82 protein-coding genes, 2 tRNA genes, 4 rRNA genes and 1 pseudogene (2 of these 89 only partly in view) are annotated in these 115,343 nt (G+C 61.4%); 46 read left to right on the top strand and 43 right to left on the bottom strand.

What is annotated here, in order from left to right; all coding sequences use genetic code 11:
* Nucleotides 1–97, bottom strand: partial view of a cytochrome c/FTR1 family iron permease gene (locus HU737_RS23625; protein ID WP_186555822.1) — the start only. It extends 1,802 nt beyond the left edge of the window; only the first 97 of its 1,899 coding nucleotides appear in the window; the start codon lies at nt 95–97; its stop codon lies beyond the left edge, outside the window.
* Between the two features lie 261 nt (nt 98–358).
* On the opposite strand from HU737_RS23625, the gene HU737_RS23620 reads away from it, so the two are divergent.
* The 4 genes from HU737_RS23620 to HU737_RS23605 are packed head-to-tail and all read left to right on the top strand — an operon-like array spanning nt 359 to nt 3,487.
* On the top strand, nt 359–1,750 hold the full coding sequence (locus HU737_RS23620; protein ID WP_186555821.1) for a COG3014 family protein: 1,392 nt from the start codon (nt 359–361) through the stop codon (nt 1,748–1,750).
* A 15-nt stretch (nt 1,751–1,765) separates the two neighbouring features.
* On the top strand, nt 1,766–2,131 hold the full coding sequence (locus tag HU737_RS23615) for a YcfL family putative periplasmic lipoprotein (RefSeq protein WP_186555820.1): 366 nt from the start codon (nt 1,766–1,768) through the stop codon (nt 2,129–2,131).
* Between the two features lie 21 nt (nt 2,132–2,152).
* Entirely contained in the window at nt 2,153–2,740 is a 588-nt protein-coding gene (lpoB, locus tag HU737_RS23610; RefSeq protein ID WP_186555819.1) for a penicillin-binding protein activator LpoB, read from the top strand.
* A gap of 3 nt (nt 2,741–2,743) precedes the next feature.
* On the top strand, nt 2,744–3,487 hold the full coding sequence (locus HU737_RS23605) for a penicillin-binding protein activator LpoB (RefSeq protein ID WP_186555818.1): 744 nt from the start codon (nt 2,744–2,746) through the stop codon (nt 3,485–3,487).
* Between the two features lie 122 nt (nt 3,488–3,609).
* On the opposite strand, the gene HU737_RS23600 is transcribed toward HU737_RS23605, so the two are convergent.
* The 6 genes from HU737_RS23600 to HU737_RS23575 form a co-directional block, all read right to left on the bottom strand.
* Nucleotides 3,610–5,031 carry an efflux transporter outer membrane subunit gene (locus tag HU737_RS23600; RefSeq protein WP_186555817.1) on the bottom strand — a complete coding sequence of 474 codons (1,422 nt, stop codon included), beginning with the start codon at nt 5,029–5,031 and terminating at the stop codon, nt 3,610–3,612.
* Nucleotides 5,028–5,903, bottom strand: coding sequence for an efflux RND transporter periplasmic adaptor subunit (locus tag HU737_RS23595; RefSeq protein ID WP_186555816.1), 876 nt, complete (start codon nt 5,901–5,903; stop codon nt 5,028–5,030). Before HU737_RS23595 ends, HU737_RS23600 begins: the two co-directional genes overlap by 4 nt.
* Nucleotides 5,900–6,112, bottom strand: coding sequence for a DUF1656 domain-containing protein (locus HU737_RS23590; RefSeq protein ID WP_054902446.1), 213 nt, complete (start codon nt 6,110–6,112; stop codon nt 5,900–5,902). The genes HU737_RS23595 and HU737_RS23590 overlap by 4 nt, the downstream gene beginning before the upstream one ends.
* Entirely contained in the window at nt 6,109–8,196 is a 2,088-nt protein-coding gene (locus HU737_RS23585; RefSeq protein ID WP_186555815.1) for an FUSC family protein, read from the bottom strand. The genes HU737_RS23590 and HU737_RS23585 overlap by 4 nt, the downstream gene beginning before the upstream one ends.
* The gene (locus HU737_RS23580; protein WP_186555814.1) at nt 8,193–8,645 is read right to left on the bottom strand and encodes a MarR family winged helix-turn-helix transcriptional regulator; all 453 of its coding nucleotides are present in this window, start codon (nt 8,643–8,645) and stop codon (nt 8,193–8,195) included. Before HU737_RS23580 ends, HU737_RS23585 begins: the two co-directional genes overlap by 4 nt.
* 125 nt (nt 8,646–8,770) lie before the next feature.
* Nucleotides 8,771–9,583: a tetratricopeptide repeat protein gene (locus HU737_RS23575; RefSeq protein WP_186555813.1), complete on the bottom strand. Its 813-nt coding sequence runs from the start codon at nt 9,581–9,583 to the stop codon at nt 8,771–8,773.
* Between the two features lie 206 nt (nt 9,584–9,789).
* On the opposite strand from HU737_RS23575, the gene HU737_RS23570 reads away from it, so the two are divergent.
* Nucleotides 9,790–10,347, top strand: coding sequence for a WCX domain-containing protein (locus HU737_RS23570; protein ID WP_186555812.1), 558 nt, complete (start codon nt 9,790–9,792; stop codon nt 10,345–10,347).
* 108 nt (nt 10,348–10,455) lie between these two features.
* Here the strand turns inward: HU737_RS23570 and HU737_RS23565 are convergent, their stop codons facing one another.
* The 4 genes from HU737_RS23565 to HU737_RS23550 are packed head-to-tail and all read right to left on the bottom strand — an operon-like array spanning nt 10,456 to nt 14,141.
* Nucleotides 10,456–11,319, bottom strand: coding sequence for an ABC transporter permease (locus HU737_RS23565; RefSeq protein WP_186555811.1), 864 nt, complete (start codon nt 11,317–11,319; stop codon nt 10,456–10,458).
* A gap of 14 nt (nt 11,320–11,333) precedes the next feature.
* Nucleotides 11,334–12,197, bottom strand: a complete 864-nt coding sequence (locus HU737_RS23560) for an ABC transporter ATP-binding protein (RefSeq protein WP_186555810.1) — start codon at nt 12,195–12,197, stop codon at nt 11,334–11,336.
* 6 nt (nt 12,198–12,203) lie between these two features.
* Nucleotides 12,204–13,223, bottom strand: coding sequence for an ABC transporter substrate-binding protein (locus tag HU737_RS23555; protein ID WP_186555809.1), 1,020 nt, complete (start codon nt 13,221–13,223; stop codon nt 12,204–12,206).
* Between the two features lie 18 nt (nt 13,224–13,241).
* Entirely contained in the window at nt 13,242–14,141 is a 900-nt protein-coding gene (locus HU737_RS23550; RefSeq protein ID WP_186555808.1) for a TauD/TfdA dioxygenase family protein, read from the bottom strand.
* A gap of 273 nt (nt 14,142–14,414) precedes the next feature.
* On the opposite strand from HU737_RS23550, the gene wecB reads away from it, so the two are divergent.
* The 11 genes and pseudogenes from wecB (at nt 14,415) to HU737_RS23495 (ending at nt 29,817) form a co-directional block, all read left to right on the top strand.
* Nucleotides 14,415–15,551: a non-hydrolyzing UDP-N-acetylglucosamine 2-epimerase gene (gene wecB / locus HU737_RS23545; protein WP_186555807.1), complete on the top strand. Its 1,137-nt coding sequence runs from the start codon at nt 14,415–14,417 to the stop codon at nt 15,549–15,551.
* A 308-nt stretch (nt 15,552–15,859) separates the two neighbouring features.
* Nucleotides 15,860–18,037, top strand: a complete 2,178-nt coding sequence (locus HU737_RS23540) for a hypothetical protein (protein ID WP_217838542.1) — start codon at nt 15,860–15,862, stop codon at nt 18,035–18,037.
* An 18-nt stretch (nt 18,038–18,055) separates the two neighbouring features.
* Nucleotides 18,056–19,702: pseudogene (locus tag HU737_RS23535) on the top strand (glycosyl transferase family protein); the annotation flags it as partial.
* Between the two features lie 74 nt (nt 19,703–19,776).
* Nucleotides 19,777–22,566: an NfrA family protein gene (locus HU737_RS23530; RefSeq protein WP_186555804.1), complete on the top strand. Its 2,790-nt coding sequence runs from the start codon at nt 19,777–19,779 to the stop codon at nt 22,564–22,566.
* Nucleotides 22,567–22,577: 11 nt separating this feature from the next.
* Nucleotides 22,578–23,573 carry an alginate O-acetyltransferase AlgX-related protein gene (locus HU737_RS23525; RefSeq protein WP_186555803.1) on the top strand — a complete coding sequence of 332 codons (996 nt, stop codon included), beginning with the start codon at nt 22,578–22,580 and terminating at the stop codon, nt 23,571–23,573.
* A 3-nt stretch (nt 23,574–23,576) separates the two neighbouring features.
* Nucleotides 23,577–24,704 (top strand): alginate O-acetyltransferase AlgX-related protein, encoded by a 1,128-nt coding sequence (locus HU737_RS23520; RefSeq protein ID WP_186555802.1) that lies wholly within the window; start codon nt 23,577–23,579, stop codon nt 24,702–24,704.
* Nucleotides 24,694–26,265: an MBOAT family O-acyltransferase gene (locus HU737_RS23515; RefSeq protein WP_186555801.1), complete on the top strand. Its 1,572-nt coding sequence runs from the start codon at nt 24,694–24,696 to the stop codon at nt 26,263–26,265. Before HU737_RS23520 ends, HU737_RS23515 begins: the two co-directional genes overlap by 11 nt.
* A gap of 19 nt (nt 26,266–26,284) precedes the next feature.
* Nucleotides 26,285–26,521, top strand: coding sequence for an acyl carrier protein (locus HU737_RS23510; protein WP_186555800.1), 237 nt, complete (start codon nt 26,285–26,287; stop codon nt 26,519–26,521).
* A gap of 33 nt (nt 26,522–26,554) precedes the next feature.
* Complete coding sequence (locus HU737_RS23505) at nt 26,555–28,024, top strand: AMP-binding protein (protein ID WP_186555799.1); 1,470 nt, start codon at nt 26,555–26,557, stop codon at nt 28,022–28,024.
* Nucleotides 28,021–28,683 carry an alginate O-acetyltransferase AlgF gene (locus HU737_RS23500; protein WP_186555798.1) on the top strand — a complete coding sequence of 221 codons (663 nt, stop codon included), beginning with the start codon at nt 28,021–28,023 and terminating at the stop codon, nt 28,681–28,683. Before HU737_RS23505 ends, HU737_RS23500 begins: the two co-directional genes overlap by 4 nt.
* Nucleotides 28,684–28,689: 6 nt before the next feature.
* Entirely contained in the window at nt 28,690–29,817 is a 1,128-nt protein-coding gene (locus tag HU737_RS23495) for an acyl-CoA dehydrogenase family protein (RefSeq protein ID WP_186555797.1), read from the top strand.
* A gap of 83 nt (nt 29,818–29,900) precedes the next feature.
* On the opposite strand, the gene HU737_RS23490 is transcribed toward HU737_RS23495, so the two are convergent.
* The 3 genes from HU737_RS23490 to HU737_RS23480 form a co-directional block, all read right to left on the bottom strand.
* Nucleotides 29,901–30,914, bottom strand: a complete 1,014-nt coding sequence (locus HU737_RS23490; protein ID WP_186555796.1) for a DUF4434 domain-containing protein — start codon at nt 30,912–30,914, stop codon at nt 29,901–29,903.
* A 72-nt stretch (nt 30,915–30,986) separates the two neighbouring features.
* Nucleotides 30,987–32,345, bottom strand: coding sequence for an HlyD family type I secretion periplasmic adaptor subunit (locus HU737_RS23485; protein ID WP_186555920.1), 1,359 nt, complete (start codon nt 32,343–32,345; stop codon nt 30,987–30,989).
* 7 nt (nt 32,346–32,352) lie between these two features.
* On the bottom strand, nt 32,353–34,509 hold the full coding sequence (locus HU737_RS23480; RefSeq protein ID WP_186555795.1) for a type I secretion system permease/ATPase: 2,157 nt from the start codon (nt 34,507–34,509) through the stop codon (nt 32,353–32,355).
* A 726-nt stretch (nt 34,510–35,235) separates the two neighbouring features.
* Between HU737_RS23480 and HU737_RS23475 the strand changes: the two genes are divergently transcribed.
* Nucleotides 35,236–53,040 (top strand): retention module-containing protein, encoded by a 17,805-nt coding sequence (locus HU737_RS23475; RefSeq protein ID WP_217838541.1) that lies wholly within the window; start codon nt 35,236–35,238, stop codon nt 53,038–53,040.
* An 84-nt stretch (nt 53,041–53,124) separates the two neighbouring features.
* Nucleotides 53,125–53,466 (top strand): tryptophan synthase subunit beta, encoded by a 342-nt coding sequence (locus HU737_RS23470; protein WP_186557767.1) that lies wholly within the window; start codon nt 53,125–53,127, stop codon nt 53,464–53,466.
* Between the two features lie 84 nt (nt 53,467–53,550).
* Here the strand turns inward: HU737_RS23470 and HU737_RS23465 are convergent, their stop codons facing one another.
* From HU737_RS23465 to lapG, 4 genes are all read right to left on the bottom strand, one after another.
* Nucleotides 53,551–54,366 carry an IS3 family transposase gene (locus tag HU737_RS23465; RefSeq protein WP_367616058.1) on the bottom strand — a complete coding sequence of 272 codons (816 nt, stop codon included), beginning with the start codon at nt 54,364–54,366 and terminating at the stop codon, nt 53,551–53,553.
* A 26-nt stretch (nt 54,367–54,392) separates the two neighbouring features.
* Nucleotides 54,393–54,752 carry a transposase gene (locus tag HU737_RS26300; RefSeq protein ID WP_225915574.1) on the bottom strand — a complete coding sequence of 120 codons (360 nt, stop codon included), beginning with the start codon at nt 54,750–54,752 and terminating at the stop codon, nt 54,393–54,395.
* A gap of 81 nt (nt 54,753–54,833) precedes the next feature.
* Nucleotides 54,834–56,780: a cyclic di-GMP receptor LapD gene (gene lapD, locus HU737_RS23460; RefSeq protein WP_186557760.1), complete on the bottom strand. Its 1,947-nt coding sequence runs from the start codon at nt 56,778–56,780 to the stop codon at nt 54,834–54,836.
* 10 nt (nt 56,781–56,790) lie between these two features.
* A complete protein-coding gene (gene lapG / locus HU737_RS23455) occupies nt 56,791–57,552 on the bottom strand; it encodes a cysteine protease LapG (protein ID WP_186557761.1) in 762 nt (253 codons plus the stop codon).
* Nucleotides 57,553–57,756: 204 nt separating this feature from the next.
* On the opposite strand from lapG, the gene HU737_RS23450 reads away from it, so the two are divergent.
* The 4 genes from HU737_RS23450 to HU737_RS23435 all read left to right on the top strand — a co-directional run bounded on the left by HU737_RS23450 (nt 57,757) and on the right by HU737_RS23435 (nt 62,604).
* Entirely contained in the window at nt 57,757–58,452 is a 696-nt protein-coding gene (locus tag HU737_RS23450) for a GntR family transcriptional regulator (RefSeq protein WP_186557762.1), read from the top strand.
* 87 nt (nt 58,453–58,539) lie between these two features.
* Entirely contained in the window at nt 58,540–59,043 is a 504-nt protein-coding gene (locus tag HU737_RS23445) for a sigma-70 family RNA polymerase sigma factor (RefSeq protein ID WP_186557763.1), read from the top strand.
* 4 nt (nt 59,044–59,047) lie between these two features.
* Complete coding sequence (locus HU737_RS23440) at nt 59,048–60,016, top strand: FecR domain-containing protein (RefSeq protein WP_186557764.1); 969 nt, start codon at nt 59,048–59,050, stop codon at nt 60,014–60,016.
* 170 nt (nt 60,017–60,186) lie between these two features.
* Nucleotides 60,187–62,604: a TonB-dependent siderophore receptor gene (locus HU737_RS23435; protein ID WP_275959808.1), complete on the top strand. Its 2,418-nt coding sequence runs from the start codon at nt 60,187–60,189 to the stop codon at nt 62,602–62,604.
* 188 nt (nt 62,605–62,792) lie between these two features.
* Here the strand turns inward: HU737_RS23435 and rrf (HU737_RS23430) are convergent.
* The 8 genes from rrf (HU737_RS23430) to HU737_RS23395 form a co-directional block, all read right to left on the bottom strand.
* Nucleotides 62,793–62,908 (bottom strand): 5S ribosomal RNA (rrf, locus tag HU737_RS23430).
* 107 nt (nt 62,909–63,015) lie between these two features.
* Nucleotides 63,016–63,131: ribosomal RNA gene (gene rrf / locus HU737_RS23425) — 5S ribosomal RNA — on the bottom strand.
* A gap of 129 nt (nt 63,132–63,260) precedes the next feature.
* A 23S ribosomal RNA gene (locus HU737_RS23420) occupies nt 63,261–66,148 on the bottom strand.
* A 238-nt stretch (nt 66,149–66,386) separates the two neighbouring features.
* Nucleotides 66,387–66,462 (bottom strand) — tRNA-Ala (locus tag HU737_RS23415).
* Nucleotides 66,463–66,488: 26 nt separating this feature from the next.
* Nucleotides 66,489–66,565 (bottom strand) — tRNA-Ile (locus HU737_RS23410).
* 87 nt (nt 66,566–66,652) lie between these two features.
* A 16S ribosomal RNA gene (locus HU737_RS23405) occupies nt 66,653–68,189 on the bottom strand.
* The 16S, 23S and 5S rRNA genes sit together here with 2 tRNA genes alongside, the layout of an rRNA operon.
* Before the next feature lie 653 nt (nt 68,190–68,842).
* On the bottom strand, nt 68,843–70,063 hold the full coding sequence (locus HU737_RS23400; RefSeq protein ID WP_186557715.1) for a CaiB/BaiF CoA transferase family protein: 1,221 nt from the start codon (nt 70,061–70,063) through the stop codon (nt 68,843–68,845).
* 15 nt (nt 70,064–70,078) lie between these two features.
* Nucleotides 70,079–71,260, bottom strand: a complete 1,182-nt coding sequence (locus tag HU737_RS23395) for an acyl-CoA dehydrogenase (RefSeq protein ID WP_186557714.1) — start codon at nt 71,258–71,260, stop codon at nt 70,079–70,081.
* 175 nt (nt 71,261–71,435) lie between these two features.
* Here HU737_RS23395 and HU737_RS23390 point away from each other — a divergent pair, with 175 nt between their 5' ends.
* From HU737_RS23390 to HU737_RS23345, 10 genes are all read left to right on the top strand, one after another.
* Complete coding sequence (locus HU737_RS23390) at nt 71,436–72,353, top strand: LysR family transcriptional regulator (RefSeq protein ID WP_186557713.1); 918 nt, start codon at nt 71,436–71,438, stop codon at nt 72,351–72,353.
* A 428-nt stretch (nt 72,354–72,781) separates the two neighbouring features.
* Nucleotides 72,782–73,903 carry a Re/Si-specific NAD(P)(+) transhydrogenase subunit alpha gene (locus tag HU737_RS23385; protein WP_186557712.1) on the top strand — a complete coding sequence of 374 codons (1,122 nt, stop codon included), beginning with the start codon at nt 72,782–72,784 and terminating at the stop codon, nt 73,901–73,903.
* An 11-nt stretch (nt 73,904–73,914) separates the two neighbouring features.
* Complete coding sequence (locus tag HU737_RS23380) at nt 73,915–74,229, top strand: NAD(P) transhydrogenase subunit alpha part 2 (RefSeq protein ID WP_008097413.1); 315 nt, start codon at nt 73,915–73,917, stop codon at nt 74,227–74,229.
* A gap of 2 nt (nt 74,230–74,231) precedes the next feature.
* Complete coding sequence (locus HU737_RS23375) at nt 74,232–75,668, top strand: NAD(P)(+) transhydrogenase (Re/Si-specific) subunit beta (protein ID WP_186557711.1); 1,437 nt, start codon at nt 74,232–74,234, stop codon at nt 75,666–75,668.
* Between the two features lie 180 nt (nt 75,669–75,848).
* On the top strand, nt 75,849–77,342 hold the full coding sequence (gene scpC, locus HU737_RS23370; protein WP_186557710.1) for a succinyl-CoA:acetate CoA-transferase ScpC: 1,494 nt from the start codon (nt 75,849–75,851) through the stop codon (nt 77,340–77,342).
* 321 nt (nt 77,343–77,663) lie between these two features.
* A complete protein-coding gene (locus HU737_RS23365) occupies nt 77,664–77,876 on the top strand; it encodes a DUF1127 domain-containing protein (RefSeq protein ID WP_186557709.1) in 213 nt (70 codons plus the stop codon).
* Nucleotides 77,877–78,171: 295 nt separating this feature from the next.
* On the top strand, nt 78,172–78,489 hold the full coding sequence (locus tag HU737_RS23360; protein WP_186557708.1) for a DUF2388 domain-containing protein: 318 nt from the start codon (nt 78,172–78,174) through the stop codon (nt 78,487–78,489).
* Nucleotides 78,490–78,577: 88 nt separating this feature from the next.
* Nucleotides 78,578–78,871, top strand: coding sequence for a DUF2388 domain-containing protein (locus HU737_RS23355; protein ID WP_186557707.1), 294 nt, complete (start codon nt 78,578–78,580; stop codon nt 78,869–78,871).
* Between the two features lie 37 nt (nt 78,872–78,908).
* Nucleotides 78,909–79,229 carry a DUF2388 domain-containing protein gene (locus tag HU737_RS23350; RefSeq protein ID WP_186557706.1) on the top strand — a complete coding sequence of 107 codons (321 nt, stop codon included), beginning with the start codon at nt 78,909–78,911 and terminating at the stop codon, nt 79,227–79,229.
* Nucleotides 79,226–81,184, top strand: coding sequence for a DUF7844 domain-containing protein (locus tag HU737_RS23345; protein ID WP_186557705.1), 1,959 nt, complete (start codon nt 79,226–79,228; stop codon nt 81,182–81,184). The genes HU737_RS23350 and HU737_RS23345 overlap by 4 nt, the downstream gene beginning before the upstream one ends.
* An 88-nt stretch (nt 81,185–81,272) precedes the next feature.
* On the opposite strand, the gene HU737_RS23340 is transcribed toward HU737_RS23345, so the two are convergent.
* Complete coding sequence (locus tag HU737_RS23340) at nt 81,273–81,674, bottom strand: GFA family protein (protein WP_186557704.1); 402 nt, start codon at nt 81,672–81,674, stop codon at nt 81,273–81,275.
* Nucleotides 81,675–81,941: 267 nt separating this feature from the next.
* On the opposite strand from HU737_RS23340, the gene HU737_RS23335 reads away from it, so the two are divergent.
* From HU737_RS23335 to HU737_RS23295, 9 genes are all read left to right on the top strand, one after another.
* Complete coding sequence (locus HU737_RS23335) at nt 81,942–83,249, top strand: CitMHS family transporter (RefSeq protein ID WP_186557703.1); 1,308 nt, start codon at nt 81,942–81,944, stop codon at nt 83,247–83,249.
* A 66-nt stretch (nt 83,250–83,315) separates the two neighbouring features.
* The gene (locus HU737_RS23330) at nt 83,316–84,086 is read left to right on the top strand and encodes a TerC family protein (RefSeq protein ID WP_186557702.1); all 771 of its coding nucleotides are present in this window, start codon (nt 83,316–83,318) and stop codon (nt 84,084–84,086) included.
* A 235-nt stretch (nt 84,087–84,321) separates the two neighbouring features.
* On the top strand, nt 84,322–85,980 hold the full coding sequence (locus tag HU737_RS23325; RefSeq protein ID WP_186557701.1) for a Na/Pi cotransporter family protein: 1,659 nt from the start codon (nt 84,322–84,324) through the stop codon (nt 85,978–85,980).
* 30 nt (nt 85,981–86,010) lie between these two features.
* Nucleotides 86,011–87,417, top strand: coding sequence for a M16 family metallopeptidase (locus HU737_RS23320; protein ID WP_186557700.1), 1,407 nt, complete (start codon nt 86,011–86,013; stop codon nt 87,415–87,417).
* A gap of 188 nt (nt 87,418–87,605) precedes the next feature.
* A complete protein-coding gene (locus HU737_RS23315) occupies nt 87,606–88,628 on the top strand; it encodes a DUF5924 family protein (RefSeq protein ID WP_186557699.1) in 1,023 nt (340 codons plus the stop codon).
* A gap of 134 nt (nt 88,629–88,762) precedes the next feature.
* Nucleotides 88,763–89,896, top strand: coding sequence for an ABC transporter permease (locus HU737_RS23310; RefSeq protein ID WP_186557698.1), 1,134 nt, complete (start codon nt 88,763–88,765; stop codon nt 89,894–89,896).
* A complete protein-coding gene (locus HU737_RS23305) occupies nt 89,893–90,687 on the top strand; it encodes an ABC transporter ATP-binding protein (RefSeq protein ID WP_186557697.1) in 795 nt (264 codons plus the stop codon). Before HU737_RS23310 ends, HU737_RS23305 begins: the two co-directional genes overlap by 4 nt.
* A gap of 3 nt (nt 90,688–90,690) precedes the next feature.
* Nucleotides 90,691–91,629, top strand: a complete 939-nt coding sequence (locus HU737_RS23300) for an MlaD family protein (RefSeq protein WP_186557696.1) — start codon at nt 90,691–90,693, stop codon at nt 91,627–91,629.
* Nucleotides 91,626–92,246, top strand: coding sequence for an ABC-type transport auxiliary lipoprotein family protein (locus HU737_RS23295; RefSeq protein WP_186557695.1), 621 nt, complete (start codon nt 91,626–91,628; stop codon nt 92,244–92,246). Before HU737_RS23300 ends, HU737_RS23295 begins: the two co-directional genes overlap by 4 nt.
* Here the strand turns inward: HU737_RS23295 and HU737_RS23290 are convergent.
* The 6 genes from HU737_RS23290 to HU737_RS23265 form a co-directional block, all read right to left on the bottom strand.
* On the bottom strand, nt 92,228–93,457 hold the full coding sequence (locus HU737_RS23290) for a nucleoside recognition domain-containing protein (RefSeq protein WP_186557694.1): 1,230 nt from the start codon (nt 93,455–93,457) through the stop codon (nt 92,228–92,230). The genes HU737_RS23295 and HU737_RS23290 overlap by 19 nt on opposite strands.
* A 421-nt stretch (nt 93,458–93,878) precedes the next feature.
* Entirely contained in the window at nt 93,879–95,216 is a 1,338-nt protein-coding gene (gene gltP / locus HU737_RS23285) for a glutamate/aspartate:proton symporter GltP (RefSeq protein ID WP_186553215.1), read from the bottom strand.
* A 902-nt stretch (nt 95,217–96,118) separates the two neighbouring features.
* On the bottom strand, nt 96,119–96,589 hold the full coding sequence (locus tag HU737_RS23280; RefSeq protein WP_186553214.1) for an inhibitor of vertebrate lysozyme family protein: 471 nt from the start codon (nt 96,587–96,589) through the stop codon (nt 96,119–96,121).
* Between the two features lie 3 nt (nt 96,590–96,592).
* Nucleotides 96,593–96,754: a DUF1328 domain-containing protein gene (locus tag HU737_RS23275; RefSeq protein WP_003252966.1), complete on the bottom strand. Its 162-nt coding sequence runs from the start codon at nt 96,752–96,754 to the stop codon at nt 96,593–96,595.
* Nucleotides 96,755–96,796: 42 nt separating this feature from the next.
* Nucleotides 96,797–97,084 (bottom strand): hypothetical protein, encoded by a 288-nt coding sequence (locus tag HU737_RS23270; protein ID WP_186553213.1) that lies wholly within the window; start codon nt 97,082–97,084, stop codon nt 96,797–96,799.
* A gap of 176 nt (nt 97,085–97,260) precedes the next feature.
* Nucleotides 97,261–98,082, bottom strand: coding sequence for a BON domain-containing protein (locus tag HU737_RS23265; RefSeq protein ID WP_186553212.1), 822 nt, complete (start codon nt 98,080–98,082; stop codon nt 97,261–97,263).
* A gap of 209 nt (nt 98,083–98,291) precedes the next feature.
* On the opposite strand from HU737_RS23265, the gene algB reads away from it, so the two are divergent.
* Nucleotides 98,292–99,638 carry a sigma-54-dependent response regulator transcription factor AlgB gene (gene algB / locus HU737_RS23260; RefSeq protein WP_186553211.1) on the top strand — a complete coding sequence of 449 codons (1,347 nt, stop codon included), beginning with the start codon at nt 98,292–98,294 and terminating at the stop codon, nt 99,636–99,638.
* On the top strand, nt 99,635–101,413 hold the full coding sequence (locus tag HU737_RS23255) for a KinB sensor domain-containing domain (RefSeq protein ID WP_186553210.1): 1,779 nt from the start codon (nt 99,635–99,637) through the stop codon (nt 101,411–101,413). The genes algB and HU737_RS23255 overlap by 4 nt, the downstream gene beginning before the upstream one ends.
* A gap of 141 nt (nt 101,414–101,554) precedes the next feature.
* Here the strand turns inward: HU737_RS23255 and HU737_RS23250 are convergent, their stop codons facing one another.
* The 8 genes from HU737_RS23250 to HU737_RS23215 form a co-directional block, all read right to left on the bottom strand.
* Entirely contained in the window at nt 101,555–103,174 is a 1,620-nt protein-coding gene (locus tag HU737_RS23250; protein ID WP_186553209.1) for an EAL domain-containing protein, read from the bottom strand.
* Nucleotides 103,175–103,249: 75 nt separating this feature from the next.
* On the bottom strand, nt 103,250–104,041 hold the full coding sequence (locus HU737_RS23245) for an N-acetylmuramoyl-L-alanine amidase (RefSeq protein ID WP_392467485.1): 792 nt from the start codon (nt 104,039–104,041) through the stop codon (nt 103,250–103,252).
* 67 nt (nt 104,042–104,108) lie between these two features.
* A complete protein-coding gene (locus HU737_RS23240) occupies nt 104,109–104,504 on the bottom strand; it encodes a hypothetical protein (RefSeq protein ID WP_186553207.1) in 396 nt (131 codons plus the stop codon).
* A 105-nt stretch (nt 104,505–104,609) separates the two neighbouring features.
* Nucleotides 104,610–106,643: a GGDEF domain-containing protein gene (locus tag HU737_RS23235; RefSeq protein ID WP_186553206.1), complete on the bottom strand. Its 2,034-nt coding sequence runs from the start codon at nt 106,641–106,643 to the stop codon at nt 104,610–104,612.
* A 28-nt stretch (nt 106,644–106,671) separates the two neighbouring features.
* Complete coding sequence (locus HU737_RS23230) at nt 106,672–107,526, bottom strand: endonuclease/exonuclease/phosphatase family protein (protein WP_186553205.1); 855 nt, start codon at nt 107,524–107,526, stop codon at nt 106,672–106,674.
* A gap of 11 nt (nt 107,527–107,537) precedes the next feature.
* On the bottom strand, nt 107,538–108,173 hold the full coding sequence (dsbA, locus tag HU737_RS23225; RefSeq protein ID WP_186553204.1) for a thiol:disulfide interchange protein DsbA: 636 nt from the start codon (nt 108,171–108,173) through the stop codon (nt 107,538–107,540).
* A 261-nt stretch (nt 108,174–108,434) separates the two neighbouring features.
* Nucleotides 108,435–109,052: a c-type cytochrome gene (locus tag HU737_RS23220; RefSeq protein ID WP_186553203.1), complete on the bottom strand. Its 618-nt coding sequence runs from the start codon at nt 109,050–109,052 to the stop codon at nt 108,435–108,437.
* 31 nt (nt 109,053–109,083) lie between these two features.
* Entirely contained in the window at nt 109,084–109,359 is a 276-nt protein-coding gene (locus HU737_RS23215; protein ID WP_225915747.1) for a c-type cytochrome, read from the bottom strand.
* Between the two features lie 211 nt (nt 109,360–109,570).
* Between HU737_RS23215 and yihA the strand changes: the two genes are divergently transcribed.
* Nucleotides 109,571–110,203 (top strand): ribosome biogenesis GTP-binding protein YihA/YsxC, encoded by a 633-nt coding sequence (gene yihA, locus HU737_RS23210; RefSeq protein ID WP_186553201.1) that lies wholly within the window; start codon nt 109,571–109,573, stop codon nt 110,201–110,203.
* A gap of 336 nt (nt 110,204–110,539) precedes the next feature.
* Here the strand turns inward: yihA and polA are convergent, their stop codons facing one another.
* Nucleotides 110,540–113,305 carry a DNA polymerase I gene (gene polA, locus HU737_RS23205; RefSeq protein ID WP_186553200.1) on the bottom strand — a complete coding sequence of 922 codons (2,766 nt, stop codon included), beginning with the start codon at nt 113,303–113,305 and terminating at the stop codon, nt 110,540–110,542.
* A gap of 75 nt (nt 113,306–113,380) precedes the next feature.
* Here polA and HU737_RS23200 point away from each other — a divergent pair, with 75 nt between their 5' ends.
* On the top strand, nt 113,381–113,668 hold the full coding sequence (locus HU737_RS23200) for a DUF2782 domain-containing protein (RefSeq protein WP_186553199.1): 288 nt from the start codon (nt 113,381–113,383) through the stop codon (nt 113,666–113,668).
* A 69-nt stretch (nt 113,669–113,737) separates the two neighbouring features.
* A complete protein-coding gene (locus HU737_RS23195; RefSeq protein WP_186553198.1) occupies nt 113,738–114,688 on the top strand; it encodes a homoserine kinase in 951 nt (316 codons plus the stop codon).
* Between the two features lie 76 nt (nt 114,689–114,764).
* On the opposite strand, the gene HU737_RS23190 is transcribed toward HU737_RS23195, so the two are convergent.
* Nucleotides 114,765–115,343, bottom strand: partial view of a zinc ABC transporter substrate-binding protein gene (locus tag HU737_RS23190; RefSeq protein WP_186553197.1) — the 3' portion only. The gene runs 387 nt beyond the window's last position; 579 of the gene's 966 nt are visible here — the last part of the coding sequence; the start codon falls outside the window, past its right edge; the stop codon is at nt 114,765–114,767.

Raw genomic sequence — 115,343 nt, 5'->3', positions numbered from 1 at the left:
TGGTTGCCTCGGCGGGCGATTCGGCCAGCGCCAGGGTGCTGCACAGTGCCAGCACCGGCCACAGCAGCCAGGCGAGCAAACGGGGGCGGGAAGTCATGACCAGTCTCGGGGAATACGAAAGAGAACATTGTTCACTTCCAATTGCCACTGCTCAAGGTTTGCTGGAGGATTTCATGAAAAATCTTGTAACAGTTGCGGCAACGTTCCGGCCTCGAAGACCTACAAAAAAATTGAGAATCATTTAGCCACTGTATCGCCACCCTGCACGTATAATGCCGCGCCTTCGCTAGTAGCCATTCACAATCATTCGGCCACTAGCGTCCGTCGCCGTCCATCTACTCAGGGAATCAGAACACCGATGGTCACCCGCGCCCTAACCGTTGTGGTAATTCTTGCCGCCTTGCAATTGACCGGCTGCGCCGTGTTCCGCAGCTACGACAGCGAGCTTCAGGAAACCAACCAGCAATTGACTGCTGGCAACGTCGACGCCGCCTTGAAGCTGCTGGAAAGCAACAACAAAGGCGAAAGCAAAGACCTGCTCTACTACTTCGAAAAAGGTGAGCTGCTGCGCTCCAAGGGCGACCTACAAGGTAGCCAACAAGCCTGGCGCGCCGCCGATGGCGTGGTGTTGGGCTGGGAGGAGTCGGTCAAACTCGACACCGAGAAGTACCTGAGCCAATTCGGCAGCTTCCTGGTCAACGACAAGGTTCGCCGCTACGAAGGCTATGACTACGAGAAGGTCATGCTGACCACGCAAATGGCCCTCAACCTGCTGGCCATGAACGATTTCGACGGTGCCCGCACCGAGATCAAGAAGACCCACGAACGCGAAGCGGTGATCGCCGAGCTACGTGACCGGCAATACCTCAAGCGCGAGGAGCAGGCAGAACAGCAAGGGGTGAAGACCGAGCTCAAGGACCTGCACGGCTACCCGGTGGCCAGCCTCGACGCGCCCGAAGTGGTCAGTCTGAAAAACAGCTATCAAAGCGCCTTCAGCCATTACTTGGCCGGCTTCGTCTACGAAGCCCTCGGCGAGAAAGGCCTGGCAGCACCGGGTTACCGCAAGGCCGCCGAGCTGCGGCCGAACACGCCGTTGCTGGAGCAAGCCCTGCTCGACCTGGACAAGAACGGCGCCAGCAGCGCTGAAAGCGATGTGCTGATCGTGGTGCAAAGCGGTCTGGCCCCAGCGCGTGGCTCGATCAACATCCCGCTGCCGCTGGTGATCAAGGACAACCTGGTGATCACTCCGCTGTCGTTCCCAGTGGTCAAGGAGGACACCTCCACCACCTACTTCAGCCAAATCACCCTCAACGACCAGGCCGTGCCACTGACCGCCCTCAACAGCACCAGCGCGATGTCGCGCCGGGCCTTGCGCGACGACATGCCGGGGATCATCCTGCGCACCAGCGTGCGCGCCGCCAGCCGGGTGGTCGCGCAAAAGGAATTGAACGAAACCAACCCCCTGGCCGGCCTGATCGTGGGCATCCTCTCGGCGGTGACCGAGAGCGCCGACACTCGCACCTGGCGCACCCTGCCCAATGAAACCCAAGTGGCGCGGGTTCGCCTGGCGCCGGGCGAGCATCGCTTGAACTTGCCAGCGGGCCTCGGCGCCAGCCAGGTCATGGTCAAGATCGACCGCCCCTACCAGGTGGTCAGCCTGCGCGTGCTTGGCCGCCAGGTGTTTGCCAGCGGCCCCGCCGCACACGTTGTCCCCCTGGCCCAGCCGCAGGCGCTCGCCAGCCTCAAGTAACCTCAAGGATCGAACATGCGCTTTACCTGTATCGCCCTGCTTGCCGCCGCGCTGCTCGCCGGCTGCACATCGACTCCCGACCCCGACAGCGCCGCCAGCAAGGTGGTGACCATGGGCCAGCTCGATGATTTCGACCTCGGCCCGATGCGCGTTGCCCGCGAAAACGGCTTCCTCACCGTCAAGGTCGGCGTCAACAACACCAGCCGCAGCAACCAGACCCTGTACTACCGCTTCGCCTGGTTGGGCGACGACGGCTTCCCGGTGGCCGACGCGGAAAGCTGGAAGACCCTCACCCTGTATGGCAAGCAGGCCAGCGTACTGCCAGCCATCGCCCCGCTTCCCCAGGCGACGGACTTTCGCCTCGAAGTCCACACCCGGTAATTTTTCTCAGGAGCAGTTTTGATGTTTGCACGTATTACCTTCGCCGCCCTCGCCATCGCCCTGGTCAGCGGCTGCAGCACCCCGTCGCCCGTCCTCGGTGGCAAGAACATCAGCTACGGCGACAGCAAGGCCGTGGAACTGATCACCAACGAATTCGGCTCCACCGACTTGCAGATGATCGCCGAGAGCATGACCCGTTCGCTGGCCCAGTCCGGCGTGCTGCATGGCCGCCCGGTGGTGCAGGTGTATGACGTGAAGAACAAGACCAGCGAGTACATCGATACCCGCGAGATCACCACCACGATCAAGACCCAGCTGCTGAAAACCGGCGTGGCGCGCTTCGCCAGCGACAACACCGACATGCAAAGCCAGGTCGATCAGCTCAAGCTGCAAAACCAGAGCGGCCTGTACAAGAAAAACACCGTGGCCAAGACCGGCAACATGATCGCCGCCAAGTACCGCCTGGAAGGCTCGATCAGCTCGATCGTCAAGCGCAGCAGCGACTACAAGGACGTGTTCTACAAGTTCAGCCTGCAACTGGTCGACGTCGAAAGCGGCCTGGCTGAATGGATGGACGAAAAAGAAATCCGCAAGACCACGGAGCGCTAAGCAATGCGTACATGGATGGCAGTCATCGGCCTGGCTTGCGCGGTTTGCGCGCAAGCGGCCCCCAAGGTCGCGGTCACCGACCTCGCCTACCAGGCGCAGGTGGAGGAGTACATCCACAGCGTCAACGCTCACAACAGCGGCCAGTCGAGCCCGTACAACGCTAGTCACTCGTCGAGCTACAGCGAGTACCAAAGCAACAAGAGCTACATCGAGCAGAGCGAGCTGCGTAGCTTTGGTGGCGACATCAAGGGCGAGATTCTCAAGGGCGGGATGCTCCAGCTGGTCCAGGGCAAGCCCTACACGGCCTCGTCCAGCGAAGACGTGTACGACGTGATCGAGCGCATCAAGAACGGCGCGTTCCCCGGCGCCGACTATGTGCTGTTCGGCACCTTGTCGGATATCGACTTCCAGCGTGACGTCAATGCGCTGGACCATACCGACAGCTACTCGGCGGTGCTTGGTTTGAGCGTGGTGGCTGATTTCAGCCTGATCAACACCAGCACCTATGAGATCACGTCGGCGTTCACCGCCATGGGTGAGGGGCAGGACACCAAGCTGGTGAAAAGCCAGGATGCGCGCGTGACCCTCAACCGCCCACGGGTGGTGCGTGAGGTGTCCAAGGCGCTGGGGATGGATGTGGCGCAACAGCTGGCTGAGCAGCTAGGGGGTGAAGTGCCTGGGCAGCCAGAGCGGCCGGTGGGTCAAAGCCATTTGCCGGCGGATGAGCCGGCGCGGATTTTGCGCTGACTTGAGCTTGCCGGGGCCGCTGTGCGGCCCTTCGCAGCGATTCGGCGTCCCGCCCCCCAGGTACCGCATGTCCCTGTAGGAGCGGGCTTGCCCGCGAAGGGCCGCAACGCGGCCCCAGTATCTCACTGTCTGGTCGCAGTATCCTTCCAACCACCACCCAAGGCCAGGAACACACCAATCTGCCCCATCGCCACCTGGCTATTGGCCGCCGCCAACTGCGCGCGCATGTCGGTATAGGTGCGGGTCGCCTGCAAGTCCGCCAGGAACGACTCTCGCCCTGCCTGGAAATACCGGTGGGTTTGGTCCGCAGCTTCTTTCGCCGAACGCTCAGCCTCTTGCAAGGCGTCGCGCCGATCGAGCAAAGCGCTGTACTGGGCCAGGCGAGTCTGGGTCTCGCGAATAGCATTGAGCACCACCCCATCGAAATGCGCCAAGGCCGCCTGGGTCGACGCCTCGGTCTCGCGGATCCGTGCCCGGGTGCCGTTGGTGGGAATGGTCCAGCTAACCAATGGGCCGAAGCCCCAGCGGTTGGTCGAAGGCTCGCCGAGGTTTTCCAGGATGCCGATGGTGCCCACCTGGGCACCAATGCTGATGTTCGGGTATAGCGCGCCAGTGGCCACGCCAATCGACGCAGTGGCGGCCGCCAGCTGACGCTCGGCCTGGCGCACATCCGGCCGACGCTTGAGCAGCGCGGCGCCATCGCCAACCGGAATCAGCTGCGCCAGGTGCGGCAGCTCGGCGCAATCGGCAGTGCCAGCAGGCAACTGCTCGACTGGCTTGGCGAGCAACGCCGCGAGCGTATACAGACCCGCCTCGCGCTCTGCCTTGAAGCGCGGCAGCTCAGCGCGCAGCGACTTGAATTGGGTCTGCGAACGAGTGACCTGGGTCTCATCGCCCCGCCCCGCATCACGCAAGCGCTGGTTGAGCTGTACGCTCTGCTCCTGCAAGTCCAGCGACTCGCGAGCAATGTGGTATTCCTCGTTGGCCGAGCACACCTGGGTATAGGCCTTGACTACATCGGCCACCAGGGTGATACGGGCGGTGTCGGCAGCAGCCTGTACGGCATCGGCGTTGGCCTGGGCCGCCTCGGTGCCGCGCTTGAAGGTGCCCCACAGGTCGAACTGATAGGAGGCGCTGAGGATCGCCTCGCCGATGTTGGCCACCGGCACTTTCTCCGGCAACAAGAACGCTTCACCCGACTCTTGCAGACGCTGGGCAGCCACCTTGGCGCCGCCACTGAAGCCGCCTTGCGCCTCGGCCACCTCGAGCTGGGCGCGGGCCTTGGCGATGTTGGCGGCCGCCACGCGCAGCTCGGTGTTGGCACCCAGGGCCTGGCGCACCAGTTGATTGAGGCGCTGATCCTGGTACAGCTGCCACCAGTCCTCAGGGACCGGCGCCGACACCACGCTATCGGCATCCTGACGCAGCGGGCCGTTCAGATCGCTGCGCTGCACGGCGGCGTCCTTGGGCACCTCGTAGTTCGGGCCGACCATCATGCAGGCACTGAGGGACAGGCTCAGGCCCGCCAGGATCAGCTGTTTCATGGCCGCTGGCCCTCGATGATCGATACCGTGGCGGTGCGCCCGGCGATCATGCGGAAGTCTTGCGGCACTTCGTCGAAGGCGATCCGCACCGGAATCCGCTGAGCCAGGCGCACCCAGCTGAACGCCGGGTTGACGTTGGGCAGCAGGTTGGCGCCGCTGCTGCGGTCGCGGTCTTCGATACCGGCAGCGAGGCTCTGCACGTGGCCGCGCAGGCGGGTGTCGTCGCCCATCACGCGGATGTCCACCGCATCGCCAATGTGAATGCCGCCCAGCTTGGTTTCCTCGAAATAGCCATCGACGTGGTACGAAGCGCTGTCGACCACCGACAGCACCGGCCGGCCGGCCGTGACGAACTCGTGCGCACGCGGCGCGCGGTCGTTGAGGTAGCCGTCGACCGGGCTGCGTACCACCGAGCGGTCGAGATTGAGCTGGGCGCTGTCGACTGCGACTTGGGCTTCGTTGACCGCCGAGCGGGCGCGGGCCTCGCGGGACTGGCTCTCTTCCAACTGCTCGGCAGCCACCAGGTTGCCCAGCTGCTTGTTACGCCTGGCCTCACGGGCGGCCTGGGCAAGGGTTTCCTGACGTTCGCTCAAGGTCGCCTGGGCGTGGCGCAGGGCCAGGGTGAAGCGGTCCTGGTCGATGGTGAACAGCACGTCGCCACGCTTGATCACCTGGTTGTCGCGCACCTCGACCTGCTGGATCAGCCCGGACACGTCCGGGGCGATCTGGATCACGTCGGCGCGGATATGGCCGTCGCGGGTCCAGGGGGCGAACATGTAGTACACGACCATCTGCCAGACCAGTACGGCCGCGAAGGTCACCACCAACAGGGTCAGGACCACACGGCCCAAGGTCAACAAAGGTTTTTTCATGGCAGCATCAGGCTTCGGCAAAAGTGATCCACCGCACCAAGCAGCACGGCATACAGGGCAACGTTGAACAACGCCCGGTGCCAGACCAGGCGGTAGAAATGCAGGCGCACCAGCACGGCGTGCACGCCCAGAAACAGCAGGTAGGTGCAGAACATCATCACCAGCAGCGTGGGCAGGAATACCCCGCTGATATCCAGTTCACCGATCACAGCGGGGCTCCGTCGATCCCTTGGGGCAGTTGCGGTTGTTCGCTCGGCTCGAGCATCACCTCGACCCCCGGCAGCAGCGCCAGGCGCAGGCCGCTCAAGGCGTGCAGCAAGTGCACGCGGGCGTCGCCACGGTCGTGCAGCTCGTCCAAGGCCAGGCTCTGGCGGGCCCGCTCCATGTTGCGCAGCAACGCAGCCGGGGCGTGCAGGCGCTCACCGGCGCGCAGGCATTGGCCGTAGTGGGCGCCCACTTCCTCGACCACCGTTTGCAGGCGCTCACGGGCTTGCTGGCCAACGCGCGGCATATAGGCGAGCAGGTCGAGCAGGTTCAGCCCCACGCGCAGATCGCGCAGGGCCACGCCGCTGTCCTGGCCGGTTTGGGACAGGCGTGGCAGGTGCTGCATCAGGCGGTCGAGCATCTGCACGCCGACCTGACGTTGCTCGGCCAAGGTCGCCGGCTGGGTCATTTCGACAATGTCGCGCCAGGCAAAGCGAGTCATGCGCTTGGCCGCCAGTTCCACGCCAAACGGGCGCAGCAGCAAGGTCCAGATGAAAGCGAACAACAGCCCCACCGGGCCTGCCAGGTTGGCGTTGAGGAAGGTGAAGAAGTCCGCGTCATAGGCACCCTGGATGCTGATGAACGTCGCGGTGTTGACGATGGTCAGCAAGGTGCCGAGGTAGAAGCGTGGCTGCACGGTGAGGGTGCCGACGCAAATGAACGGTATGGCGAACGCCAGCACCAGCATCGGGAAGTCGTGCAGATTGGGCAGGACCAGGAACAGATAGACGCTGGAGAAAATCACCGACATCAGCGTCCAGAAGAAGAACCGGTAGATCTGCGGCGCAGGGTCGTCCATTGCGGCGAAGAAGCTGCACGCCACGGCAGCGAGGATCACCGCACTGGCGCCGTCGTTCCAGCCCAGGCCGATCCACAGACCGCAGGCGACGATGATCGCGGTGACCGTGGAGAACACCGAGTAAAGCATCAGGCCACGGTCGAAGAACGGCGTCAGGCGCCCCAGGCGCCAATGCCGGTAGGCGGCGCGCCAAGGCGTGGCGTCGTCGTTGCGCAGGGCATGCTGCAGGGTGCAGCAGTCTTGCCAGAGGTCGACCCACTCGGTGAGGCGATACAAGGCGTTGGACAGCAGCAGTTCCGGGCGCTGATCGAGCGCGGCGGCGCTGGGCTGGAGGCGTTCGAGCTTGTCGCGCAGTGCGCTCCAGCGGCTGGCCGAGGCATCTTCGGCGCTGGCTTGCAGCCATTGGCGCGCCTCGGCCAGCAGCGGCTGGATCTGGGCGAACTGGGCGGGTGCGCGGCCTTCGAGCGCTACCAGGGCGTCGTCCAGGGCATCGATCACGGGTAGCAGGTGAATCATCCGTCCACGCAGTTCGCGGGCGTTCTTCAAGGTATGCGGCCCGGCGCCTTCGTGGCCGAGCTGGCCGATCATCAACTCCAGGCTGTTGAAGGTGGCGACCATCGAGGCGCGCATGCCGCCGATCTTGTCAGCAGCCACTTCGCGGGCGAGGTAGGTATCGCTGTAACGGATCGCTTCGTTGAACCAGCTGCCCATCGAGCCGACCACCACTGGCGCCAGCCGGCGCGGCCAGAAAATCGCCCCGACCACTGCTGCGCAGACGATCCCCAGACAGATCTCCTGGGCCCGCGACGATGCCACGTCGAACACCGCCAGCGGGTTATCCACCACCGCCAGGGCGATCATCGGCAGGGTGTAGCCGGCGAGCATCAGCACGTAGTTGTTGGCTGTGCGCAGGTTTAGCGAGAGGAACAGCAAGGTGCCGGTCCACAAGGCGATGGCGACCGACAGCAACAGCGGCGATTGCACCAGCGGCGGCACCAGCAAGATCGCACCACCGGCGCCGAGCAAGGTGCCCAGGGCACGGTACAGCGCCTTGGAACTGGTCGGGCCAACGAACGGGCTGGAGACGATGTACACCGTGGCCATCGCCCAGTACGGGCGCGGCAGCTGCATGAGCAGGGCGATGTACAGGGCGATCATCGAGGCGGCGAAGGTCCGCACGCCATAGAACCAGTCGCGCGCGGGGGGCATCGAGCTGAAGAAGCCGTTCATGCAAAGCCGCCCGGGGTGACCTGGCCGGCTGCTTCGAAGGCTTGGATAACGCGCAAGGTGGCTTCCAGATCGGCCTGGCTGATGCCGTGCAAGACCTCACGGCGCAGGCGCACCAGCTCGGCTTCGATGGATTCGGCAAGGATCCGCCCATCAGCGGTCAGGCTCAAGGCCTTGGCGCGGCGGTCGAGTGGGTCTTCACTGCGGCAGACCAGGCCAGCCTTGCACAGCTGGTCGAGCAGGCGTACCAGCGAAGGGCTCTCCAGGCCGGCAGCGTTGGCCACCGCTACCTGATGCACGCCATCACCCAGGCGCACGATCATCAACAGCGGCACCGCGCAGGCTTCGGAGATGCCGTAGCCAGTCAAGGCGGCATGGCAGATGCGCCGCCAATGGCGCGCAGCCACGACCATGCCGCTGCTGACTTTCAGGTGCAGTGCATCAAGCGTCATGTGAGGAACCGAGGATATTCATAGTTTGCTAACTATCAATATACGCCCTGCCCTCCCCCTGTCGTCAACCGCGGGCGATGAAGTGCCGGGATGAAATGTTGTTCATGTGAGCGGCCCCGACTCCCTCAAGGCTGAATCTGATCTTCCAGCTTCATGGTCAACGCCAAGTTACTGCCCATCAAGATCGCCTGATCCCGCCAGTCCAGATAACGCGCCGCATCCCGGCTGCTGTAATGCACCGCCAGCTCTTCGGCCGCCTGCATCACCCCGGCGGCAGCAGCCAACTCCAGCCAATACAGCCCCGCCTTGCTATCGCTCTGAACATACAGGCCATGTAAAAACCGATACCCCACTTCAAACCGACACCGCGCTTCACCGCGTTTCGCGCCCTTCATGAACCAGCGCAACGCCTCGACCAGGTCAACCTGCCAGTCCTGCTCGGCATCACAGATCTCTTCTTCGTACAGATCGCCCAAGGCCGCCGCCGCATGCAGCATCCCACGCTCGAAGGCCTGGCGATAACACTCGGCAGCCTGCTCGTAGGACACCTCGACACCCTTGCCGAAATAGTGCTGCTGACCCAGGTTGAACCACGCCGCAGCGCTCCCCTGCAACGCCGCCATGCGCAGCAAGTGCCCGGCCAACTGGGTATCGGCGATCCAGTACTTGCCATTGAGCCAGATCCAGCCCAGGTCATTGAGCGCCGCCACATTGCCCTCCAGGGCCAGGCGCCGCAGGTCGCTGTACACCGCTTGCAGGTCGACCGCTTCATCCAGGCGACTGACCAGGCCAAAGCGCTCGCCCAACGGCGCCCGCTGGCTGGGCATGCCCACCCCGGCGAACAGCCGTTGGCGCTGGCGCGGCCGGGCCGGCACAGGGGCGATCCGCGCCGGCAGAAGACGCGCGAGCAGCGAATGGATATTGCTGGCAGCAGACATGTTCATCCTCATTGAACGACACACAGCCCCGACCGCAGCCGTGTTGAGGCGTGATTCTGCGCGATGCCACGACGAAACCTGTCGCGAACGATCTGATGGAAGGCAACCAAATGCATCTTCCTTGATCTGAGCACGGTGTGGCGAATTGCCATACCCCGCTCGTGCCGCCATCCTATTGCGGCAAGCCTAGACAAGGACGTTACCTTTTGCCGTTCGCCACCACCCGCGCCACCCTCAGCCGTCAATGGGCGCTGCTGCGCCAATTGCCCAGCCGCTCCCCTGGCGTTACCAGTGCCGAACTGGTCTGGCGCCTGCGCGACGTTGGCTTTAGCGTCAGCAAGCGCACGGTCGAGCGTGACCTCAATGAGCTGTCGCTGATCTTTCCGCTTGAGCGCAACGACAAGAGCATTCCGTTTGGCTGGCACTGGTCGGCCACCGCCGTCGGCGAGCTGCGCGGCAACTTCGATTTGCAGGGATTCTTGCGTGATGATGCGCTGCAACCCGTGCAGGGCGCAGGGGTGCAGATCCAGGCGTGGGTCAGCGATGGGCTCGCGCGCCAGCTGCGCGAGGCGCCGTTGAGCGCGGATATGCAGCTAACGGCGCTCGAACAAGGGCACCGGATGCGCGCCACAGTCACCGATGGCTGGCCGCTGCGCTGGTGGCTGTTGAGCCAGGGCGATGGCTTGGTGGTGGAGCAGCCGCAGACGCTGCGTGAAGAGATCGGGCGGACCTTGAGCAGTGCAGCTGCCCAGTACCAGGCCTGAGAGCTGCATCGCTCATGCGCACCTCATCGCGGGGCAAGCCCGCTCCCACGCCCTCAAAGGCTCATCAAATCAGCGTGGGAGCGGGCTTGCCCCGCGATAAAGACCTGACTAACGCTGCATTCCCCAACGCCGTACCGTCACCCGCTCCAGGGTATTGAACACCAGCCCTTCCACCAACAGGCCGATCAAGATCACCACCGCCAAGCCGGCGAATACCTTGTCGGTGTACAGCTCATTACGGTTCTGGAAAATGTACCAGCCCAGCCCGCCCTTGCCGCTGCTGGCACCAAACACCAGTTCGGCAGCGATCAGCGTGCGCCAGGCAAACGCCCAGCCGATTTTCAAACCCGACAAGATCGACGGCAGCGCCGCCGGCACCAGGATGTGCAGCACCAGGCGCAAACCCTTCAGGCCATAGTTTCGCCCAGCCATGCGCAGCGTCTCGGACACGCCAAGAAAACCTGCATAGGTATTCAGCGCCAGCGCCCACAGCACCGAGTGCACCAGAACGAAGATCAGGCTGTTATCGCCCAGGCCAAACCAGAGCAGCGCCAGCGGCAGCAAGGCAATCGCCGGCAATGGGTTGAACATCGAGGTCAAGGTGCCGAGCAAGTCCCGGCCAAATTGGGTCGACACTGCCAGGCTAGTGAGGCCGAAGGCCAGCACGATGCCCAGCACGTAGCCCTTGAGCAGCACGATCAGCGAAACGCCGACCTTGGCCGGTAGCTCGCCGCTGAGCATGCCGTCCCACAGGGCAACAGCGGTTTGTAGAAAGCTCGGCAGCAGCAGGTCGTTATCGGTGTAGCGCGCTGCAATCTCCCACAGCAGCGCCAACACAATCAGGATCACCGTCTTGCGCAGCCAACCTTGCTGCCACAGGCGCTGGACCAGCGGCAGTTGGCGTTCCAGAGGCACACTGAGCAGCGGCTGCAGCTGCACTTCGTATTCCTGACGTGCAGGGGTAGTGGTCATGGCACGAGCTCCTGTCAGTAGGCGATGCGGATATCGTTGAAACCCAGGTCTGCGGTTTGTGCAGGCTCTTGGGCTTCATCGAACAGCAAACGGTGGATACGTCGAGCGCTGGCCTGGAAATCACTGGCGCCCAGGCTGCCCAGATCGTACTGGTGGCTATGCACCTCGGCGCGCACCCGCCCAGGGTGGGGCGAGAGCAGCAGGATGCGGTTGCCGACCACCAACGCCTCTTCGATGGAGTGAGTGACGAACAACAGGGTGAAACGCACCTCTTCCCACAACAGCAGCAGTTCTTCCTGCATCTTGCGCCGGGTCAGGGCATCGAGTGCGGCGAACGGCTCGTCCATCAACAGGATCTTCGGCTGGGTGGCCAGCGCCCGGGCAATCGCCACGCGCGCCTTCATGCCACCGGACAAGGTATGCGGATAGGCATCGGCAAACGCCGCCAGGCCCACTTTGTCCAGGTAATGCAAGGCGCGCTCCTCGGCTTCGGCGCGCTTGAGCTGGCCGGATACCAGCAGCGGAAACATGACGTTCTGCTTGACCGTCTTCCACGGCGGCAGCTGGTCGAACTCTTGGAACACCACGATACGGTCAGGGCCGGGGCCTTTGACCGGCTGGCCCTGCAGCAGGATCTGCCCTTCGGTTGGCTCGATAAAACCGGCCACGGCCTTGAGCAAGGTCGACTTGCCGCAACCGGACGGGCCAAGCAGGACGAAACGGTCAGCACGATCGATTTCGAAGCTGACCTGGTGAGTGGCGCGCACCACGCGTTGCGCGGTGCGGTATTCGAGGCTCAAGTTATCCACAGCGAGCAGCGCTGGCGTGGCGACACGGCTCAGGTTGCTGGCCGTGTGGCCTGGCAATGGGGCGGTCATTGGCAATCAGCTCCCCTGCAGTGGGCGTTGGTCCTGGAAGAAGTAGTCCTTCCACGATTCAGGCTTGTTCTTGATCGCGCCAACCCGGTAGAGGAATTCGGCCAGCGGGTAGGTGTTCTTCGGCGTGACGGTGAACTCGTACTGCGGGTTGTCGATCAGGCGGATCAGCGCGTCGCGGTCGATCTTGGCCTTGGTCACGCGGATGTAGGTGTCTGCCGCTGCAGCTTTGTCGTTCTGGGCGAACTCAGCCGCCTCGGCCAGGGCATCGACGAAGGCCTTGTAGGTCTTGGGGTTGTCCTTGCGGAATTTCTCGGTGGCGAACAGCAGGGTCGGCGAGTTGGGGCCGAGCAGGTCATAGCTGTTGAGCACCACGTGCACGTTCTTGTTGGCCAGCACCTGATCCTGGAACGGCGGATTGGAGAAGTGCCCGTTCAGCTCGGTACCGCCAGCCAGCAGTGCGGCGGTGGCATCCGGATGGGGGACGGCCAGGGTGTATTTGTCGAGGCGGTTGTATTCCTTGTCGCCCCACTGCTTGGCAGCGGCGTACTGGAGGAAGCGCGACTGCACCGACACGCCCACCGCCGGCACGGCGATGCGGTCTTTCTCGGACAGGTCGGCAATGGTCTTCACGTTAGGGTTGCTGCTGACCAGGTAGTACGGGAAGTTGCCCAGCGAAGCCACGGCCTTGACGTTCTGCCGGCCCTTGGTGCGATCCCAGACGGTGAGCAGTGGGCCGACACCAGCACCGGCGATATCCACCGAGCCCGACAGCAGTGCGTCGTTGATCGCCGCGCCACCGGACAACTGCGCCCAGTCGACTTCGATGTCGATGCCCTCGGCCTTGCCATGTTTCTCGATCAGGTTCTGATCGCGGACCACGTTGAGCAGCAGGTAGACGATGCCGAACTGCTCGGCAATGCGGATCTTGCCTTCGGCCTGGGCCGCAGTGGGTGCGGCCAAGGTACCGATGACCAGGCTGGCGCCCAGGCCGATGCTTGCCGCCAGGCGGCTGATGGATCTACGCATGATGAATTTCCTCAGTCGTCAGAACGGGGCATCGCCCTGGATAGTGGTACGGAACAACTTGCGCCGCAGGTGCGCGGGGCAGCCGGTGGCAAGGTGGATCAACGAGCGGTTATCCCAGAACACCAGGTCGTGCGGCTGCCACTGGTGGCGGTAGATGTTCTGCTCGAGCACGCTCAACGCGTACAACTGCTGCAGCACATCACGGCTCTCGTCTTGCGGCAGGCCGACGATGCGGGTGGTGAAGCCTTCGCTGACGAACAGTGCCTTGCGGCCGTTTTCCGGGTGGGTGCGCACCACGGGGTGAATCACTTCCTGGACCTGCGCGAGCTGTTCGGCGGTCAGGGTCGGGCGCCAGTTGCCCTCGAATTTGGTTTCTGAGTAGCGTGCGGTGTAGGAATGCGCGGCGCCGCGGCCTTCGACCACCTTGCGCAGGGCTTCGGGCACTGCGTCCCAGGCTTTGTGCATATCGGCGAACAGGGTGTCGCCGCCTTCGCTAGGCAGCTCCTGGGCATGCAGCATCGAGCCCAGGCTTGGCAGCTCTTTATAGGACAGGTCCGAATGCCAGAACTTGCCGGCATCGCCCAGGCCAACGTTGCGACCGTCTTCGATGATGTTGGAGACGATCAGAATCTCGGGATGGCCCTGCAGCAGGAACTGCTTGAGCACATGGATCTGCAGCTCGCCAAAGCGGCGGCTGAAGGCAATCTGCTGGTCGGGGGTGATGCGCTGGTCACGGAACACCAATACGTGGTGATCCAGGTGGGCGCGGTGAATACGGCTGAAGTCCTCGGCGTTGACCGGTTGGGCCAGGTCCAGGCCGATGATCTCGGCGCCGACGGCACCGGAGAACGGGCGAATTTCAAAGGATTGCGGCTGTGCGCTGTCGATGGCCGACAAGGCGTTAGAGGCGGCTGGCATTTCTCACTCCCACGTAGTGCGCGGCATTCAGGGCGCGCATCGATCAGAAACGCACGGGGGACTCCCGTGTGGGTTCAAGTCGTGCGGCGCGCCGATTGGTCGGCAGGTACGCAGTGGGAGTGACTATAAAGGCATAAGAAAAATAATTTAAATACCTTTAAGAAATATAGATATGACTGGCCCAGCGTGTGTACGTCCAGCGGAAATGTCAGAAAAATCGCCGCACATCTGATAGCGTGCTGGCCATTTGAAATCTCACGTGGAGCGCTCCAGATGAAGGTGTTGTCGCTGTTCGGAACCCGGCCAGAAGCCATTAAAATGGCGCCATTGGTACAAACGCTCGCGGCGACCGAAGGCGTGCAAAGCATCGTTTGCAGCACCGGCCAGCACCGGCAGATGCTGGATCAGGTGCTGCAACTGTTCGAAGTGCCCGTCGACCACGATCTGGATGTTATGGTGCCTGGGCAGACCCTCAATGGCCTGTTCGCCCGGCTGATGACGCGTATCGACAGTTTGCTCGACGACGTCCAGCCCGACTGCGTGCTGGTGCATGGCGATACCTCTACCGCTGCCGCTTGCTGCCTGGCGGCATTTCAGCGCGGCATCGCCATCGGCCACGTCGAAGCGGGCCTGCGCACCGGCAACATGAGCCAACCCTTCCCGGAAGAGATGAACCGCCGGGTGGTCGATGTGATGGGCCGCTGGCTGTTCGCGCCGACGGTCACCTCTCGCGATAACCTGCTCAAGGAAAACCTTCACGGCGAGATCTTCGTCACCGGCAACACGGTGATCGACGCGCTGGAGCTGACCGTGCAAAAGCTGGAACGCCAGCCGGCCATCGGCGAAGGCTTCGCCAGTCGCTATCCATGGCTGGATGCCAGCCGACGCCTGGTGCTGGTTACCGGCCATCGGCGAGAGAGTTTTGGCGAAGGCTTCCGCCAGATCTGCGCAGCCTTGGCCGAGCTTGCCGAGCGCGACGACATTCAGATCGTCTATCCGGTGCACCTCAACCCGCAGGTGCGCGGGGTAGTCATGCAGACCTTGGCCGACAAGCCCAACGTGCACCTGATCGAGCCGCTGGATTACCTCGAGTTCGTCTGGTTCATGCGCCGCGCGCACTTGATCCTGACCGACTCGGGGGGCGTTCAGGAAGAAGCACCGCACCTGGGTAAACCGGTACTGGTGATGCGTGACACCACTGAACGGCCGGAGGCGGTCGATGCCGGCACCGTGAGCCTGGTCGGCACCCGCAGCGAGCGCATCACCGCAGCGGTCAAGCGCTTCCTCGACGATGACCAGCTCTACCAGCAGGTAGCGCGCAGCGTGAACCCCTATGGTGATGGCCAAGCGAGCGGACGGATTGTCAATGCACTGACAGGTCGGCCATTTATGCCGTTCCTACCGCACTGATCGTCAGTAAGTGCGCCTCTATGCGTCATAAAAATGACATATATTGGCGCGACCTTGACCCATGTCGGAATTACCTTACAAAACGCAACAAAATATTGACATGGGCATATTGATATTAGAGAGTTGCGCCCCGCTGCATGAAGGCCCGCTGTCGATGTGAATCAGGGACCTGCAACACACTCCTGTCCTCCGATTGAATCTCTTCCTCCAGCACTGCCGGGCGGCTTGCCGCGCCGCGCGCGTACACCATCGCGTACACCCTTTGGCCGACGCCAGAGGTTCTTGTGGACTTTTGCAGAGATAGATCGTTGATTCACATTCCTCGCCGCATGAAAAACACCCTGTGGATTGCCGCACTGAGCTCGCCGCTGGTCGCCCAAGCGACACCGGTCAGCGATGCCCTGCAAACGATTGCCGGCCAGCACCTGGTCAGCCGCAGCGTTTCGCTGGCAGACCTGGGTATCACCAATCCAGTGGTGCTGGATCAGGCTGACAATCGCCAGGCGTTCTTCCTGCCGGTACCCAAGGGCGTGGCCATCAGCGATGCGCGGCTGGAAATCAAAGGCGAGTTCATTCGCGGCGAGCAGCAACCTGCCACCCTGCGCATGTCGGTAGACGGTCTGCCACAAGTCGCTGAGCGGGTCACCCTCGGCTCTGGCGAGATCAGCCGCAGCCTGCGCGTAGACAGCGGTCGTCACGCCAACGGTTTCGTTAATTTCAGCCTCGACTGGAGCTCGCCGGTATCGGTGGATTTCTGCGCCCCGCCGCGGCCAACCGCCAACATTCTTACCCTGTCGCCAGAGACGCGCCTGAACTACCGCTTCTCGATGGCCTCGCTGAACAGCCTGGCCGATGCCTGGAGCACCCTGCCCGCTGAGCCGGTGATCCTGGTCGCCAGTGGCGCCCTTGAGCGCAACAGCTTCGACAGCGCCTGGCGGATGGGCGTAGCCCTGGAGCGCAGTGCGCGCCGGGCCAAGGTACGCGCCCTGCCCCAGGTGGGTGAACACGTCAGCCTGGAAGGTGTGCAGATTCCGGCCGGCCTGGGCCAGGTCCCGGCGTTCGCCGCGCTGGCCGGCAAACCTCAGCACACGCTGGGCTCGCCAGCCGAGTTGGGCGCCCTGCTGATGCTCGATGGTCAGGCCACCCACGCCGACATCGCCATTGCCGACTCCGCGCTGGTCAATCAAATCAATGCCGCGCTCGATGCCTTGGCCGCACAGCTGCAAGGCGATAACGAGGCCCTGGCCGCCCTGCAGCAATGGCGTAAGCAACGCGCCAGCCTCGCGGCCGGTGCAGTGCCAAGCCAACAGCTGCAACTGGCAAGCCTTGGCCGCCAGGCGCTGGTTGCGGTAGCCGCCGATGCCGGCGCCAAGGCCGCTGGCGTGCTCGACGCGCACTGGCGCAACGTACTGGTTTCGCCCTCGGCACACATCACCCGGGTAGGCGAGCCTCTGCGCAATGACAGCGGCAAACTGCGCCTGAGCACCTTGGGCGGCAACTACAGCAACTTCGATGTGATCAGCCGTGGCGAATGGACGGCAACCTTCCCGCTCAGCGCAGTGTCGGTCGATGGCCGCATGCCTGGCGAGCTGACCTTCGACCTGGCCGCCGCACCGGGCGCCTCGCGCACCGCGCCAGTGGCCTCGGTGATCTGGAACAACGTTTTGCTCAACGCCATGCAGATGGATGCCGATGGCCAGCCCGAGCGCCTCACCGCGCGCGTTCCAGGCTATGCCTTGGGCGTGACCAACACCGTCCAAGTGCGCTTCCAGCGCCAACCGGTTTCGCCGGAGTGCGCCGAGATCCCGCAGGGCTATCCGGTCAACGTATTGCCGACCAGCTACCTGACCTCGGCCGCTGCCGAGCCCGATGGCACCTTCATCGGTTTGCTGCCATTGCTGGCTGGCAAGTCGCAGCTGATCACCGACAAGGCCGCCCTGCAAACGCCGGTAGCGAGCCTGGGCAAGCTGATCCGCCTGGCCAGCGCCGCTTCGCTGTCGGCGGTTCAGGCTGAACTGGTCCTGGCCGAAGGCGGCGCCGTAACGCCAGCCAAACCGTTCCTGGCGGTTGACGTCGAACTGCCTGGGGCCAAGCCGCTGCTGGGCGTCGAGGAGCTCAAGCGCCTGCAAGCCCAGGGCGCTGAGCAACCCGCACTGGACCTGCAAGGCCCGCAACCTCTGGGCACGCTGTCGGTGGTCGACTCCAAAGGCCAGCACGGCGTGTTGTGGAGCAGCCTGGGCGACCGTTCGATGGTGCCGCAGGTGCCGTTCCTGCTGACCCAAGGCAATGCCGTGGTGGTTGGCGAGCAAGGCCCGCTGACCTGGGTGGACACCACCGATCCTGAGCTCAACCTCAACGGCACGCCGTTCCATCAGTGGCGCAAGCAGCTGGTGTGGGCGCTGCCGACCCTGGCTGGGGTCCTGTTGGTGCTGTTGCTGCTCGGTGTACTGGCACGTCACTTGCGCCTGAAGAACAAAGGCAAGTAACGGTAGGCAGGCGCAGACATGTCCTCTCTCTACTGGCCCTACCTGCTGGCTGACTACTACCACGTGCTGGAAGTAGTCACTGCCGCAGTCGGGATCCTGATCCTGCTGTCCAGCCTCGATGACCTGTTCATCGACGCCTGGTACTGGGTGCGCCAGCTCTATCGCAAGCTGCTGATCCGGCGTAAACGCTATCAGCCGCTAACTGTCGAGCAACTGCGCGCCAAGCCCGAACAGCCTCTGGCGATCATGATCCCGGCGTGGCTGGAGTACGACGTGATCGCGCCGATGCTGGAGAACATGGTCGGCTCGCTCGACTACAAGAACTACTACATTTTCGTCGGCACCTACTGCAACGACCAGCGCACCATCGACGAAGTCGAGCGCATGCGCCGCCGCTATCGCCAGTTGGTGCGGGTAGAAGTGCCGCACGACGGCCCGACCTGCAAAGCCGACTGCCTGAACTGGATCATCCAGGCGATCTTCGCCCAGGATGCGCGCATGCCCGAGCCGTTTGCCGGGGTGATCCTGCATGACAGCGAAGACGTGCTGCACCGCCTGGAACTGCACTACTTCAACTACCTGTTGCCGCGCATCGACTTCATCCAGCTGCCGGTTACTTCGCTTGAGCGCGACTGGTACGAATTGGTCGCGGGCACCTACATGGATGAGTTCGCCGAGTGGCACACCAAGGACTTGGTGGTGCGCGAGAGCATGTCGCGGATGGTGCCGTCTGCTGGCGTCGGCACCTGTTTCTCGCGCAAGGCGCTGCTGGAGCTGTCGGCCGAGACCAACAACCAGCCGTTCAACACCGACACCCTGACCGAGGACTACGACATTGGCGCGCGCCTGGCGCGGCGTGGGATGAAGCAGATCTTCGGCAAGTTTCCGGTCGACTATGTGGCCAAGCGCACCACCTGGTTCGGCAACGGCAAGGACAAGATGGTGGCGATCCACATGCCACTGGGCGTGCGGGAGTACTTCCCTGACACCTTCCGCACCGCCTACCGGCAAAAGGCGCGCTGGACCCTGGGCATCGGCCTGCAGGGTTGGAGCCAGGTTGGCTGGGCCGGCTCGCTGGCCACCAAGTACCTGTTGTTCCGTGATCGCAAGGGTTTGATCACCTCGTTCATCGCCATCCTGGCCTACGTGCTGCTCGCCCAGCACTTGGTGTTCCTGGCGATCAGCGCCACCGGTCATTGGGACGTGTTCTTCCCCTCTGCCTTCTCGCCCAACAGCGGCCTGCTCGACCTGATGTGGGCCAACACCCTGGCGCTGAGCCTGCGCTTGCTACAGCGCGCCTACTTCGTCGGCCGCTTGTACGGCTGGGAACATGCGCTGCTGTCCGGGCCACGGATGATCATCGGCAACTTCATCAACGCCATGGCCGCAGCCCGGGCCTGGCGTCTGTACCTGGGGCATCTGTTCCTGGGCAAGGCGCTGGTCTGGGACAAGACCATGCACGACTTCCCCTCCTCCGACCAGCTGCAACAACAACGCCTGCGTCTGGGCGAGCTGTTGCTGTCGTGGCGCGCCATCGACGACACCATTCTGGCCAAGGCCCTGCAAGCCCAGGCCGATGAACACAAGCCGCTGGGGCAGATTCTGCTCGAACACGGCTATCTGGACGAAGACACCCTCAACGAGGCGATCCTGTTCCAGCGCGAGACCGGCGAGCCCGAACCCGTCAACGACTCACCGGCGCCGGCGCCAACTGCGAAGAAACAGGTCCTCGAACCGTCATGAATTCTGCTCGTCCTGCCTTCGCGCTGTTCAGCGCCCTGCTCTGCTGCGCCAGTATCTCGCCGGCTGCGGCCGCACCCGAGGTGCCGCTGCAAGGAGTGGCCTGGGAACAGGCCGACCAGGCCTATCGCAGCTATCAGGGCGGGCGCTATCGCGACGCCTTGCAACAGGTCGATGCAGCGCTGGCGCTGCGCCCAGACGTAGCCCGGCTGAACCTGCTCAAGGTCTATACCCTGCAGAAGCTAGGGCGGCGCAATGAAGCCCGACAGGCCGCGCAGCGCGCACTCAAGCGCGGCGTGCGCGACCCTGGCCTGCAAGCGGCGGTGGTCAATCTGCAAAGCAACCCCGGTGCCGGCAGCGGCCCAGCTACCTCAGCCGCTTACCAGAAGGGCTTCCCGCTCGCGACCAAGGCCTATGCAGCCTACAACGCAGGCGACATGCCTGCCGCCGAGCGCGATGCCGAACGGGCCTTTCGTACCGATCCAAGCCAAGGTCCCTGGGCGTTGCTCTGGCTGGACAGCCTGGAAGCCCAGCAGCGCTGGCCGCAAGCCGCCGAGGCGGCGGGCACCGCCATCGCCTTGGGCGCACCCAATACCAGCGACCTCGAAGCCCGCCGCCAGACCCTCAAGCGGCGGATGGCTGTGCGCCCGGCCGAGCAGGCCTACCAGGCCCTGATTGCCAACCGCCCAGGTGACGCTGTACCGCTGGCGCGTGAAGCCGTCAGCCTGGCACCGGACATCTCCAGCCACCGCCTGTTGCTGGTCACCGTGCTGCTGCTCGACAACCAGCCGGCCGCTGCCGAACAGGCAGCCAACGACGCCCTTGAAGTCGATGACGAAAGCACCGTGATGCTGGTCATGCGCGCTTACCTGCGTCAGTTCCAGGGCAAGGCGCAAGTGGCCAACGACGACTTCGACGCTGCCATGGCCCAGGACTGGCTCGACGAAGAGCAGCTGCGCAACGTGAGGCTGATCGCCATCGACGCGGCACTGGCCGCCGGTGACTCGGCCCGCGCCCAAGCCCTGCTGACGCCGCTGGATGCCAACGACGAAGCGGTGGCCCGACGCTTACAAACGTTGCACGACGACCGCCGCCCTAGCGCCGCATTGAACCTGAGCAACTACCCAGCGCCACGCCAGTCCTGCCAGGACACCCCTTACGGCACCCAGTGCGAGCTGCTCCCGGCCGATGCCGGCGGCGCCGCTGGGCCAGCCAGCGAAGCCTACGCGGCCTATGCGCGGCAGGATTACCAGGAGGCGATCCGCCAGGCACGCAAGGCCACTGAACAAGACCCGGACAACCTGGAATTTCAACGCCTGCTGACCACCGCCCTGGCAGCGGGCAACGACCAGCAAGCCGCGGAAGCTGAACAGCGTCTGAGCGATGCAATTGCGCGCACCCCAAGCGATGCCGAGCTACTGATGCAGCGTGGCTATTTGCGCATGCGCACCGCCCAGCCGGCCCGCGCCCGGGAAGACTTCCGCGCCGCGCGCGACACCGGCAAGGCACCTAAAACGGTCATCCTCGACGAGGCGTATGCGTTGTCGTCGATGGGCGACAAGCCCGCCGCCGTGCGCAAGCTCAAGCACGCCATCGACATGGATGACCACGGCACGCTCGATCTGAACGATGAGCAGCGCTACAACACCCGTAGCGCCATCACCGGTTTCGACCGCGAATGGGGCGCCACGGTGACCACCAGCTACCGTGGCGCGCGACCCAGCACCACCATTGCCAACGCCGGGCAGAGTTCGGCGGGTGATTCGGTCGTCAGCACTGCCGAGCTGTATTGGCGGCCTAGCCAGTTCAATGACCAGAACGGGGTTCTGGAAGTTTACGGGCGGCTGTCCAATACCCTGTGGGACGAAGGCGGCAAGTTCAAATCGCAAGGCGCGATCGACCCGTGCAGCAAGGCTTCGTTGCCCGATGGCGGCTCCAGTGACTCGAAATCGGTCAGTGGATTCCCCAGCACCATTGGCTCCCTGGGCGTTCGCTACCTGCTTTCCGATACTGGCTTTACCTTCGGCCTGGAGCGGCGTTTCCTGATTGGTTCTGCTACCCGTGAGGGTACAGCCAACCCGGCTAAAAACAGTGATCGCTGTGACGTGCAAAACTCGATTCAAAGTGCCAACGAAGACCGTGCCGAAAATTCCATCGCTCCAATCAACGGCGCCTTGCTGAACTACAAGCTCAAGGATGGCGCCGGTGGTTGGCTGGCCTATGCCACCTATGGGTTCTACCGTGGCACCGACCTGCGCATCAACGAGACCAGTTGGTGGACAGTGGACGCCTACTCACAGCTGGGCTACTCGCTGGAAGACAACTCCGCGAGCTACACCCTGTACGACGTCGACAACCAAGGCTCGAAGACCGACAAACTGGCCGAAGCCAACGGGCGCATGAAGCGTGAGCAGCTGTTCCTCAGCAATGAAATCCGTCTTGGCCGGAGTTTCCGCGTCGCCGGGCTCTCTCCACACTTTGTGGTGTTCCCACACATTGTCGGTGCCGCCGACGTGATCTGGCAAAAGGACCAGGCCACTGACCTGCATGGCGCCAGCGGTGAGCTGGCCTCTGTACTGGAAAACAAACGCTACTCCCTGACCCGCGACCAAGGCTCCTGGTCGATGGCCGCAGGCCCCGGCATCGGTCTGCGCTACTGGTTCCGCGAGGACCATTACCACACACCCCGCTCCTATCTCGATTGGACGGCCCAGTACCGCTTCGCCATCGGCGGCGGTGCCACCGAACGGGCTGAAGGCCTGTTCATGAACCTGACATTGTCATATTGAGGACCCCACACATGCTGTCGCTTCCTCTGTTCACTCTTTCATGCAAACGCCTGGCTAGCGCCTTGCTCGCCGTCAGCCTCGGCTGCGCCGCGATCAACGCCCAGGCCGATGACTCTTCCATCGTCATCCAAGGCAAGGATGGCTGGTTGTTCCCTGGCTGGGGCAGCCTTACCGAAGTCGACAGCCGTGGCATCGAAGCCTCCACCGCGTTGATCAAGGATGCCCAGCAGGCGCTGGCCGCGCGTGGCGTGCACTTGCAAGTGCTGGTACTGCCGGACAAGACCCGCTTCTATCAGGACAAGCTGCCCGCAGGCAAAACCCTCAGCGCGCAAGTCCAACAGCGGTATCAGAGCATTCTCGCCAGCCTGCACAAGGCCGGCATCAGTGCCCTGGACGACGCAGCGGTACTCGAGCAGGTGCGCCAGGGCGGCAAGGACGTGTTCTACCGCACCGACCAGCACTGGACCCAAGTTGCCGCCGACGCCACCGCCCAGGCCACCGCCGAGCAGATCAAGCGCGACGTGCCTGCGCTCAAGGGCAGCGCTGGCAGCGGCATGACCCTGGGTAGCGAGTTCAAGGAACGCCGTTTTGGTGACCTGGCCGAACGCTTCCTGACCCCCGAACAGCGCAAGCAAACTGGCCGGGAGACCTTCACCGTGCGCCGCCAAGCGGCGGCCACCGGCCTGCTCGACAGCGCCCCGGCGCCAGTGCATGTCACCGGCCACAGCATGGTCCAGCCGTACTTCGGTTTCCCGCAAAAGCTCTCCAACAGTGTCGATCGACCGGTTTCGGTGAACTGGAAGCCGGGCAACGTCGGCCAGTGGATCATGCTCCTGGAGTACCTGGAGTCGGCCGACTTCAAGAACAACCCGCCGCAAGTGCTGGTCTGGCAGATGTTCGAGCCGACCTACGCGCAAGGCCCGCAGGCCAGCGGCCTGTGGGACAACGCCTCGATCATGAGCGCCGACGCCTGGCGCCAGCGCCTGCGCAGCGCCCTCGGACGTTGATGCATGGCTGAGCGCGACCCGGCCGCTGCGCCCTCGCACCGCCGCTATGCCGCTGCGGTGATCGCCTTGCTGCTGCTCGCCCAGGCTTGCGGCTTATGGCTGCTGTACACCGGCAAGCTCGACCCTGCGCGGCTGAAACCCTCGGCATGGTTGGACGGTGACGCCGGCAAGGCGCTCGGCGAAGCGCTGCAACCGAAGTTGCAGGACAACGCCGATACCTTGAGCGCCGCCGTGCGCTATCGCCTGCTGGGCGATCTTGGCGCGCAGGTGGTACAGGGCTGCCCGGGCTGGCTGTTCTATCGCGACGGTCTGCGCGCGCAACCGGGTGTACGCGGGGCCTACGAGGCGCGCCTGCGCCTGATGCGTCATTGGAGCGGGCAGTTGCGTGAACAGGGCCTGCAGGTGCTGCTGGTGGCAGTGCCAGACAAGGCGCGGATCGAAACCCACGCCCTGTGTGGCCTGCAGCAGTCGGCACAGATGCAGGCGCGGCTGGGCCAATGGCAGGCTAGCCTGGCCGAAGCCGGTGTGGCCTATGTCGACCTCGCTACGGCACTGGCCGCAGGCGCCGAGCAGGCGCCGCGGTTCTTCCGCACCGACGTCCACCTCAATTCCGTCGGCGCCCAGGCCGCTGCCGATGCCGTAGCCGCCGCGGCCCTGCCGCTGCTTGGCGGCAAACGCGAGCAACAGTTCGACAGCAGCGGCGCCGGCCCAGCCCAACCACGCATGGGCGACCTGATCACCTTGGCCGGCCTGGAGCACGCCGCGGCGGCCTGGCGGCCAGCACTGGACCAGGAGCAGCCCGAGCAGATCGTGCCGCGCCGTGGCGGTGGCCTGCTTGACGACACGCCAGCGGTGCAAGTGCTCCTGGTCGGCAGCTCGAATGGCCGGCGCAGCGCCTTTGGCGAGCGGCTGGGCCGCAACCTCGGCCAACAGGTGTGGAACCAGAGCCTGGATGGCGGGCAGTTCTGCGGCGCCTTGCTGGCTGCACTGCACAAGCGTGAGCGTTGGCCGCGCACGCTCAAGCTGGTGATCTGGGAGTTTTCCGAAAGCGCCCTGTCGCTGCCGCTAACCGCCGATGAACGCGCCGTGCTGGCCACGCTACCGGCTTGCGAGGCTGAGCATGCTCTTTAACTCATACCTGTTCTTGCTGTTGTTCCTGCCGCTGACCCTGGCCGCGCACTACCTGATCGCCGCTCGCAGCCTGCGCGGCGCCGCGTTGTGGCTGTGCTTCACCTCGATCGTGTTCTATGGCTGGTGGAACCCGCAGTTCGTGTTGCTGTTGATCGGCTCGATCGCCTTCAACTACCTGGTCAGCCTGGCGATCCTCGGCGCAGCTGGGCGCACCCGCCTGCAACTGCTGATCACCACCCTAGGGGTCGGTGCGGACCTGGCCTTGCTGTTCCACTACAAGTACTTCGTCACCCTGGTCAACTTTGCCCAGGACTGGGGCTTGGCTGGCACGCGCCTGGACGACATCATCTTGCCGCTGGGGATTTCGTTCTTCACCTTCACCCAGATCGGCTACCTGCTCGACTGTCGTGCCGGCATCGTCAAGGAGCGCAGTCTGCTCAGCTACGTGCTGTTCGTGACCTTCTTCCCGCACCTGATCGCCGGGCCGATCCTCCATCACAAGGAGATGATGCCGCAGTTCGCCAAACCGGATAACTACCGCTTCCGCGCCGAAAACCTCAGCGTCGGCGGCATGCTGTTCATCATCGGCCTGGCCAAGAAAGTGCTGCTCGCCGACCCCATCGCGCCCTATGCCGATGCCGGTTTTGCCGAGCCTGGCACGCTGGGTTTGTGGGCCGCCTGGGGCACCGGGATCGCCTACGCGCTGCAGCTGTATTTCGATTTTTCCGGATACTCCGACATGGCCCTGGGCCTGGCCAAGATGTTCGGCATCCGCTTCCCGCTGAACTTCAATTCGCCGTACAAGGCCAGCAACATCATCGACTTCTGGTCGCGCTGGCACATGACCCTGACCCGCTACCTGACCGCCTACCTGTACTACCCGGTGGCCATGGCCGTGTCCGACTGGCGCAGCAAGCGGGGGCTGCCGGTCGGCACCCAGGGCGCGGCCACCGCAGGCGGCTTTGCCGCTGCCATCGTGCTGCCGACCGCCTTCACCATGGGCCTGGCTGGCATCTGGCACGGCGCCGGTTTGCAGTTCCTGATCTTTGGCCTGCTGCATGCCGCTTACCTGTCGATCAACCATGCCTGGCGGATTTTCGTGGTGGGCCGCAACAAGGCCAGCAAGAGCCGCTTGAAGACTGCGGGCTGCGTACTGCTGACCTTCGCCGCAGTCATCGTCGCCCAGGCTTTCTTCCGCGCCGAGTCGACTCACGACGCTGTGCTACTGGTCGAAGGCATGTTCGGCCTGCGTGGCCTGGGCAGCCTGCCAGAGGCCGTGTATCCGACTGCAATCGCCTGGGGCGATGCCTGGCGCATGCTGCTCGGCCGCCACCTGGAGGCGCTGCATATCCTCGCGGTGCTGGCAGTGGCGTGGTTCCTGCCCAACTCACAGCAGATCATGGGCGGCTTCTCGCCGTCGCTGGCCCGCGTACAACTGGATGGCCCCGCCGCATTGCGCTGGGCACCGAACCTCAAATGGCTGGTGATCATGGCGCTGCTGCTGGTGCTGTGCCTGATCAACCTGCACAAGGAAGCGCGCTTCCTGTACTTCCAATTCTGACTTTCCCGGAGTGATCGACATGAGCGACGAAACCCTCAAGCAGCAACTGGCACAGATCATTGAAAACGTCATCGGCACCGCCGTCGAGCACGACGACCTGCTGATCGAGTCGGGCCTGGTCGACTCGATGACCGCCGTCGATATCGTCATGGCGGTGAAGAACGAGTTCGGCTGCAAGGTGCCGCCGACCGAGATCGACGAGCACCTGGAGTCGATCGACGCGCTGGCCGCGTTCATCCAGGCCAGCCGCGGCTAAGCCCGATCAGCGTGTAGCCAGGAGCGCCGCCAGATGCATTTCGATTTCGACCGCTGTCAATTCGCCGACCTTGAACACAACGCCGACGCCCCGGCGCTGCGTGACGCCAGCCGGGTGTTGGACTGGGCCGGCTTGCAGCTGGCCGTCGAAGCCTGGCAGCTGCGCGCCAGCGCAGCGGGTATCATGGCGGGCACGGCGCTGGTGATCAGCGGCCACAAGCAGATCGAATTCGTCGTGGCCATGCTCGGTTGCCTGCGCCTGGGCGTCACCTACGTGCCGCTGGACAGCATCAACCCGCCACAGCGACTGCAACGGATCATCGAGCTGGTCGGCGCAGGACACTACTACGATGCAGCAACCGACCGCTTCGAGGCCGGTGTAGCCCAGGCGACACCGCTGGCCGAAGCAGACCTTGCCTACATCATGTTCACCTCCGGCAGCACCGGCGATCCGAAAGGGGTGCAGATCGGCCGCGACAGCGTGGCGCTGTTCGCTGGCTGGATCCGGGACTGCCTGGGGCTCGGCGCGCGGCCGACGTTCATGAACCAGATGCTGTTCAGCTTCGACTTTTCGCTGTTCGACCTGTGCGGCGCGCTGGCCTTAGGTGGCCAGTGCGTGCTGTGCCCGCGTGAGGTGATCGCAGCGCCCCTGGACTTCGTTGGCTACTTGGCCGACAGCCAGGTGCAGGTGTGGGCATCGACACCCTCGTTCGTCCGCCAGCAGTTGCTCAATGATGAATTCGACGCCGCCCACCTGCCGCACCTGCAAGTGTTCGTGTTTGGCGCCGAGTCGCTGACCCCAACCCTGGCCAACCAGCTCTGGGCGCGCTTCCCCAAGGCACGCATCATCAATTCCTACGGCCCAACCGAGGCGACCTGCTCGACCACCTGGATCGAGATTCTGCCGCCACTCGACGCGGGCACCCAGCCGCTATCGATCGGCCGCGCCAAGCCGTATGCCGAGCTGTTCCTGGTGGACGGTGAGCTGTGCATTGCCGGTGACCACGTCATGCGTGGCTACCTCAATCGTCCAGACCTGAGCGCTGCGGTGCTGTTCGAACACAACGGCAAACGCGCCTACCGCAGTGGCGATCTGGCCGAGATCGACGAGCACGGCCGGGTGTTCTTCCATGGCCGGCGCGACGACCAGATCAAGCTGCACGGCTACCGCATCGAGCTGGGCGAAGTGGATGCGGGCCTGGCCAGTCTGCCGGGCGTCAGCGCTGCGGCAACGGTGGCCCTGCGCCGCCCCGACGGCACCCTGGTGCGGATGATTGGTTTTGTCGAAACGCTCGAGCTGCCAGCTGCGACTCTCGGCCCACTGCCTACGGCGTTGGCCGACTGGAAGCAACACCTGGCCAGTCGCCTGCCTTCCTATATGATTCCCTCGGAACTGCTCGCCTGTGGCCGCTTCCCCGGTACGCTGTCGGACAAGGTCGACCGCAAGCGCCTCGCCGCGCTATACCAGGAAACCCGCCTGAAACGCCCCAAGGAGACCCAATGAAACTGTCCGCCCTGCTCGCCACTGCCCTGCTGCTCGGGAGTGGCCTGCCTACCCTGGTGCATGCCGAAGGCAAGCTGGCGCAGCTGTATGCACCGCGGCCACCGGCAGGCTCGGCCTTCGTTCGGGTATTGCAACCAACAGCGGATAGCGTCGAAGTGCAGCTGGGCCAGAACCCGCCGCAGCGCCTTGGCGACGAACGCCTGGCCAGCAGCTACAACGTGATCAAGGGCGGCGAACCCTTCGCGGTACGCATTGCCGGCAAGACCGTCGGCACCCTTACGGTCGCCGCCGACAGCTACCAGAGCCTGGTGCTGCACGACGGCAAGCTACTGGTACTGGACGACAGCGCTGCCAGCGACGATGCATTGAAGGCCGAGCTGCGCTTCTACAACCTGGCCAGTGACTGCCCAGCCGGCCAGTTGCAGGTCGACGGTGGCGGCCCAACGCTGTTCGCCGAGGTCAAGCCTAACGCCACCCAGGCCCGCGCGATCAATCCGGTAAGCGCCAGCCTGAGCGCCGGTTGCGGCGCGGTGCAGGCCAAGGCGCTGGCCTTGCCGCAGTTGCAGCCGGGTGATCACTACGCACTGTTTCTCACCGGCAGCGCCCAGCAGCCGGTGCTGCGCGGTGAACTCAGCAGCACTGCTGCGTTTGCCCGGTAAGTAGCCATGCGTAGCCTTTTTCGCGACGACCATGAGCTGTTCCGTGACCAGGTCCGACGCTTTATCGACGAGCGCATCCTGCCGCATTACGACAGCTGGGAACGTGCCGGGGTGACGCCCCCTGAGCTCTGGCGCGAAGCCGGTGCCCAAGGCTTGCTGTGCTCGGCCCTGCCCACGCCCTATGGTGCCGGTGGCGACTTTGGCCACGCCATGGTGGTGATCGAAGAATTGGCCCGCGCCAACTGCCTGGGCATCGGTTTTTCGATCCACTCCGACATGGTCGCGCCATACCTGCTCAGCCTCGGCAGCCAGGCGCAGAAAGACCGCTGGCTGCCAGCGATGGCCGCTGGTGAACTGATCGGCGCCATCGCCATGACCGAGCCGGGTGCTGGCAGCGACCTGAAAGCGATCCGTTGCCGCGCCGAGCGCGACGGCGAGCACTATGTGCTCAATGGCCAGAAAACGTTCATTACCAACGGCGTCAATGCGGGCCTGATCATTGTCGTCGCCAGCACCGAGCCAGACCTGGGTGCGCGCGGGCTGTCGCTGTTCTGTGTCGAGGCCGGTTTACCAGGGCTGAGCAAAGGCAACCACATGGCCAAGATTGGCCAGCATGCCCAGGACACCTGCGAGCTGTTCTTCGACGCGCTACGGGTACCGGCCGACTGCCTGCTGGGCGAGGAGAATGCTGGCTTCGAGTACCTGGGTCGGGAGCTGGCCCGCGAGCGCCTGGCGATTGCCCTGCGGGCTGCGGCGCATGTCGAGGGGATGCTGGAGCAGACCTTGGCTTATACCCGTGAGCGCAAAGTCTTTGGCAAGCGAGTCAGCGACCATCAGCACAACCGCTTTATCCTTGCCGATGCGCGAGCGCGATTGACCATGCTGCGGGTGTTCCTCGATGACTGTGCACGGCAATTAATCGACGGCAGCCTGGACCCGGTGGTCGCGGCCATGGCCAAGCTCAATGCGACAGAGCTGCAGGGGCAGATTCTTGATCAGCTGCTGCAGTTGCATGGTGGCTATGGCTATAGCAGCGAGTATGGCATCGGCCGCGCTTGGGCCGATGCGCGGGCGCTGAGGATCTTTGGCGGGACCAGTGAAGTGATGCGCGAGATCATTGGCCGTTCACTTTGACGACCTTGCCACCGTGGGAGCGGGCTTGCCCCGCGATAGCATTGTCTCAGACGGCAAATCGTTGACTGACGACCGTTAGCTGATCAGCCGTGCCCGCGCAACCAGTCCTGGTGCAGGCGCCGCGCTCGCGGATCATCACCCAGCGCCCAAGGATCCAGGGCAAACGCTACCACCTGCTCGGCACCGGTGGTCTTGGCCCACTCCAACTGGCGGCGCACGCGGGTGTAATCCGCCGAACGTGCCTTGAAGTCGCTGCCATCGTTTTTTTCTGAGGGCAGTTGCTCGAACAGCTCCACCACCACATCGAAGGGCACCTGGCGCCGACGCAGCTCCAGCAGCAATGGCTCGATCGCTTGCAGGTTGGCCCAGCCAGCCACGCCGACGCCATCCTGCACCACCGGGCGCAGCGCAGTGCTATCAAGCAGGGTGCGCCACAGCTGCAGCAATGAGCCATCGGTCTGCAGCACGCTGTAGTAGGTAGAAATCGACGGCACGCGGCCACTGCTGTGGCGAGCGTTGTCGGCCAGCGCGCCGAGCCATTGCGCCAGACGCTGCTGGCGTTCGGCGGTATCCCAGTGATACTGCTCAAGCTCATACGGGATGTACCAGCCGGCAAACGCCGGATGATTTGGCCACGGCGAGCTGCTCATATAGCGTCGAGCGTCTTCCAGGGATTTGGCAAAGAACGCCGCCTGCTCTTGTGGCTGCGCCCCCAGGGCTTGCCACCAAGCATTGTCGAACGGCAAACCGACCTGCACCTGCATGCCTTCTTCGCGGGCCAGGTCGAATACGGTTTGCAGCATCGGCTCAGGGATCATCCACGGCGACTCGCCGCCCACCAGGCCGACCCACTGCAGGGTGAGCGTACGGCAGCCCATGTCGGCCATCGCCGCCATGCGCCGTTGCCATTGCTTGCAGTCGAGCTCGGCGTGACTTTTCCACAGTTGCAGAAAGCTGCCCTGGACTCCAGTTGAGCGGCTGCAGCCCGACAGGCTGGTCAGGCCGAAGACCACCGGCGCGGCAGTCAGCAGGCACAGAACATGGCGACGGTTTAACGATGGCGTGGAAATGAGCAGATCCTTTCGATGGCATTGCACACGAATGGATCAAGGTTACCTCAAAGGCCTGATGCAGCCTATCGCCAGGCCCGCCGGCGCTAGGCTGCTCGATCACCTTTCGCGCAAGGCCTCGCTCTGTGCCTTGATGATCGGCTTGAGCAGATAGCTCATGATGGTCTTCTTGCCGGTCATGATGTCCACTGTCGCCACCATGCCAGGAATGATCAGCAACGGTTTTTCGTCAGTGCCCAGGTGACTACGGTCGGTGCGCAGGCGGATCAGGTAGTAGGTGGTCTTCTTGTCTTCATCGGTGATGGTGTCGGCGCCAATTTGTTCGAGCTTGGCCTTCAACCCGCCGTAAATGGTGTAGTCGTAGGCGGTGAACTTGACCGTGGCTTCCTGGCCGGGGTGCAGGAAGGCGATGTCCTTGGGCAGGATTTTCGCTTCGATGACCAGGCTGTCATTGAGCGGGACGATCTCGACGATGTCGTCACCCGGCTGGATCACCCCGCCGATGGTGTTGACCAGCAGCTGCTTGACCACGCCGCGCACCGGTGAGGTCACCAGGGTGCGGTTGACCCGATCATCCAGCGCTTTGCTGGTGGCGGTGGCTTTGCTCAGCTCGGTGCGCGCCTCGTTGAGCTGGGTCAGGGCGTCGCTGCGGAACTTGCCGCGGGTCTCTTCGATCTTGCTCTGGATCTCCTTGACCGCCGCCTCGGCACGCGGGATGGCCAGGGCGGTGGCATCCATCTGGCCACGGTTCTCCACCTCAGAACGGCGCAGCCGGAGGATCTCGACCTGGGAGATCGCGCCCTTGGCCACCAACGGCTCGGACATGGCGATCTCCTGGCGCAGCAGCTGCAAGCCGCTGGCGTACTGGGCGCGTTTGGAGTTGTACTCGCGCAGCTCCTGCTGGCGCTGGACCAACTGCTGCTCCAGGCCGCCGATCTCGTCATGCAATTGCTGGCGCCGGCTCTGGTACAGCGACTCCTCGCTGGCGGCTTGGTTAGGCGAGCTCTCGCGCAACTTATCGTCGATCTTCAATGGCACGTCTTCGACTTCTGCACTGAGACGCTCCACCCGCAGGGCCATGGCGACCCGATCGGCTTCAGTTTCGCCTTTGTTCGAGGCAAAGCGAGTTTCATCCAAGCGCAGCAGTGGCTGGCCAACTTCGACGACCTCCCCTTCCTTGGCGAAAATCTCGGCGACGATGCCGCCTTCGAGGTTCTGGATCTTCTGCACCTTGGACGACGGAATCGCCTTGCCTTCGCCACGGGTGACTTCATCGATCGGGGCGAAACAGGCCCAGACGATCAGGAACAGGAAGAACGCGATCACTCCCCAGATGGTCATGCGCACCACCCGCGGGGCATCTTCGATCAGTGCCTTGTTGACCTCGGGCAGGGGTTGCCCGCTGAGCGACTCCGACCCCTTGAAGTAGCGGCGCAGGTTGTCCTTGAGCTGGCCCATATCAAGCTTATGCAACACTGATCTGCCCCTTCTTCAGCGCTTCCATGACGGCCGCTTTCGGGCCGTCGGCGACCACTTGGCCGCGATCGATGACGATCAGCCGGTCTACCAGCGACAGCAGCGAGGCGCGGTGGGTCACCAGCAGCACGGTCTTGCCTTCGATTACGGCCTGCAGGCGCTGCTTGAGGCGCTCTTCGCCGGTGTTGTCCATGGCGCTGGTCGGCTCATCGAGCAGCAGGATCTGTGGGTTTAGCAGCAAGGCACGTCCGAGGGCGACGTTCTGCCGCTGGCCGCCGGAAAGGTTCTGTCCTCGCTCGCCGACCTGCAGCTCGTATCCGTCCGGGTGTAGCCGGGCGAATTCGTGCACGCCGGACAGCTCGGCGGCCTGCAGGATCATTTCGTCCTCGATGTAGCGGGCGCCACTGACCAGGTTGTCACGCAGGGTGCCTGCCAGCAGCTGGATATCCTGGGGGACGTAGCCGATATTGTGGCGCAGCTCGCTGACATCGATCTGGCGAATGTCCACGCCATCGACCAGCAACGAGCCATTGTCCGCTTCGTAGAGACCGACGATCAGCTTGGCCAGCGAGCTCTTGCCTGAGCCGCTGCGGCCAATGATGCCGACCTTCTCGCCCGGGCGGACACTCAAGTTGATACCTTTGAGCGCCTGGTTCTGCTGGTTCGGATAGGTAAAGTCGACGCCACGAAATTCGATGGCGCCCTGCAGGACCTGGCGGCTGAGCGGGCGCTCCTCGAAGTTGCGCTCTTGCGGCAGCTCCATCATCTGGTCGGTCGCGGCCATGGTCACCTTGGCCTGTTGATACCGGGCCAACAGCCCGTTGAGCTGGCCGAGCGGGCCGAGCGCGCGGCCGCTAAGCATGTAACAGGCAACCAGGCCGCCCATGCTCAGGTGGCCATCGATGATCAGGTAGACCCCCACACATATCATCGCCACGCCCGCCAGTTGCTGGATCAGCAGGGTGATGTTCATCGCCAGCCCCGAGAGCACCTTGACCCGCAGCTCGAGTCGACTGAGGGTGCCGAGGGTCTGCTCCCACATGTACTGGCGTTCGCTCTCGGCATTGTTGACCTTCACCGCGTCGAGCCCGGCCAGGGTTTCGATCAGGCTGGACTGGCGCTCGGAGGCCAGGGCCATGGTCCGCTCCATGGTCGACATCAACGGCTTCTGCAAGGCGTAGCCGATGCCCAGCGCCAGCGGGAAGGCGATCACCGGAATCCACACCAGGTGGCCACCGATAATGGCGATGACGATCAGGATCAGGAGGGTAAAGGGCAGGTCGATCAGGCTGGTCAGGGTCAGTGAGGCGAGGAAGTCGCGCAACCCTTGGAACTCGTGGATGTTCTGCGCGTAGCTACCGACCCGTGCCGGGCGGTACTTCATGGCCATGCCGACGATGCGTTCGAACAACGTGGCCGAGATGATCAGGTCGGTTTTCTTTCCGGCAAGGTCCAGACACAGGCTGCGAAGACCCTTGAGGATCAGATCGAAAATGTAGGCCCCGGTGATGCCCACAGCCAGCACCCAGAGAGTCGAGGTGGCTTGGTTGGGCACCACCCGGTCGTAGACGTTCATGACGAACAGCGGCGCGGCCAAGGCGATCAGGTTGATTACCAGGCTGGCGGCAATGGCGTCGATGTACAGCCATTTGCTGCGCAGCAGGGTGTCGCGAAACCAGGAACGCGCACGTGGGATCAGGTTGCCGTGATTGACGTCGTACTTGTGCTGCGGCTGGGCAAAGAACACCTTGCCGCTGTAGTCGCCCAGCAGAGCCTCGCGGCTGACTAGCACCTCACCGCCGTCACTTTCACTGAGCAGCAGCCGCGCGGTGTCGGCGTTCTCCCAGCCGAGCAAGACGGCGCTGCGGCCTTCCTTGAGCAGCAACATGGCCGGCATCGCGATGCTTGGGATCTGCTCCAGCTTGCGTTGCAGCAAGCGACCTTGCAAACCGGCACGGGCCGCCGCACGGGGCAACAATTCAGGGCTCAGGCGCTGGGCCGGCAACGGCAGGCCGGTGGTGAGCATGGCCCGGCTGGCGGGCTTCTGGTGCAGGACACACAGGGTCAGCAGGCTATCCAGCAACGGGTCATCGTGCTGACTACGTGGATCGTGACTGAGTTGGCCTCGACTGACTTCGGATTCCACGCGGCGCTCTCTTCATCCTGGCGGTAGATGGGGTAGGTGCGCACTTCAGGCATTGCCTGGGAGGCTCACCCAGGTCCAAGCCATTAACCCGCTAACGGCTATTTGCAATCAAACCTGGTATTGCATAGCACTTGTTGGGCCGAGGCTGGTGGCCAAGTAACCCATAACTGTTTCTAACCCTGACGTTGCTCTGCGCTGAGAGTTTCATTTCTCAGGCACTGGCAACCTGGCAACTTGGTAGCTCTTCGCCACACTATTAATCGGACCCTTTTACCAAGCCTAACGCGTGCTTGATTCGATGCAAGGCCCGGCTGTGAATTCTGCACCCCAACCCACGACAATCTTCTGTAGAGCCCGATATTGAGCCTTTCAAGATGATTCAACAAGCCTTCCAGGAGTCGCTGCTTTGAAGATTTTTGGAACATTTGATCGCAGGTTCATAGCTAAACCTAGAGTAGGCATTGGCCTGAAGCCTCAAGCACGGCGATGACTAATACAAAAGTAAGAGTTGGCAATTGTACAACTCTCGATGTGACATGACTTGCAGCCCCTCGTAAGTATCGAGTGTTCACAGCCATCATCCAAACATCGGCATCATAGTCGGAAAGTTATAACCAGTAAGTGAGTGCGTTCAACGTAAAACAACTTTGAATTATTCCATCTGCTCGCCGCATTCTCTTGCTGGCTGGGCATGGAAGCTACCGATCGGGTAACCCGGAGAGTCTCATGAGCACTGTCGTAGCCATCGTTAAAAGCATTGTTGGCCAAGTCGTCGCAGTATCCCCAGAAGGCATCCGGCGAGTTCTCATCGAAGGCGATCGACTGTTTGCCGGAGACCAGGTTCTCACCGGCCCCGGTGGCGCAGTGACGTTGCAGTTGGCCGACGGCCGCTTGCTCGACCTGGGCCGGGAAACCCAGTGGAGTGCCGAGACGCCCGCCAGCAGCACCGACCTGAGCCAGGCCAGCGCCCAGGCGGCGCCCTCGGTCGAAGAGCTGCAACAGGCGATCCAGGCCGGCGCCGACCCGACCACCGATCTTGAAGCGACAGCAGCAGGCCCGACCCCAGCAGGCGGCGACGGCTCGGTTGGCGGCGGGCATACCTTTGTCATACTCGAGGAGACTGCCGGGGTGGTCGACCCGTCGGTGGGCTACCCCACCGGGCCGCTGAATTTCTCCGAAGCGCTGCGCTTCGAGCAAACCGCCGGGCTCGATACCACCCGCGACAGCGTCGCAACACCGCCCGCCGCTGGCGCCGCAACTGCCGTGGCACTGAGTGCGACACCGACCCTTACCGAGGCGGGTGGGGTGATCACCTACACCGCGACTGTCGGCCAAGCACCCACCACTGACCTCAGTGTGAGCTTGTCCAACGGGGCAGTGATCGTCATCGCTGCCGGTCAGACCAGCGGCTCGATCAATGTCGGCGTGACGCCCAGCGACGATGTTTACCTCGATAGCGGGCACGTCTCGACGAACATCACCGGCACCAGCGGTGGCGGCCTGAGCGTCAACATCGACGCTACCCCAGCGACGACCCAGATCGTCGACACCATCGACCTCACCACCGCTACCCTCACTGCAACACCGAGCGTGACCGAGGGCGGCGTGATCACCTATACGGTGACCCTGAGTAACCCGGCGCAGACGCCTGTTACCGTTACCCTGTCCAATGGCCAGACACTTGCCATTGCCGCCGGACAGAGCAGCGCCAGCTTCAATGTGCAAACGGCGGCCAATGACGTCTACAAGAGCGGCAGCAGCGTTGCCCTGAGTATCGACAAGGCCGTAGGTGGCAATTTCGAGAGCCTGGTCGCCGACAAGACGCCGGCGACAACCGTGGTCAGCGATTCGCTCGATACCTCGACCGTAACCCTGACTGCCACGCCGTCGGTGGCCGAAGGCGGCAGCATCGTCTACACCGCCTCGATCAATGCACCGGTCACCGGCAGCCCAGTGCTGGTGACCCTGGCCAACGGCCAGACCATCACCATCGGCGTCGGCCAGAGCTCTGCCTCGGTCACTGCGCCGGTGAGCAATGATGCCTATCAGGGGCCCGCTGCTGTCAGCAACAGCATCACCCAGGTCAGTGGCGGCAATTACGAGAACCTGGTGGCGAACAAGGCGCCGGTCAGCACCAGCGTGGCCGATGTGCAAGACAGCACCAGCGTGACCCTGAGCGCCACCCCGAGCGTGGCCGAGGGCGGGCAGATCATCTATACCGCGACCCTTAGCAACCCTGCCGGCACTCCAGTTACCGTCACCCTGAGCAATGGCCAAACCATCACCATCGGCGCCAACCAGAGCAGCGCCAGCATTAGCGTGGCCGCGCCTGCGGATGATCCGTATCGCGATGGTGGCCAGGTCAACGCACACATTACCCAAGCAACCGGGGGCAACTTCGAGTATTTGGTGATTAACCAGGGCGAGGTTTCAACCCGTGTCAGCGATACCCACGACATCACCCAGTTAACCCTGACCGCCACCCCCAGCATCGCTGAAGGTGGCTCGATCCTGTACACGGCATCGGTCGGCGCACCGGTCACCGGTAGCCCGCTGGTAGTGACCTTGGCCAACGGCCAGATCATCACCATCGCGGTGGGTCAAAGTGCGGGGACGGTCAGCTCGCCGGTCAGCAACGATGTCTATCAGGGGCATGGGTCGGTCAGCAACAACATCACTCAGGTCAGTGGTGGTAACTACGAGAATCTGCTGCCAGACCAGACACCGGTCAGCACCACTGTGACCGACACCCAAGACACCACTAGCGTGACGCTTGTCGCCACCTCGTCGGTGGCTGAAGGCGGCACTATCGTCTACACCGCCTCGGTCACCGCGCCGGTTACCGGCAGCCCTGTGGTAGTCACTCTGGCCAACGGTCAAACCATCACTATCCCGGTCGGCGCCAGCGCGGCTTCGGTCAATGCGCCGGCCGGTAATGACGTGTACCTGGGCCATGAATCGGTCAGCAATCACATCACCCAAGTCACAGGGGGCAGTTACGAACACCTGGTCGGCAACCCGGCGCCAGTGACCACTACGATCACCGACAGCCCTGACACCACCACCGTCACCCTGACCGCCACACCGACCGTTGCCGAGGGTGGCAGCATCGTCTACACCGCCTCCGTCGGCGCACCGGTGACGGGTGCACCTGTGGTGGTGACCCTGACCAATGGCCAGACCATCACCATTGCCGTCGGGCAAAGCGTCGGCAGTGTATCCACGCCTGTGAGTAACGATGGGTACCTGGGCCATGCACCGGTAAGCACCAGCATTGGCGCGGTCAGTGGCGGCAGTTTCGAGAAACTGGTGGCCAATACCTCACCTGTCAGCACCACGGTAAGTGACGTCCAGGACACTACCAGCGTGACCTTGACCGCTACCCCATCGGTCACAGAAGGCGGGACCATCGTCTACACCGCGTCCGTGAGCGCGCCGGTAACCGGCAGCCCCGTTCTGGTGACACTGGCCAACGGCCAGACCATCAGCATTCCGGTCGGGGCCAGTTCAGCTTCAGTAAGTGCTGCTGTTGGCAACGATGTGTATCAGGGTCATGACTCGGTTTCCAACCACATCATTGCTGTCGGCGGAGGAAGCTACGAGCAACTGGTTGGTAACCCAGCGCCGGTTACGACAACCGTTAGTGACAGCGAAGACACCACTACGGTGACCCTGACCGCCACACCTTCGGTGACGGAAGGTGGCAGCATCGTTTACACCGCTTCGGTCAATGCGCCGGTCACTGGCAGCCCGGTCGTGGTGACCTTGGCTAACGGCCAGACCATTACCATCCCGGTTGGCCAGAGCTCCAGTACCGTCAGCACGCCTGTGAGCAACGACGTCTACCAGGGCCATGCCCCAGTAACCACGAACATCACTAACGTCAGCGGTGGCAACTACGAGAATCTGGTTGGTAACCCAGCGCCGGTTTCTACCGCTGTTACCGATGTCCAGGACACCACCACGGTCACCCTGACTGCCACACCCTCGGTGGCGGAAGGTGGCAGCATCGTCTACACCGCTTCGGTCAATGCGCCGGTCACCGGCAGCCCGGTGGTTGTGTCCTTGGCCAATGGCCAAACCATCACTATCCCGGTCGGCCAAAGCTCCAGCACTGTCAGCACACCGGTGAGCAACGATGTCTATCAGGGCCATCCTGCGGTCACCACAAACATTACGGGAGTGAGTGGCGGCAGCTATGAGAACTTGGTTGGCAATCCCGCACCGGTTACCACCAGCGTCACCGATGTGCAGGACACCACCACGGTCACCCTGACCGCCACACCTTCGGTCGCTGAGGGCGGCAGCATCGTTTACACCGCTTCGGTCAATGCACCGGTCACCGGCACCCCGGTCGTGGTGACCTTGGCCAACGGCCAAACCATCACCATCCCGGTCGGCCAAAGCTCCAGCACTGTCACTACGCCAGTGACAAACGACGTCTACCAGGGGCATCCTGCGGTCACCACGAACATCACGGGAGTGAGTGGCGGCAGCTATGAGAACTTGGTTGGCAATCCGGCACCGGTTTCTACCACTGTCACCGATGTGCAGGACACCACCACGGTCACCCTGACTGCCACGCCTTCAGTGGCGGAAGGCGGCAGCATCGTCTACACCGCTTCGGTCAATGCGCCGGTCACCGGTAGCCCTGTGATCGTGACCTTGGCCAACGGCCAAACCATCACCATCCCGGTCGGCCAGAGCTCCAGCACTGCCACTACGCCAGTGACAAACGACGTCTATCAAGGACATCCCGCGGTCACCACGAACATCACGGGAGTGAGTGGCGGCAACTACGAGAATCTGGTCGGCAACCCGGCACCGGTTACCACCAGCGTTACTGATGTCCAGGACACCACCACGGTCACTCTGACTGCCACACCTTCAGTGGCGGAAGGCGGCAGCATCGTCTACACCGCTTCGGTCAATGCACCCGTCACCGGCACGCCGGTCGTGGTGACCTTGGCCAATGGTCAGACCATCACCATCCCGGTTGGCCAGAGTTCCAGTACCGTCAGCACGCCTGTGAGCAACGACGTCTATCAGGGCCACGCCCCGGTCACCAACAGCATCAGCAATGTCAGCGGTGGCAACTACGAGAATCTGGTTGGCAACCCAGCGCCGGTTTCTACCACTGTCACCGATGTCCAGGACACCACCACGGTCACCCTGACTGCCACGCCTTCAGTGGCGGAAGGCGGCAGCATCGTCTACACCGCTTCGGTCAATGCACCCGTCACCGGCACGCCGGTCGTGGTGACCTTGGCCAATGGCCAGACCATCACCATCCCGGTTGGCCAGAGTTCCAGTACCGTCAGCACGCCTGTGAGCAACGACGTCTATCAGGGCCACGCCCCGGTCACCAACAGCATCACCAATGTCAGCGGTGGCAACTACGAGAATCTGGTTGGCAACCCAGCGCCGGTTACCACCAGCGTCACCGATGTGCAGGACACCACCACTGTCACTCTGACCGCCACACCTTCAGTGGCGGAAGGTGGCAGCATCATCTACACCGCAAGCGTCAATGCGCCAGTCACCGGCTCGCCGGTCGTGGTGACCTTGGCCAACGGCCAAACCATCACCATCCCGGTTGGCCAGAGCTCCAGCACTGTCACTACGCCCGTGAGCAACGACGTCTATCAAGGACATCCCGCGGTCACCACGAACATCACGGGAGTGAGTGGCGGCAACTACGAGAACTTGGTTGGCAACCCGGCACCGGTTACCACCAGCGTCACCGATGTGCAGGACACCACGACAGTTACACTGACCGCCACGCCTTCGGTGGCGGAAGGCGGCAGCATCATCTACACCGCAAGCGTCAATGCGCCCGTCACCGGCACGCCGGTGGTGGTGACCTTGGCCAACGGCCAAACCATCACCATCCCGGTCGGCCAGAGCTCCAGCACTGTCAGCACTCCGGTGAGCAATGATGTCTATCAAGGCCATGCACCAGTAACCACGAACATCACGGGAGTGAGTGGCGGCAACTATGAGAACTTGGTTGGCAATCCCGCACCGGTTTCTACCACTGTCACCGATGTCCAGGACACCACCACGGTCACCCTGACTGCTACGCCTTCGGTGGCGGAAGGCGGCAGCATCGTCTACACCGCTTCGGTCAATGCGCCGGTCACCGGTAGCCCTGTGATCGTGACCTTGGCCAATGGCCAGACCATCACCATCCCGGTTGGCCAGAGTTCCAGTACCGTCAGCACGCCTGTGAGTAACGACGTCTACCAGGGCCACGCCCCGGTCACCAACAGCATCAGCAATGTCAGCGGTGGCAACTACGAGAATCTGGTTGGCAACCCAGCGCCGATTTCTACCACTGTCACCGATGTCCAGGACACCACCACGGTCACCCTGACCGCCACACCTTCGGTCGCTGAAGGCGGCAGCATCGTTTACACCGCTTCGGTCAATGCGCCAGTCACTGGCAGCCCGGTCGTGGTGACCTTAGCCAATGGCCAGACCATCACTATCCCGGTTGGTCAGAGCTCCAGTACCGTCACCACACCGGTGAGCAACGACGTCTATCAGGGCCACGCTCCGGTCGCCACGAACATCACGGGAGTGAGCGGCGGCAACTATGAGAACTTGGTTGGCAATCCCGCACCGGTTACTACCAGCGTCACCGATGTGCAGGACACCACCACGGTCACCCTGACTGCCACGCCTTCGGTGGCGGAAGGTGGCAGCATCATCTACACCGCAAGCGTCAATGCGCCCGTCACCGGCACGCCGGTCGTGGTGACCTTGGCCAACGGCCAAACCATCACTATCCCGGTCGGCCAGAGTTCCAGCACTGTCAGCACGCCCGTGAGCAATGATGTCTATCAAGGCCATGCACCAGTAACCACGAACATCACCAACGTCAGTGGCGGCAATTACGAGAATCTGGTCGGCAACCCAGCGCCGGTTTCTACCACTGTCACCGATGTCCAGGACTCCACCACGGTCACCCTGACCGCCACACCTTCGGTGACGGAAGGTGGCAGCATCGTTTACACCGCTTCGGTCAATGCGCCGGTCACCGGTAGCCCTGTGATCGTGACCTTGGCCAATGGCCAGACCATCACCATCCCGGTTGGCCAGAGTTCCAGTACCGTCAGCACGCCTGTGAGCAACGACGTCTACCAGGGCCACGCCCCGGTCACCAACAGCATCAGTAACGTCAGCGGTGGCAACTACGAGAGTCTGCTCGCCAATCATGCGCCGGTTACTACAAGCGTCACCGACGTCCAGGACACGACGATGGTGACGCTGACCGCCACACCTTCAGTGGTGGAAGGTGGCAGCATCATCTACACCGCAAGCGTCAATGCGCCGGTCACCGGCAGCCCGGTCGTAGTGACCTTGGCCAACGGCCAGACCATTACCATCCCGGTTGGTCAGAGCTCCAGTACTGTCACCACGCCTGTGAGTAACGACGTCTACCAGGGCCACGCCCCGGTCACCAACAGCATCAGCAATGTCAGCGGTGGCAACTACGAGAATTTGGTTGGCAACCCGGCACCGGTTACCACCAGCGTTACCGATGTCCAAGACAACACCACAGTCACCCTCACTGCCACACCCTCGGTCGCTGAAGGTGGCAGCATCATCTACACCGCAAGCGTCAATGCGCCGGTCACCGGCAGCCCGGTCGTGGTGACCTTGGCCAACGGCCAAACCATCACCATCCCGGTTGGCCAAAGCTCCAGCACTGTCAGCACACCAGTGACCAACGATGTCTACCAGGGCCATGCTCCGGTCACCAACCACATCACCAATGTCAGCGGTGGCAATTACGAGAACCTGATCGGCAACCCGGCCCAGGTCAGCACCAGCGTGACCGACGCGCAAGACACCACGACCGTCTCGCTGTCAGCGACGCCATCCGTCACCGAAGGCGGCAGCATCGTATACACCGCTACCCTGACCAACCCAGCCGGTACACCGGTAACCGTCACTCTGAGCAATGGCCAGACGATAACCATTGCTGCCAACCAGTCCTCGGGCAGTGTCACCGTCGCCGCGCCAGGCGACGACCCCTACCTCGATGCCGGGCCGGTCAGTACTCATATCACCAACGCCCAGGGTGGTAATTTCGAGTCCCTTGCGATCAATAGCGCGCCGGCGATTACCAGTGTCACCGATACCATCAACACTTCGACGGTATCCCTGAGCGCGACCCCATTAGTCGCTGAAGGCGGGGCGATCGTCTACACCGCCAGCGTAAACGCACCGGTCACCGGCAGCCCGCTGGTAGTCACTCTGGCCAACGGCCAGAGCATAACCATTGCCGTCGGGCAAAGCTTCGGCACGGTCAGCACGCCGGTGAGCAACGACGTCTACCAGGGCCATGCGCCGGTCATTACCCACATTACTGGGGTCAGCGGTGGCAACTACGAGAACCTGGTCGCCAACCAGGCACCGGTGGTGACCAACGTCACATCGGTACAGGACACCACCAGCGTTTCCCTCTCAGCCACGCCCGCCGTCGCCGAGGGTGGCAGCATCGTCTACACCGCCACCCTGACCAACCCGGCCGGCACGCCGGTGACGGTTACCCTGAGCAATGGCCAGATCATCACCATTGCCGCCAACCAGACGTCCGGCAGTATCACGGTCGCAGCACCAGCGGATGATGCGTACCTCGACGCAGGATCGGTCAGTGCGCGGATCACCAACGCGTCGGGTGGCAACTTCGAGAATCTGACGGTCGTTGCCACGCCAGCGGTTACCCAGGTCAGCGATACCATCGACACCTCGACCGTCTCCCTCACCGCGACACCGACAGTCGGCGAAGGCGGCAGCATCGTCTATACCGCCAGCGTGACCGCGCCAGTCACTGGTAGCCCCGTGGTGGTCACCTTGGCCAACGGCCAAACCATCATGATCGCCGTGGGCCAGAGCTCCGGAACGGTGAGTACGCCAGTCAGCAATGACGTCTACCAGGGGCATGCGCCGGTCACCAACAGCATTACCAATGTCAGCGGTGGCAATTACGAGAACCTGGTGGGCAACCCTGCCCAGGTCAGCACCAACGTGACCGATTCGCAGGACACCACTACCGTCTCGCTGTCAGCAACTCCATCCGTCGCCGAGGGCGGCAGCATCATCTACACCGCCTCCCTGACCAATCCAGCCGGTACGCCTGTCACCGTCACCCTGAGCAATGGTCAAACCATCACCATCGCTGCCAACCAGACCTCAGGCAGCGTGACGGTCGCAGCTCCAGGCGATGACCCGTACATCGATGCCGGCGCGGTCAGCGCAAGAATCACGGGGGCTTCAGGCGGTAACTTTGAAAATCTCGCGGTCAATGGCGCAACGGTGGTGACCCAGGTCACCGATACCGTCGACACCTCGACCGTGTCGTTGACAGCGACGCCATCGGTCGCCGAAGGCGGCAGCATTACCTACACCGCCAGTGTGACCGCACCGGTAACGGGCAGCCCCCTTGTCGTGACGTTGGCCAATGGTCAGACCATCACGATTGCCGAAGGCCAAAGTTCTGGCACCGTAAGCACGCCCGTCAGCAATGACACCTACCAGGGCCATGCTCCGGTCACCAACAGCATCAGCCACGTCAGTGGTGGTAACTATGAGAATCTGGTGACCAACCCTGCACCCGTCACGACTGGCGTCACGGATGTGCAGGACACCACCACAGTGACACTCACCGCCACGCCTTCGGCAGTCGAGGGCGGCACCATCGTCTACACCGCCTCGGTTGGAACGCCCGTCACCGGCAGCCCGGTGGTAGTGACCTTGGCCAACGGTCAGACCATCACCATCCCCGTTGGTCAGAGCTCAAGCACTGTCAGCACGCCTGTGAGCAACGATGTCTACCAAGGCCACGCCCCGGTTACCAACAACATCACTAACGTCAGTGGGGGCAACTACGAGAATCTGGTCGGCAATCCAAGCTCTGTTTCCACGACCATTACTGATTCGCAGGACACCACCACTGTCTCGCTGTCGGCCACACCCTCCGTGGCCGAGGGTGGCAGCATCATCTACACCGCAACCTTGACCCATCCAGCCGCCAGCCCGGTCACAGTTACCCTGAGCAACGGCCAGACCATTACTATCGGCGCCAACCAGACTTCAGGCAGCGTGACGGTCGCGGCGCCCGGCGATGATCCGTATCTGGATGCAGGCTCGGTTAGCGCACGGATCACCGGTGCGTCGGGCGGTAACTTTGAGCATCTAGCGGTCAATGGGGCTGCTGCGGTAACGACTATCAGCGATACCGTGGATACCTCCACCGTGTCGTTGACCGCTACGCTATCGGCGGCCGAAGGCGGCATCATTGTCTACACCGCCAGCGTGACTGCGCCGGTCACCGGTAGCCCTGTCATCGTCACTTTGGCCAACGGTCAGACCATCACCATCCCGGTTGGCCAGAGCTCCAGCACCGTCAGCACGTCTGTGACCAATGACGTCTATCAAGGCCATGCCCCGGTCACCAACAGCATCACCAATGTCAGCGGTGGCAACTACGAAAGTCTGGTCGGAAACCCGGCACAAGTTTCCACGACGGTGACCGATTTTCGCGATACCACCACGGTCACGCTAACCGCGACGCCATCAGTGGCCGAGGGCGGTAGCATTGTCTACACCGCATCGGTCGGAGCGCCAGTTACCGGCAGCCCGGTCGTGGTGACCTTGGCCAACGGCCAAACCATCACCATCCCGGTTGGCCAGAGCTCCAACACTGTCAGCACGCCAGTGAGCAATGACGTCTATCAGGGCCACGCTCCGGTCACCAATAGCATCAGCAATGTCAGCGGCGGCAGTTACGAGCACCTGGTCGCGAATCCGGCGTCAGTCTCCACTGCCGTGACCGATGTTCAGGACACCACCACCGTTACCCTTACTGCCACACCATCGGTAACCGAAGGCGGCAGCATCGTCTACACCGCTTCGGTCGGGGCGCCGGTCACCGGCAGCCCGCTGGTCGTGACCCTGGCCAACGGCCAGAGCATTACCATTGCAATCGGTCAAAGCTCTGGCACTGTCAGTGCGACGGTGACCAACGACGTCTATCAGGGGCATGCCCCAGTCACCAACAGCATCACCAGTGTCAGCGGCGGCAACTACGAGAGTCTGGTTGGTAATCCGGCACCGGTTACCACCAGCGTTACCGATGCACAGGACACCACTACGGTGACCCTGACGGCTACGCCTTCGGTCGCTGAAGGTGGCAGCATTGTCTATACCGCGACCTTGACCAATCCGGCCGGCACGCCGGTCACGGTTACCTTGAGCAACGGCCAGACCATCACCATCGCCGCCAACCAGACTTCGGGCAGTGTAACTGTGGCTGCGCCGGGCGATGACCCATACATCGATGCCGGTTCGGTCAGCGCGCGGATCACCACTGCCACGGGTGGCAACTTCGAGAATCTGGCAATCAATAATGCTCCGGCAGTGACCAACATTACCGATACTGTAGATACCTCGACCGTATCGCTCACTGCGAGCCCGACTGTGGCTGAAGGCGGCAGCATCACCTATACCGCCTCGGTCGGAGCGCCGGTAACGGGTACACCTGTTGTGGTGACCTTGGCCAACGGCCAGACCATTACCATCCCCGTTGGGCAAAGCTCCGGTACCGTCAGCACGCCGGTTAGCAATGACGTCTATCAAGGCCACGCCCCGGTTACCAACAGCATCAGTAATGTCAGCGGAGGCAACTACGAGAGTCTGGTCGCCAATCATGCGCCGGTTACTACAAGCGTCACCGACGTCCAGGACACCACCACGGTCACCCTCACTGCCACGCCTTCAGTGGCGGAAGGCGGTAGCATCGTTTACACCGCAAGCGTCAATGCGCCGGTCACCGGCACGCCGGTGGTGGTGACCTTGGCCAACGGCCAAACCATCATCATCCCGGTTGGCCAAAGCTCCAGCACTGTCACCACGCCAGTGAGCAATGATGTCTATCAAGGCCATGCACCAGTAACCACGAACATCACCAACGTCAGTGGCGGCAATTACGAGAATCTGGTCGGCAACCCAGCGCCGGTTTCTACCACTGTCACCGATGTCCAGGACACCACCACCGTCACCCTGACTGCCACGCCCTCAGTGGCGGAAGGTGGCAGCATCGTTTACACCGCTTCGGTCAATGCGCCGGTCACTGGCACCCCGGTCGTGGTGACCTTGGCCAACGGCCAGAGCATCACCATCCCGGTTGGCCAAAGCTCCAGCACTGTCACCACTCCGGTGAGCAATGATGTCTATCAAGGCCATGCACCAGTAACCACGAACATCACCAACGTCAGTGGCGGCAATTACGAGAATTTGGTCGGCAACCCAGCGCCGGTTTCTACCACTGTCACCGATGTCCAGGACTCCACCACGGTCACCCTGACCGCCACGCCTTCGGTGGCGGAAGGCGGCAGCATCGTCTACACCGCTTCGGTCAATGCGCCGGTCACAGGTAGTCCGGTGATCGTGACCTTGGCCAATGGCCAAACCATCACTATCCCGGTTGGCCAGAGCTCCAGTACCGTCACCACCCCGGTGAGCAACGACGTCTATCAGGGCCACGCTCCGCTCACCACGAACATCACGGGAGTGAGCGGCGGCAGCTATGAGAATCTGGTCGGCAACTCAGCACCGGTTACCACCAGCGTGACCGATGTGCAGGACACCACCACGGTCACCCTGACCGCCACGCCTTCGGTGGCGGAAGGCGGCAGCATCGTTTACACCGCTTCGGTCAATGCGCCCGTCACTGGCAGCCCGGTCGTGGTGACCTTGGCCAATGGCCAGAGCATCACTATCCCAGTTGGCCAGAGCTCCAGTACCGTCACCACACCGGTGACCAACGACGTCTACCAGGGGCATGCCCCGGTCACCACGAACATCACGGGAGTGAGTGGCGGAAGCTATGAGAACTTGGTTGGCAACCCGGCACCGGTTACCACCAGCGTTACCGATGCCCAGGACACCACCACAGTCACCCTCACTGCAACGCCCTCGGTCGCGGAAGGCGGCAGCATCGTTTACACCGCTTCGGTCAATGCGCCCGTCACTGGCAGCCCGGTCGTGGTGACCTTGGCCAATGGCCAGAGCATCACTATCCCGGTTGGCCAGAGCTCCAGTACCGTCAGCACGCCTGTGAGCAACGACGTCTACCAGGGCCACGCCCCGGTCACCACGAACATCACGGGAGTGAGTGGCGGCAACTACGAGAATCTGGTCGGCAACCCGGCACCGGTTACCACCAGCGTCACCGATGTTCAGGACACCACCACAGTCACCCTCACTGCAACGCCCTCGGTCGCTGAAGGTGGCAGCATCATCTACACCGCAAACGTTAATGCGCCGGTCACCGGCACGCCGGTGGTGGTGACCTTGGCCAACGGCCAAACCATCACTATCCCGGTCGGCCAGAGTTCCAGCACTGTCAGCACGCCCGTGAGCAATGATGTCTATCAAGGCCATGCACCAGTAACCACGAACATCACCAACGTCAGTGGCGGCAATTACGAGAATCTGGTCGGCAATCCGGCACCGGTTACCACCAGCGTTACCGATGTCCAAGACACCACCACGGTCACCCTGACCGCCACACCTTCGGTCGCTGAGGGCGGCAGCATCGTTTACACCGCTTCGGTCAATGCACCGGTCACCGGCACCGCGGTCGTAGTGACCTTGGCCAACGGCCAGACCATCACCATCCCGGTTGGCCAAAGCTCCAGCACTGTCAGCACGCCGGTGAGCAACGACGTCTATCAAGGCCACGCCCCGGTCACCAACAGCATCACCAATGTCAGCGGCGGCAACTTCGAGAGCCTGGTCGGCAATCCGGCCCAGGTCAGCACCAGCGTCACCGACTCGCAAGACACCACCACCGTCTCGCTGTCGGTCACGCCATCCGTGGCCGAGGGTGGCAGCATCGTTTACACCGCGACCCTGACCAACCCAGCCGGCACAGCGGTCACGGTGACCCTAAGCAACGGCCAGACCATCACTATCGCCGCCAACCAGACTTCCGGCAGCGTAACGGTCGCCGCGCCAGCGGACGACCCTTACATCGATGCCGGCTCGGTCAGCGCGCGGATTACCAATGCCTCGGGCGGCAACTTCGAGAACCTCGCGGTCAACGGCACTGCTGCAGTGACCAACGTCAGCGACACGGTCGACACCTCGACCGTCTCCTTGACCGCCACCGCCTCGGTCGTCGAGACGGGCAATATCATCTACACCGCCAGCGTTACTGCCCCGGTGACCGGTACGCCGGTCGTGGTGAGCCTGGCCAACGGTCAGACCATTACCATTGCCGTAGGACAAAGCTCGGGGACTGTCAGCACTCCAGTGAGCAACGACGTCTACCAGGGCCATGCTCCGGTGAGCAACAGCATTACCAACGTCAGCGGCGGCAACTACGAGAACCTGGTGGCCAACAAGACGCCAGTCAGCACCAGCGTGACCGATCTGCCGGACACCACCACAGTCATCCTCAGCGCCACCCCGACCGTCGCCGAAGGCGGCAGCATCGTCTACACCGCAACCCTGACCAACCCTGCCGGTACTCCGGTCACGGTCACCCTGAGCAACGGCCAGACCATCACCATCGGCGCCAACCAGACAACTGGCAGTGTCACCGTGGCCGCGCCAGCGGATGACGCCTATGTCGACGCTACCACCATCAGCACCCGCATCACTGGCGCCAGCGGCGGTAACTTCGAGAACCTCGCGGTGGTCAGCACCCCGGCGGTCACCGCGGTCACCGACACGATCAGCACCACCACGCTGGGCATCAGTGGTACCGCCGCAGTGGCTGAAGGCAGCAGCGCCACCTATACCCTGACCCTGAGCAATGCCGCGCAAACCGATGTCACGGTCAAGCTGAGTTACTCGGGCACTGCCAGCAACGGCACCGATTACACAGGCGTCGCCACGGCGGTGATCAAGGCAGGCAGCACCCAGGCCACCTTCAGCATCCCGACCCTTCAGGACAACGTCAGCGAGGGCACCGAGCAGTTCACGGTGAAGATCGATTCGGCCACCGGCGGCAACTTCGAAGGCCTGGTGGTCAACGCCGATGCCGGCAGCGTCACCACCCAGATCTACGAGCCAGCGCCCGTGCTGGACCTGGACGGCAATGACTCCAGCGGCAAGACCGGCGCCGACTTCCAGACCAGCTATACCGAGAACCAGAGTGGTGTCTCGATTGGTGACCTGGATGTCTCGATTACCGATTTCGACAGCAATCAGCTCACTGGCGCCACCGTCACCCTGGGCAACCGCCAGCCAGGAGATGTGCTCAACCTGGGCAGCAGTGTCAACGGCATCACTGTCACCACCGCCATCAGCGACGGCAAGGTGGTGCTGAGCCTGAGCGGCAACGCGACGTTGGCTGACTATATGCAGGCGATCAAGAACATCACCTTCAGCAATACCAGCGAGGACCCAAGCACCACGCCACGGGTGATTACGATAACGGTGACCGATGGGGTCAACACCTCCAACACCGCGACCACCACAGTCAACGTGGTGGCGGTCAATGACGCGCCGGTATCCACGGGTGGCGCCGCCAGCGGTACCGAGGACACCGAGTTGGTGCTGAGCTGGAGCAACTTCAACGTCAGCGATGTCGACAGCAGCCTGTCGAGCCTGGGCGTGACCATCACCAAGCTGCCTGACCTGGGCAGCCTGAAGTTCAACAACGGCACGGCGTGGGTCAACGTCAGCGTCAACCAGACCATCAGCCAGGCCGACATCGCCGCGGGCAAGCTCAAGTTCGTGCCGCTGGCCAACCAGTCGGGTGCCGACGGCTATGGAGGGACTGGGATAGGCAACAAGCAGGCCGACTACGCGCAAATCAAGTACAAGCCTACCGATGGCGTCACCCCTGGCAGCGAAACCACCTTGAAGGTGGACATCACGCCGATGGCCGACAAACCGGATTTGAACATCGGCAACAACACCGTCAACTCGCTGGGCCTGACCAAAGAGACCTGGACCAGCCTGACTGGCCTAGGGACCAACGGCAATGGCATCACCGGCGATGCGCTGAAAACCGTGTTCGCCAACTCAGGCAACGCCAGCAGTAGCCAGACCACCACCAACGTGCAGTCCGACGCTAGCGTGGTTGGCGGCTCCGGCTCGAAGACCTCCGGCCTGATCTACCTCGAAGCCGGCAAGACCTACACCTTCAGCGGCAGCGCCGACGACAGCCTGCTGGTGGCCATCGGCGGCAAGAACGTGGTCACCGCCACCTGGGGCGCCGGCGGTACCGTGGCCGGTAGTTACACGCCAAGCGTCAGCGGTTATTACACGCTGGAGATCTACCATGCCAACCAGTCCGGCCCGGGCAGCTACGACGTCAACGTCAAGGTGGGCAGTGGGGCGGTGGGCGACCTCAACAGCACCACCCTGCCGATGTACCCCAACATCACCGCACTGGAGAACGCCGGGGTCAGCGTTTCCGACCTGCATGGCAGCAACGGCCAGGGCTACTACGACGGTTTCAAGCTCAACGAAGGGCCGGAGAACGGCAGCGTCAAGCTGGTCGGTATCAGCTCGAACCTGATCGACACCGACGGTTCGGAGACCCTCACCGTCAAGCTCAGCGGAATTCCGGCAGGCTCGGTGCTCAGCGACAACGCCGGCCACAGCCTTACCGTGGGCGCTACGGCGGTCGATGTCAGCGGCTGGAACCTAGGCAGCCTGGCGATCAAGCCACCGGCCTATTACTACGGCCAGTTCGACGTGAAGGTCAGCTCGACCTCGACGGAAACCGTCGGCGGCAGCACGGCGACTAACGAAGGCACACTCAAGGTCACGGTCTATCCGCAGACCTATACCACCAGCAACCTGGGTAGCGACAACGATACCGTGAGCGGCACCGTCAACAACGACCTGGTGGTGGCCGACGTGACCGGCCTGCACGTGGTCGCCGGCAAGGACTACAACATCGCCTTCATCGTCGACACCTCCGGCAGCATGGGTTCAGCCGGCGTCGATGCGGCGAAAAAATCCATGGAGTCGGTGTTCAAGACGCTGGCGGCCAGCGTCAAGGGTGCGCAGTCCGGTACGGTCAACGTGCTGTTGGTCGACTTCGCCACCCAGGTCAAGAGTACCGTGGCGGTCAAACTCAACGACGCCGGGCTGCAGACCTTGCTCGACGCTCTGAAGACCCTCAGCTCCGACGGCGGCACCAACTACGAAGACGCCTTCAAGACCACGGCCAACTGGTTCCAGAACCTCAAGGATGCCGGCAATACCGGCAGCAACCAGACCTTCTTCATCACTGACGGCCAGCCAACCTACTATCAGAGCGGCGAGCAGGCCAACCCGAACCTGGCCAACAGCAGCGTCAAGCTCGACACCTTCCTCACCACCATCAACTACAAAGCTGGTGATACCGTCACCAACTATCAGCTCGACACCACCAACCGGGTGTCGATCGACAGCAGCGGCAACCTGACTGCACAGACCCGCGGCAGCTTCGACATTTTCACCTGGAGCTACAAGTGGAACACCGTGACCACCGGCATGATCCGTGCCGAAGGTAACGGCGGCTACGAGTTGTCCAACCGCGCCGGTACCGGCAATTCGAGCAGCGACGCCACCCTGAACAACTCGACGGCGAGTTTCCTGATTCTCTCGGCGCTGTCGTCGGTCGAAGCCATCGGTCTGAACAGCGAAATCAACAAGGATGACCTCAAGCCGTACGATTCGGACAAGACGCTGCAGACCAACATCGACCCGAGCAAGTTGGCCGAAGCCATCCTCGGCCATACCGAAGTCACCCAACCTGGAGCCGATAAAGTCGACGGCGGCGATGGTCACGACATCATCTTCGGCGACCTGGTGACATTCGATTCGATTCCCGGCACCGGGGTCGAGGCGATCCAGGCGTTTGTCGCGACCAAGCTGGGGGTGGATGCCGGCGACGTCGATGCACGGCTGATGCACCAGTACGTCACCGAGCATTACACCGAGTTCGATATCTCGCGGGCCAATGACGGTGCCGACACCCTGATGGGCGGAGCCGGCAACGACATCATCTTCGGTCAGGGCGGTAACGACTACATCGATGGTGGCAAGGGCAACGACATCCTCCTTGGCGGCACCGGCAATGACACCTTGCTCGGTGGTGAAGGCAATGACGTGCTGTTCGGCGGCGCCGGTAAAGACACGCTGATCGGCGGCAAGGGTAACGATATCCTCAGCGGTGGCGCCGGGGCCGATACCTTCGTGTGGAAGGCCGGCGACCTCGGCAACGACGTGATCAAGGACTTCAAGCCCGCCGAAGGAGACCGCCTGGACTTGAGCGACCTGCTCCAGGCCGAGCGTGGCACGACCATCGACAACTACCTGAAGATCACTACGGTGGGCGGCGAATCGACTCTGCAGATCAGTACCGAAGGGAAATTGAATGCGGCAGGCGGGCTGGCCAACGTCGATGTGTCGATCAAGCTGGAGGGGGTCAACTGGTCGAATACCACGATCAATTCGTTGATCAGCGGGGCCGACCCGACGATCAAGATCGACAACTCGAACAGCTGATGGGCTGGCAGCGAATCACTGGCGCAGAACATTGCCTATGCTGCTTGTTAATCAGAAGGGATCACCATGCTGTGGGAGGACTCCATGTTCTACGTGCAACGCGACATCGAAGGCCAGTTGCTGCGGGTAGAAGCGGCCCCGTTCGAGCACTACACGGAAATGCTTCCGGCCGACCATGCCGAAATTCAGGAGTGGTTTGCTGACGATCTCGTGGAGAACAGCCTCAAGCAGCTCAAACAGAGCGATCTGGACATGATCCGGGTGCTCGAGGACTTGATCGAGGTGCTCACCAGCAAGGGGGTGATCAGCATCACCGATCTTCCGGTGGGTGCGCAGTCCAAGCTGCTCAACCGTTCAACGGCGCGGAAGGCTCTGGGCAGCCTGAATAACCTGATCGAGGAGGATGAGGGGGGTGGGTTGATCTGATCCGCGCGCAAACGTGTCGCCTGTGCTGACGCTATCGCGGGGCAAGCTGAACTGGTCAACTTATTTTGGACACCAGTTAAGGTTTCATGCCGCATCCTTGAGCTTTTTCTCCATGGCTACCGGGGTTTGATAACCGTTGTAGCTGTGGAGGCGCTTCAGGTTGTAGCGGACCAAATAAGCCTGAACGTCAGCCCGCGCCTGTGCTTCGGTTTCATAACCCCCTGCGGGAATCCACTCTGACTTCAGGGCCCCAAAAAAGCGCTCCATGGCGGCGTTATCCCAGCATTGTCCTCGATGGCTCATGCTCTGATTCATGTCGTACTCTTCAAGTGCAGCCCTGAACTTGTGGCTGGTGTACTGGCATCCCTGGTCGGAATGAAACATCACATCCTTCGGCTTGCCGCGGGATTCGGCCGCCATGCGTAGCGCGCTGCAGGCCAGCCTGGCGTCCGCAATCATTGAAAATGCCCAGCCCACCACCCGTCGTGCGTACAGGTCGAGCACAGCTGCCAAGTACAGCCAGCGCTTGCCAACCTGGATATAGGTCACATCCCCACACCACACTTCGTTGATCGTCGAAACTTTGAAATTCCGCTTCAACTGATTTTCTGCAATCAGCGCTTCCGCGCCTGAAGAACGGTACCGGTGCGGCCGGCGCTGCCTGCATTTCAGGCCAGCTTCACGCATCAGACTACGCACTTTGTAGCGTCCGACTTTATGGCCGTCACGCCGCAGTTCCTCGGTTAGTGTTCGCGATCCAGCCGAACCTCGAGAGACTTTGAAATGGCCCTCTACAGCCGAGCGTAACTGATCCCGCTCTGGATTTTTCCGGGCTTGGCGTTTGCGCCATGCATAGAAACTGCTGCGCTTGACCCCAAGCACGCGACAGCATTCGACGATACCGTATTGCTCACTCAGCTCGTTGATCAGCGAAAACGATCTTTGGAGTCCCGAAGCAGGAGAGCACTGGCCTTTTTTAGGATTTCGATATCTCGGTCTTTCTGCCGAACCAACGCCTCCAACTCTTGGATTCGTTGTTGATCCGGGGTGATAGCCTTGGCTCCAGCCGGTACCTTGCCCTCTCGCTCCTTGCGCACTTGCTCAACCCAGCGACGCAGGGCTGTAGGCCCAATTTCAAGCATTTCACAGACTTCGGGGACTGATTGACCACCGTCGAGCACCATCTCAGCAGCCCGGATTTTCTGTTCTTTCGAGTATGACTTTCGCACTGATTTTGCCTCCAATTGGGCGCCATCATAGCGCCCGTAGAAGGTGTCCAAAATCATTAGGCCAGATCAAGCCCGCTCCTACGCTGCCCGTGGGAGCGGGCTTGCCCCGCGATAAGGCCAACCTAGACACCCCAGCGCTCAACGCCAGGGCGCTGGCTCTCCGACCAACTGCCCCTGAATGCCTTGGACGCCCATCTCGCGGAGTACCCGCAACTCGCCTGCAGTCTCGACCCGCTCGGCGATCAGCGGCAGATCGATACTATGCGCCGCCCGCTGCACGGCTTCGATAAACAAGCGCTTGTGCTGTTCTTGGTCGATGTTGCGGATGTAGCCACCATCGATCTTCAGGTAGGCCAGCCCCAGGTGGGCCAGATTGCCGATCAGGCTGAAGCGCCCACCAAATCGCTGTAGGCCCAAGCCAAAACCCAGGGCGTGCAAACGCCGGGTCAGTTGCTCGAGCAACGGCTGTTCGGGCAGTTGCTCCTCGCCGATCTCGAAGGTCAAGCGCGGCCCCATGGCGCGGTGTTGGCCTAACAGATCGAACACACGCTGCAGGGCCTTGGGATCGGCCAAGGTCGCCGCTGACACGTTCAGCGCCAGCGACTCACGATGCCCTTGCAGGTGCTTGAGCACCCTCTCCAGCACCAGTAGATCCAGCTGCGCCATCCAGCCAAAACGTTCCAACCAGGGCAGAAAACGCCCGGCGGCAAGCGCCTCGCCGTGCTCGTCATAAAGCCGTGAGACAACCTTGTAATGAAGGATCCGCTGTGGGGCCTGGCTGTCCACCACCGGCTGGAAGAACAACTCGAACTGCCCGTTGGCCAGGGCCTGCTCAAGGCGGGCATGCCATTGCTGATGGCCATTGGCAGTTTGCGTAGCAACACCTTGCTCCAGACATACCCAGCCCGGCTGTGACTGGCTCTCGGCACGCGCCAACGCCTCATCAGCCAGCTTCAACAGTGCCTGTGGCGAATCGCCTGGGCTATAGGGCGCTAGACCAATGCACGCGACCGGATCGACATCGCTGGCGCCAGTCTCGTGCAGGCTGCGCAAGGTAGCCTCCAACCCCTGCGCCAATTGAACGGCCTCCTCATGCACCATACCCGGCGCCAGCACGGCAAACTCGCCGCCGCGGCTGCGGGTGATCAAGTCGTTGGTCTGCGGGTAATTGGCACACGTGCGGCGCAACTGCTCCGCGACTGCCTGCAGCAGTTGGTCGGTGCGCTGGCCACCCAGCCGGGCATTGAGACCGGTGAGATCGCTCACCCGCAGAAGCAGCAGGTAGCCCGCGCGCGCCTCCTCCCGATTGCTTACCTGGGCGGCCAATTGCATTTCGAAGTAACGCCGATTGGCCAATCCGGTGAGGCTGTCCTGATACGACTCGGCGCGCAGCCGCTCGCTGCGTTCGGCCTGTTCGGCGAACAACGCCTTGAGTTTTTCGACCATCTGGTTCATCGCCTGTACAACCCGGCGCAGCTCTGGGGTGCGCGGTAATTCAGGCTGGCTGAGGAACTCGCGGCGGGCGATGGCATGCGACTGCGCAACCATGTAGTCCAACGGCCGCAGTTGGCGACGCAACAGCAGAGCCCCGAGTACCGCACTGAGTGCTCCGCAGAGCAGCAGCCAGCCAAGGCTACCCAGCGCGCTTTGCCAGAGTTTGGCCAAGGCAAACATTGGGTGGCTGATCACTTCCACACGCGCCGCCTGCTGCCAGCCGCGGCTGACGATCGCATCGCCACCGGCCGCCTGTAGGCCAATCAGGCGCACGAACCAGGCCGGTACGCCAGCGCTGTCAGGTTCGGCATGACGCTCGACCAGCACGGCATTGCTGCCCAGCTCGACCACCTTGATGCTCGAATAGTAACCACTGTCGAAAATCGAGCTGACCATCAGCTCGACCATTGCCGGATCATCGATGTTCGGTGTCAGCGACAACGCCAGTGCCGTCGCTGCATCCTGAGCATGGGAGCGCAATTGATTCACGTATTGGCTGCGTGAGCTTTCCAGGCTGACCATGAAGCTGCCGCTGAAGGCAACGACCAGGAACAGGCAAATGGCAAGCAGCAATTGTTTGAACAATGACATCTGTGCTCCTTCAGTAAACCGGTTCGGCCGGGAATCCTTCGGCACGCATTTTTTTCAACAGATCCTGCCAGCGCGACAAACGCTTGGTATCCCCGACCTTTTTGTTGCCGGCAGCGCCGGTCAGCCACAGGCCTTCACCGTTGAAGGCGTAAACCGGTAACAGGTCGCTACGCTGGCTGGCCGGCTTGATGGCGTCCATCAAGCTGTCGAGCACCAGCGGCTGGGCCTGTGGACTTGAATAATAGGTCAGGACCATGTGCGCGCGGTTCTGGCGCAAGGCTTTGACGTAGGTAATGCGCAGTTTCTCACTGGCAATGCCCATGCGGCGCAGGCTGAAGTACTTGGCGATGGCGTAGTCCTCGCAGTCGCCTGCGCCCTTGATCAAGGACTGGATGGGCGTGGCCCAATAATCGACCTCGCGCCACAGGTCGACATCTTCGACATAACGCAATTGCTGGTTGAAGAACTGGTTGACCGCCTGCAAGCGCTCCAGTTCGCTGCCCTGCTGGTGGCTGGCCAACAACCGCTGCCAGGCATCGATGCGGTCCTTGCCGGGGCCCAGGGGCCCATACAGCGCCTGCGCACGCTGGCTGATCTGGGAAAAGTCCCAATCTGCTCGTAGGCCGCCCAGCAGCAGGCAGCCCAGCACAATGGCGAGGCTGAACGGGCGTATCCAGCTTTTTAGTATCCCGGCAATCGCCACAGGGAAGACCTGTTCAAAGCCATCGAAAACCGCGATGGTGGGGCCTGCTTTGGCAAAAGACAATGGCACCTTACAATCACCGCCGCTCTATTCACGGGCGCTATTTACCTTGCGCCGAAGCGCTCATCAGCTTCCCCTTCACAGGGACTTCATTCACCATAGACAGATTCCGTGCAAAGGCTTGGAAGCCTGCCATCGCTAGGGTTTGACACCTCTTGAGCGACTCTCTACGTTTATTGGATCCAATCAGCAAATTGTCGAGGCAGACTTCCAGTGGCTGAGAAAATCAGACTGCTTTCCAGCGTGATTGGCAGTGAGCAGGTGCCGGCGCACCTTGCTCGTAGCGTGATCGAAGAACGCCTGCGCAGCGCTATCGTCGATGGCCGCCTGCCGCCAGGTACCGCCTTGCGTCAACAAGAGATCGCGGGCTTGTTTGGCGTGAGTCGCATGCCCGTGCGCGAGGCCTTGCGCCAGCTCGAAGCGCAGTCGTTGTTGCAGGTGGTCATGCACAAGGGCGCCGTGGTTGCCCCGCTGATCGGTGAAGATGCGGTGGACACCTACGCGTTGCGGGTGCTGCTTGAGTCCGAGGCGCTGCGCCAGTCGATCCCGCTGCTCGAGGCCGATGACATCGCCCGCGCACGGGGCTATATCCAGGAGCTGGAGAGCGAAACCCGACATGCCGAGATCGGCCGCCTCAACCGCTTGTTCCACATGACGCTGTACAGCAAGGCGCACAACCAGAAACTGCTGCGCATGATCGAGATCGAGCTCAATGAAGAGGAGCGTTTCTTGCGCTTCCACCTGTCATCGATGGGGCTGGGTAAGCTGACTCAGGACGATCACAATGCGTTGGTGAATGCCGCCAGCGACAAACGGGTGGACGAGGCCGTCAACGTTCTGGAAGAGCACTTGAACAACGGTGCGCGGGCTATTCGCAAGTATCTGGATAGTCAGCGCCTGTCGATGTAAGCACCGCCGAGTAGTTGCAAAATTTTGCCCGCCCGCGAACAATGAGACTAATTATCATTAATGACTTAATGTTCGCGGCGCCCTTCCATGTCTTCTCAAGATTCTGTGCATACGCTCTACAGCGACCACCACAGCTGGCTGCAAACTTGGTTGCGCAGCAAGTTGGGGAACGCTGCCGATGCAGCAGACCTGGCGCAGGATACCTTTGTCCGCCTGCTCCAGCGCCGTGAACAATTGCAGCTGAACACCCCGCGGGCGTTCCTGCGCACAGTCGCCCGCGGCCTGGTCATTGACCACTGGCGACGCCAGGAGCTGGCCCGAGCCTACCTTGAAGCGCTCGCGCACCTGCCCGAGGCGCATGCGCCATCGGCGGAAACCCGCGAACTGCTGCTGGAGTTGCTCGAGCGCATTGCGCGCATGCTCGATGGGCTCAAGCCCAAGGTGCGCCGCGCTTTCCTGCTGGCCCAGTGCGAGGGTTTGAGCCACAAGGCGATCGCCGAGCAGATGGGCATCTCGCTACGCTCGGCAGAGCGTTACATTGCCGATGCCCTCTACCATTGCTACCTGCTGCGCTACGAAGACGAGTGCTGAAGCAATGAGCGTTGCCCCCCTGCCGCCCAAGGTGGTCAAGCAGGCCATCCACTGGATGCTCAAGCTGCGCGAGAGCGGCCACAATGCGCGCCTGCAACTGCAATGCGAACAATGGCGCAGCGAGCATCATGAGCATGAATTGGCCTGGCAGCGGGTGCTCGATCTGCATCAAGAGTTGAACCTGCGCGCCATCCCTGGCGCAGGGGTGGCTTTGCAGACCCTAGAGACCAGCGAACGTCGCTTGCACCGTCGACAGGCACTCAAGCTACTCACCGGCGTTGCTCTGGTAGGTTCGGCAGCCTGGTTGGGCAAGGATCGTCAGGTCCTCCACAATTGGACTTCGGACTACGCCACCGCTACTGGCGAGCGACGTACCTTTGCTCTGCCAGACGGCTCGCTGTTGCAGCTCAATACTCAAAGCGCGGCGGACCTGACCTTTGACGATCGACAGCGGCTCATTCGTCTCAAGCACGGCGAGCTGATGCTCACCTGCAGCGCTACCCAGGGCCAGGACAGGCCGCTGCTGGTTCAGACCCACGAGACCCTGCTGGAAGGCTTCGAGGGGCGCTTCGTGGTGCGTCAGGACAGCGATTGCACGCGGGTTAGCGTCAGCCAAGGCAAGGTAGCCATTCATCGCCCAGGCAATGGCGCGCTGCAATGGATGAGCAGCGGCCAGAATTGGCGACTCGATGACGAAGGTGCACGTCTGTTGGAGTACCAGGACATGGATGCCGGCGCCTGGGTGGAAGGCTTGATCGTCACGCGGGACATGCGCCTGGCGGATTTCCTCGCAGAGGTGGCGCGCTATCGCCATGGCTATCTGGGTTGCAGCGACGAGATCGCTGACTTGCGCCTATCGGGTGTGTTCCGCCTGGAAGATACCGACAAGCTGCTGCAACTGCTGCCGCAGACCCTGCCGGTCATTCTGCGCCAGCGTACGCGCTGGTGGGTACGCCTGGAACGCATGAGCTGAGATTGAGCTCTGCAAGATTTTTTGGCGGGAACCCTGCGCCGGTCCGGCTAGGACAGTAAGTAACTCCCTCTGCCCTTAACGATTCGACGGACCTGTCCATGCCGACCGCCCTGCCCTCGCAACGCGTCACCAACGAGAATGATTTTCGACCTGTCTTGAATTCCGCCCGCCTGCGCAAGGCTGTACGCGCCGCGCTGTTCGGTACGGCCCTTGGCATGAGCGCTATAGCGCCACTGGCTTTGGCTGCCCAGGCCAACACTGCTACCCAGCAATTCACGATCCCTGCTGGCAATCTCAACGATGTGCTCAACCAGTTTGCGCGCCAGGCCGGCATTACCTTGTCGAGCACCCCGCAGCTTACAAGTGATCGACAATCTCCAGGCCTGCAAGGGCATTACTCGACTGACCAGGCACTGCGTCAGCTGCTTAATGGCACGGGCCTTGAGGCCGTCAGCCAGGACGGCAGCAGTTATGTGCTGCGGGCGCAGCCTGAGGAGGCGGCATTGTCTCTGCCGGACACGGACGTTCGCGGTTTTGCCTTGGGGAACGCGCTGGGCAGCATGGACGGCTACAACGCTACCCACAGCCAGATCGCGACCAAGACCAGTACGCCGATCCTGGAGACCACCCAGTCGGTCTCGGTGGTCACCCGTCAGCAGATGGACGACCAGGGTTCGCAGACCGTAGCCCAGGCCATGCGCTATACCCCAGGGGTGCTGACCAACCCCTATGGCGCTACCCATCGCTATGACTACGTGGCCATGCGCGGCTTCAACGATGGCTCGGTGGACAACATCTATGTCGATGGCTTGAAGTCCATGGGCGACAACGGCACCTACAGCACCATGCAGGTGGACCCATACTTCCTGGAGCGCATCGACATCCTCAAGGGCCCCTCGTCGGTACTGTACGGGCGCAGCTCGCCGGGCGGCCTGGTGGCGTTGACCACCAAGAAGCCGATGTTCGATCCGTATCACCAGATCCAGGCAACAGTCGGCACCCAAGGCCAACGGGGGATGGGCTTCGACTTCAGCGGGCCGCTGGATGATGACAAGCGCATCGCCTATCGCCTGACAGGCATTGCGGACTCATCCGACACCCAGTTCGATCACAACAAGGAAGAGCGCTACGCGATCGCCCCGGCAGTCAGCATCGACTTCAGCGAAGATACCTCGTTGACCTTGCAGGCTTATCTACAGAAAGACCCCAACGGCGGCTACCACGGTGCCCTGCCCTCTGATGGGGCCTTACATCCGCGTAACGGCCAGCGTCTGTCCGATCACTTTTTCGAAGGTGAGCTCAGCGACAACTACGAACGCACCCAACAGTCGTTCAGTTACCAGCTGGAGCATCGCTTCAATGACGTGTTCACCGCGCGGCAGAACTTCCGCTATCAGGATTCTGATGTGTCGATGGACCAAGTCTACTTCGCTGGCTGGGACGCGAGCGTGCCTGGGCGTAACGTGATGAACCGCGCCTACACCGGCGGCGACGAGCGTCTGCATTCGTTCATCATCGACAACATGCTGCAGGCTGAATTCTTCACCGGTTCCGCCAAGCACACGCTGTTGCTAGGCACCGACTATCAGCGACGCAAGGCCGATGTGTCCTGGCGCTATGGCACGGTCGATAGCCTGGATGCGGGTAACCCGCAATACGGCAATGGCAATATCCAGGTGCTCGGTGAAAGCAACTACCTGCGCCGTCTGCAACAGACAGGTGTTTACCTGCAGGATCTAGTCGAGCTCGACCAGTGGCGCTTCTCCCTGGGGCTGCGCCAGGACTGGGTGAAGGTATCTGAGGAGAATCGTGACAGCGATACTCGGGTCAGCGATAACCGCACCAAGTTCACCACCCGTGCGGGCGTGCTCTATCTGTTCGACAACGGTATTGCGCCTTACCTGAGCTATTCCGAGTCGTTCAACCCCAACACCGTCTCCGATCAGGATGGCCGTCCGCTCGCGCCCACCGAGGGCACCCAGTGGGAAGCGGGCATCAAGTACCAGCCGCCCGGTACTGACAACCTGTTCACTGCTTCGGTGTTCCGTATCGAGCAGGAGAACCTCGCATCCAAACAACCGAACGAGGAGTTCTACCGGGCGGTGGGTGAGGTGCGCTCGCAAGGCCTTGAGCTTGAGGCTCATGTGCAGGTGACCGATAACCTGAAACTGCTGGGTGGCTATACCTTCACCGACATCGAGTACGCCAAGTCGATGCCGAGCGTGGTAACGCCGACCCTGGATAACAAAGGCAATTCGCCAACCCAAGCACCGAAGCAGATGATCTCCCTGTGGGCCGATTACAACTTCCGCCAGGGCGCACTGGATGGCCTGCGCTTGGGTGGCGGCTTGCGCTATGTGGGGTACAGCTGGGTGGACTCGGAAAACAGCATGAAGGTGCCCTCCTACACGCTGTTCGATGCATCGATCGGCTACGATCTGGGCAAGGTGGGGCTCAAGGGAGTCGATCTACGGCTCAATGCCAATAACCTGACCAATGAGAGCTATATCGCATCGTGTGCCAGCTTGAGCTACTGCTACATGGGTGAAGAGCGGAATGTGAGCGCTACGGTTAGCTATCAGTTCTGAGTGGTTTGATTGAATGTAAAAGGCCCGCCCCTGGTTCCAGGGGCGGGCCTTTTTTTGGGCTGTCATTAGTGGGGCCGCGCAGCAGCCCCACTAATAGTTCAAGCACCACAGTAGCCGCAGATATTAACCAGGCATAGAAAAGACAAAACCCCTACCTGCTCACGCAGATAGGGGTTTTGCGAAATGAATCTCGACGATGACCTACTCTCACATGGGGAAACCCCACACTACCATCGGCGATGCATCGTTTCACTGCTGAGTTCGGGATGGGATCAGGTGGTTCCAATGCTCTATGGTCGTCAAGAAATTCTGTATGCCGACCCGTCAAATGGACGTTCCAGCGAATCTTGAGTTTCTACTTAAAGACAAAACCCCTACCTGCTCGCGCAGATAGGGGTTTTGCGAAATGAATCTTGACGATGACCTACTCTCACATGGGGAAACCCCACACTACCATCGGCGATGCATCGTTTCACTACTGAGTTCGGGATGGGATCAGGTGGTTCCAATGCTCTATGGTCGTCAAGAAATTCTGTAGCCAGAATGTCCAGATGGACAGCCCAGCAAATTCGGATATGCGATAGTTGTGAGTACGAACTTTCGGGTCTTTCGTCTTCACCACCGCAATTCGCGCTAGCAAATTGCTTGGGTGTTATATGGTCAAGCCTCACGGGCAATTAGTATTGGTTAGCTCAACGCCTCACAGCGCTTACACACCCAACCTATCAACGTCGTAGTCTTCGACGGCCCTTTAGGGGATTCAAGATCCCAGTGAGATCTCATCTTGAGGCAAGTTTCCCGCTTAGATGCTTTCAGCGGTTATCTCTTCCGAACATAGCTACCCGGCAATGCCACTGGCGTGACAACCGGAACACCAGAGGTTCGTCCACTCCGGTCCTCTCGTACTAGGAGCAGCCCTCTCAAATCTCAAACGTCCACGGCAGATAGGGACCGAACTGTCTCACGACGTTCTAAACCCAGCTCGCGTACCACTTTAAATGGCGAACAGCCATACCCTTGGGACCGGCTTCAGCCCCAGGATGTGATGAGCCGACATCGAGGTGCCAAACACCGCCGTCGATATGAACTCTTGGGCGGTATCAGCCTGTTATCCCCGGAGTACCTTTTATCCGTTGAGCGATGGCCCTTCCATACAGAACCACCGGATCACTAAGACCTACTTTCGTACCTGCTCGACGTGTGGGTCTCGCAGTCAAGCGCGCTTTTGCCTTTATACTCTACGACCGATTTCCGACCGGTCTGAGCGCACCTTCGTACTCCTCCGTTACTCTTTGGGAGGAGACCGCCCCAGTCAAACTACCCACCATACACTGTCCTCGATCCGGATAACGGACCTGAGTTAGAACCTCAAAGTTGCCAGGGTGGTATTTCAAGGATGGCTCCATGAGAACTGGCGTCCCCACTTCAAAGCCTCCCACCTATCCTACACAAGCAAATTCAAAGTCCAGTGCAAAGCTATAGTAAAGGTTCACGGGGTCTTTCCGTCTAGCCGCGGATACACTGCATCTTCACAGCGATTTCAATTTCACTGAGTCTCGGGTGGAGACAGCGCCGCCATCGTTACGCCATTCGTGCAGGTCGGAACTTACCCGACAAGGAATTTCGCTACCTTAGGACCGTTATAGTTACGGCCGCCGTTTACCGGGGCTTCGATCAAGAGCTTCGCTTGCGCTAACCCCATCAATTAACCTTCCGGCACCGGGCAGGCGTCACACCCTATACGTCCACTTTCGTGTTTGCAGAGTGCTGTGTTTTTAATAAACAGTCGCAGCGGCCTGGTATCTTCGACCAGCAAAAGCTTACGGGGCAAGCCCTTCACCTTCGCCGGCGCACCTTCTCCCGAAGTTACGGTGCCATTTTGCCTAGTTCCTTCACCCGAGTTCTCTCAAGCGCCTTGGTATTCTCTACCTAACCACCTGTGTCGGTTTGGGGTACGGTTCCCGATTGTCTGAAGCTTAGGAGCTTTTCTTGGAAGCATGGCATCAACCACTTCGTCGCCTAAAGGCAACTCGTCATCAGCTCTCGGCCTTGAGATCCCGGATTTGCCTAAGATCTCAGCCTACCACCTTAAACTTGGACAACCAACGCCAAGCTGGCCTAGCCTTCTCCGTCCCTCCATCGCAACAATCGGAAGTACAGGAATATTAACCTGTTTTCCATCGACTACGCTTTTCAGCCTCGCCTTAGGGACCGACTAACCCTGCGTCGATTAACGTTGCGCAGGAAACCTTGGTCTTTCGGCGTGCGAGTTTTTCACTCGCATTGTCGTTACTCATGTCAGCATTCGCACTTCTGATACCTCCAGCAAGCTTCTCAACTCACCTTCACAGGCTTACAGAACGCTCCTCTACCGCATCACCAAAAGGTGATACCCGTAGCTTCGGTGCATGGTTTGAGCCCCGTTACATCTTCCGCGCAGGCCGACTCGACTAGTGAGCTATTACGCTTTCTTTAAAGGGTGGCTGCTTCTAAGCCAACCTCCTAGCTGTCTAAGCCTTCCCACATCGTTTCCCACTTAACCATGACTTTGGGACCTTAGCTGACGGTCTGGGTTGTTTCCCTTTTCACGACGGACGTTAGCACCCGCCGTGTGTCTCCCATGCTCGGCACTTGTAGGTATTCGGAGTTTGCATCGGTTTGGTAAGTCGGGATGACCCCTAGCCGAAACAGTGCTCTACCCCTACAGTGATACATGAGGCGCTACCTAAATAGCTTTCGAGGAGAACCAGCTATCTCCGAGCTTGATTAGCCTTTCACTCCGATCCACAGGTCATCCGCTAACTTTTCAACGGTAGTCGGTTCGGTCCTCCAGTCAGTGTTACCTAACCTTCAACCTGCCCATGGATAGATCGCCCGGTTTCGGGTCTATACCCAGCGACTAAACGCCCTATTAAGACTCGCTTTCGCTACGCCTCCCTATTCGGTTAAGCTCGCCACTGAATATAAGTCGCTGACCCATTATACAAAAGGTACGCAGTCACCTAACAAAGTAGGCTCCCACTGCTTGTACGCATACGGTTTCAGGTTCTATTTCACTCCCCTCTCCGGGGTTCTTTTCGCCTTTCCCTCACGGTACTGGTTCACTATCGGTCAGTCAGTAGTATTTAGCCTTGGAGGATGGTCCCCCATGTTCAGACAAAGTTTCTCGTGCTCCGTCCTACTCGATTTCATTGATAAGAGATTTTCGTGTACGGGGCTATCACCCACTATGGCCGCACTTTCCAGAGCGTTCCACTAATCTCAAACCAACTTAAGGGCTGGTCCCCGTTCGCTCGCCACTACTAAGGGAATCTCGGTTGATTTCTTTTCCTCAGGGTACTTAGATGTTTCAGTTCCCCTGGTTCGCCTCTTGCACCTATGTATTCAGTACAAGATACTCAGCTTATGCTGAGTGGGTTCCCCCATTCAGAGATCTCTGGATCACAGTCTGTTTGCCGACTCCCCAAAGCTTATCGCAGGCTACCACGTCTTTCATCGCCTCTGACTGCCAAGGCATCCACCGTATGCGCTTCTTCACTTGACCATATAACCCCAAGCAATCTGGTTATACTGTGAAGACGACATTCGCCGAAAATTCGTTCGCTCTTGCGAGCATTCACAAATTTTACCTTAGCCTGATCCACTGCCAGTGAAAGCAGCGTTCAGTCTATTTCTATCACATATCCGAATTTTTAAAGAACGATCTGACAAAAGTCAGAAATCAACATTCACATTGGAATGCTCATTTCTAAGTTCTAGCAGTGCTGCGAAACCTGAAAGAGTGGTGGAGCCAAGCGGGATCGAACCGCTGACCTCCTGCGTGCAAGGCAGGCGCTCTCCCAGCTGAGCTATGGCCCCGTATTACCTAGGCTGCACCAAGTAATTGGTAGGTCTGGGCAGATTTGAACTGCCGACCTCACCCTTATCAGGGGTGCGCTCTAACCAACTGAGCTACAGACCTATAACAGGGTCGCGTTACAGCATCGTCTTTATACAAGTGAATCAAGCAATTCGTGTGGGAGCTCATCAGCAGGCTGATGTCTTCGATTAAGGAGGTGATCCAGCCGCAGGTTCCCCTACGGCTACCTTGTTACGACTTCACCCCAGTCATGAATCACACCGTGGTAACCGTCCTCCCGAAGGTTAGACTAGCTACTTCTGGTGCAACCCACTCCCATGGTGTGACGGGCGGTGTGTACAAGGCCCGGGAACGTATTCACCGCGACATTCTGATTCGCGATTACTAGCGATTCCGACTTCACGCAGTCGAGTTGCAGACTGCGATCCGGACTACGATCGGTTTTGTGAGATTAGCTCCACCTCGCGGCTTGGCAACCCTCTGTACCGACCATTGTAGCACGTGTGTAGCCCAGGCCGTAAGGGCCATGATGACTTGACGTCATCCCCACCTTCCTCCGGTTTGTCACCGGCAGTCTCCTTAGAGTGCCCACCATAACGTGCTGGTAACTAAGGACAAGGGTTGCGCTCGTTACGGGACTTAACCCAACATCTCACGACACGAGCTGACGACAGCCATGCAGCACCTGTGTCAGAGTTCCCGAAGGCACCAATCCATCTCTGGAAAGTTCTCTGCATGTCAAGGCCTGGTAAGGTTCTTCGCGTTGCTTCGAATTAAACCACATGCTCCACCGCTTGTGCGGGCCCCCGTCAATTCATTTGAGTTTTAACCTTGCGGCCGTACTCCCCAGGCGGTCAACTTAATGCGTTAGCTGCGCCACTAAAATCTCAAGGATTCCAACGGCTAGTTGACATCGTTTACGGCGTGGACTACCAGGGTATCTAATCCTGTTTGCTCCCCACGCTTTCGCACCTCAGTGTCAGTATCAGTCCAGGTGGTCGCCTTCGCCACTGGTGTTCCTTCCTATATCTACGCATTTCACCGCTACACAGGAAATTCCACCACCCTCTACCGTACTCTAGCTTGCCAGTTTTGGATGCAGTTCCCAGGTTGAGCCCGGGGCTTTCACATCCAACTTAACAAACCACCTACGCGCGCTTTACGCCCAGTAATTCCGATTAACGCTTGCACCCTCTGTATTACCGCGGCTGCTGGCACAGAGTTAGCCGGTGCTTATTCTGTCGGTAACGTCAAAACAGCAAGGTATTATCTTACTGCCCTTCCTCCCAACTTAAAGTGCTTTACAATCCGAAGACCTTCTTCACACACGCGGCATGGCTGGATCAGGCTTTCGCCCATTGTCCAATATTCCCCACTGCTGCCTCCCGTAGGAGTCTGGACCGTGTCTCAGTTCCAGTGTGACTGATCATCCTCTCAGACCAGTTACGGATCGTCGCCTTGGTGAGCCATTACCTCACCAACTAGCTAATCCGACCTAGGCTCATCTGATAGCGCAAGGCCCGAAGGTCCCCTGCTTTCTCCCGTAGGACGTATGCGGTATTAGCGTTCCTTTCGAAACGTTGTCCCCCACTACCAGGCAGATTCCTAGGCATTACTCACCCGTCCGCCGCTGAATCGAAGAGCAAGCTCTTCTCATCCGCTCGACTTGCATGTGTTAGGCCTGCCGCCAGCGTTCAATCTGAGCCATGATCAAACTCTTCAGTTCAATACTGCTTGGGTTTTTAAGAAACCCTAAACTTGGCTCAGCAATCTCAAATGACTACTATGATTACTCATGTGGCCACTTGTGATGCTGATAATCTTGGCGACTATCAAACCGTACTCACAAGCACCCACACGAATTGCTTGATTCAATTTGTTAAAGAGCGTTTGGTTAAGAGCTTTTTGTCTCAACCGAGGCGCGCATTCTACGCTTTCCTCTGTGTCTGTCAAGCGTTTATTTCGAAGTATTTTGCGAGAAACTCGTTCAACTTCAAACACTTGACTCGCTTGCGATCTCTCGTAGCGGGAGGCGAATTCTACAGCGTTACAAGCTGCTGTCAACTACCTTTTTCACCGCTGCCGATCAGAAGATCGAAGCACCTCCAGTACTGCCTGAAACATCTAACTCGTTGATACTCAAGGAGTTTTCCGTTCCAACTACGCTGGAAGTGGGGCGCATTATAAGGGGATCTGAGAGGGCGTCAACCCTTAATTTCAATAAACCGTAATATTGTTGAAATTAGGGTCAGAATCGCGGGGCGGGCCCGCTTCCACAGGGTGACGCGGGGTGCAACAGATAGCGGTGCTGCCGTTAGAGCTCTAAAAACTAAGCAGGGAGGCCTACCGGCCTCCCTGCTTATATAAGTAGAAAGCGACTCAGAGCACACCTGCCCCACGCAGCTGCTGCACAGCTTCGCCATCCAGCCCTAACACCTCTTCCAGTACGGCCTCGGTATGCTCTCCTAATAGAGGAGGCGGCTGCCGATACTCCACCGGCGTCTCAGACAGCCGAATAGGGCTAGCCACCTGCGGTACGCTGCCCGCCAGCGGATGCGCAATGCTAACCGCCAATCCACGAGCCAATACCTGCGGGTCCTGGAACATCTGCGCCAGATCGTTGATTGGCCCGCATGGCACGCCGGCCTGTTCCAATTCACTAACCCATTGGGCTGTGGTCTTGAACACAGTGGCCTGGCGAATCAGCGGAATCAGCTCAGCCCGATTGGCGACCCGCAGCTTATTAGTCGCAAAGCGCGGATCGTCCGCCCATTGCGGCTGCCCAGCGACCTCGGCAAATTTACGGAACTGCCCATCATTCCCCACGGTAAGGATGAAATCGCCATCGGCGGTCGGAAAGTCCTGATATGGCACGATATTAGGATGGGCATTCCCCAGCCGACGCGGAGCATTGCCTGTAGTGAGGTAGTTCATTGCCTGGTTAGCCAGGCAGGCCACCTGCACGTCCAGCAACGCCATATCAATATGCTGCCCCACTCCTGACTGGTCACGATGGGCGAGGGCAGCCAGGATCGCCACGGTCGAGTACAGCCCGGTAAGGATATCGGTCAAGGCAACGCCAACCTTCACCGGCCCGGCACCTTCTTCCCCCTCAGGGCGACCGGTCAGGCTCATCAGCCCGCCCAACCCCTGGATCATGAAGTCATAGCCGGCACGCTTGGCATACGGCCCGGTCTGGCCAAAGCCGGTAATCGAGCAATAGATAAGCTTCGGATTGACCGCCTTCAGGCTGGCATAGTCCAGCCCATAGGCCGCCAGGCCACCGACTTTGAAGTTCTCGATGACGATATCCGACTTCGCCGCCAGTTCGCGCACCAGACGCTGACCTTCTGGTTGGGTGAAGTCGATGGTCACCGAGCGCTTGTTGCGGTTGGCAGACAGATAGTAGGCCGCCTCGCTGGTGTTCTCCCCATAGGCATCCTTGAGGAAGGGTGGCCCCCAGGAGCGGGTATCGTCACCTGCCCCCGGACGCTCGACCTTGATCACGTCAGCCCCAAGGTCGGCGAGGATCTGCCCAGACCAGGGCCCGGCCAGCACACGCGAAAGGTCCAGCACCCTCAGATGTGATAACGCCCCCATGGCCCAGCTCCTCTATTAATAGAACGCCTGGATGCCGGTCTGCGCGCGACCGAGGATCAGCGCGTGGATGTCATGGGTACCTTCATAGGTGTTGACCACTTCAAGGTTAACCAGGTGACGGGCTACGCCGAACTCATCGGAAATACCGTTGCCGCCGAGCATGTCGCGGGCCAGGCGAGCAATATCCAGCGCCTTGCCACAGGAGTTGCGCTTCATGATCGAGGTGATTTCCACCGCAGCGGTGCCCTCATCCTTCATCCGCCCCAGACGCAGGCAGCCCTGCAGCCCCAGCGTGATCTCAGTCTGCATGTCCGCCAGCTTCTTCTGGATCAGTTGATTGGCGGCCAGAGGACGGCCGAACTGCTTGCGATCCAGGGTGTATTGGCGCGCGGTGTGCCAGCAGGCTTCTGCCGCACCCAGGGCACCCCAGGAGATGCCATAGCGGGCCGAGTTCAAGCAGGTGAACGGGCCTTTGAGACCACGCACCTCAGGGAAGATGTTTTCTTCAGGAACGAACACGCCATCCATGACGATCTCGCCGGTGATCGAAGCACGCAGGCCGACCTTGCCGTGAATCGCCGGGGCGCTCAAACCTTTCCAGCCTTTCTCCAGAATGAAGCCGCGAATGTCACCCGCATCGTCCTTGGCCCACACGACAAACACATCGGCAATCGGGCTGTTGGTGATCCACATCTTGCTGCCAGTCAGGCTGTAGCCGCCATCAACCTTGCGCGCCCGGGTGATCATCGCGCCTGGATCGGAGCCGTGGTTAGGCTCGGTCAGGCCGAAGCAACCAATCCACTCGCCGCTGGCAAGCTTGGGCAGGTACTTTTGCTTCTGCTCTTCGCTGCCAAATTCGTTGATCGGCACCATCACCAGCGAAGACTGCACGCTCATCATCGAACGGTAGCCGGAGTCGATGCGCTCCACTTCACGGGCGATCAGGCCGTAGCAGACATAGTTCAGCCCACTGCCGCCGTATTGCTCTGGGATGGTCGCGCCGAGCAGGCCGACTTCGCCCATCTCGCGGAAGATCTTCGGATCGGTCTGCTCATGGCGAAACGCCTCGATCACGCGCGGCGCCAGCTTGTCCTGGGCAAACTGATAAGCGCTGTCACGCACCATGCGCTCTTCTTCAGTCAATTGCTGATCGAGCAGCAGTGGGTCGATCCAGTTGAAGCTTGCTTTGCCGGCCATGAGCGAAATCCTCGAAATAGGGGAGCAGGGTGCGTGGGCAATGTTCTTGTGCATTGATCCTAGGCCTGTTCGGCCGTCGGGACAAACGAGGATTACGCACGGTTTAGTGATATTTTCTCACTTCGAAAATCTGCAAATCAGCATACTCAAAGCCTGACAAGTGAGGTCGACGTACATGCGGCGCAAGATTCCCAGCACTACGGCATTGGTCTGCTTCGAGGCCGCAGCGCGTCACGAGAGCTTCACCAAGGCCGCCCAAGAGCTGGCCTTGACCCAAGGCGCCGTCTGTCGACAAATTGGTGGGCTGGAGGAGTTCCTGAATGTCGAGCTGTTTCGCCGCTCGCGTCGCGGGGTAAAACTCACCGAAGCCGGCCTATCCTACAGCCGACAGGTGGCAGCACAGCTGGACGCGGTCGAGCGCGATACCTTGTCGGTAATGCGCCAGCAGGGCGCCAATGTGATCGAATTGGCGGTGGTGCCGACCTTCGGCACCCAGTGGCTGCTGCCGCGCCTGAAGGACTTCCAGCACTGCCACCCTGAGGTCACCGTCAACCTGACCAACCGCACGCGGCCATTCCTGTTCGCCGATACCGCGTTCGATGCAGCGATCTACTTCGGCGATGCCGACTGGTCGGGCACCCAGTCCCACCGCCTGATGGGTGAGAATCCCATGCCAGTGTGCAGCCCGGCCTTGCTCAGCGGCCAGGGCGAACTCGATGCCAAGCGCATCGCCGAACTGCCGCTGCTGCAGCAGACCACCCGACCCTATGCCTGGCGACAGTGGTTCGATGGCTTGGGGATGAGCGTGGAGGGCGACATGACCGGCCCTCGCTATGAACTGTTCTCGATGCTCGCCCAAGCCGCCATGCACGAGATGGGCATCGCGCTGATTCCACCGTTCTTGATCCAGCGCGAGCTGGAGCAGGGTAGGTTGGTGGTCGCCAACAGGCATGCGCTATCGAGTAACAAGGCCTACTATCTAATGATTCCTGAGCGGAAGGTGGAATCTGCGTCGCTGCGCGCCTTCCGCGACTGGCTGATAGCACAGGCACGCTTGTACGCCTCCACCCACCCAGTAGATGCGACAACTTGACTCGGTAGTCAATTATTTTAAACACCTACAGATGTATTGAATTGTCGCATTTCAATAAACTGTTGCGTACACCCTGAATTCTTGCTTAACCCTGCATACTGCGCGGGTTTCAGGCCTATTTGCGACATTCGCCCAGCTGTCAGCGAAATTTGTTAAAAATAATCTAATTTCTCCCCTAATCTCCCAATAGCCCATGTTTGACGGGCTGCAGCCATACCCTTGCGACATACGGTCACAGGGTGACTTGTAGTTTTAACTTCGTATCGCTCCAGAACCGGTTGAAGGCCTACGTATTCATCTGCAAAATGCTTCGCCCGCCCGGGATCCGGCGGGTTCGAGCCTTACGGCTACGCTGGCGAAGTGCCGCGGATTCAACCCCGCGCATGCCAGCTCAATAAAGATAAGAAGGTCACCGCAGGAGAAAAGTCGTGCACATTGGTGTTCCTCTCGAGACGCAGACGGGCGAAACGCGGGTCGCTGCGACCCCCGAAACCCTCAAGAAGCTGGTTGGCCAAGGCCATCAGGTCACCGTCCAACGGGGGGCAGGGCTCAACGCCAGCATTCCGGACAGTGCCTATGAAGCCGTTGGCGCCTCCCTCGGTACCGCCGCCGATGCCTTCGGCGCGCAACTGGTACTCAAGGTCGTTGCCCCCAGCGAACAGGAGCTTGCCCTGATCAACAGTGGCAGCCTGCTGATCGGCATGCTCAACCCGTTCAACAACGAACTGATCGCCAAGATGGCTGAACGCGGCGTCACCGCTTTCGCCCTCGAAGCGGCGCCACGTACCTCGCGCGCGCAGAGCCTCGACGTGCTGTCGTCGCAGGCCAACATCGCCGGTTACAAGGCGGTGTTGCTGGCCGCGCATTACTACCCGCGCTTCATGCCGATGCTGATGACTGCCGCCGGTACGGTGAAAGCCGCCCGCGTGCTGATTCTTGGCGCCGGTGTTGCCGGCCTGCAGGCCATCGCCACGGCCAAGCGCCTGGGCGCAGTGATCGAGGCCTCGGATGTGCGCCCGGCGGTGAAGGAGCAGATCGAGTCGCTTGGCGCCAAGTTCCTCGACGTGCCCTACGAGACCGATGAAGAACGTGAATGTGCGCAAGGTGTCGGCGGCTATGCCCGGCCCATGCCCGCCAGCTGGATGCAGCGCCAGGCACAAGCCGTGCACGAGCGCGCCAAGCAGGCTGACATTGTCATCACCACCGCACTGATCCCGGGCCGCAAGGCACCGACCCTGCTCAGCGCCGAGACCGTGGCGCAGATGAAGCCCGGCTCCGTGGTGATCGACCTGGCCGCAGCACAAGGCGGCAACTGCCCGCTGACCGTGGCTGACCAAGTGGTGGTGGAAAATGGCGTGACCATCGTCGGCCCAACCAATTTGCCAGCCCAGGTCGGGGCAGACGCTTCGGCGCTGTACGCCCGCAACCTGCTGGACTTCATGAAGCTGCTGTTCGACAAGGACGGTGCGCTGGTGATCAACCTCGAAGATGACATTGTCGCTGCGTGCCTGATGTGCCGCGACGGCCAAGTCATCCGTAAGAACGGTTAAGGAGCACGGCTATGGAAGACATGCTGATTTCCCACGGCATCTACAACCTGATCATCTTCGTGCTGGCCATCTACGTGGGCTATCACGTGGTATGGAACGTCACCCCGGCTCTGCACACCCCGCTGATGGCCGTGACCAACGCCATTTCGGCGATCGTCATCGTCGGCGCCATGCTTGCTGCTGCGCTGACCGTGACTCCGGCCGGCAAAGTCATGGGCACCCTGGCCGTGGCCTTGGCGGCAGTCAACGTGTTCGGTGGCTTCCTGGTTACCCGGCGCATGCTGGAAATGTTCAAGAAGAAAACCAAGAACGAGGCGCAGAAGTAAGCATGAGCATGAATCTGGTAACGCTTCTCTACCTGGTCGCTTCGGTCTGCTTCATCCAGGCGCTGAAGGGCCTGTCGCATCCGACCACCTCACGCCGCGGCAACCTGTTCGGCATGATCGGCATGGGCATTGCGATGCTCACCACCGTGGGCCTGATCTATAAGCTCGGCGCCGAGCTGGCCACCGCTGGTATCGGCTACGTCCTGCTCGGCCTGCTGATCGGCGGCACTGCCGGTTCGATCATGGCCAAGCGCGTCGAGATGACCAAGATGCCGGAACTGGTCGCCTTCATGCACAGCATGATCGGCCTGGCAGCAGTGTTCATCGCCATCGCCGCAGTGCTCGAGCCGCAATCGATGGGCATCGTCGCATTGATCAGCGATCCGATCCCGACCGGCAACCGACTGGAGCTGTTCCTCGGTGCTGCGATTGGTGCCATTACCTTCTCGGGTTCGGTGATCGCCTTCGGCAAGCTGTCGGGCAAGTACAAGTTCCGCCTCTTCCAGGGCGCACCGGTACAGTTCGCGGGCCAGCACAAGCTGAACCTGATCCTCGGCCTGACCACCATCGCCCTGGGTTTGCTGTTCACCTTTACCGGCCACTACAGCGCCTTCACCTTGATGCTGGTCCTGGCCTTCATCATGGGCGTGCTGATCATCATCCCAATCGGCGGCGCCGACATGCCGGTGGTGGTATCGATGCTCAATAGCTATTCGGGCTGGGCAGCAGCTGGTATCGGTTTCTCACTGAACAACTCGATGTTGATCATCGCAGGCTCCCTGGTCGGTTCGAGCGGTGCGATCCTCTCGTACATCATGTGCAAGGCGATGAACCGTTCGTTCTTCAACGTCATCCTCGGCGGCTTCGGCGGCGAGGCGGACACCGGCGCGGCGGCCGGCTCCAAAGAGCAGCGCCCGGTCAAATCCGGTTCGGCGGACGACGCAACATTCCTGCTGAGCAACGCTGACACCGTGATCATCGTCCCTGGCTACGGCCTGGCGGTGGCGCGCGCGCAGCATGCCCTCAAGGAGCTGACCGAAAAGCTGATCCACAACGGCGTGACCGTGAAGTACGCCATTCACCCGGTAGCCGGGCGTATGCCTGGGCACATGAACGTGCTCTTGGCCGAAGCCGAGGTGCCCTACGACCAGGTGTTCGAGATGGAGGACATCAACGCCGAGTTCGGCCAGGCTGACGTGGTGCTGGTGCTTGGCGCCAACGACGTGGTCAATCCGGCGGCGAAGAACGATCCGAAGTCGCCGATCGCTGGCATGCCGATCCTCGAGGCGTTCAAGGCCAAGACCATCATCGTCAACAAGCGCTCCATGGCCAGTGGCTATGCCGGGCTGGATAACGAGCTGTTCTACCTGGACAAGACCATGATGGTGTTCGGCGACGCCAAGAAGGTCATCGAAGACATGGTCAAGGCAGTGGAATAAAGCCCTTCTTTATAGATAGGCATAAACCCCCGGTGATCTATTCCCGGGGGTTTTTACTTTGGTTGATCCAGATCAACGGCTCTATTGCAGGGCTTCTCATACGACCATGGTCGTGGGACGGCGACGGGCGAAATCTCTAGACTGCGCTGCAGTAGCCTCAGTAGCCCGAGATAACAATCCATGTACCGTGATCGTATCCGCTTGTCCTCCCTGCACAGCAAGGTAATGAGTGCGGCCGACGCCGCTGGCCTGATCCAGGACGGCATGACCGTCGGCATGAGCGGTTTTACCCGCGCCGGCGAAGCCAAAGCCGTACCCCATGCCCTTGCTGAACGTGCCAAAGTGTCGCCGCTGAAAATCAGCCTGATGACCGGCGCCAGCCTTGGCAACGACCTGGACAAGCAACTGACCGAGGCCGGCGTGCTCGCCCGCCGTATGCCGTTCCAAGTCGACAGCACCCTGCGCAAAGCCATCAACGATGGCCAGGTGATGTTCATCGACCAGCATCTGTCGGAAACCGTCGAGCAGCTGCGCAACAAGCAACTGACCCTGCCGGACATCGCCGTCATTGAAGCGGTGGCCATCACCGAGCAAGGCCACATCGTGCCGACCACTTCAGTGGGCAACTCGGCCAGCTTCGCGATCTTCGCCAAGCAAGTGATCGTCGAGATCAACCTGTCGCACAACGCCAACCTCGAAGGCCTGCACGACATCTATATCCCGACCTATCGCCCGACCCGCACGCCAATCCCGCTGGTCAAGGTCGACGACCGCATTGGCAGCACCGCGATCCCGATCGACCCAGCCAAGATCGTCGGCATCGTCATCAGCGACCAGTCCGACTCGCCGTCCACGGTACTGCCGCCGGACCATGAGACCCAAGGTATTGCCAACCACCTGATCAACTTCCTCAAGAGTGAAGTCGACGCTGGCCGCATGACCAACAAGCTCGGCCCGCTGCAAGCTGGCATCGGCAGCATCGCCAACGCAGTCATGTGCGGCCTGATCGATTCGCCGTTCGAAGACCTGACCATGTACTCCGAAGTACTTCAGGACTCGACCTTCGACCTGATCGACGCCGGCAAGCTGAGCTTCGCCTCGGGCAGCTCGATCACCCTGTCGAGCCGGCGCAACGCCGACGTGTTCGGCAACCTGGAGCGTTACAAGGACAAGCTGGTACTGCGTCCGCAGGAAATCTCCAACCACCCAGAAGTGGTGCGTCGCCTGGGCATCATCGGCATCAACACCGCGCTGGAGTTCGACATCTACGGCAACGTCAACTCCACCCACGTCTGCGGCACGCGGATGATGAACGGTATTGGCGGCTCGGGTGACTTCGCCCGCAACGCGCACCTGGCGGTGTTCGTCACCAAGTCGATTGCCAAAGGCGGCGCGATTTCCAGCGTGGTGCCGATGGTCAGCCACGTTGACCACACCGAGCATGACGTGGACATCCTGGTCACCGAGCAAGGCCTGGCTGACCTGCGTGGCCTGGCGCCTCGCGAGCGCGCCCGGGCGATCATCGACAACTGTGTCCACCCGGACTATCGTGCGGCGTTGAACGACTACTTCGAACGCGCTTGCCAGCGTGGCGGCCATACCCCGCACATCCTGCGTGAAGCGCTGAGCTGGCACGAAAACCTGGAAGAAAGCGGGCGCATGCTCGCCAGCTGATCCAGCACAGCTATCCGGTCGATGGTGCGCAATGTCCATCGACCGGAACAGCTAATCACAGTAAAAGCAAAAAACTGTACAACTGTACTGGTAAAATCTCAGTCCCCCCCTGACAAATCTCCCCCCAACTCTCATAAACGCACCATATCTGTGCAGACCAGTACAGTTACGCCAATTTCGGGTGCAACAGTGCGCTTAATCAGTTAACTGAACCCTCGCAATACAGATGAACTGTACCTACTGTTATGGACAAGAGAGGAGGATCATTGGCATCAGTTAAATCACTACCTAATGCCGCCACAAGCGGAAGGATGAAACATCATGGAACGCACCCTCAGTTCCGGTCTGGTTTTTGAAAACAACGCTCAATCCAACGCTTCGCTGCCACTGCGCGCTTTCTCCACGCTTCTGCTGTGGCAACGCCGCATCGCCAGCCGCCGTCAGCTGGCCCGCCTGGATGGTCGCCTTCTGGCTGACGCCGGCATCAGCGAGTCGCAGCGTTACGAAGAGCTGAGCAAGCCTTTCTGGCGCTAAGCACCGGCTAGCCGGTTTCGGCCGGCACCGAGAATTCCAAAAACCCGTTGCAGGGAACTGCGACGGGTTTTTTGTTTCAAAGGTGCGAATTAGAGCGCCTTGCAGCATGACCAATACAGTTTCATAGAAATAAAAAAATACCAGTACAATTGTATTGCTGACCGCCCGCGTCACATCCAGAAACAGCAACGCGTGTTACGCTTACTTGAACGGCTCATTAAATAAAGTACCGTGATGAGCCTAGCGAGCGTCCGATAACCAGAACCATCTTGACCCTATGCAGGAGTCTCCGACCATGTCCCGTAACCACCTGTTTGGCGCCGCCCTGTTGTTGGCCTTGGCCGGCACTGCCAACGCCACTAGCTTCATCGTTACCACCGATGCGGTCGTAGGTGCAGTTGCCGCCTCTACTGATGCCACCTCCGATGTCTCCTCGTCGTTCCGTGACGACAAAATCGTCCAGGCCGCCCGCGACGACGCTGCCAGCTTTGTCGGCAGCCAAGGCGCCATCCGCGGTGCCAAGCTTGAAAGTGCGTTCATTCACATTCGCCAGCAGGCGCCCGCCCTGCAAGCCAGCGACGCACAATTGGCGCAAGCCATCCTCGCGCTCTAACCCGCAGGTTTCATGCCCGGATACACTGGCTCTAGCCGGTGTATCCGCGGTAGCCTTCGCCCTCCAAGCCTAAGCCTTTAGAAGTCCGATGCGTTATCTGTTGCCCTTGCTGTTTGCCCTCGCCGGTATGGGAAGCGCCCATGCCATGGACGTCTCTACCCAGACCCTGGTTGCCAGCGGCTACGTCACCAGTAAAGTGACCAGTGCGCCCTTCGACCGCAAACTGGTCGTGCAGGCTCGCGACGATGCCGCAACGTTTGTCGCAACTGACGGCTCGATCCGCGGTGCTCGCCTGCAAGCAGCGCTGGATACACTGCGCCATGACAGCAGCTATCACTCTGTCGGCGACCTTGAACTGGCAGAAGCAATTCTCGTCCAATAACCATATTCGACTCCCTGTATTCCTTCGGAGATGCTCCATGCGCAAGACGCTGATCGCCGCCACCCTCGGCATGTTGGTAATGGCCGACCTGGCACAGGCACAGACCCTGGTGGCCACCAGCAACATCATCGTGCGGGCCTTTGGCCGTTCGATCGATTTCACCTCGGACACCACCACTTCGATTCGCGACTCGAAAATCGTCCAGGATGCCCATGACGACGCCGCCAGCTTCGTCGCCAGCAAAGGCGATATCCGCGGCGCGCAGCTAGAAGCCGCCTTCACCACCATTCGCCATCGCGTGCCTGAGGCGCGTGATGCCAGCGATCAGGTACTGGCCGAAGCCATCCTGGCCCTGTGAAGCACATGCGTGCCTGGTTGCTCGGCTGCGTCCTGACGCTGCTGGGCATGCCTGCGCTAGCCGACCTGCAGCTCGATCTGCAGGCGTCCGGGCTTGATCAGCAACAACAGCAAGCCACCCAGGCCTTGCTCGATGAGGCCTTGGCCAAACTCCCCCCCCGCTTCAAGCAACAGCTCGACCGCCGTATCCAAGTCAGTTGGAGCGAGCGCATGCCCGCTGATGCCTATGGTCAGGCTTCGCTGGTGTCCACCCTCGAGCTGAACCGCCGGCTATTGCCCGGCCTGGTCGATGGCAGCGCTGCCCACGAGCGTACCAACCGTCCGCATGGCACTGTGCGGCAAGAACTACTGGCCACAGTCCTCCACGAACTGACCCATATCTACGACCGCGCCCGTCTCTGGCCGACCCAGGAGCGGTTGATGATCGCCCGCTGCAAGCGCCAGCAGGACACCCTCGGCAAGATCGGCCTGCCGCAAGACTGCCGTGGACAAGCCGAGCGCCGCTTCACCTTGAGCGATGATCCACGCCTACTCGACCTGGCTGGCTGGCAGCAGTACGTTGGCCGACGCGGAGAGCGCGAACAGCACAACGCCCAGGTGGTGCGCAGCCCCGACAGTTATGAGCTGAGCAGCCCCAAGGAATACATTGCGGTCAACATGGAGTACTTCCTGCTTGACCCCAGCTATGGTTGCCGCCGCCCGGCACTGAACCAGTACCTGCAGCAGCACTTTGCCTGGACTCCACAGCAAACCCCGTGCGCCAAAGGCTTGCCATTCATCAATGCCGGCAACGACTTCGCCCGCCAACCTCTGGGCGAGATCGACCCGGAGCGGGTTTATGAAGTTGACTACCTGCTCGCCGAAGCCAACCAGAACCTGGTCAGCCGCTGGGGCCACAGCATGCTGCGCCTGGTCATCTGCGCACCCGGTCGACCGCGGGGTCCGGATTGCCGGTTGGACCTGGACCAGCACCTGGTGCTGTCCTACCGGGCGTTCGTCAATGACGTGCAGCTGTCCAGCTGGGACGGCCTGGTTGGCGCTTATCCGTCACGGCTGTTCGTACTGCCGCTGGGTCAGGTGATCGACGAATACACCAAGACCGAGCTGCGCAGCCTGGCCTCGGTGCCGCTGCGGCTCAACCGCGACGAGGTCGAGAACCTGGTTCGCCAAGCGGCGGAGATGCACTGGAGCTACGACGGCAATTACTGGTTCCTGTCCAACAACTGCGCAGTTGAAGGCCTCAAGCTGCTGCGCAGCGGGACGGCCAATCCGACCCTGAACGACCTCGACAGCATCATGCCCAACGGCCTGCTCGCGGTGCTCAAGGGCCGCGGCCTGGCCGATACCAGCGTGCTCGACGATCCCCGTGAGGCCCTGCGCCTGGGGTATCGCTTCGACTCCTATCGTGATCGCTACCAGGCCATGTTCGATGTGCTTAGAAAGCAGTTACCGGTCAAGCAAGAGAAGGTCGAGGACTGGCTCGCCCTGGATGCCGACCAGCGCCGGCCATGGTTCGCGCGCGCCGACCTGCGTACCAGTGCCGCATTGTTGCTGCTAGAGCAGGCTGCGCTGCGCCAGCAATTGCTGTTGGCTCAGGATGAAGTGAAGCAGCGTTACCTGAATGCCACCGCGCTCAAGGACGGCAGCATCGATAAAGCCAATCAGACCCTGCAGCAGATGCTGGCCAACAGCGGCTTCCTCAGCCGACCGGCAGAATTGCTGGGCACCGACGGCTATGGTTTGCCGCAGCCAGAAGAGCGTAAGCAACTGGAAAAGGTCAGCAGTGAGCGCCAGGCGCAGCTGCTACGCCTGAGCACCGACCTGGATAAAGAGGTGAGGGCGCTGCTCGATCCGACCCGGGCCAAGGCGATTGCGGCGGTCGAGGCGAACGTGAAGCAGATTGGCCAACACCTGCGGGAGCTGCACAAGGCTGCCGGTGGCTTGCAGTTGCCCTGAAGGCCTGAGCCTTTTGTGGTCAGTTCAGGCCTTATCGCGGGGCAAGCCCGCTCCCAAGCTCGCCCCGCGTTAAGGCCACAGAGCCAAATTAGAGACGCTCCTCAGCCTCACCCGGCAACTGCTCATCCAGATGCAGCCAAGGCAACCGGCTACTGGTCCAGATGTGCCGGGTGGCCCGTACGTTCTCTGGATGATCCAGGGTCGCCACGGTCACATCGATGGTCTGCGGGCTGTGCACAGTACTCAGCGCCAGATGCGCGCCACAGTCGCCGCAAAAAAACCGGCTGCACGTGGTCGGTGCCACATACATCCGCGGCCTGCCCTTGAGCCATCGAAAACCACTGCGCGGCAGGGTCAACCAGGTCACCACCAACCCGCCGCTGACCCGCCGACAGATCGAGCAGTGGCAATGAGCGATGTCGGTCAGATCCCCTTCCAAGCGATAGCGCAGGGCGCCGCAATGGCAGCCGCCCTCGTAAAAATCGGACATGATTACCTCTCGTCACCTTTGCCGTAGCGAAAGCTGGCTGAAAGCTTGCGCTCATAGGATAGCCCCACTACCGGCACAAGACCGGTAAGCCAGGGCCCCCGGATTGTTCCGCGCCCGGCCCAATCGACAACAACAATGGTGATTCTGATGTATTCCTGTGCCCGCCTTCTCGCAGTCCCTCTCCGGCTATTCCACGCACAGCGCCCCACGCGCTGATTCGCCCGAAGCGTCTTTTCTCTTTCGCCGCGCCACGCCTGGAGTATCGCCATGCTGACCTTCCTCGGCTTTGCCATGGTCATCACCTTCATGTACCTGATCATGACCAAGCGCCTGTCGGCCTTGATCGCCCTGATCCTGGTTCCGATCCTGTTCGCCCTGTTCGGTGGTTTCTCCTCCGATATCGGCCCGATGATGCTGCAAGGCATCAGCAAGCTTGCGCCTACCGGCGTGATGCTGATGTTCGCCATTCTCTACTTTGCGCTGATGATCGACTCCGGCCTGTTCGATCCGGCCGTGCGCCTGATCCTCAAGGCGGTCAAAGGCGACCCACTGAAAGTCTCGGTCGGCACCGCCGTGCTGGCGTTGGTGGTATCGCTCGACGGTGACGGCGCCACCACCTACATGATCTGCTGCGCAGCGATGTTGCCGCTGTACAGCCGCTTAGGCATGAGCCCACGGATCATGGCCGGCTTGATCATCCTGGCCGGCGGGGTGATGAACATGACCCCTTGGGGTGGCCCGACTGCCCGCGCCGCAAGCGCCCTGCATGTCGATCCGTCGGACATCTTCGTGCCGATGATCCCGGCCATGGCCTTCGGCGTGATCGCCATCCTGGCCATCGCCTACATGTACGGCAAACGTGAGCGGGCTCGCCTGGGTGAGCTGCACCTGCCGACCGATGACATCGACCACAGCGGCATCAGCGTTTCGCAGTTCCCAGAAGCACGCCGGCCAAAACTGATCTGGTTCAACGGCGCCCTGACCCTGGTCCTGATGATTGCCCTCATCGCAGGTCTGCTGCCGCTGCCGGTACTGTTCATGGTGGCCTTCAGTATTGCCATGATCGTCAACTACCCATGCCTGCAACAGCAGAAGGACCGCATCGCCGCCCACTCCGGTAGCGTCCTGGCCGTGACCGGGTTGATCTTCGCCGCGGGCATCTTCACCGGCATCCTGTCCGGCACCGGCATGGTCGATGCCATGTCCAAGAGCCTGCTGGCGGTGATTCCGGATGCGCTCGGCCCGTACCTGGCGGTAATCACGGCGATCGTCAGCATGCCGTTCACCTTCTTCATGTCCAACGATGCCTTCTACTACGGTGTGTTGCCGGTGCTGGCCGAAGCCGCCAGCCACTACGGCATCACCCCGGTGGAAATGGCCCGTGCGTCGATCGTCGGACAACCGGTACACCTGCTCAGCCCGCTGGTACCCTCAACCTACCTGCTGGTCGCACTGGCCGGGATCGAGTTCGGTGATCATCAGCGCTTCACGCTCAAGTGGGCAGTGCTGGTGTGCATGTGCATAATGCTCGGCGCATTGCTCCTGGGGACTTTCCCACTGTTCAGCAGTCTGTAAATACATACGCCCTACAGCGATGCGCCCTACCGGGCGCATCGCCTTTTAACGTTCGAAGGAATACACATGGAATGGCTGACCAGCCCGGAAATCTGGGTTGCCTTTTTCACCCTGACGGCACTTGAGATCGTTCTCGGTATCGACAACATCATCATGATCTCGATCCTGGTCAGCCGCATGCCCAAGCACATGCAGCCACGTACCCGGATCTTCGGCCTGGCCCTGGCCATGGTCACGCGCATCCTGCTGCTGCTCTCGATTACCTGGGTCATGCGCCTGACTGCCGATCTGTTCGAAGTGTTCGGCCAAGGCATCTCCGGTCGCGACCTGATCCTGTTCTTCGGTGGCCTGTTCCTGCTGTGGAAAAGCTCCCAGGAGATCTACCACGGCCTGGAAGGTGAAGACGAAAACCCCGAAGAGCCAAAGGGCGCGGGTGGCAAGTTCATCTACACCATCATCCAGATCGCCATCATCGACATCGTGTTCTCGCTGGACTCGGTGATCACTGCCGTAGGCATGGTCTCGCACGTACCGGTGATGATCGCCGCGATCGTCGTGGCAGTGCTGGTGATGATGCTCTGCGCCGGTGCCATCAGTAATTTCATCGACAAGCACCCTTCGCTGAAGATGCTCGCACTTTCGTTCCTGATCGTCGTCGGTACGGTGCTGATCGCCGAATCCTTCGACGTGCATGTGCCAAAAGGCTACGTGTACTTCGCCATGGCCTTCTCGCTGGCGGTGGAAGCGATCAACATTCGCATGCGCACGGCGCGGGCACGCAAACGCGGCGAAGAGCACGATGCGGTGAAACTGCGCAAGGACATCCCTGGTCAATAAGCTCAGGCGCGCAATCAAGAAAGGCCCTCCGGGGCCTTTTTTCGTTCCTGCCCCTGGGCAAGCGCAGGGCGCTCGCGTGTTTCAAATATGTTTCAGCCATGCCAAGCTGGCGTCAGCTGGGTAAAACAACTAAAGCTTGAGTGAGCACTGGAAAAAACCGCCCACCCCCGGGCCAGGCTCACGGCTTCACCCATTGGCCCCGCGTTGGGGCAACAGCAACAGGGGGGCCTCGTACATGCTGACCTTGCTCAATCTGCTTTCCGCCGTGGCATTGCTAGTGTGGGGCACGCATATCGTGCGTACCGGCATCCTGCGGGTCTACGGCTCCAACCTGCGCCGGGTGCTCAGCCAGAACATGAGCAAGCGCCCGCTGGCATTTCTCGCCGGTATCGTGGTGACCGCCATGGTGCAGAGCAGCAACGCCACCGCCATGCTGGTGACCTCCTTCGTCGGCCAGGGCCTGATGGCGATGACCCCGGCGTTAGCCATCATGCTCGGCGCCGACGTAGGTACCGCGCTGATGGCCCGGGTGTTGACCTTCGACCTGTCGTGGCTGTCGCCGCTGCTGCTGTTTGTCGGGGTGATTTTCTTTCTCTCGCGCAAACAGACCCGCCTCGGCCAGATGGGCCGCGTGGCGATCGGCCTGGGCCTGATCATCCTGGCCCTGCAACTGATCGTCCAGGCCGCGACGCCGATCACCCAGGCGCAAGGGGTGAAGGTCCTGTTTGCCTCGTTGACCGGCGACATTCTGCTCGATGCCCTGGTCGGCGCGCTGTTCGCGATGATTTCCTACTCAAGCCTCGCCGCTGTGCTGCTGACCGCCACCTTGGCCGGCGCCGAACTGATCAGCCTGCCGGTGGCGATTGGCCTGGTGGTCGGGGCCAACATCGGCAGCGGCCTGCTGGCGTTTCTCACCACCAGCATGCAGAACGCTGCTGGCCGGCGAGTCGCACTGGGCAGTCTGCTGTACAAGCTGATCGGCTTACTGCTGATCATCCCCGTCCTGCATCCACTGGTGGAGTGGATGGACAGCCTCAACTTCAGCCCCCAGGAATTGGTAATCGGCTTCCATCTGCTCTACAACACGCTGCGCTGCCTGATCATGCTGCCGACCACCAAGCCCATGGGCCGGTTGTGCAATGCGCTGCTGCCCGAGCGCGAAAATGGCAATGGCCAGATCCGCCCACGCCACTTGGATGCCTCGGCCCTGCAGACCCCCAGCCTGGCCCTGGCCAACGCCGCGCGCGAGACCCTGCGCCTGGGCGATATCGTCGACAGCCTGCTGGAAGCCATGCTCGGCGCCCTGCGCGGCACCCAGACCGCACTCCCGCAACAGGTCCGTGCGCTCGCTGAGGATGCCGAGGCGCTCTACAGCGCAATCAAACTGTACCTGGCGCAAATGTCGCGCGAAGACTTGAGCGAACAAGACAACCGCCGCTGGGCCGAGATCATCGAACTGGCCATCAACCTCAAGCTGGCCAGCGACCTGATCGAGCGCATGCTGCGCAAAGTGCAGCAGCAGAAGACCTCGCAGCGCCGCGAGTTTTCCCAGGTCGGCCTGGAAGAGCTGACCGGCCTGCAAGAACAGCTGCTGGCCAACCTGCGCCTGGGCCTGTCGGTGTTTCTCAGTGCCGACCCAGAGAGCGCCCACCTGCTGCTGCGCGAAAAACGCCGTTTTCGCGCCCAGGAACGGCGTTTGGCCCACGCTCATGTCAGCCGATTGCAACGCAAGGTAGTGCAAAGTATCGAGACCAGTTCGCTACACTTGGAGCTGATCGCCGATATGAAGCGTTTGAACTCTTTGTTCTGCAGCAGTGCCTATGTGGTACTAGGCGGCTCGGACACCGGCGGCTTGTTGCTCGACAGCGTACCGGACGAAGCCCGCCAGCCTTGAACCCGCACTACCGGAGACCCAAGCTCGCCCATGCGTAGCCTGATGTTCGTTTGCCTACTGATCTGCAGCCTGCCGTCGCTGGCCCTCGACCGCTCGAAGGTGGAGGGCTACCTGCTGCCCAATGGCTTGCAGGTGATCCTCAAATCCGGCTATGAGCGCGACCATGTGGCGATTCGCCTGGTGGTGGGGGTGGGCCTGGACGACTTCGAGTGTGACCAGCGCGAACTGCCGCACCTGCTCGAACACCTCCTGTTCAGCGGTATCGACGAAACCGGCGAGGGCGGCCTGGAGGAGCGCATGCAGGCCCTGGGCGGAGAATGGAACGCCTATACCAGCAGCGCCGACACCACCTTCGTCATCGAGGCGCCGGCGCGCAACCAGCGCAAAGTGCTCGACCTGCTACTGGCAGCGATCCGCGATACCCAGATCGACGCCAAAGCCCTGGCCACGGCAAAGAAGATCATCGAGCGAGAAGATGGCGGCCACTATGGCCACCTGCAACGCTGGCTCGACCGCCAGGACATCGGCCACCGTGCCAGCGACCAGCTGGCGGTTGAACTAGGGCTGAAATGCCCGGCACGCTCTGACCTTGACGACATGACCCTGGAGCAGGTCCAGGCCCTGCGCGAGCATTGGTATGCGGCCAACAACATGAGCCTGATCATCGTTGGCGGTCTTGACCGCCTGCTTCCGGCCTACCTGGAGCGCACCTATGGCGAGCTGCCAGCGATCGAGCCTGGCGAGCGGCGCAATCTGGACAGCATCAGCCAACAGGCCGAGCAACGCCGCGACCTCACCCGTGGCTGGCTGGGCGACAGCGTGAAACTGCACTGGCTGTTCATCGAGCCGACGCTGGACAACGACCACGACCAGACCCTCGACCTGCTTTCGCGCTACCTGGACTGGGCCTTGTACGACCAGCTACGGCTGCGCCATGGTTTGTCCTACGGACCGTCGGTGCAGCGCGAGAGCTTTGGCGACAGCGGCATGCTCAGCCTCAACGCCGACCTGGAACGCCAGGATGTCGATAAGGCGGTGAAAGTGCTGCAGGAGTTGTTCGACCACCTGCGCAAGAACGGCCTCGACCCCGATACTTTCTCCCGAATCAAAGAGCTCGCCATCGCCCGGGAAAGCTGGTCGAGCCAGGGCAACAGCGCGCTGGCCGACTACTACTGGGGCGCACTGAACAATTACACCGACGGGCGCTTTACCGATCCGATCCGGCAACTGCGCAAGGTCAGCCTCAAACAGGCTGACGCGGCGCTGCGTGAGCTGCTCAAGGATCCGGGCTACCTGCGCATCGAGAAGCCGCTGCTTGGCTATGACGAGCTCTATGGGCTGGTGGCGTTGTTGTTGGGGCTGATCCTTGCTGTCGGCTTGCTACGCCGGCGCCGCCATCCGCCCACGCGGCCCAGTGGCGCTACACGGGACGGCTGATTCGGCGGTATCCTGTAGCGGCCGAAGATCCTGGGTCCGCTGCGCGGCCCTTCGCGGGCAAGCCCGCTCCCACAGGGACAGCGCCACTCTGAACATGCGCGCTGATACCTGTGGCAGTGCTTGACCGCGAAGAGGCCGGTGCGGCCGCCAGAGATCTTGGCTTCATCCGCCCATATCAGTAGCTACCCATGCCCCCCATCCCCCAATTCATCCAGCGCGTGATCGAACTGCTCAAGCGCTACCCCGGCATCATCGCGCTTGGCGGTTTCCTTTCGGGGATCGGCAGCTTCATTCTGGTCGACCGCCAGGCCGGCCTGGCCAGTTGGGTGGCTATCCTGATGCTGGTCAGCTGGCTTTGGCTGATGCTGGAGAACACCCTCACCGGGCTGTTCACCCGCGCCTTCAAGCGCGAAATCCCGCAGCCACTGCTGCGCTATGCGACGCAGATGATCCACCAGGAAAGCCTGTTCTTCGTCTTGCCGTTCTTCTTCATCACCACCACCTGGAACAGCGGCCAGCTGATCTTCACCGGCCTGCTCGGCGCTGCCGGGCTGATCTCGATCATCGATCCGCTGTATTACAAATGGCTGGCACCGCGGCGCTGGTTGTTCATGGCGCTGCACACCCTGACTCTGTTCGCCGCACTGCTGACGGCACTGCCGATCATCTTGCACCTGACCACCGCGCAGAGCTTCAAACTGGCCCTGATCGCGGCCATGGCGCTGTCGTTCCCAAGCCTTGCCAGCAGCTTCCCGATCAATAACTGGCGGCGCGCCGTGGCATTGGTGCTGGTTACCCTGTCGGTCGGTGCTGGCGGCTGGCTGTTGCGCTCGTGGGTGCCACCCGCGACCTTGTGGTTGACCGAGGTGGCGGTCAGCACCGAAGTGCTCAATCGTCAGCCAGGCGCGTCGCTGGAAGAGATCCCGGCCAGCCGCATCAAAGGCAGCGGGCTGTACGCCTACACCGCGATCAACGCACCGCGCGGGCTTAACGAGCGTATCTATCACGTGTGGCAGCTGGACGGTAAAGAGGTCGACCGGATCGCCCTGGATATCCATGGCGGACGCAAAGAGGGCTATCGTGCCTGGACCCACAAGCAGAACTTCCCGCCCAATCCGATCGGCAAGTGGCAGGTGCGGGTGCTGACCGAGGATGGCCAGGTGATCGGTGTAATGCGCTTCAAGGTAGTGAACGACGCGGCGTCGGGCTGACTACAAACCTTATCGCAGCGGCGAGGGGTTGGCCTTGACTGCGCGATAGGGCCAGTGAGCACAGCACCAAGGTGCAATACACTCATGGGCGATGCGCTATGATCTGACCCGTCGCCCCCGCGCCCGTCAGAAGCATGGAGCCCATGACCACACCCAGCGCTACCCTGGACACCAGCAGCCAGCCGGCCTGCCTGCGCATTACCGGTGACTGGACCCTGGCCCACTACGCCGAGCTCAAGCGTACCAGCGAGCAACTGCGTAGCCAGTTCGCCGCCGACGCCATCGCCGACCTGAGCCAACTCGGCCGCCTGGACACCGCCGGTGCCTCGCTACTGGCCGAGTTGCTCGGTTCAGAACGGCTGTCGCACTGCACCAACGACCTGCCCGAAGCCAACCGCGCGCTGCTCAAGACGGTCTACTGCTCGGTGCAGGACTACTGCATCCCGGTCAAGGAAGCCGAGCGGCCGATCCTGATTCTGCTGCTCGATCGGATCGGCCGCGCCGTCGACACCCTGTGGCAAGACACCCGGCAGTTGCTCGGTTTCATCGGCCTGATCATCGAAACCTTGCTGCGCCGCGTGCTGCAACCGCACCGCTGGCGGATCACCCCAGTGGTTGCCCATATCGAACAGACCGGCCTGGACGCTGCGCCCATCGTCGCCCTGTTGACCTTCCTGGTGGGCGCGGTGGTCGCCTTCCTCGGCGCCACGGTGTTGGCGGCCTTTGGCGCGACCATCTTTACCGTCGACCTGGTGGCGTTTTCATTCCTGCGCGAATTCGGCGTACTGCTCACCGCCATCCTCATGGCCGGGCGAACCGCCAGCGCCTTCACCGCACAGATCGGCTCGATGAAAGCCAACGAAGAGATCGACGCCATCCGCACCTTGGGCCTGAACCCGATTGAGCTGCTGGTGGTACCGCGGGTACTGGCGCTGTTGATCTCGCTGCCGCTGCTGACCTTCCTGGCGATGGTCTGCGGCATCGTCGGCGGCGGGGTGGTCTGCGCGCTGTCGCTGGATATCCCGCCGGCCATGTTCCTCTCGTTGCTGCAAAGCGACATCGGCGTACAGCACTTCCTGGTCGGCTTGGCCAAGGCCCCCTTCTTCGCCTTCCTGATCGCTGCCATTGGCTGCCTGGAGGGCTTCAAGGTCAGTGGCAGCGCTGAGTCGGTGGGCGCCCACACGACCTCAAGCGTGGTCCAGTCGATTTTCGTGGTGATCGTTCTGGACGCCGTGGCCGCGCTGTTCTTCATGGAGATGGGCTGGTGACTGGCGTACGAGAAGCTGTGATCGAGGCGCGCGGCCTGTGCAACCGCTTTGGCCGCCAGAGCGTGCACGAGAACCTGGATCTTGACCTGTTCAAGGGCGAGATCCTCGCCGTGGTCGGTGGCTCGGGCAGCGGCAAGTCGGTGCTGCTGCGCAGCATCATCGGCCTGCGCCGGCCCAACGAGGGGTTGGTCAAGGTGTTCGGCCAGGACCTGGCACAACTCAACAATGAGCAACGCTCGTTAGTGGAACGGCGCTTTGGCGTGTTGTTCCAGAAGGGCGCGCTGTTCTCCTCGCTGACCGTCACCGAAAACGTCGCCCTGCCGCTGATCGAGCACGCCGGCCTGTCGCGGGCCGACGCCGAGCACTTGGCCGGGGTCAAACTGGCCCTGGCGGGCCTGCCGATCTCGGCTGCGGACAAATACCCGTCGTCGCTGTCAGGCGGCATGATCAAGCGTGCAGCGCTGGCCCGCGCCTTGGCGTTGGATCCGGATATCCTGTTTCTCGACGAACCCACCGCCGGCCTCGACCCGATTGGCGCAGCGGCGTTCGACCAATTGATCCTGACCCTGCGTGACGCGCTGGGCCTGAGCGTGTTTCTGATCACCCACGATCTTGACACGCTCTACACCATTACCGACCGAATCGCCGTGCTTTCGCAGAAGAAAGTCCTGGTCGCCGGCCCTTTGGCCGAGGTCGAGCAAACCAACGATCCCTGGATCCACGACTATTTTCACGGCCCGCGCGGGCGGGCGGCCGAACAGGCCGCCGCCAGTGCCCGGCAGGAGCGCTGAACCATGGAAACCCGAGCTCATCATGTCTTCATCGGCCTGGTCACCGTACTGGTGGTGGCCGGCGCGCTGCTGTTCGGCCTGTGGCTGACCAAGTCCAGCGTCGACGACACCTTCAAGGACTACCAAGTGGTGTTCAACGAGGCCGTCTCGGGCCTGTCGCGCGGTAGCGCGGTGCAGTACAACGGGATCAAGGTCGGGGACGTCACCACCCTGCGCCTGGACCCGGAAGATCCGCGCCGGGTCCTGGCGCGCATTCGCCTGAGCGCCGACACCCCGGTCAAGCAAGACACCCAAGCCAAGCTGACCCTGGCCGGGGTCACCGGCAACTCGTTCATCCAGCTCACCGGTGGCACCCCGCAAAGCCCCGAGCTCAAGGGCAAGGACGGCAAACTGCCGGTGATCGTCGCTTCGCCTTCGCCAATTTCGCGCCTGCTCAACGACAGCAGCGACCTGGTGACCAACATCAACCTGCTGCTGCACAACGCCAACCAGATGTTCTCCGAAGACAACATCGGCCGCCTGAGCAACACCCTGGCCAATCTGGAGCAAACCACCGGCGCCTTCGCCAGCCAGAAGGGCGGAATCACCCAAGCCATCGAGCAGTTGGGCGAAGTCGGCAAACAAGCCAGCGCCACCCTCGCCGAAACCCAGACGTTGATGCGCAACGCCAACGGCCTGCTGGGCACGCAAGGCAAGCAGGCCTTTGGCAGCGCCGAGCAGGCCATGCAAGCGCTGGCCGAGAGCACCGCGACCATCAACAGCCTGCTCAAGGACAACCGCGAAGCGATCGACGACGGCGCCCAAGGCCTGAACCAGCTGACCCCGGCCATCCGCGAATTGCGCGAAACCCTCAACGCCCTCAAAGGCATCTCGCGCCAACTGGAGGCGGACCCAAGCGGCTACCTGCTGGGTCGCGACAACAACAAGGAGTTCCAGCCATGAACACTTCGCTGCGTCTTGTCACCCTGGCCGCAGCGCTGAGCCTGGCCACGGCCTGCTCGATCCTGCCCAAGAGTGAGCCGGTGGACATCTATCGCCTGCCAGTGAACCAGGCCAGCCGTACAGCCACCCCGCTGGACTGGTCGCTACGCCTGAACAAGCCGCTGGCCAGCGAAGCCCTGGCCGGCGCCCGCATTGCGGTTATCCCGCAAGGCGACATCATCAGCGGCTACAAGGGCGCCCGCTGGAGCGACCCGGTGCCTTTGCTGGTGCGTAACCGCCTGCTCGATGGCTTCCAACGCGATGGCCGAGTGCAGCGCCTGAGCGCCGACGACAGCAACCTGCAGGCGGACTATGAGCTGGCAGGCGAGCTGCAGGCGTTCCAGAGCGAATACCGGCCGGGGGGCGTGGAGGTGCTGATACGTTATGACGCGCGCCTGGTGCAAGGGCGCAGCCAGCGTATTCTTGCTAGCCGGCGCTTCGAGGTGCGTCAGCCGCTGACCACCACCCAAGTATCAGCAGTGATCGCCGGCTTCGGAGCGGCCAGCGACCAACTGATGGCGCAACTGCTGGACTGGACCGTCGCCCAGGCAACTCAGGCTCAGGCGAAGAACCAGTAGCAGACGAAGATCGCCGCGATCACCCCGGACAGTTCGGCCAGCAGGGCGCAACCCACCGCGTGACGCACGCGCTGGATACCCACCGCGCCGAAATACACTGCCAACACGTAGAAGGTGGTTTCGGTACTGCCCTGGATGGTCGCCGCCACCAAGGCTGGGAAGCTATCGACGCCATGGGTCTGCATGGTCTCGATCAGCATCGCCCGCGCCGCGCTGCCAGAGAATGGTTTGACCAGCGCGGTCGGCAGGCCCTCGACGAAGCGAGTGTCCATGCCCATCCACTCCACGGCGTGGCGGATGCCATCCAAAGCCAGCTCAAGGGCGCCCGAGGCCCGCAGCACACCCACTGCACAAAGCATCGCCACCAAGTAGGGCAGCAGGTTCTTGGCGACGTCGAAGCCTTCCTTGGCGCCTTCGACGAAGGTTTCATACACCTTGACCCGTCGCAGCGCGCCGATCACCAGGAACAAGATGATGATGCCGAACAGGGTCAGGTTGCCAAGGATCGACGACAGGCTGGCCAGCGCCGCCGCCGACAGCGTGCCGAGGAAGGCCATGAAGCAGCCCAGCAGCAGCGCACCGGGGATCAGGTAGGCGAGCACCACCGGGTCCCACAGGCGCAGGCGCTGCATGACCGCCACCGAGAGCAGGCCGACCAGTGTCGAGACGCTGGTAGCGAGCAGAATTGGCAGGAACACCATGGTCGGATCAGGTGCGCCTTGCTGCGCGCGGTACATGAAGATGGTGACCGGCAGCAGGGTCAGCGACGAGGCGTTGAGCACCAGGAACAGGATCTGCGCGTTGCTCGCCGTCGTGCTGCTGGGGTTGAGCTCCTGCAAGGCGCGCATGGCCTTCAGGCCGATCGGCGTAGCGGCGTTGTCCAGGCCCAGGCCATTGGCGGCGAAGTTCATGGTGATCAAACCCAGGGCAGGGTGCCCAGGCGGCACTTCAGGCATCAGCCGAGCGAACAGCGGGCCGAGCACCTTGGCCAGCCACTCGACGATACCGGCCTGCTCGGCAATCTTCAGGAAACCCAGCCACAGGGTTAGGGTGCCGAACAGCAGCACCATGACTTCCACCGACAGCTTGGCCATGGCGAAGATGCTCTCGACCATCGCGGCGAAGATCCCCGCGTTGCCGCCGACCAGCCATTGGGCCAGGGCGGAAATGGCCGCCACCAGGAAAAAGCTGAGCCAAAGGCCGTTGAGCATCCGTGTGTTCCCCCGAAAAATGCCTCGAATGATAGCGTACTGATCGACCCGAACGCTGCTTCCACAGTTGCAAGCTAGCGCGAGAAAATTCCTAAGCCTCAAGCCCGCGAGCTGTAAGCGGCTGTCTGGGAGCGGCTGGCGTGGGGCTGGCGTGGGGCTGGCGTGGGGCTGGCGTGGGGCTGGCGTGGGGCTGGCGTGGGGCTGGCGTGGGGCTGGCGTGGGGCTGGCGTGGGGCTGGCGTGGGAGCGGGCTTGCCCCGCGATAGCGTCTACTTGGCCAAATTGCTTAGCCGCGCTGACGCTATCGCGGGGCAAGCCCGCTCCCACGCTACCGACGCCTTTCTCCCACACGACACCACCTGCCGATCTCAAGACAACAAAAAGCCCCGACAAGTCGGGGCTTTTTGTTCAACGCTGAAGGCTTACTGCTTGGCAGTCTCGCCCGCAACGGAAGCGGCGGCTTTGGTACCGGCCATGTGCGGCAGCGAGTTGTAGTACTGCTCGCCTTTGACCGCGTCGTACATGCCTTCCCAACGTGCGATAACCAGGGCAGCCAAGGCGTTGCCGATCACGTTCAGGGCAGTCCGCGCCATGTCCATGATGCGGTCGACACCGGCGATGAACGCCAGGCCTTCCAGCGGGATACCAACACTGCCCAGGGTCGCCAGCAGCACCACGAAGGAAACGCCCGGCACACCCGCGATACCCTTGGAGGTGACCATCAGGGTCAGGACCAGCAACAGCTGTTGGCTCCAGGACAAGTCGATGCCGTACAGCTGGGCAATGAAGATCGCCGCGATGCTCTGGTACAGGGTCGAACCGTCGAGGTTGAACGAGTAACCGGTAGGCACCACGAAGCTGCAGATCGACTTCGGCGCACCGTACTTCTCCATCTTCTCGATCACCCGTGGCAGCACGGTCTCGGAGCTGGAGGTGGAGTAGGCGAGGATCATCTCGTCTTTCATGATGCGCATGATCTTGATGATCGAGAAGCCGAACATCCGCGCCACCAGGCCCAGCACCATGAAGGCGAAGAAGGCGATAGCGAAGTACACCAGCACCACCAGCTTGGCCAGCGGCAGCAGGGACGAGAAGCCGAAGTTGGCGACAGTCACCGCGATCAGGGCGAATACACCGATCGGCGCGTAGTTCATGATCATGTGGGTGACCTTGAACATGGTTTCCGATACGCCCTGGAAGGTGCGTACCAGCGGCTCGCGCAGGTCTGCCTGCAGGCTCGACAGGCCCAGGCCGAACAGTACCGAGAAGAAGATGATCGGCAGCATCTCGCCACGCGCCACGGCTGCGAAGATGTTCGATGGGATCAGGTTGAGCAGGGTCTCGATGAACGCGTGCTCATGCTGCACCTCGGCCGCAGTGGCCTGGTACTTGGAGATGTCCACAGTACCCAGGGTGCTCATGTCGATACCGACACCTGGGTGGAACAGGTTGGCCAGGCCCAGGCCGACGACGATGGCGATGGTGGTCACCACCTCGAAGTAGATGATGGTCTTCAGGCCAATGCTGCCCAGTTTCTTCGCGTCGCCAACCCCGGCGATGCCCACGATCAGCGACGAAATCACGATCGGGACGACGATCATCTTGATCAGGCGAATGAAGATGTCACCGGCTGGCTGCAGAACATTACTGATCCACCATGCCTTTTCTGCACTGAAATGGTTCAGCAGCGCGCCGATTGCAACGCCCAGGACGAGTCCGATGAGGATCTGCCAGGCGAGGCTTAGTTTTGCCTTCTTCATGTCGTTACCTTTTCTTCTAGTGGTCATGGTCGTCGAGCGGAAACGCGCGTTCCAGAGCCTTTAGAAGCATGCTGGGCAGCGAATTTAATCCGTACGACGGCTCCATCGAAGGTCAGCGCAAGCGAGCGTGTCGGCGCTCTGGCTAGCGAAAAAGGCCGCAACTATTGCGATGGAGAGGGAGGCAGTCTAATGCCGGAAACGACTACCCTATACCGATTCGGCATGAGATCAAGGGACAAAAAGTCGCACCCGAAGGGGCTGGATATACGCCGTTCGGATTTCCGAACAAGACCAAAGCGCCATTTTTCGGCCGATTTGGCGGCACTAAAAGGAGGGATCGGATGCCTTGTTCGACAATCCGAATGGTCTAAATGGTACATCGGGCGGGTAGTGCCAGACCCTAAAATAATTCGATGTACGGTCGAGACAAAATGTGTCTTGAAGGCAAATTCCTACAAGCTACACAAAGCCTTCTATATATAGGTGCTTCGGAAGTCAGGTCGGCTTCGGTGCTTGGCAGCCCCGAGCAACCTGATACTTCCGATGCCACCTTGCCTGACCCGGCCCGTGCTCGGAGGTACTCCCTGTACCCCTAGGCCACTCCGATCCTGGAACAATCAGAACAGCCCGGCCCCTTGGTCATGTGCCGCCCCTCCTCGGGGCTGCGCATCATAGAAGCCAGAACCTTAGAAAGGTTCAGCTTCTATAGCGTTACATTGACGTGAACCTTATGCGTACGCTGACGCCTAGGCTCTGTACGAAAAACCTTGATACTTGGTCATGCTGCGTTGAAAACAGCCTCGGAATGCTCATTTACTCCAGTAAAGTCGAGCGCGACTCCGACCGTTCCTCGGCTGTTTTCGCCTTGCCTGACCGGCGTCTCAAGACTTTTCATACAGACCCTAGTACCACTTCGGATCACGCTTGAGCTGCTCTTGCAGCATCGCCTTCATGCCGTCATCCGGCTTGCCCAGCCAACGGTACTGCGCATGGCGGGTGGGCGACTTGTCGGTCGGCAATCCTTCTGGCACCTCTACCAGCATCCCGTAGGCATCGTCCTTGTCCCAGCTGAACGCCACGATCAGGCGTTTATAGGTGCAGTTGTCGTCCGATTCACACAGAGGCCCGACCAAGTACTTGTCGCCATCCTCAGTCACTGCCGACATCTGTTCTTGCGAACTGCCGCTGAGGTTGATGACCCACTCGGGTAAACGCTCCTCGTCTTTGAGGGTGTCCTGCCAGGTCTCACGGTATTCGGGGTCCGTGCCAAGCAACTGGCTGACACGAACCTGGCCGTCATTGGCCGCCATCGCCGCCGCGCTACCGCCCAGAAGCAGGGCGGTAGCCAGGGCTTTGCAAAGCATCCGGCTCATGGTCTAGCCCCTGCCACGTCCGAAGAAGAAGGAAGCCACGAACAGCACCAGGAAGACGATGAACAGGATCTTCGCAATCCCCGTGGCAGCACCGGCGATACCACCGAAGCCCAGCACGGCAGCGACAATGGCGATAATCAGGAAAGTGATAGCCCAACTAAGCATGGTGGTTCTCCTTTCTTTTTTGAAATCGATCCAGCAGGTCGCTTAGAACACCCAGCGGTCCTGCGGTACTACGTTTTCCAGAGTGGCCGGAGAGCTCGCCTTGGCGGTCGGCAGCGGGTCAGCTGCCCTCACCAAGGTGTTGGCACGGGTCGCCTGAATCTGCGTCAACAATGCCGTGTGCGCCGCTACTTGCTCGGCGAGCCGGGCGGTCTGCCAGCTGTAATAGAACTGGCCGGCGGCCAGGGTCACCAGCAGTGCCAGACCGAGGAACAGGAACTGGCGCAGCGGCAAAGCGGTGGACTGTAAGCGGTTGACGGATTGGCGGTTCATGCCGGCTCCTCCTGCTGTGTTCTTATTCAAACTCTGAACAGGTAATTGCAGCCTGCATGCCAGCCTTACAAATTAATAAATATCCTTATAAATCAATTACTTAGTAAGATGAGAGGGGGTCTGCAAGGACGTATCCTGCACGATGACCCTTTTGCCGTCGTGCGATTTGCACGACTTCAGCCCTCCACCTTGGTCGCGATCTTCAACAGGTCAGCATCTACGCCACGTACACCGATGATCTGCCGGGCGATCTCCACGGCGATGGTTTTCTGCTCGCTGCTGACCACCTCGCCCGATAGCCGGACCATTCCTTGCTCGCTGGCAACCTTGATGTTCAGCCCATCCAGATTGCGGCTGAAGCGGTAGCTGCTTTGGATCTTGTCGAGGATCCAGCTATCGCTGGGCTGCGGCCCCGTTGGCGCGCCCACAGGCGTCTCACGAGCCTTGGCCATGGCGGCGGTATCCAGGCTCACCAGGTTGTTGACCAAATGAATACCATCAGTGGTCCGCGCCAGGACACCGGCAAGCTCCTTGGCTTCGACGCTGTCGACCCGTCCGCGCAAAGTCACTACACCCTCGCGACTTTCCACCTCGATCGGGGCCTTTTGCGTGACCCGGCTCCATGCCAGGCGCGAGCGCACAACAGCCGCAAGCGTGGCATCCTCAAGCCGCTGCGCGTAGGCACGCAGCTCCAAGGGGCGCTCGACCAGCTCGGCATTGACCTGCAATTGGTTATCGACCTGCTCGATACCGCGGGTGGCCAGCGCCAGGTGTTCAGCCAATTGGCGCTCCACCTCGCTCTCGACCTCGCCCGTCAAGCGGGCGCGCGCGCCTTCTACATCGACTTCAATACGAAAGGGATTGAGCAAGCGGTTCAGTGACAGGGCGGTTTGCAGCCCTCCTTGCAGACGCGCGTCCTGGATCGGATCGGCCAAGGCCGGCGTGATAACCGACAGCAGACTGGCCGCGAAAACGGCCATACGAGGGGAAAAGCGCATGACTGCACCTCCTTTTGTGACAAAGCTAAAGATCTTCGCAACCCGCGTGCCAGCTGATTTATCGCCTAAAAACTCAATATTTTCAGTTAGTTAGATAAAGAAGCGGCCAGTAGCTAGCATGCAAAGGACAGAATCCTTCAGAATTGACCATGCAACTTGCCCGATCTTTCCGACACTAATTGAGATCAATCCTAAAGGAGCGTAGGAAAATGGAATCTGCCCAGGACAACCAAGGCCGCATCCTGCTGGTGGACGACGAGTCCGCCATCCTGCGAACCTTCCGTTATTGCCTTGAAGATGAAGGCTACAGCGTAGCCACGGCCAACAGCGCCGTGCAGGCTGAGGCGCTGTTGCAGCGGCAGGTGTTCGACTTGTGCTTCCTCGATTTGCGCTTGGGCGAGGACAACGGTCTCGATGTACTGGCCCAGATGCGTATCCAGGCGCCGTGGATGCGGGTGGTCATTGTCACCGCCCATTCGGCTGTGGACACCGCGGTCGATGCTATCCAGGCCGGCGCCGCCGATTACCTGGTCAAACCTTGCAGCCCGGACCAACTGCGCCTGGCCACCGCCAAGCAGCTCGAAGTGCGCCAGTTGTCTGCTCGCCTCGAAGCGCTCGAAGGCGAAGTGCGCAAACCCAAAGACGGCCTCGACTCGCACAGCCCAGCCATGATGGCGGTGCTGGAAACCGCGCGGCAGGTGGCGACCACCGATGCCAACATTCTCATCCTCGGCGAATCCGGCACCGGTAAAGGCGAGCTGGCCCGCGCCATTCACGGCTGGAGCAAGCGTGCACGCAAGGCTTGCGTGACCATCAACTGCCCGTCGCTGAACGCCGAATTGATGGAGAGCGAGCTGTTCGGTCACACCCGCGGTGCCTTCACCGGTGCCAGCGAGAGCACCTTGGGCCGAGTCAGCCAAGCCGACGGCGGCACACTTTTCCTCGATGAGATCGGCGATTTTCCGCTGACTTTGCAGCCAAAACTGCTGCGCTTCATTCAAGACAAGGAATACGAGCGGGTCGGCGATCCGGTCACCCGCCGCGCAGATGTACGCATCCTCGCCGCGACCAACCTCAACCTTGATGACATGGTCCGTGATGGGCGCTTCCGTGAAGACCTGCTGTACCGCCTCAACGTCATCACCCTGCACCTGCCGCCACTGCGTGAACGCAGCGATGACATCCTGACGTTGGCCGAGCGTTTTCTCGCCCGTTTCGTCAAGGAGTACTCGCGACCGGCCCGGGTGTTCAGTGACGAAGCACGTGCGGCGCTGCTCAACTACCGCTGGCCGGGCAACATCCGCGAGCTGCGCAACGTGGTCGAGCGGGCCAGCATCATCTGCCCGCAGGAGCGAGTCGAGATCAGCCACCTGGGCATGGCCGAGCCCACCACCAACAATGCCCCGCGTATCGGCGCCGCGTTGAGCCTGGATGAGCTGGAGCGGGCGCACATCGGTGCAGTGCTGGCTTCCAGTGACACCCTCGATCAAGCAGCGAAGACACTCGGCATCGACGCCTCTACGCTGTACCGCAAGCGCAAGCAATTCAACCTATGAAGTGGCCGATGAAGCTGCGCACGCGGCTTTTCCTTAGCATATCGGCATTGGTCACGGTGGCTTTGCTTGGGCTGTTGCTGGGGTTGGTCAGTGTATTGCAGATGGCCACGGTGCAGCAGCGCTTGGTGCGCGACACCACCCACACCCTCGAGGTCGGGCTCAAGCTCAGGCAAAACCTGGGTGAGCAACTGACCCTGATCCTCGATGAGGACACCGCGCCCAATAGCCTGGTGACCTTGCAGGAGCAGTTCCAGAGCCTGCTCAACCAAGGGTTGGAGCAGGGTGGCGAGCGCACCGGTTTCAGTAAGGCCAGCAGTAACTACCAGACCTTCTTGCAGGCCTACCGCGATAGCCCGGCCCCCTCGCGCAGCATGGGTACCGATCAGCCATTGGGCGCAGCTTTCAGCCAGGTGCGCGTCGACCTGATCGACTCTCACAAACAGGCCTTGGAGCACATCACCCGCAGCGAGGAGCATACCCGCGACCGCGCTCTGCTGGTCAGCGGCCTGCTGGGCCTGATGGGCTTGGCGGTGCTGGTCCTGGGCTTCGTCACCGCGCACAATATCGCCCGCCGCTTCGGCCAGCCGATCGAAGCCTTGGCCAAGGCTGCCGATGAGGTCGGCCAAGGGAATTTCGATGTCACCCTGCCGGTTACCCAGGCCACTGAACTCAACCAGCTGACCCGCCGTTTCGGGATGATGGCCGATGCCTTGCGCAAGCATCAGGCCACCAACATCGATGAGGTGCTGGCTGGCCAGCAACGCTTGCAGGCGGTACTCGACAGTATCGATGACGGCCTGCTGATCATCGATCGCCAAGGCCGCCTGGAACACCTCAACCCAGTTGCCCAACGGCAGCTGGGCTGGGACAGCAGCCGGCTCGGCACGGGTCTGGCCGAGGCGTTGCAACGTCCAGAACTGGAGCAGCAACTGCGCCAGGTCCTGCGTGGCGGCAGCCTGGATCGCCCGCCCGATGACTTGAGCATCGATATCGAGGAAGAAACCCGCCTGCTGACTTACAGCCTGACCCCGGTCAGCCACCCTCAGGGGCCAATCCTCGGTGCAGTGATGGTGCTGCACGATGTCACCGAACAGCGTGCTTTTGAGCGGGTGCGCAGTGAATTCGTCTTGCGTGCCTCGCACGAGCTGCGCACCCCGGTCACCGGTATGCATATGGCCTTTGGCCTGCTGCGCGAACGGGTCAAGTTCCCGCCTGAAGCCCGCGAGAACGACCTGCTCGACACCATCGGCGAAGAAATGCAGCGTCTGACCCAGTTGATCAACGACCTGCTGAATTTCTCTCGCTACCAGAGCGGGCTGCAAAAACTGGAGCTGGCTCACTGTGCGGTCGACGATCTGCTCAAACGTGCCCAAGGGCGTATCGCACCGCAAGCAGCGGATAAGCAGATCGACTTGCTGATCGAGCTCGAGCAGCCACTGCCACGTATCCAGGCCGATGCCGCCCAGCTCGATCGGGTGCTCGATAATCTGTTGCACAACGCCGTGCGCCATACGCCCAGCGGGGGGCGCATCCGCTTGCATGCGCGGCGACATGGCGAGCGGGTGATTGTCAGTGTCGAGGATAATGGCGAGGGTATTGCCTATGGCCAGCAAGGTCGGATCTTCGAGCCATTCGTTCAGGTGGGACGCAAGAAAGGTGGCGCGGGGCTGGGCCTGGCGCTGTGCAAAGAGATCGTCCAGCTGCATGGTGGCCGCATGGGAGTGTTTTCGCGGCCAGGGCAGGGAACGCAGTTCTATATGGCGTTACCGGTTTGAAAGTCGCAGTTATCAATGAGCGCTGTCTTCGCGGGGCAAGCCCGCTCCCACGTTACTCCGGACACCGAAGAAAGCGTGGGAGCGGGCTTGCCCGCGAAGAGGCCGGTGCAGTCTGCGAATCGCTACAAGGCTACCTACAGATCAGGGCTCATCATCTATCCGCCGAGCACTGACCCGCCGCCCGCGAGTTATCAACTCGGCAAACTGCCGGGCATTGAGCGGATGGGCAAACAACCACCCCTGCCCATAATTGACCCCTTCACTGTTGAGCAGTACCGCCTGGTCCTCACATTCGATACCTTCGGCGATCACCCGCAAATGCAGGTCATGGGCCATGCGGATGATATGCGGCGCCACGCCGCTGCTCGCCGCATCATGGCCCAGCGCATCGATAAAGGCCTTGTCGATCTTCAAACAATCCACCGGCAAGGTCTGCAGGTAGGCAAGGCTGCAGTAGCCAGTGCCAAAATCGTCAATCAGTACCTGATGCCCAACGGCGCGCAAGGCCTGCAAATTGTCCCGCGCCACCACCACATCGATCAGGCCCCGCTCGGTCACCTCGAAAGCGATCTGACTGGCGGGTACTCGGTGATGAGCCAACAGCCGGGCTGCCACCCCACCAATACGCGGCACCATCACATCGCAGGCAGCCAGGTTCACCGAGATATATAAGTTGCGGTTGGCCCGCAGTAACTGCCCCAGTTGCTCCAATACCCGCTGCAGGACGAAGTCGGTGATCTGGCGGATCTGCCCGGTATTCTCCGCCAGCGGGATGAACAGATCCGGGCTGGTCAGGGTGCCATCGGGCCTGCGCCAGCGCACCAGGGCCTCAGCGCCGACACAGCGCCGACTGTCCAGCTCGAAGATTGGCTGGTAGAGCACCTGCAGCTCGCCTTTGCGCAGCGCATTCTGCAGCTCGGAGCTCATCGAGCGGCGTTGCAGGATCAACTGCAGCACCAGCCAGCCAATACAGCACGCCACCAGTACGCTGCCAGGGAACAATAGCCAGAGCACGCCGTTCATCTTCAGAGGCAAACTGGCGCGAGGGGCAATCAGCACTAACTGGTAATCGGGTGACTTGGTCGGCATGCGGTAGATCAGCCGGTCACTGAACTCAGACAAAGCCTTGTCCGAGGGCGGCGGCCAATCGGCGACTGGCGGCCAGGGTTGCGCCGGGCCCAGCACCGGAATAGCGCGGCGTCCATGATCCAATACCACCAGCAGGCTACCGCCGGGCGGCAGGTCAACCACATCGGTGAGGTGACCACGCGAAGTAGAAACCAAAAAATTACCGCGCCCAAGCATGAGCGCAGCGAGGTTCTCGTCGGGCTCGGCAGTGGTATTGAGCCAGTAGCTGTAGGTCGGACCGCGAATATCAGGCGGTCGAAAAGGCTCGATGTTACTCACCCCTCCACGGCTAGAGCAGGCGACATTACCCTGCACGTAGGCCGCTTCGTAAATGAACCGCGAACTCAGGCCGACTTGCTGTAGTGCCGCCAAGGTTGTCGAATCGCACCCACGCAAAGGCAGGGAGTGCAATTGATCGACACCTTGACGCAACTGACCGAAGACTTGCTCTAGACGCTCCAGAAAACGCTCGCCCTGGGCGTTCATCTGCGCGCTCTCGCTTTCCTTCATCTGCTGCAGCGCCACACCCACGCTGCCGGCCAGCAACAGCACGGCGCTAGCCAGGGCAGCGAGCGATGCCAGCAGCCAGGGGCGGTGGAGAATTTGGCGCAACCCAACGAGGAAGGCTGACATCGGATATATCCAGTTGATTACCAAGAGGTATAGCAACGGAATGGTCAGTCGGCACGGCCGTTGGGCGCGCGCGGTTCAACGCTTTTGGTTGAGCACCTGCAACATCGCCGCAGTTTGCGCATCCGGCATGCCATCGAACCGCTGCGGGCGGAAGCGCATCTGGAAGGCCGCCAGCACATGCCGAGTCGCTACATCCAGTTCGCCGGTCTGTTCGATGGAGTAACCAAAGCGCAGCAACTGTTGCTGATACCAGGTAATCGATGGCGGATTGACCTCGAAGTACGCCCGCTGCCGCGCGACTGCATTGGCTTCAGGCCAAATGCCCAAGCCTGCATCTGCCAAGCGTTTCCATGGGAACAGCGGCCCAGGATCGAGCTTGCGCAAGGGCGCGATGTCGCTGTGCCCGATGATGTAGCGCGGCTGGATGTGGTTACGCTTGACGATATCCTGGAGCAACGCGATGAGCGCCTGGATCTGCGCTTCGCTGTAGGGGTGCCAGACCCGACCATTGGGTGTGTCGGTGAACCCCGGGTTGACGATCTCGATGCCGATGGAGCTGGAATTGAGCCAGGTGCGACCGTCCCATTGGCTATCGCCGGCATGCCAGGCACGTTTGCTCTCGTCAACCAACTGATAAACCGTGGCCGGACCATCGCCGATCAGGTAGTGGCTGCTGACCTCGCCGTGGGTCAACAAGGCCAACGAGCGTTCGAGTGAGGCATTGGTGTAATGCAGGACGACGAACTGGATGCGCTCGTCCTGGTTCGCCGAGACATGGCTGCGGTCGATGCGCAGGCCGCTGGCACAGCCAGCAAGCATTACAAGGAGAAATGCTGAAATTACAGTTTTCATCGAAAGAGAGCACATCATGAAGAAGTGACAAGTCGCTACAGTATAACGTGCTCTCTCTCAGGCGCTTGTAGGAAACAACGCCTTAGCGCATACACATCACCAGGAATTCCAACGAATTGTCACCACTTGCGCCTTTAACATCGACCAACTGGGTCAGCACCGTGACGCCTTCAGCTTTCGGCTTACCAATGACTTTGGCCTGCCCATGCAACAGACGATCCTCGGTGCTGCCATCAATGGGCGAAACCGTGCAAAAGCCTGGGTCTTGATGCACGATGCGGTTGTTGAATATCAGCTTGTACTGACTGAAATAGTTAGCGTTCGCTGACAGCTCTACATTTTCGATCCATTTCGGCCACTGCCGCAAGACCGTCCCATCTTTGCCAACATGCGCAGTCCAGTAGGTGTCCTTGGCCATGGCACTCGTCTGATAGGCGATACTCATGACCAGCAGTAGTACCCATTTCATCATCTTCATCGCGTCGCTCCTGATTAGAGTTACTCAAGCCTCGAAATGCCGAAGGTCTCTGCATTTCGGCGAAATCATCATGAGCAACCGTGGCATCAGGAATGCGGTAGATAGTTAGGCCAGTTCCACCCGATTGCGTCCCAGATCCTTGGCTCTATACAAGGCTTCGTCGGCACGCTTGAGCACCTGATCGCCACGCTCGCCGGTGCGGAATGCGCTGATGCCAATGGAGGCGGTAATCACCACCCGCTCGCCCTTGAAATGGAAAGGGCATGCTTCGATGGCGGCGCGCAGGGATTCAGCCACTTGGGCGCCAGCAGCCGGTGACGTTTGCGGCAATAGCAGGACAAACTCTTCACCGCCAAAGCGTGCGATGAAGTCGCGGCCACGCAGGCGCTTGCGTAACTGGTCGGCGACGATCTTCAACACCTTGTCGCCGGCCAGGTGGCCATAGCCGTCGTTGATGCGTTTGAAGTGGTCAAGGTCAAGGATCGCCATCAGCAAGTGGCCGCCGTTTTCCTGCCAATCCTGCACTTCGCGCTCGACCTGTTCTGACCACGCGGCGCGGTTGGGCAGCCCGGTTAGGGGATCGATCAGGGCTTTCTGGCGTTGCTCCTCAAGGTGCTCGCGATACCCCAGGGCTTCCTGTTCCATGTTCGCCACCCGCTCGGCCAAGCCATGCAGGCGTCCGGCCAGTTCCTGCTCGCGGCGGTCACGCTCGTGCTGGTGATCGTCGATGGTCACCAGCAGGCCTTCGAGGCGATTGTCCAGAATGTGCTTGAGGCTATCGAGGTCAGCGGCGCCCTGGACGCTGCTTTGCAGACCATCGACCTGTTCGCGCAATTGGCTGTCCAGCTCACGCGCCGCAGTACTGTTGTCGGCATGCCCGGCGCTGGCTTCGTGCAGATGGCTCTGGAAGGTTTCGAGGCGCTCGTTGAGCTGCTGCAAGTAGGCCTCGAACTCATGCTGGCCGCTGTCGGTGATGGCCAGCATGAGTACCGCCAGATCATCCAGCACCGGGATCAGTTCGTACCAGTTCAGCCCTCGCGCCACGCGCTCGCGCATTTCCAGCGCCTGGGCCTTGTGCCGCTCGGGCAGGCTCAGGTCATCGAGCAAGCCGATCAAGGTTTGCTCGATATGCGCAGCGACTTGGCTGTAGGGTGGCTCGACGGCGTTAGGCAGGGCATAAGGGCCATCCTCACCGTCGAGCAGTTCGACCTGCTCCGGCGCCGCCTCTGGCTCTGGCTCTATCGCGCTAAGTTCGTCAGGCTCTGCTTGAGCAAGTATCGCTTGCTCTGGCTCGTTTGGCTCCTGACTGGCAATGACTGGAGCGGGCTCAGCCTCAGGCGCATCAATCAGCGCCGGCTGCGAGGGCTCCAGCAGCAACGCCTGCGCCACTTCTGCCGCAGGCGCCTCTGTTTGCTCCTCAGTGATCAGTGGTTTGGCTGCAATCGGTTCCACTGGCTCTGGCGCAGCGGCCATGATTGCAGGTGCCGAGGGCTGAAGCACTTCGTCTTTGACGGGCTGCAGAGCAGATTCGCTCTCGACAGCAGGCTCTGCCAAAGCTGGCGTTGGAACCGGTGCAGGCTGCGGCGATTCTGCGTGTTCCGGCCGAGACTCTTGTTCAGCTTTACCGAAAAGCCGCTGCAAAAAGCCGGGGCGGGCCTCTTCTTCCGGGCTCTGCAGCAGGGTCAGGGCTCTGCCCTGCAAACCACTGAGCTCACCAAGCAGGGGCGGCAACTCGCGCGATTGGCTGACACCACCATCGAGTTTCTTCGCCAGTTTTTTCAGTGGCCGAGCGACATCACCGGACAGCGGCAGGGCCTGGAGCTGAGTGACTAGCGCGGTCAGCGCATCGCTCACCTGGTTCATGCGGGTTTCGCGACGCTGCTCGGAGTCGAGTACCGCCTTTTCCAGACGCGGAATCAGGTTGGCAAGCCCCGCGTCCATGTTGTCGCTGCGGATGACCTCGCGCATTTCCTTCATGCACTGGTCCACCGCCTTGTCGCTGCCCTCGGCGGCCAAGGTACTGCGCACCAGGCCACGACGCAGCAAGTCGAGACGGGCATCCCAACGGCGCTCGAGTTTTTCCTGCTGTTCGATGCTTTTTAAGTATTTTTCTTTCCAGCGCTCGGCGTCTTCGGTCATGCCTGGGTCCACTGCGGGGTGATGGCAATTAGCTCAAGACCGGCAGCGTATCCACAGTCAATGCGTCAGGCAATCGAATCTCGACGGCAACGGGAAGGTGATCGGAAATCGGCTGCGCCAGCACCTCGACCCGCTCCAAGGTCAGGCTTGGGCTGAGCAGGATGTGGTCCAGGCAGCGCTGCGGGCGCCAACTTGGGAAGGTGGCCTCGACTTGCGGTGCAATCAGGCCCAGATCGCGCAGCGGCGAGTGTTCGAGCAAGTCGTTGGCATGGGTGTTCATGTCCCCCATCAGCACCTGATGACGGTAGCCGCCAATCAGCTCGCGGATGTAGCTCAATTGCAGGGCGCGGGTCTTGGCACCCAGCGCCAGGTGCATCATCACCACGATCAGCGCGTCCTTGCCCTCGCCGAACTGCACCAGGATCGCACCCCGACCGGCTGGGCCGGGCAGGGGATGGTCTTCAAGGTGCTGGGGCTTGAGGCGGCTGAGTACGCCGTTGCTGTGTTGGGCGAAACGCCCGAGGTTGCGATTGAGCTGCTGATACCAGTAGGGGAACGCCCCCAACTGGGCCAGGTGCTCGACCTGGTTGACGTAGCCCGAGCGCAGGCTGCCGCCATCGGCTTCCTGAAGGGCGACCAGGTCGAAGTCGCTGAGCAGCGCACCGATCTTCTGCAAGTTGCCGGCACGCCCGTTGTGCGGCAGCAGATGCTGCCAGCTGCGGGTCAGGTAGTGCCGGTAGCGTTCGGTGCTGATGCCCACCTGGATATTGAAACTGAGCAGCCGCAGTCGACCATCCTCAGGCAAGCCAGGGGCCTGCAGGTGATGCTCGTTGACCTGCGGCTGGTGCAGGCCAACACCCCGGGTGGAGCGCAAGCGAGCCATGAGTTCGCCGCTTACTTAGCGGCGCGCTCCTTGGCGATCAGCTGGTCGGCGACGTTCAGCACGCCTTCCGGACCGCCGGCAGTACCCAAATCGAAGCGGTATTTACCGTTGACCACCATGCTCGGTACGCCGGTGATTTCGTACTTCTTCGCCAGTTCACGAGCCTGGTTCACTTGTCCTTTGATGGCGAACGAGTTGAAGGTAGCGAGGAACTTGTCCTTGTCTACGCCCTGGGTAGCGAGGAACTCGGCCATTTCGTCTGGCTTGACCAACTTTTTACCCTGCTCCTGAATTGCTTTGAAGACAGCGGCGTGCACCTTGTGCTCGACGCCCATGGCTTCAAGGGTCAGGAACATCTGGCCGTGGGCGTCCCAAGGGCCGCCGAACATGGCTGGAACGCGCTTGAAGTTGACGTCCGCCGGCAGTTTTTCAGCCCACGGATTGACGGTCGGTTCGAAGTGATAGCAGTGTGGGCAGCCGTACCAGAACAGCTCGACGACTTCGATCTTGCCTGGCTGGGAAACCGGAACAGGGTTGCTCAGCTCGATATATTCCTTGCCCGCTGTTGCAGGCTCGGCGGCCTGGACGGCGGTCATACCGAATACGCTGGCGGCGACCAGCGCAGCGCTGAGAATCAGTTTACGCATGCTTTACTCCTGAGCAGTCATTGGTCGCCTCGACGCGACCGGTGCTGTGACAGGTCGGGAAGGGCTCGAGTTCTGTAGTGTAACGGCTACGGACAAAAAAAAGGGCGGTGTGGGCCGCCCTTTCATCTTTAGCCATCGACCATTAACTGAGTGTTAAACACTTAGGTTGCCGGGGCCGCGTTGCGGCCCTTCGCGGGTGAACCCGCTCCCACAGGGTCCGCGCTGCACGACGGACTGCAAAGCAGCCCTAAGGACATTGCCTCAGTGCAGCCCCTGGATATAGCTGGCCAGGGCGTCGATGTCCTTGTTGCTCAGCTTGCCGGCGATAGAACGCATGGTCATCGCGTCGCCATCGTTGGTGCGGTTGCCCTCACGGAAATCTGTGAGCTGCTTGGTCACGTACTGGGCATGCTGGCCGCTCAGGTGGGGGAAGCCGGCCAAGGCGATGCCGGCGCCGTTCGGCGAGTGGCAGCCAGTGCAGGCAGGCATGCCTTTTTCCAGATCGCCGCCATTGAACAGCGCACGACCGCGTTCGACCAGTTTCGGATCGGCAGCGCCGACACTGCCCTTCTGGCTGGCGAAATAAGCGGCGATGTCGGCAAGATCCTGCTCGTTGAAGGGCTCGAGCATGCCGGTCATCTCCAGCACCGTACGCTTGCCAGACTTGATGTCGTGCAGTTGCTTCTCAAGGTATCGCTGGCCTTGGCCGGCGAGTTTGGGGAAGTTCGGCGCCAGGCTGTTGCCGTCAGGGTTGTGGCAGGCACCACAGACGGCAGTTTTCGCCTGACCGGCGGCGGCATCGCCTTTGATAGGGTCCGCAGCATTGGCCGCACCTGCAACCCCCATGGTCAACAGCAGACTCACGAATAGTTTGTTCATCAGCTAATCCAACACGGCTAAGGGTGAAATGTTATGTATCGGGACTACCGGTCATCCAGAGGATGACCAAACGGTAGTCCTCGGCACTGCAGTCCATGCACAATCCACGCGGCGGCATAGCCTTGAAACCCCGAGTAACATTCGCTACCAATACCTCCATACCCTGCGCCAGCCTTGGCTCCCAAGCTGCCGAGTCACCCTTCTTGGGTGCCTGAGGCAGTTGTCCGGCGTGACAGGCAGCGCAGCTGCGGTTGTACAACGCCTCGGGATCCTGTGTAGCCTGTGCGCTGAAAAACGGTAGGAACATACCGACAGCCAATAGCCATTTCGCCTTGCGGAACGACCTTTCAGGGTTGGGGGCCGCGCTGCGTTCTATTGCGCGAGCTAATGTTCGACACCCCATGTGCGCTCTCCTTCGCTGGGAGAATGCACACACAAAAACTGGGGCATTATATACTTCCGTCCTCCAAACGGAAACGACACTGCCTGGATTAGGCAACACCCACATCGGATATCCCATGCAAGTCAAGAACCCCATCCTCGGCCTCTGCCAGAAAGCCACATTCGCCCTTAGCGCTGCCAAGGTCGAACAATGCCCGGAAGACCAGGGTTACGAGGTGGCTTTCGCCGGCCGTTCCAACGCCGGTAAATCCAGCGCCCTCAACACCCTGACCCATGCCAGCCTGGCGCGTACCTCGAAAACCCCAGGGCGCACCCAGCTGTTGAATTTCTTCAGTCTGGACGATGAACGGCGATTGGTCGACTTGCCGGGCTACGGTTATGCAAAAGTACCGATTCCGCTCAAGCAGCACTGGCAGCGTCACCTTGAAGCCTACCTGGGCGGACGTGAGTGTCTGAAAGGGATCATCCTGATGATGGACGTGCGCCATCCAATGACCGACTTCGACAAGATGATGCTCGACTGGGCCAAGGCCAGCGGCATGCCCATGCACATTCTGCTGACCAAGGCCGACAAGCTGACCTTTGGTGCGGCGAAGAACACGCTGCTCAAGGTGCAAGCAGAGATTCGCAAGGGCTGGGGCGACGCGGCGACCATCCAGTTGTTCTCGGCACCCAAGCGCCAGGGGCTGGAAGAGGCCTATGCTGTATTGGCGGGGTGGATGGAGCTGGAAGACAAGCCGGCGGAGTGATTTAGATTTTTGGGGCTGCGAAGCGGCCCCCACGCTGTGAAATCCTGAATCGCAGGCAAAAAAAACCCCGGACTTCATATGGGGAGGGGGAAGTCTGGGGTTCAAGTCTGGACCGCTAGGGCGGGGTCCAGGTATCTGCCAACACTTAACACAACATAGGAGCATCGAAAGGCTTCACCAGCCATTCAGTTACTCTGAGTTCCGCTTCACCGGTTTAGTTCCGAAGCTCTGGAAACTATTTGCGATAGTTTCATGAAACTCCCGTTCTAATGGCACCAGGCCAGCGTCGGATCCGCGACACTACAGCGCAGATCCTACACATCTTTCCTACGCCGTTTAGTGAGCTTCGTCCCAATTCGAGCCAACACCTACTTCGACCAGCAACGGCACGTCGAGCTGCGCGGCATTGCTCATGTACGGGCGAATTTGCTCCTTCACCTGCTCGACCAGGTCTTCGCGCACTTCCAGCACCAATTCATCGTGCACCTGCAGGATCACTCGAGCATCCAGGCCGCTGCCACTCAACCAGCCATCCACCGCGACCATGGCGCGCTTGATGATGTCTGCTGCCGTGCCCTGCATCGGCGCGTTGATCGCCGTGCGCTCGGCACCTTTGCGCAGCGCCGGGTTTTTCGCGTTGATGTCCGGCAGGTACAAGCGACGGCCGAACAGGGTTTCGACGAAGCCCTGTTCGGCGGCCTGGGCGCGAGTGCGCTCCATGTAGGCCAGCACCCCAGGGTAGCGGGCGAAGTAACGGTCGATGTAGTCCTGCGACTGTTTGCGATCGACGCCAATCTGCTTGGCCAGGCCGAAGGCGCTCATGCCATAGATCAGGCCGAAGTTGATCGCCTTGGCGCTGCGACGCTGGTCGGTGGTAACAGCCGCCAGATCCACGCCAAACACTTCTGCAGCCGTCGCCCGGTGCACATCGAGGTCATTGCGGAAGGCATGCAACAGGCCTTCGTCCTTGGCCAGGTGGGCCATAATGCGCAGCTCGATCTGCGAATAGTCGGCAGCCAACAGCTTGTAGCCGGGGCTGGCCACGAACGCCTGGCGAATACGCCGTCCTTCGGCAGTCCGAATCGGGATGTTCTGCAAGTTCGGGTCGTTCGACGACAAACGCCCCGTGGCCGCCACCGCCTGCTGATAGGAGGTGTGGATGCGCCCAGTGCGCGGGTTGATCTGGTGCGGCAGCTTGTCGGTGTAGGTGTTCTTCAGCTTGCTCAGGCTGCGGTACTGCATCAGCACCTTGGGCAGCGGGTAATCCTGCTCGGCCAGCTCGGCCAGCACCGCTTCGGCGGTCGAAGCCTGGCCCTTGGTGGTCTTGCTCAGCACCGGCATGCCCAGCTTGTCATACAGGATCACGCCAAGCTGCTTGGGCGAGCCCAGGTTGAACTCTTCACCGGCCAAGGCAAAGGCTTCGCGCTCCAGCTCAGCCATCTTCACGCCCAGCTCGCCACTCTGGATCGCCAGCAAGTTGGCATCGACCAGCGCGCCTTGGCGCTCGATCTTGGCCAAGACCGGCACCAGCGGCATTTCGAGGTCCATCAATACCGGCTGCACGCTGGGCGTCTTGGCCAGGCGTGCCTGCAACGCTTGGTGCAGGCGCAAGGTGATGTCGGCATCTTCGGCGGCGTAAGGCCCGGCCTTGTCCAGGTGAATCTGGTTGAAGGTCAGCTGCTTGGCGCCTTTGCCGGCGATGTCTTCGAAGGCAATGGTGGTGTGGTCCAGATACTTCTGCGCCAGGCTATCCATGTCGTGCCGGGTAGCGGTGGAGTTGAGCACGTAGGATTCGAGCATGGTGTCGTAAGCCACACCGCGCATGTCGATGCCGTGCGCCTGGTCGCCACCAATCGCGCAGTTGGCCAGGATATTGATGTCGTACTTGGCGTTCTGGCCGATCTTGCCCTTGGTCGGGTCTTCCAGCAGCGGCTTGAGCGCCAGCAGTACAGCGTCGCGATCCAGTTGGACCGGGGCGCCTTCGTAGTCATGGGCCAGCGGCACATACGCGGCCACGTGCGGTTCCACCGCGAACGACAGGCCGACCAACTTGGCCTGCTGGGCATCGAGGCTGGTGGTTTCCGTGTCGAAGGCAAACAGCGATGCCTGGCGCAGTTTCTCCAACCACAGGTCGAAACGCGCCTGGTCGAGGATGGTTTCGTATTGCGGCTCGACCTTGGCCTGCGGTTCTTCAACTGGCGTAATCACTTCGCCAACCTTGACTGCATCGCGCTGAACTTCGGCGATCCAGCTTTTGAACTCCATCTCGGTGTATAGCGCCAGCAAGGCTTCGCGGTCCGGTTCGCCACACACCAGCGCATCGACTTCGATATCCAGCGGCACGTCGACCTTGATGGTCGCCAGTTCGTACGACAGGAACGCCGCGTCGCGATGCTCCTCCAGCTTGGCCGGCAGGCCCTTGGCGCCGCGAATCGGCAGGGCAGGGACCTTGTCGAGGTTGTCGTAGACCTCGCGCAGGCCACCGCCGATCCCGGTCAGCAGGCCCACGGCGGTCTTCTCGCCGACGCCTGGCACGCCAGGAATGTTGTCGACCTTGTCGCCCATCAGCGCCAGGAAGTCGATGATATGTTCCGGGCCGACGCCGAATTTCTCGTGCACGCCAGCAATATCCAGCACGCTACCGGTCATGGTGTTGACCAGGGTAATGTGCCCGTCCACCAATTGGGCCATGTCCTTGTCGCCGGTCGAAATGATCACCGGACGGCCGGCTGCCGCACTGCTGCGGGCCAGGGTGCCGATCACGTCATCGGCCTCGACGCCTTCTACGCACAGCAGTGGATAGCCCAGCGCCTTGACGCTGGCGTGCAGGGGCTCGACCTGCACGCGCAGGTCATCCGGCATGCTTGGGCGGTTGGCCTTGTATTCGGCGAACATGGCGTCGCGGAAGGTCCCGCCCTTGGCGTCGAAGACCACCGCGAACAAGCTGTCAGGGTATTGCTTGCGCAGGCTCTTGAGCATGTTCAGCACGCCCTTGACCGCGCCGGTCGGCAGACCTTTGGACGTGGTCAGCGGCGGCAGCGCGTGAAAGGCGCGGTAGAGGTATGAAGAACCGTCCACCAGGACGAGAGGCGCTTGGCTCATGAGGAGAATCAACCTTTTCGGCGGGTCCGGCGCTAGAATAGCCGGAGTCATTGACGACAAAGGGACAAGGTTATCATGCGGACACTCAATCGCCTGTTACTGCTCGGCCTTCTGGCAACCACGCCTATCGTCACCCAGGCGGCGGACGACGCCCCATCGGCAGATCCCGATGTGACCATTCGCACGGAAGGCGATCGAACCATTCAGGAGTACCGTCAAAACGGCTTCCTGTATGCGATCAAAATCACGCCGAAAAACGGCAAACCTTATTTCCTGGTACGCGCCGACGGCTCCGACGGCAATTTCATTCGATCCGACCAGCCGGACATGCTGATTCCGTCGTGGAAGATCTTCGAGTGGTAATCTGACGCGTACCGTTCACATCAACCTGGCACTTCCCGGCGGAAGTGCCCGCATGGGCAACTTTTCATCATGTCAGTTTTCACCCCTGTGTCCCGGCCCGAGCTGGAAACCTTTCTGGCGCCGTATGAGCTGGGCCGTCTGCTCGACTTCCAGGGCATTGCCGCCGGTACCGAGAACAGCAACTTCTTCGTCAGCCTCGAACAGGGTGAGTTCGTGCTGACGCTGATCGAACGCGGCCCTGCCGAAGACATGCCGTTCTTCATCGACCTGCTCGATGTGCTGCACCAAGCCGACATGCCAGTGCCTTACGCCGTGCGTGATCGCGAGGGTAATGGCCTGCGCGAGCTCAACGGCAAGCCGGCACTGTTGCAGCCACGACTGTCGGGTAAGCACATCAAGGTGCCGAACAATCAGCACTGTGCTCAAGTTGGCGAATTGTTGGCGCACATTCACCTGGCCACGCGCGACAACACCCTGGAGCGCAAGACCGACCGAGGTCTGGACTGGATGCTGGAGTCTGGCGCCGAGTTGATTTCGCACCTGAGCGAGGCGCAACAGCGCCTGTTGCAGCCTGCACTGGATGAGATCGCCGCACACAAGGCGCAGCTTCTCGCGCTACCACGGGCCAACCTGCACGCTGACCTGTTCCGCGACAACGTGATGTTCGAAGGCACCCACCTGACGGGGCTGATCGACTTCTACAACGCCTGCTCGGGGCCGATGCTGTATGACATCGCCATTACCGTGAATGACTGGTGCCTGGATGATAAGTCCGGCATCGACCTGCCACGCGCGCAGGCGCTGCTGGGGGCCTACGCCGGGCTGCGGCCGTTCACTGCGGCGGAAGCCGAGCTTTGGCCGGTGATGCTGCGGGTGGCCTGCGTGCGCTTCTGGCTGTCGCGCCTGATCGCAGCCGAGTCGTTTGCCGGGATGGATGTGATGATCCACGACCCGAGCGAGTTTGAGGTGCGACTGGCGCAGCGTCAGCAGGTGGCGTTGAAATTGCCGTTCGCGCTGTAAAGCCAGTGGCCTATCGCGGTGCAAGCCCGCTCCCAGGCGTGGGAGCAGGCTTGCCCCGCGTAGCGTCAGCAGTGCATCACAATTGCTCCAGGCACCCCGCCAGATCGCTGCCCAGCTTCTCCAGCAAGCGCTCATAGCCCTTGCCATCCACAGGGTCCGTGCCACCCAAGGCATCCAGCTCGGCCAGGCGCACCGGTAACCCGGCAGTCAGCGTCTCAGCCAAACGCGGGCGCAGCGGCGGCTCGCTGAATACACACGTCTTGCCCACTTCCTGCAGGCGCTTGCGCATCGCCGCCACGTGCTGCGCCCCTGGCTGCACTTCCGAGGCAACGCTAAATACCCCAGTGTGCTTGAGGCCATAGTTGGCCTCGAAGTAGTCGAAGGCCTCGTGGAACACGAAGTACGGCTTGTTGGCCACCCCAGCCACGCGTGCCTTGATACGCTGGTCCAACGCGTCCAGCCGCTCGTCGAAGGCTTTGAGATTGCCCTGGTAACGCGCCGCATTGGCTGGATCGACCTTGGCCAGGTCTGCGGCCATCTTCGCGGCAATCACCCGCGCATTGACCGACGACAACCACAAATGCGCATCCAGGCTGCCTGGGCGGTGATCATGGTCGTGATCGTCATGGTCGTCGTGCCCACCTTCATCGTGCGA

The sequence above is a fragment of the Pseudomonas urmiensis genome (genome assembly GCF_014268815.2).
Lineage (GTDB): Bacteria > Pseudomonadota > Gammaproteobacteria > Pseudomonadales > Pseudomonadaceae > Aquipseudomonas > Aquipseudomonas urmiensis.
The sequence above is the reverse complement of the archived record's forward strand: the minus strand, read 5'-3'. Positions and strand labels throughout refer to the sequence as shown.

Excerpts from the sequence above, each read along its gene's own strand:
- HU737_RS23595 (WP_186555816.1), bottom strand. The coding sequence starts at position 5,903 with ATGAAAAAACCTTTGTTGACCTTGGGCCGTGTGGTCCTGACCCTGTTG.
- HU737_RS23270 (WP_186553213.1), bottom strand. The coding sequence starts at position 97,084 with ATGAACCGCCAATCCGTCAACCGCTTACAGTCCACCGCTTTGCCGCTG.
- HU737_RS23605 (WP_186555818.1), top strand. The coding sequence starts at position 2,744 with ATGCGTACATGGATGGCAGTCATCGGCCTGGCTTGCGCGGTTTGCGCG.
- wecB (WP_186555807.1), top strand. The coding sequence starts at position 14,415 with ATGAAGGTGTTGTCGCTGTTCGGAACCCGGCCAGAAGCCATTAAAATG.
- algB (WP_186553211.1), top strand. The coding sequence starts at position 98,292 with ATGGAATCTGCCCAGGACAACCAAGGCCGCATCCTGCTGGTGGACGAC.
- HU737_RS23375 (WP_186557711.1), top strand. The coding sequence starts at position 74,232 with ATGAGCATGAATCTGGTAACGCTTCTCTACCTGGTCGCTTCGGTCTGC.
- HU737_RS23555 (WP_186555809.1), bottom strand. The coding sequence starts at position 13,223 with ATGCGTAGATCCATCAGCCGCCTGGCGGCAAGCATCGGCCTGGGCGCC.
- HU737_RS23230 (WP_186553205.1), bottom strand. The coding sequence starts at position 107,526 with ATGGCTCGCTTGCGCTCCACCCGGGGTGTTGGCCTGCACCAGCCGCAG.
- lapD (WP_186557760.1), bottom strand. The coding sequence starts at position 56,780 with ATGTCATTGTTCAAACAATTGCTGCTTGCCATTTGCCTGTTCCTGGTC.
- HU737_RS23290 (WP_186557694.1), bottom strand. The coding sequence starts at position 93,457 with ATGCTCAACGGCCTTTGGCTCAGCTTTTTCCTGGTGGCGGCCATTTCC.
- HU737_RS23505 (WP_186555799.1), top strand. The coding sequence starts at position 26,555 with ATGCATTTCGATTTCGACCGCTGTCAATTCGCCGACCTTGAACACAAC.
- HU737_RS23580 (WP_186555814.1), bottom strand. The coding sequence starts at position 8,645 with ATGACGCTTGATGCACTGCACCTGAAAGTCAGCAGCGGCATGGTCGTG.
- HU737_RS23340 (WP_186557704.1), bottom strand. The coding sequence starts at position 81,674 with ATGTCCGATTTTTACGAGGGCGGCTGCCATTGCGGCGCCCTGCGCTAT.
- HU737_RS23485 (WP_186555920.1), bottom strand. The coding sequence starts at position 32,345 with ATGGGCCAGCTCAAGGACAACCTGCGCCGCTACTTCAAGGGGTCGGAG.
- HU737_RS23215 (WP_225915747.1), bottom strand. The coding sequence starts at position 109,359 with ATGTTCCTACCGTTTTTCAGCGCACAGGCTACACAGGATCCCGAGGCG.
- HU737_RS23520 (WP_186555802.1), top strand. The coding sequence starts at position 23,577 with ATGGCTGAGCGCGACCCGGCCGCTGCGCCCTCGCACCGCCGCTATGCC.
- HU737_RS23325 (WP_186557701.1), top strand. The coding sequence starts at position 84,322 with ATGCTGACCTTGCTCAATCTGCTTTCCGCCGTGGCATTGCTAGTGTGG.
- HU737_RS23560 (WP_186555810.1), bottom strand. The coding sequence starts at position 12,197 with ATGACCGCCCCATTGCCAGGCCACACGGCCAGCAACCTGAGCCGTGTC.
- HU737_RS23400 (WP_186557715.1), bottom strand. The coding sequence starts at position 70,063 with ATGGGGGCGTTATCACATCTGAGGGTGCTGGACCTTTCGCGTGTGCTG.
- HU737_RS23330 (WP_186557702.1), top strand. The coding sequence starts at position 83,316 with ATGGAATGGCTGACCAGCCCGGAAATCTGGGTTGCCTTTTTCACCCTG.
- HU737_RS23600 (WP_186555817.1), bottom strand. The coding sequence starts at position 5,031 with ATGAAACAGCTGATCCTGGCGGGCCTGAGCCTGTCCCTCAGTGCCTGC.
- HU737_RS23250 (WP_186553209.1), bottom strand. The coding sequence starts at position 103,174 with ATGTCAGCCTTCCTCGTTGGGTTGCGCCAAATTCTCCACCGCCCCTGG.
- HU737_RS23300 (WP_186557696.1), top strand. The coding sequence starts at position 90,691 with ATGGAAACCCGAGCTCATCATGTCTTCATCGGCCTGGTCACCGTACTG.
- HU737_RS23575 (WP_186555813.1), bottom strand. The coding sequence starts at position 9,583 with ATGTCTGCTGCCAGCAATATCCATTCGCTGCTCGCGCGTCTTCTGCCG.
- HU737_RS23200 (WP_186553199.1), top strand. The coding sequence starts at position 113,381 with ATGCGGACACTCAATCGCCTGTTACTGCTCGGCCTTCTGGCAACCACG.
- HU737_RS23615 (WP_186555820.1), top strand. The coding sequence starts at position 1,766 with ATGCGCTTTACCTGTATCGCCCTGCTTGCCGCCGCGCTGCTCGCCGGC.
- HU737_RS23280 (WP_186553214.1), bottom strand. The coding sequence starts at position 96,589 with ATGAGCCGGATGCTTTGCAAAGCCCTGGCTACCGCCCTGCTTCTGGGC.
- HU737_RS23295 (WP_186557695.1), top strand. The coding sequence starts at position 91,626 with ATGAACACTTCGCTGCGTCTTGTCACCCTGGCCGCAGCGCTGAGCCTG.
- HU737_RS23515 (WP_186555801.1), top strand. The coding sequence starts at position 24,694 with ATGCTCTTTAACTCATACCTGTTCTTGCTGTTGTTCCTGCCGCTGACC.
- HU737_RS23365 (WP_186557709.1), top strand. The coding sequence starts at position 77,664 with ATGGAACGCACCCTCAGTTCCGGTCTGGTTTTTGAAAACAACGCTCAA.
- HU737_RS23235 (WP_186553206.1), bottom strand. The coding sequence starts at position 106,643 with ATGACCGAAGACGCCGAGCGCTGGAAAGAAAAATACTTAAAAAGCATC.
- HU737_RS23355 (WP_186557707.1), top strand. The coding sequence starts at position 78,578 with ATGCGTTATCTGTTGCCCTTGCTGTTTGCCCTCGCCGGTATGGGAAGC.
- HU737_RS23395 (WP_186557714.1), bottom strand. The coding sequence starts at position 71,260 with ATGGCCGGCAAAGCAAGCTTCAACTGGATCGACCCACTGCTGCTCGAT.
- dsbA (WP_186553204.1), bottom strand. The coding sequence starts at position 108,173 with ATGCGTAAACTGATTCTCAGCGCTGCGCTGGTCGCCGCCAGCGTATTC.
- HU737_RS23475 (WP_217838541.1), top strand. The coding sequence starts at position 35,236 with ATGAGCACTGTCGTAGCCATCGTTAAAAGCATTGTTGGCCAAGTCGTC.
- HU737_RS23265 (WP_186553212.1), bottom strand. The coding sequence starts at position 98,082 with ATGCGCTTTTCCCCTCGTATGGCCGTTTTCGCGGCCAGTCTGCTGTCG.
- HU737_RS23495 (WP_186555797.1), top strand. The coding sequence starts at position 28,690 with ATGCGTAGCCTTTTTCGCGACGACCATGAGCTGTTCCGTGACCAGGTC.
- HU737_RS23335 (WP_186557703.1), top strand. The coding sequence starts at position 81,942 with ATGCTGACCTTCCTCGGCTTTGCCATGGTCATCACCTTCATGTACCTG.
- HU737_RS23550 (WP_186555808.1), bottom strand. The coding sequence starts at position 14,141 with ATGCCAGCCGCCTCTAACGCCTTGTCGGCCATCGACAGCGCACAGCCG.
- HU737_RS23525 (WP_186555803.1), top strand. The coding sequence starts at position 22,578 with ATGCTGTCGCTTCCTCTGTTCACTCTTTCATGCAAACGCCTGGCTAGC.
- HU737_RS23350 (WP_186557706.1), top strand. The coding sequence starts at position 78,909 with ATGCGCAAGACGCTGATCGCCGCCACCCTCGGCATGTTGGTAATGGCC.
- HU737_RS23245 (WP_392467485.1), bottom strand. The coding sequence starts at position 104,041 with ATGTGCTCTCTTTCGATGAAAACTGTAATTTCAGCATTTCTCCTTGTA.
- lpoB (WP_186555819.1), top strand. The coding sequence starts at position 2,153 with ATGTTTGCACGTATTACCTTCGCCGCCCTCGCCATCGCCCTGGTCAGC.
- HU737_RS23620 (WP_186555821.1), top strand. The coding sequence starts at position 359 with ATGGTCACCCGCGCCCTAACCGTTGTGGTAATTCTTGCCGCCTTGCAA.
- HU737_RS23380 (WP_008097413.1), top strand. The coding sequence starts at position 73,915 with ATGGAAGACATGCTGATTTCCCACGGCATCTACAACCTGATCATCTTC.
- HU737_RS23585 (WP_186555815.1), bottom strand. The coding sequence starts at position 8,196 with ATGAACGGCTTCTTCAGCTCGATGCCCCCCGCGCGCGACTGGTTCTAT.
- HU737_RS23255 (WP_186553210.1), top strand. The coding sequence starts at position 99,635 with ATGAAGTGGCCGATGAAGCTGCGCACGCGGCTTTTCCTTAGCATATCG.
- scpC (WP_186557710.1), top strand. The coding sequence starts at position 75,849 with ATGTACCGTGATCGTATCCGCTTGTCCTCCCTGCACAGCAAGGTAATG.
- yihA (WP_186553201.1), top strand. The coding sequence starts at position 109,571 with ATGCAAGTCAAGAACCCCATCCTCGGCCTCTGCCAGAAAGCCACATTC.
- HU737_RS23440 (WP_186557764.1), top strand. The coding sequence starts at position 59,048 with ATGAGCGTTGCCCCCCTGCCGCCCAAGGTGGTCAAGCAGGCCATCCAC.
- HU737_RS23470 (WP_186557767.1), top strand. The coding sequence starts at position 53,125 with ATGTTCTACGTGCAACGCGACATCGAAGGCCAGTTGCTGCGGGTAGAA.
- HU737_RS23240 (WP_186553207.1), bottom strand. The coding sequence starts at position 104,504 with ATGAAGATGATGAAATGGGTACTACTGCTGGTCATGAGTATCGCCTAT.
- HU737_RS23310 (WP_186557698.1), top strand. The coding sequence starts at position 88,763 with ATGGAGCCCATGACCACACCCAGCGCTACCCTGGACACCAGCAGCCAG.
- HU737_RS23275 (WP_003252966.1), bottom strand. The coding sequence starts at position 96,754 with ATGCTTAGTTGGGCTATCACTTTCCTGATTATCGCCATTGTCGCTGCC.
- gltP (WP_186553215.1), bottom strand. The coding sequence starts at position 95,216 with ATGAAGAAGGCAAAACTAAGCCTCGCCTGGCAGATCCTCATCGGACTC.
- HU737_RS23565 (WP_186555811.1), bottom strand. The coding sequence starts at position 11,319 with ATGACCACTACCCCTGCACGTCAGGAATACGAAGTGCAGCTGCAGCCG.
- HU737_RS23320 (WP_186557700.1), top strand. The coding sequence starts at position 86,011 with ATGCGTAGCCTGATGTTCGTTTGCCTACTGATCTGCAGCCTGCCGTCG.
- HU737_RS23390 (WP_186557713.1), top strand. The coding sequence starts at position 71,436 with ATGCGGCGCAAGATTCCCAGCACTACGGCATTGGTCTGCTTCGAGGCC.
- polA (WP_186553200.1), bottom strand. The coding sequence starts at position 113,305 with ATGAGCCAAGCGCCTCTCGTCCTGGTGGACGGTTCTTCATACCTCTAC.
- HU737_RS23360 (WP_186557708.1), top strand. The coding sequence starts at position 78,172 with ATGTCCCGTAACCACCTGTTTGGCGCCGCCCTGTTGTTGGCCTTGGCC.
- HU737_RS23195 (WP_186553198.1), top strand. The coding sequence starts at position 113,738 with ATGTCAGTTTTCACCCCTGTGTCCCGGCCCGAGCTGGAAACCTTTCTG.
- HU737_RS23500 (WP_186555798.1), top strand. The coding sequence starts at position 28,021 with ATGAAACTGTCCGCCCTGCTCGCCACTGCCCTGCTGCTCGGGAGTGGC.
- HU737_RS26300 (WP_225915574.1), bottom strand. The coding sequence starts at position 54,752 with ATGATTTTGGACACCTTCTACGGGCGCTATGATGGCGCCCAATTGGAG.
- HU737_RS23220 (WP_186553203.1), bottom strand. The coding sequence starts at position 109,052 with ATGAACAAACTATTCGTGAGTCTGCTGTTGACCATGGGGGTTGCAGGT.
- HU737_RS23510 (WP_186555800.1), top strand. The coding sequence starts at position 26,285 with ATGAGCGACGAAACCCTCAAGCAGCAACTGGCACAGATCATTGAAAAC.
- HU737_RS23445 (WP_186557763.1), top strand. The coding sequence starts at position 58,540 with ATGTCTTCTCAAGATTCTGTGCATACGCTCTACAGCGACCACCACAGC.
- HU737_RS23530 (WP_186555804.1), top strand. The coding sequence starts at position 19,777 with ATGAATTCTGCTCGTCCTGCCTTCGCGCTGTTCAGCGCCCTGCTCTGC.
- HU737_RS23315 (WP_186557699.1), top strand. The coding sequence starts at position 87,606 with ATGCCCCCCATCCCCCAATTCATCCAGCGCGTGATCGAACTGCTCAAG.